We start from the raw sequence: 106,503 nt of genomic DNA, 5'->3' as shown, positions 1-106,503 counted from the left end.
CCCTGGAACCCCGAGCTGCCGCACTTGACACGGCAGCTCTTTTTGTGTCTAAAAGGATTAGAAAGTGCTGCTCTTATACTGATGGGATCTGCTGAGACGGGGGATTATGGGGCGGTTACTTTCAATCGGCATTTTTGAGCGGCTTGTGGATTTAGTCCTTTTTGGACGACTGCCAATGGCGCAGCCTGGGCAGCTGGGACTGATAGTAGGCGCGGGCTTGTTCCGGGGGCCAGGCTTCGCTGGAAAATTGCTGCGTAAGATAGTCGATCAGGGCATCCATGCTGGCGTAAGTGAAGGCGCCGTCGGCATAGCACCACTTGCAGTAATCCTCGTTGAAGCTGCCGTCGGGTTCTTTGCTGAGAAAAGCATCGTCCTCCAGGGGCATACCGCAGCACTGACACACTAGCTTGCGGGGACAGCCCAGCAGGGTGTTGATCGAAACGTCAAACAGCCGGGAAAGCAGTTTGAGCGCTTCGGTGTTGGGCGTTGTTTCGCCGGTTTCCCAGCGGCTGACGGCCTGCCGTGTGACGTAGAGTTTTTCCGCCAGCTGGTCCTGGGACCAGCCCTTTTGGCGGCGAAGTTGGTATAAGATCTCTTTGATTTCCATGGGATTTGGATCACCTCCACTTGTATTGTATCATATGCATGGCAGACCGCCAAGCAACCTGTTGTTGCCTTGACAGGGGAGGGCGGGCATGATAGGATGGAGCTGTTCCAAGATCACATGGCAAAAGACAAAAGGGGGTCATTTTTGATGACAGAAGCACAGACTTTGCAGAGGCGGGAAGCCGCCATTCGGCGCTGGTTTGCGATGTGGCTGAGAGGGCAGGACGAAGGCCTGGAGGAGCTGTTTACAGAAGATGTGGTTTATACCGAGAGCTGGGGCCCGCAGTACCATGGCCGCAAGGCGGTGGGGCACTGGTTTGCCGAATGGAACACCCGGGGGCGGGTTCTGGTGTGGGAGATCCGGCAGTTCTTTCATAAGGGAGAGCAGACGGCGGTGGAATGGTACTTCAAAAACCAGATGGATTCCGGCACGGTGGAGGAATTTGACGGCATCTCCCTGGTGCAATGGGCTCCTGACGGCAGGATCTGTGCCCTGAAAGAATTTGGCTGCAACCGGAATACCTACGATCCCTATGCGGAAGGGGACGCACCCCGTTTCCGGGACGAAAAGGCAAAGTGGTTCTGAGATCCGCAAGCATGGCCGCGGCCTGAAAAAAGTGTTGTAAAAGCGTAAAAGCCTCCTCTGCCGGGTTGACAGAGCGGGGCTTTTGTGTTATCATATGGTTAACGATTAGACTAATTGTTAATTGTTCGGAAAGGAGCGAAGCAGCCTTGAGCTTACAACATACCTTAAAGGCCCTGGCCGACCCGATCCGGCGGGAGATCCTGAATATGCTGAAAGACGGCAGGCTCTCGGCGGGGGAGATCGCCGGGCATTTCCCGGTGACGGCGGCCTCCATTTCCCGGCACCTGTCGGTGCTGAAAGACGCCGACCTGATACGGGATAAGCGGGAGGGCAAATTCATCTATTATGAGCTGAATGCCTCCGTGCTGGAGGAAGTGATGCTGTGGATCGCAGATCTGAAAGGGGAGACTGACCATGAAGAAGATGATCATGGAGAACAAGGGTAAGCTGATCTTGTCATCCCTGGTGGTGGTGCTGCCGGCGCTGTTGGGCGGCCGGATGGTGTGGGAGATCCTGGGTCTGCTGGCTGCCCATTGGATCTGTCTGGGAATCGTCTTTTGGGACAACGCCCGCCGGGAGCAGAGCAAAAAAGCGCTGGATATCGTTTATTGGCTGATGCCCATGATCTCGCTGGTGATGGGTTTGGGCCTGGTTTTGGCCCGGCAGGACTTCTATGGCTACACGGCTTTCAGCAGGGCGCTGATGTTTGGCATGGGGGCGCTGTTCTTTGTGGTGGGCAACCAGATGCCCCGTTTCCGTCCCAACAGCACGCTGGGCATCCGGCTGCCCTGGACCATGGGCAACGAGGAAAACTGGCGCAGCACCCATCGTTGGGGCGGCAAGGTGTGGGTAGTGGCGGGCCTGGCTGCCATGGTGGCAGCCCTGCTGCCCACAGCGGCCGGGGCGCGTCTGATGCTGGCGGCCGGAGCAGCGGTGATCGTCCTGCCCACCCTCTACTCGTACCTTTATTACCGGAAACAGCGGAAGGCGGGCGCTCCGGCCCTCACCGTTCAACTCAAGACCCGATGGGCGGTGTTTCTGGTGGCGCTGGCTGCTGTGCTGCTGGTGGGGCTGTTCGTTACGGGGAGTGTCAGTGTCTCCTTTGACGGCAGCGCCATGACCATCGATGGCGACGGCTGGAACGACATGACCATCCCATACAGCAGCATTGCCTCGGTGCAGTACCTGCCCGAGGGTCAGGCCCCCGAGGCGGGGGTGCGCACCTATGGCTTTGGCAATCAAAAAGTGTCGCTGGGCAACTTCCATAACGATGCTTATGGGGATTATATCCGCTACAGCTATGACAGCTGCGGCTCCTGTCTGCTGCTGGAGCTGGCGGACGGCCGCCTGCTGGTACTGAACGGCCGGGACGATGGCGCCACCCAGTCCCTCTACCGTGAGCTGACCGCAAAGCTGGAGCAGTGAGGGGGCGGCCCACCCCCTGGAAAAAGCCCCCGCCCTGTGCTATAATGAGGGCAGTCAGGGCGCATCCGACGCCAAAAAGGGGCAGGGCGGGTGAGCGCCGCGCCCGCACGGATCGATGGAGTAAAGGAGCTTGCTATGGGGTTCATCACATTCATCACAATGCTGACCCTTGTCTTTGTGATCCTGAAATGCCTGGGACGGATCGCCTGGTCCTGGGTGTGGGTGCTGTGCCCCGTCTGGATCTCGGTGCTGCTGGTGGCAGCGGTTTTTCTGGCAGTACTGGTAGGCGAACGGATCCGAACGGGCAAGTGGTGACAAAAAGAAAGGGCAGGAGAACCAGCGTTCTTCTGCCCTTTTGTTATGGTGACGCTCAGGTTTCGCCTATGTAAAGGACGGCGTAAACGGTGGAGATCTGGGCGGGGTAGCTCTCGGCGATGACCCCGTCAAAATAGACCGCCACATGGTCCCCGGCCTTCAGGCTGGTGTAGCTGTCGGCGTTTTCCACATCCCGCGAGACGCTGATCCGGCTGGCGGTCTCGTAAGCGGGATCTTCCCGGTCCACATCCAGGAGGAAATACTTTGCGTTGACGCCGGCCACTGTGCCCCGCACAGAGGGTTCTTCTTCGATGATTTCGTCGATGGTGCGGGCGCAGCCGGTCAGCAGGCTGACAGCCAGCCCCAGGCACAGGAGAGTGGACAAGATCTTGCGCAGCATTGCATTCTGCCTCCTTTCGTGGTTTTGTGATAGTTTTGTGACAATATAAGTATAACACGGAACCGGCTGTACGTCCAGACGATTCGGAAAGAAAATCCATCTGGAAAGCCCCCGGCTTCTCAGAAAGGGCGGATTGTGCTATACTGGGATGCGGCGGAAAAACTGCCCGCCCTGCGGCATTGCGGTCTGGATGATCGCTGGATGGAGCGGGCAGACAGAAAGGAGAAACAAAATGGGTTTTTTCAACAAATTGTGGGAGCACACCCACCAGCCGGGCCCCGGCGTGGAGGCGGATGAGCCCCGCAAAAAGGGCCTGCTCCGGCTGTGGGAGGTGTGCACACGGGATCTGTCCGGCTTTTTCTGGGCGGGGCTGCTGGCCCTGCTGGGCCTTGCACCCTGGATGGTGCTCGTAGGGCTGATGCAGGCCGTAGGGGCCCTGGTGCCCGTGGTGCTGGCGGGGGCCTTGGGCGGCCTGATCGCCGCGCCGGAACTGTGCGCTTTGTCCGACCTGCTTTTGCGCGGCCTGCGGGACGAGCCTTTCTATTGGTGGAGCACCTGGCGCAAAGCCTGGAAGGGCAGCCTGCGCGCCTGTTTGCTGCCGGGCGCTCTGCTGGGCCTGCTGGTGGCTCTGGACCTGTGGGCGGCCCAGGCTTTTTTGGCAGGACAGATGGGCCAGGGCGGCCTGTGGGCCGTCTTTGTGGGGCTGCTTCTGGTGGCGGGCCTGTTCCCGTATCTGTGCGCGCAGCTGGTACTGTTTGACCAGTCCCTGGGCCGTACCCTGAAAAACAGCGTCCTGCTGTTTTTGGCCAGCCTGCCCCGCAGCCTGGGTGCGGCGGCCATCCTGCTGGGGTATCTGGCCCTGATCTCCCTGTTTGCGCCGGCGTCCTATGTGGTGGCGGTGCTGGGGAATGTCTGGCTGCCGCTGGCCGCGGCCTTTTTGATGATCTACCAGCCCATGGAAAAGATCCTGGACCTGGAAAACCAGGTCCATGCGGCCCAGGAGGCCAGGCGCAGCGGCAGCTGAACTGCCCCCGCCAAACACATGCGCAAAGGGCCTGTCACGCTGGCACGAGTGCCGGCGGGCAGGCCCGCTTTTTGAGGTCCAGTGTTCACAAAAAGTTTACGAACGGGGCGCAATCTTTACGGCTTGCTCACATTTTTACCTTTTTTTGGTTGTATACTCTTAACGCTGTCTTAATACTTCTTTGGAAGTGCTTAAGATATAGATCCGGACGCCGGAGGGCCGTGCCAGCCCCAAAGCGCCGGATGCAGTCCCATGGCAAACAGGCAGGAAGCCCGGCATAGGAGATGGGAGCATCTCAAGGTAAACTCAAGGTTGGGTCAAGATTGGCTCAAGAAACATGTGCTATGCTGGTGCCAGGGTATGTCCTGAGACGTCGAATGTGCCGGACGGTCTGCCAAAAGCGCTAAAACGGCCGCGCGCACGCGCCCTGTGTCTGGCGCTTTTGGGCGAATATCGCAGCGTGTTTGACCTCACGGATACGCCCTAAAACAAAAGGAGGAAAAGAAACCGTGTTCAAGAAAAAACAACAGGGAGAGGCGGAGGCCCAGCAGGCCGCCCGCAGCCCTGGCAAGGGGTTCAAGCCCTTTCTCAAACGGAACTGGAAGCGGATCGCCGCAGGCGCGGTGGTCCTGGTGGTGGCGGGTGCCTTCCTGATGCCCAGGCAGGCTTCCCCTGCATCCACCAGTGTTTCCTATTTGCAGGATACCCCCCAGCGGCGCAGCATCACCAACGTGTTCAGCGATTCGGGGACCATTACGGCGGCCAACACCTATGAGGTCAAGCCGCTGGTGCGGGGCACCGTCCTCACCGCCGATTTCCAGGAAGGGGATATGGTCCAGGCCGGGGACGTGCTGTACACCATCGACAGCTCGGACGCCGCCAACAGCGTGGCACGGGCCCAGCTGTCCCTCAACCAGGCCCAGCGCAGCTATGAGGATGCGGTGAACGCCCAGTATGTCCGCACCGACATCGGGGGCACGGTGGTGTCCATCGGTGTGGCCCCGGGCGATGTGGTCACGGCCGGACAGGAAGTCGCCACCATCCGGGATGAGAGCGTGATGCTGCTGACGCTGGATTTCCCTGCGGCGGATGCAGCCGGCTTCGCGGTGGGTCAGACCGCCGAAGTGACCCTGGACGGCACCTATGAAAGGATCGCCGGTACCATCCGCTCCGTCTCGGGGGCCGATACCCTGAGCAGCGGCAGCCTGCTGGTGCGTTCGGTGACCATCGCGGTGCCCAACAACGGCAGCCTGACGGCGGCCCAGGCGGCCACCGCTTCGGTGAACGGGGTCAGTGCCCTGGGCTCGGCCCGGCTGGCCTACCAGAAGTCCCAGACCCTTGCCGCCGCCTCCGCCGGCACGGTGGCCGCTCTCTGCGTGCAGCCGGGCAGCGCCGTGGGGGCCGGGGCCAATGTCATCCAGCTGGCCAGCGACAGCCTGACCCGTCAGGTGGAGACAGCCAGCGACAACCTGCTCAGTGCCGAGCTGTCGGTGGATGACGCCAAGAATACCATGGACAACTACACCATCACCGCCCCCATCAGCGGCACCATCATCCAGAAAAACGTCCAGGCAGGGGAGACGGTGGGAGGCGACAGCACCACGGCTGCCACCGCCATGTGCATCATCCACGACCTGAGCTATCTGGAGATGACCCTGAACGTGGACGAGCTGCAGATCCTGTCGATGCAGGTGGGCCAGAATGTGCAGATCAGGGCCGACGCCATCCCCGACCAGACCTTCAACGGGGTGGTGACCAACGTGTCCTCGGCGGGCACCACCACCAGCGGCACCACCACCTACCCGGTCACCATCCGGATCGACGACTACGGCCAGCTGCTGCCCGGGATGAACGCCACCGCCGAGATCGTGGTGGACAGCGTCCAGGACGCCCTCTCCATCCCCAATGCCGCCGTGATCCGCGGCAGCTATGTGCTGGTGACCGCAGACTCCCCCAGCGCAGCCAACGCCGTGACGGATATGACCGCCCCCGAGGGCTATGTCTATGTCCGGGTCCGGACCGGCATCAGCGACGACGATTACATCCAGGTGCTGGAGGGTCTGGAGGAGGGCGACACCGTGGCCTACGACGCTTCGAGCGTCAGCTCGAGCAGTTATGGGGCCATGGGAATGCAGGTCACCGTTTCGGGAGGCTGAGGATGAGCGCACTCATTGAATTTGACGACGTCTGCAAATATTATCAGATGGGAGATACCACCGTCAAGGCGGCGGACCACATCTCGATGCAGATCCAGAAAGGGGAGTTCGTGGCCATCGTGGGCCAGTCCGGTTCGGGCAAGTCCACCTGCATGAACATCATCGGCTGCCTGGACGTGCCTACCTCCGGCGTCTACCGGCTGAATGGCCGGGATGTGGGCAGTATGGACAAAAACGAGCTGGCCGAGATCCGCAACGAGATGCTGGGCTTTATCTTTCAGCAGTACAACCTGCTGCCCAAGCTGACGCTGCTGGAGAATGTGGAGCTGCCCCTCGTCTATGCGGGGCTGTCCCGCAGCGAACAGCGCCAGCGGGCCGCCGAAGCCCTCGAACAGGTAGGCCTTGGCAACAAGCTGAACAACCGTCCCAGCCAGCTTTCGGGCGGCCAGCAGCAGCGCGCTTCCATTGCGCGGGCTCTGGTGGGCCGCCCGGCGGTGATCCTGGCCGACGAGCCCACCGGCGCTCTGGACAGCCACACCGGCCGGGAGGTGCTGGGCATCCTGCAAAAGCTGCACCGCCAGGGCAATACGGTGGTGCTGATCACCCACGACAACTCCATCGCCATGCAGGCTCCCCGGATCATCCGGCTGGAGGACGGGCGGGTGGTCTATGACGGGGACGCCCACTCTCCCGAGGCGGTGGTCCATCCCAACTACGCCTCCGAGGAGGCAGAGGGCCAAGAAGAACAACAACAGGAGGGCAGCGTATGATCTATGTCACCTTCCGCCAGGCGATCAAGAACATCTGGAGCAATAAATTCCGCACCTTCCTGACCATGCTGGGCATCATCATCGGCATCATGGCGGTGATGATCATTGTAGGTCTGGGCAACGGCCTGACGGAGAGCATGCGGGCCAGCGTCTCCTCCATGGGGATGAACCTGCTGCAGGTCAATGTGTACGGCCCGCGGGCCCGGAATGTGGACATCCAGGAGATGTACAACATCATCGAGTCCAGGCCCGACCTGTTCTCGGGCATTTCCCCCATGGTCAGCATGGACCGCACCAGCTCGGCCGTCAAGGTGGGGACCAAGAGCTACAACCAGACCAGTGTCATCGGGGTCAGCGAAGCTTATTTCGGGATGACCGGCACCAAGATCGCCCAGGGCCGGCTGCTCAATTATGTGGACTGCTCGGGATACAAGCGGGTCTGCATGGTGGGCGACTACATCGCCCGGGTGGCCTACGGCGGCAACGCCATCGGCCAGACCATCAAGATCGGTCCCAACCAGTTCACCATCATCGGGGTGGCTGCCGCAGAGGTGGATGACCCCTCGCTGCAGGAGGGCAGCAGCGACGACTACGTCTACATCCCTTACACCACCGCCCAGCGGGTGGCCCGCAACGCCGTCGCGGACACGTACGGTGTCACCACCGTGCGGGAAGATCAGGTGGCCGAGGGCAAGGCCGTGCTGGAGGCAAACCTGCAGGAGCTGCTCCACTCGGACAACAGCTACTTTGTCACCAGCCTTTCCGAGATGCTCAACACCCTCAGCTCGATGATCGGCATGGTGGTGTCGGTGCTCACCGTCATCGCGGCCATCTCCCTGCTGGTGGGCGGCATCGGCATCATGAACATCATGATGGTGTCGGTGGCCGAGCGCACCCGGGAGATCGGCATCCGCAAGGCTCTGGGCGCCAAGGAGCGCTCGATCCTGGCCCTGTTTGTCGTGGAGGCGGCTACCACATCGGCCCTGGGCGGCGTCATCGGCATCCTGCTGGGTTACCTGGTGTCGGCCGCAGCCTCCCCGCTGGTGGCCGTCGTCATGGGCGACCCCAGCATGACCATCAGCCCTTCGCCGTCGTCGGTGATGATCGCCTTCGGCGTGTCGGTGGGCATCGGCGTCCTGTTTGGCTACCTGCCCGCCAAGCGCGCAGCACGGCTCAACCCCATCGAGGCTTTGCGCTATGATTAAGGAGGAATACAAAAGATGAGAAAACGCTTCCTTGCGCTGCTGCTGGCGGCCTGCATCGCGTGCACCATGCTGGTGCTGCCCGCTTCGGCCAGTAGCGCCAACACCGCCGTCCAGACCGCAGTGATCCTGGGGGGCCTGACCGCGGACCAGACCGCCGGCCTCAACGCCCAGCTGACCCGTGGCCAGCTGGCCCGGCTGCTGGTGGCTTTCTCCCCCTACCGTGAGAGCGCCGGCGCCCAGGGCGCCGCAGGCAGCATCTTTACCGATGTGAGCGGCAGCGACCCCCTGGCCCCCTATATCCGCATCGCGGCCGCCCAGGGCTGGATGAGCGGCTATACCGATGGCTCCTTCCGGCCGGGCAGCCCCGTCACTCTGGAAGAAGCCTGCTCGGCGGTCCTCAAGCTGCTGGGCTATGACGTCACCACCCTCAGCGGCACCTTCCCCACCGCCCAGCTGAACAAAGCCAGCGAGCTGGGGCTGCGGGACGGCCTGACCTGCGCCCCCGGCCAGGGGATGAACCTGGAGGACGGCGCGGTGCTGCTCTACAATGCCCTCACTGCCCTGAACGGGGAAGGCCAGAACTACGGCACCTCCCTGGGCTTCACGGCAGAAGGGGGCGAGGTGGCCCTCTCCTCCATCGTGATGGGCAGCCTGGAAGGCCCCTTCGTGGCAGGGGAGAATACCCGGCTGCCCTTTGAGCCCGCCACCATCTACCGCAACGACACGGCGGTGGCCACGGCGGGCCTCCAGCCCTACGACGTCTATTATTACAGCCAGAACGCCAGGACCCTGTGGGTCTACTCCCGCAAGGCCGCGGGCCGGATCACGGCGGTGACCCCCTCGGCTAGCGCTCCCGCCACCGTCACGGTGGCAGGCACCGAATACACCCTGGGCACTGCGGCGGCCGCCGCCCAGATCTCCTCCCTCAACGGCGGGGGCGTGGGTCAGGTGGTCACCCTGCTGCTGGGGATGGACAACCAAGTGGTGCAGGTGCTGACCGGCCAGCAGGCCGAGCAGGTCTTTTACGGCGTGGTGCAGAACTCGGCCCGGAGCCTGATCGAGGAGGACGGCGCCGATGTGATGCAGAGAGTCACGGTGGCCTGCACCGACGGCGTGGCCCGCACCGTCCATGTGGACAAGAGTCTGAACTTCCCCGCCGGGTGGCTGGTGGAGATCACCGTGGATGAAAACGGCGAACAGGTGGAGAGCATCGACGCCCGCTCCCTCAGCGGCACCTTCAATGCAGAGGGGACCACCCTGGGGGATACCCCTCTGGCAGAGGATGTAGAGATCCTGGATACGACTTCGGAGGGTGTTGCTGGGGCGGTAAGCCCCAGCCGACTAGCGGGTGTGAACCTGCGCAGCGGTGATGTGCGCTATTACACCACCAACGCCGCCGGCCAGATCGACCGGCTGATCCTGGACGATGTCACCGGCGACCTGTGGACCTACGGCGTGCTGGACGATGTGCGCAACCTGGCCAATGTGGCAGGCAGCGCCATCGACGACGCCCTCAAGGACGGCCAGAGCACCACGCTGCCCGATACAGGCAGCCTGACCCCCCAGACCGGCAACCAGGTGGTGGGTATCAACCTGCCCAGCACCAGCGATATCCTCTATGGCATCATCGACGGCAGCATCGCCGGCACCCTGTGGCAGAGCCTGTCCTCCAGCACCGGCAGCATGGCCAGCTATGCGCTGCAGCTGCTGTCCCGCAACACCACGGGCACCATCAGCGATATCTTCGGCTTCTTGGGCAGCGGCGCCAGCTATGTCTGCTACGTCAACGGGGAGGCGGCCACCCTCAACACCGCCGTCAAATACCCGGTGGTGGCGGGCGGTGTGGCGGTCAGCCGCAGCACCAACGGCACGGTGAAAAACATGGTGCAGCTGATGCCTGTGATGATCGACCGGCTGGGCCCTGCCTCGGTGATGAGCGGCAGCACCCGCTACGATACCGCCGATGATATGCAGGTCTATCTCTGGTACAGGGGCCAGTATTACCCCACCAGCCTCTCCCAGGTGGATCCCGAGGGCTATCACCTGATCGGCTGGTACGACAACATGGGCTGCACCGCAGGCAGCAAAGTCCGGGTGCTGGTGGCGGTCAAAAAGGACTGACCCGGCCCTGAAGATCAAAAGAAAAGCGCCCCGGGCGGTGTGAACCGCTCGGGGCCTTTCTGCTGCCGATCATCACTGCACCAGCTGTTTGACAAAGTCTGCAATGGATCGCACCGTCTGGATCAGTTCGGCCAGGGCGGCGATGTCCTCATCCCGCATCACGGAGGCGGGGGCCTGGATGGCGTATTCTCCGGGCAGGGCCTTGCCGGTCAGTTCGAGGCGCAGCCCTTGGCTGGGGATATCCACCAGCACATGGCAGCGGAAAAAGTCCCCCCACAAAGCAGACCACAGGCTGGAAGGGGGAAAGCCCACCGTGATACCGATGCCCCCCAGCGGCTCCTTCAGGGTGAAATAAAAGTAGCCGTCCAGGGCCTGGTCGGGGTGGGCCGGTTCCAGGGCAGCCAGGGCAAAGGCGCCGGACTGGTACTGCTCCAGGCCGTTCATGGCCGGTTCCTGCCCCAGCAGGGTGGCCATCTGGCTGCCGGTGATGTAGTCTCCCAGGCCCCAGTCGGGGATAAGGGAGGCAATGGCCGGGTATTGGGCGTGCAGGCCGGACAGGAAGGTGCGGTAGATCTGCCGCACATCCAGATAGACCTGGCCGTCGGCCAGAACCAGCTGGGTATAGGGCTCCTCCTTGCCGGGAGCGTACCAGCTGAGGGTCAGATCGCTGCCGCTGTTCTGGCCCGAGAGGGTGCCGGTGGTGGCGCCCAGGGCTTCCAGCAGGGACCATGTGGCAGAGGGCTGGGCTGAGGTGGAGGTGACGGTATAGTCGAAATGGAAGGCGGAGCCGCGGCGCAGCGCGTCGATCCGGCTGTGCAGCAGCAGGCCGAAACCTCCCAGCAGCACGGCCGCAGCCAGCACCAGGGCCAGGACTGCCCGCAGCGCAGAAGACACTGCGGCGCCGGCAGTGGATTTGGATGTCAGCATAAAGACAGCCTCCTTTCGCAAAAGGCTTTTCTTTTATTATAGCACAAAGGGGTGACAGAACCATGTATAACCTTTGGCCGGAGGCAAAAAAATGGGACATCTGGTGACGGTTCTGTGCAATCTGCCGAGTTTCCCTTGTTTGCATTGAAACATCATGGTAAAATAGACCCGTCCGAAGCAGACAGGAGGGACTTGTCTGCACATTCCGCAAACAGAAGGAGAAAGCCCCATGAAACGACGTTTGCTGTCTCTGATCCTGTGCGGGCTGATGCTGCTGGGGGGCTGCGGCCGGCAGGCTGTACAGGAGGAGATCTGGGAACTGGAAGAAAAGAACGTGGCCACCTTTTCGGACGGCGAAACGGTGGACCGCTGGCGCGGCTATTTTGAGAACGGCCTCCAGGAGCCGTGGTCGGTGTACGAACTGGCCGACGGCACGGTCCTGCTGACGGAGGACGATGTGGTCTCTGTGGAGAGCGATACGGCCGGCTATGGCAGCCTGACAGAAGAAGTGCAGGCGGCCGTTTCGGCCTGGTACCAGGGAGAAGGCAAATACTATGACCTGTCCGCCCTGCTGTCCGCCAGCTATACCCGCTGGCAGGAGCAAGGGGAGAGTTTTGTGCCTGGCCGTGTGGGACAGAGCACCGCATCCACCGCCACCAGCGGCAGCGTCATCTATTTTACCACCACGGTGGAGCAGGCCGTCGATCCGGAAAACGGCCAGCAGCTGCGGTACAGCGCCGCCTTTGACCGGGCCACCGGCCAGAGGCTGGACCTGTGGACCCTGTTCACGGTGCCGGAAGCCGATGCGTGCATGGCGCTGGCTGCCGCAGCAGGGGATGACCCCGCCGTACAGGAAACTCTGGCCGCTGCCATCGACCCGGTCCATGTGATCTTTTTTGAGGATCGTCTGGAAGTGGAATTCCCCGCAGGCAGCCTGGAAGGTCTGGACACCGCCTATATCCTGGTGGTGGACTATGCCCAGCTGGACGGCGTCCTGGCAAGCAGCGCCCTGCCCGGCGGCGCAGAGCGCTCCTGATCACCCGGGATGCAAGACCAAAACGATCCCGTGCCCCAAACGGCGCCGGAGCCGGGGGGAGCAGCCACAGTAAGACAGAGGAAAGGGCCTGCCGGCCTGTGCATATCACAGGCGGCAAGCCCTTTCGGTGCGTTTTGAGCGCCGGTGAAACGGGATGCGCTTTACGGTGGCGCATCTTCTTCACCGGCCCTGTTCTTTTTTCATTTGCCCAATGATCCGCTGAATGCTTTTGGGGGAGAGAAAATAGGCGTCAGCCAGGGAATCGATGCGGACCCCCGCGAGGTATTCGGCATAGATGCGCTGGTTCCGCTCCCGCAGTTCCCGGCGGGTCGCCGTCGATGCGCCCCAGCACCGTTTGTTTTCTGCGGCCCGCGGAATATACAGGAACTCCCCGTCAATGTATTCCTGGATCTGTGCAAGCAGCTCTTCGGGAAGGACCTGCGCTGCCTTTTTATAGCTCATGTTGCGCTCCTTGGTCGTTTTTTGCCGGAACAGCAAAGCCCGCACGCAACACCTTCGGATGATGGCCGCCGTGTCAGACCTTGCTTACACAGCGGGAACGATGGGATCAAGCATGAACGCAGAGCCTCCTTCTTTTTGTGCTGCCTCCATTTTATCATAAGAAAAGGAAAAGTGAAATCCCCGCCCTCTTTTGAGAACCAAACATGAGGCTGCCAGAGCGCGGCATGGATGTCTTGGCCATGCAAAAAACAGGCTTCCTGGCCTGACACAGCCAAACAAAACTCACGCCTCGATGTTCTGTTTGGGATAGCGGTTGGACAAAAGGATGACGGTCTCCACATGCCCCGTCCTTGGGAACATGTCCACCGGCTGCACTTTCTCCACGCGGTAACCTTCACGGGTCAGGATGGCCGCATCGCGGGCGGCGGTGGCGGGGTTGCAGCTGACATAGACCAGGCGGCGGGGCGCCATGCGGACCACGGCGTCCAGGGTCGCCTGGTCGCAGCCCTTGCGGGGCGGGTCCACGATGATGACATCGGGGGCCAGGCCCTCGGCGGCCAGCCGGGCGGCTGCCTGGCCGGCGTCGGCACAGAAAAAGCGGCTTTTGCCGGCGATCTCTCCGCCCATCCGGGCCGCGTTGGCGCGAGCGCTTTCGATGGCCTCAGGAACGATCTCCACCCCCACCAGCTCCCGGCAGCGGCCGGCCATAGACAGTCCGATGGTGCCCATGCCGCAGTAAAGGTCCAGCAGCAGGTCGTCGGGGCGCAGGTCTGCATAGGCGGCAGCCACGGCATACAGCTGTTCTGCGCCGGGCGTGTTCACCTGATAAAAGGAAAAGGGGCCCAGCCGGACTGGCACCCCGCAGAGGGTGTCCTCGATAGAGCCGGGGCCAAAGAGAATGTGGTTTTCGGGGCCCAGGATCACATTGGTGTTCTGCCGGTTGACGTTGATCAGGATGGTGGCGATGTCGGGGAACTGGCTGCGCAGCTGCTCCACCCATTGGCCGGCATGGGGGAGGCTGGGCCGGGTACAGACCAGGCAGACCATGATCTGGCCGCTGTGGGCGCCCTGGCGCAGGAAGATGTGCCGTACCAGTCCCTGCCCGGTGGCTTCGTCATAGGGTTGGATGCCGTATTCCCCGAACAGCCCGCACAGGGTCTGGCCGATCCGGTTGAGGATGGCGGGCTGCAACTTGCAGTCCCCGCAGGGGACGATGCGGTGGCTGCGCCCGGCATAAAACCCGATGCAGGGTTTGCCCTGCTTGTCCAAACCCACCGGGAACTGGACTTTGTTCCGGTAGCGGTCCACCTGGGGGGAGGGGAGGATGGGCTCCACCTGGACGTCCAGGCCGCCGATCCGCTGGAAAGCGTCTGCCACCGACGCCTGTTTGGCCTGCAGCTCGGCCTGGTAGCGCAGGTGGCGCAGGCTGCACCCGCCGCAGGGGCCTGCTACCGGGCAGTCCGCCGGGATGCGGTCGGGGGAGGGCTGGTCGATCTGCTCCACGATGCCAAAGGCGTACCGCTTGAAGTCTTTCACCACCCGGGCCTGGATCTGGTCGCCGGGAGCGGTGCCGGGCACAAAGACCGCTTCGCCTTCCCAATGGCCGACGCCGCTGCCGTCGCTGGACAGCCGTTGGATGGCGAGGGGGATGATCTGGTTTTTCTGTAAAGGCATGGTTCCCTCCTTGGGACTGGTCACGGCGCGGCGGCCGGAGCGGGACTGTCATCGGCCGGGGCAGCCGCCTGCTGGGCGGCGTATTTGCTGGGCGGCATCCCTTTGGCCCGTTTGAACACCCGTGAAAAATAGAACTGGTCAAAGAAGCCCACCGAGATGGCCACCTCGGCAATGGACAGGCTGCCGGTGCGCAGCAGCTTGCAGGCCTCGTTGATCCGGTATTCGGTCAGGTAGTCGATGGGGCTTTTGCCTACGTTGCTCATAAAGACGCGGTAGAGGTGGCTGCGGGAGACCCCCACGCTCTTGGCCACATCGTCGATGGAGATATCGTGGGAATAGTTGAACTGGATGTACTTGATGGCATTCAGGACATACTGGCTGGACGTGTTGGTGTTGTGGGGCTTGCGCTCGCTGGTCTCGTCCATCAGGGCGGCGATGAACAGGTACAGATACCCCACCATGGCCGTCTCATCCTGGACCCGCAGCCCCCGGGCACGGTAAATGTTCTCCATGGCGTGATACATCTCCTCGGGGCGCTGGGTATGGTGGACCGGCTGCTCGTCCGAGAAGGGGAGCAGAGAGGCCAGCCGGTGGGCGCTGATCCCGTTGAAGCCCACCCAGCAGTATTCCCAGGGCTGCTGGGCGTCGGCGGTGTAGGTGTTCAGCTGGTTGGGCCGGACAAAAAACAGGTCCCCCGGGTTGAGCTCCCAGGTCTTGCCGCTGGTCTGAAACGTGCCCTTGCCTGCAAGGATCAGGTGGATCAGGTAGTGGTCCCGGATGCCGGGGCCCCAGGTGTGGCCGGGGGCGCAGCGCTCCAGCCCGCAGTTGAAGACGGACAGGTCCACATTGTTGGTATAATTCTGTTTGAACGACTGTTTATAAACCTCCGGCATAGGGGCCTCCTTTGAAACACAAACTCGTACAACGGGGAAAGCGATACCAGTATACCATATCCGACGGCGCAAATTCAACAAAAGTACATCCTGAACTTTGGCTTTGCCGCTGAAAATGCCCGCTTTTCTCTGTGAAAATTTGCAAAAATGGTGCAAATACGCTACAATAGAAGCAAGATCCCGGGGCGGGCCTGCGTGGCCTGCCCCTGCATTGCAGGCAAACGAAAGGGCCTGTCCGCCGGGCGGGCCGTCACAGGAATGCGGGCACAGGGGGAGAGAATATGGCGACAAGCGCACAGCGGCGGCAGGAGATCGGGGCGGGCGTCTGGGATGACGTCCTGAGGGCGTTGTATGGCCCGTCGGAGGAGGTGCTGGCCCGGCAGCGGGACAGATGGTGCCAGGCGCTGGCGCAGTTCGAGTGCTATTTTGGCCCCGGCCGGCAGGTGGAGCTGTACACCGCCCCCGGCCGTGCCGAGCTGGGCGGCAACCACACCGACCACCAGCACGGCTATGGCCTGGCCGCAGCGGTGGACCTGGACCTGGTGGCGGTCGCTTCGCCCAACACCGACCGTTACATCCGCGTCAAGTCCTGGGGCTTCAACAAGCTGGATGTCATCGACCTGTCCCAGCAGGACCCCCGGTCGGAGGAGTCCACCCATTCCGCCAGCCTGATCCGCGGACTGGCCGAGGGCTTCCGCGGGCTGGGCCGGCCGGTGGGCGGCTACGATGCCTACACGGTCAGCAGCGTCCTGCGCGGGTCGGGGCTGTCCAGTTCGGCGGCCTTCGAGATGGCCATGGGGGCTGTGATGAACGGGATGTACGGCTGCGGGCTGACCCCGGCCCAGGTGGCGCGGCTGGGCCAGTACGCCGAGAACATTTATTTTGGCAAGCCCAGCGGCCTGCTGGACCAGCTGACCAGCGCGCTGGGCGGGGTGGTCTTTGCGGACTTCCAGGACCCTGAGTCTCCCCGGGTGGAGAAGATCCACACCCGGGAGCTTCTGCCCGCCGGGATGAGCCTGTGCGTCACCGATACCCGGGGCAGCCACAGTGAGCTGACCGCCGAGTTCGCCGCCATCCGACGCGAGATGGAAGCGGTGGCCGCCTGTTTTGACTGTCAGGTGCTGGGGCAGGTGGACGAGGCTGCTTTTTGGGCGCAGCTGTCCCGGGTGCGCGCCTGCTGCGGGGACCGGGCCTGCCTGCGCGCCGTCCACTTTTTTGAGGAGAACGCCCGCACCCTGGCCGAACACCGGGCCCTGCGGGCGGGCCGCTTTGAAGAATTTCTCCGGCTGGTGCGCCAGAGCGGCCATGCTTCCTTCACCCTCTGCCAGAACGTTTACAGCAGCGCCGATCCGCGCCGCCAGTCCCTGTCGGTGGCCCTGGCCCTCAGCCAGCATATCCTGGAGGACAGCGGCGGCGCCTGGCGGATGCAGGGGGGCGGCTTTGCCGGCACCATCCAGGCTTTTGTGCCTGCGAACTGTCTGGAGCGCTATTGTGCCGCCATGGATTCGGTGTTCGGCCCCGGCAGCTGCCACATCCTCACGCTGCGGGAGCAGGGGGCAGGGCTGGCCATCGGGTAACAGGCCGGCTGGCGCAGGGCGCAAAAAATCCCAAAAAAGTGATTGACAATCCCGCATCCTCTTGGTATAATAAATTGCTGTCTGCAAAGGCAGCCCTGCGGGATGCCCCGCAGACCCTTGGCTTCCATCCGAAGCCCTTATGTCCAAAAGGAGGTGCACAAAAATGGCAAAGTACGAAACCATGCTGATTACCACCGCCACCCTCGATGACGAGGCTACCGCCGCTCTGGTGGGTAAGTTCAAGTCCCTGATCGAGGCCAACGGTACCATCGATTCCATCGATGAGTGGGGCAAGCGCCGTCTGGCATACCCCATCAACGACGAGAACGAGGGCGTCTACACTGTGATCAACTTCACCAGTGAGCCCGACTTCCCCGCCGAGCTGGACCGCGTGTACAAGATCACCGAGGGCGTCATGCGCTCCCTGATCGTTGCAAAGGAAGGCTAATTCCACACAGTACAAGGAGTCCCGTCTTATGTTGAACGTCGTCGTTATCATGGGCCGCCTGGTGGCGGACCCTGAACTCCGCACCACCACCAACGGTATCAATCTGGCGCGGTTCCGCATCGCGTGTGACCGCAGCTATGCCCGCCAGGGCGAGCAGCGCCAGACCGACTTTCTGGACGTCGTGGCATGGCGCCAGCAGGCGGATTTCGTCTGCAAATACTTCCAGAAGGGCAGCCTGATCATCATTGAGGGCAGCATCCAGAGCCGCCAGTATCAGGATAAGAACGGCAACAACCGCACCGGTGTGGAGATCGTGGCCAACAACATCAATTTTGGCGGCCCCAAGAACTCCAACGGCAATGGCGGCGGCGCTCCTCAGAGCAGCCAGCCCCATCAGAACGCACAGCAGCCCGCCCGCCCGTCTGCCATTGAGGCAGTCCCCGGCTACTCGGCAGGGGACACCGATGACTTTGCGGTCATCGACGACAGCGACGATCTGCCGTTCTGACCTTGTCCAACTCGACAAAAATTCAAACAGGAGGTAAACCAGCAATGGCTTTTGAGAAAAACGAAGGCTCCCGCCCCGCACGTCCCGTGCGCCGCGGCCGCAAGAAGGTCTGCAGCTTCTGCGTGGATCGCATCGATGAGATCGATTACAAGGATGTTGCCCGTCTGCGCAAGTATGTCTCTGAGCGGGCCAAGATCATTCCCCGCCGCGTCACTGGCACCTGCGCTTATCATCAGCGTGCCCTGACCGTGGCCATCAAGCGTGCCCGTCATGTGGCTCTGATGCCCTACGTCAGCGACTGATCGTTCGCTATCCCATTCCAAAACAATCAGCAATCAGCACCAAACGCCTCCGTCCTTCGACGGGGGCGTTTTTTGTGCCGCTCTCCCGAAACCGCCGCAAAAACGCCTGGCCCCTGTCTGGGGTCAGGCGTCGGTTTTGGAATGGGGGCGATTTACAGCGTCTTGCAGAATTCCTTCAGATAAGCCCGGAACGCCTCGCCGATCTCAGGATGCTGGAGGGCCAGTTCCACCTGGGCCTGCGCCACGCACAGCTTGTTGCCCATATCGTAATGCTTGCCGGTGAAGGCCACTGCCGTCATGCCGCCCTTGGTGCGGGCGTACTCGGCCATGGCGTCCGTCAGCTGGATCTCACCGCCTGCGCCGGGCTTGGTAGCGGCCAGCAGGGGATAGATCTCCGGGGTCAGCAGCACCCGCCCCAGGATGGAGTAGTTGCTGAATTCCTGGCCCTTTTTGGGCTTTTCGATCATGTCGTCCACAAAGAAGTAATTGTCCCGGATGGGGGTGGTCTTGAGGCTGCAATAGCGGCTGACATCCGCCCAGGGCACAGCGCAGACGCCGGCCACGGGCCGCCCGAATGCCTCGTAGGCCCGGATCAGCTGCGCGCAGACCGGGTCCTCCCCGATGATGACGTCATCCCCGTAGATGACCACAAAGGGATCGTCCCCCGTAAAGGGCCGGGCCATGCTGACCGCGTGCCCCAACCCCAGGGTCTGGTGCTGGCGGACAAAGTAGATGTTGGCCAGGTTGGAGATGCCCAGGCACTCCTCCAGCATCTTTTCCTTGCCGGGAGCGGTCAGCTTGGCCTCCAGCTCCGGGCTGCGGTCAAAGTGGTCCTCGATGATGGTCTGGTTTCGGCTGAGGATGATCAAGATGTCGGTGATGCCGGAGCGCACAGCCTCCTCCACCAGATACTGGATGGCAGGTTTGTCCACGATGGGCAGCATCCCTTTGGGCATGGCCTTGGTGGCGGGCAGTACCCGGGTGCCGAGACCCGCGGCAGGGATGACGGCTTTGGTGACGGCTTTCATAAGAGACCTCCTTCGTCGTTTTTACATGGTTGGCCGGCGCGTCTCACAGCACCAGCCCCATGACAGCTTGCAGGTTGGGGCCCAGCAGCAGGCTGAACACAGCCCCCAGCACCACCATAGCGGTGCAGACGCCCACCACGGCGGCCCAGCTGACGCCGCCCTGCGCCCGCAGCACGGCCTCACGCTTGGATTTGTCGGGGAACTCCGCCTCGATGCGGCGGATCCGCTCGGCGGCGATGCGGCGGTAGAGATACTTGGCGAACATCCCGCTGAGCACCATCACCGCAAAGCTGGCGATCGACGCGATCTGCGCCAGGAACAGCAGGGTGGAACCGCTGATGGCAGGGGCAAAGGCACTCTCGCTCAGCACCAGCAGTTCCAGCAGGCTGGGCAGCTGCAGCAGCAGATCCACCGCCAGAAAGACGAAAGCCGGCTTCCAGGCTTTGCGGTAGAAGAAATACAGGGGACCGAACAGCAGGGCGGAAAAGCAGATCGAGCTCTTGCGGCCATACTTCTGCATCTGGGAAAAGTCCCGCAGATAGGCAGGGCTGGAGGGGCCCAGATAGGTGGCCCACTCGTCGCTGGGGATGCCGTCGATGGGTTCGTCGGCGCTGGCCGCGCTGGCCTGCCAATAGCCGCCGGCCTGGGCCTCCTGGTACAGGCGGGTGTAGTTGAAGCCGCCGCCGGGCTGCTGGGCCTGGCGGTTGGCGTCCACCCGGGGCGGGGGAGCGGCCTGCTCGCTGCCAAACACATAGCCGCAGTGGCTGCACCGCTGGGCGGATTCCGGGTTGGGCGCGCCGCAGTTGGGGCACTTGTGCTCGGGCTGTGCCGAGGCGGGGGGCGTCCACTCAAAGCCTGTGCCGTGCTTGCCGGCATAGACGCAGGCCCCCTGCGCCTGGTGGCAGGCGCGGTGATAGGGTGCGCCGCAGTCGGGGCATACAACGATATCGTCCGTATCGGTCAGGGTCTTGCCGCAGACCGAACAGGGACAACCAGTAAACTGATACATAAAAGCCTCCACATTAAACGAATATGGTATGTCTAGTATACTCTCTGGAAGCATAAAAGAAAAGCCAAACTTTCAAATTTGCGCTTTTGATTGATGCATTTGCCCCAATATAGCACAAAATCTTGAAGAAACTGAAAACAAATCCCGTTTTGACTGCACATTCACAAAAAATTGACAGATGCACCCAAAGCGTGTTATCCTTGCAGGGAACGGCGGCGGACGGCCTTTGGGTTTTGCCGTCCGCACGGCCGGCTTGCCGGCAGATGAGGAGGAACCATGAGGGACAGCGAAATCGATTTGTGCGGAGCGGAAGGGGGAGGCCGCGCCCCGGATATGCCCTATCTGGCGGCAGAGGACTGCTTTGCGTTCCGCTGCGCCGGCTGCGGCGGGTGCTGCCGGGGCCGGGAGGATATCGTCCTCTCGGGGTACGATCTCTACCGCTTGTCCAGGCGGCTGGGCCTGCCCCCCAAACTGACCGCCCAGGCTTTCTGCCGCCGTTATATCGGGACGGTCAGCCGTCTGCCGGTGCTGCGGCTGGCGCCGGTGCGCGCCGCGGGGAACAACTGCCCGTTCCTGACCGAAGGGCGCTGCGCCGTCCACCAGGCCCGGCCTCTGGTCTGCGCCCTCTACCCGCTGGGACAGGAGATCAGCCCCGAAGGGCAGGCGTCGTATTATTTCCAGGGTACCCGGTGCGGGGGCACGGTCCATGAGGGGACCCTGGCCGCCTACCTGGAGGCTCAGGGGATCGCCCGGCGGGAGCCGCTGGACATTTTGTGGGCCTGCCGGTGCATGGAGCTGGAGTGGCAGGCCCCCGGATGGGAGGAACTGTTCCAGCCGGTGGTGCTGCGGCGGTTCCAGGCAAAAGTCTGCCAGGCGCTCTACTACCGCTATGACCTGGAGCGCCCCTGGCCGCAGCAGTTTGAAGAAAATCTGCTCTGGCTGGAAGGTCAGAAAGTCCGCCTCGCCGAGATGCAGCAGCACATCCATCGAAAAAACAGATAGATATTTTCTGCATTATCAATAATTGAGCCGCTTCAGGAGAATAAAATCGCCGGGGATCTATTGTAACTTTTCATAAAGTGTGCTATACTTCACAATCATGAAGCGATTCACACCCATGAAGTGAGCGCCCGGGGTCCTGTCCCCGGAAAAGACCAAGATAGAGGAGAGTTATTGGTATGCGTAAGATTTCCCGTCGTTCGTTCCTGGCTGTTTCTGCGGCTGCCGCCGCGGCCGGCGTGCTGGCCGCCTGCGGTTCTACATCGTCTTCTTCGTCGTCCACCGCCGCCAGCACGGCTTCTTCTGCGGCATCCTCGGCCGGTTCCGCAGCCGCGGGCCAGAGCTATACCGTGGGCATCTGCCAGCTGGTGGAGCATGAGGCGCTGGACGCCGCCACCCAGGGCTTCCAGGATGCGCTGACCGAACAGCTCGGGGATGCGGTCACCTTTGATATGCAGAACGCTCAGAACGACACCGCCACCTGTGCCACCATCTGCAACGGCTTTGTCTCGGCCGGCGTGGACCTGATCCTGGCCAACGCCACCGCTTCCCTGCAGGCGGCCCAGGCGGCCACCGCCGATATCCCCATCCTGGGCACCTCCATCACCGAGTATGGCGTGGCCCTGGGCCTGACCGATTTCAGCGGCACGGTGGGCGGCAACATCTCGGGCACCTCCGACCTGGCGCCCCTGGATGAGCAGGCTGCCATGATCCTGGAGTGGATGCCGGAAGCCAAGACCGCCGGCCTGCTGTACTGCTCGGCCGAGGCCAACAGCCAGTACCAGGTGGACACCATCCAGACCTACCTGGAGGATGCGGGCCTGACCGTCACCCAGTACCCCTTCTCGGACTCCAACGACCTGTCCTCGGTCTGCCAGCAGGCAGCCAGCGCCAATGAGCTGCTGTATGTCCCCACCGACAATACGGTGGCTGCCAACACCGGCATCGTGGACGGCATCTGCCGGCCCATGGGCATCCCCGTCTTTGCAGGCGAGGAAGGCATCTGCTCGGGCTGCGGTGTGGCCACCCTGTCCATCAGCTACTATGACCTGGGCTACACCACCGGCGAGATGGCCGCTCAGATCCTGACCGGCGAGGCGGATATCTCCACCATGCCCATCCAGTACACCAGCGCTACCAAGAAGTACAACAAGACCATCTGCGACGAGCTGGGCCTGACCGTTCCCGAAGGGTACGAGGCCATCGAAGCATAAATCCCACTGAAGATCCAGGCGGGGAGAATGGGCCACCATCCTGCCCGCCTTTTTGCATGAACGACCGCTCCGGCGTTTGCCGGGGCGGTCGCAGGTGCGTCTGCGGCCTGTACCCATAAACCCTGCCCCGGACTGCAACGGTCCGCGGCAAATCGTCAAAAACAGGAGGAATCATTTTGGAAGTCTTAGCAAGACTGGCGAACCTGCCCGGCGCGCTGCCGGGGGCCTGTGCCCAGGGCCTGATCTGGGGCATCATGGCCATCGGCGTCTACATCACCTACCGCATCTTGGATGTGGCGGACCTGACGGTGGACGGCTCCTTTGGCACCGGCGGCGCGGTCTGCGTCATGGCCCTGCTGGCCGGGCAGAACGTCTGGGTGGCTTTGCTGCTGGCCCTCATCTCCGGCCTGGCCTGCGGCCTGATCACCGGCCTGCTGCACACCTTCATGGGCATCCCCGCCATCCTGGCCGGTATCCTGACCCAGCTGTCCCTCTATTCCATCAACCTGAAGATCCTGGGCAAGGCCAACCAGTCCATCAACGTGGACAACTATGACCTGCTCATCTCCCTGCGCTGGGTCAAAGAGCTGGCCCTGCGCAACCCGGTGGCGATGGTCACCCTCATCACGCTGGCGCTCATCGGCATCCTCTACTGGTTCTTTGGCACCGAGCTGGGCTGTGCCATCCGCGCCACCGGCTCCAATCCCCACATGAGCCGGGCCCAGGGCATCAACACCGACTTCAATACGGTGCTGGGCCTGATGGTCTCCAACGGCCTGGTGGCCCTGTCGGGAGCGCTGCTCAGTCAGTACCAGGGCTTCGCGGATGTCAGCATGGGCCGCGGCGCCATCGTCATCGGCCTGGCGGCCGTCATCATCGGTGAGGCGATCTTTGGCCGTATCTTCCACAACTTTGCCCTCAAGCTGGTGTCGGTCTCGATCGGCGCGGTGATCTATTACATCGTCATCCAGCTGGTGCTGACCCTGGGCTTCGATGCCAACCTCCTCAAGCTGCTGTCGGCTGTGGTGGTGGCCATCTTCCTGGCCGTCCCCTACTGGAAAGGGAAGTACTTCTCCAAGCCCGCGCCCAAAAAGGCCCAGAAGGAGGAAGAACGTCATGCTTGATATCCAGAATATTTCAAAGACCTTCAATCCCGGCACGGTGAACGAAAAGACCGCCCTGAACGGCCTGACCCTCCACCTCAACGAGGGCGATTTCGTCACCGTCATCGGCGGCAACGGCGCCGGCAAGTCCACCATGCTCAATGCGGTGGCCGGCGTCTGGCCGGTGGACAACGGCCGCATCACCATCGACGGCACCGACGTCACCCGCCTCAGCGAATACCAGCGCGCCAAATACATCGGCCGGGTGTTCCAGGATCCCATGACCGGCACCGCCGCCACCATGCAGATCGAGGAGAACCTGGCCCTGGCCGCCCGCCGCGGCAAGCCCCGCACCCTCCGCATCGGCATCACCAAAAAGGAGCGGGAGGAATACCGGGAACTGCTCAAGACCCTGGATCTGGGGCTGGAGAGCCGCCTGACGGCCCGGGTGGGCCTGCTGTCCGGCGGCCAGCGCCAGGCGCTGACCCTGCTGATGGCCACCATGAACCGGCCCAAGCTGCTGCTGCTGGACGAGCACACCGCCGCTCTGGACCCCAAGACCGCCAGCAAGGTGCTGACCCTTTCGGCCAAGCTGGTGGCGGAAAACAACCTGACCACCCTCATGATCACCCACAATATGAAGGATGCCATCAAATACGGCAACCGGCTGATCATGATGCACGAAGGCCGTATCATCTACGATGTGAGCGGCGAGGAGAAAAAGAAGCTCCACGTTTCGGACCTGCTGGCCAAGTTCCAGACAGCCAGCGGTGACGAGTTCGCCAACGACCGCATGATCCTCTCCTGAATCCATACACAACAGAAAAGACCCGGGGCCGCAGGCTCCGGGTCTTTTCTGTATAAATTCCATATAAAAATATAAGAGGAAACCAAAGGCAGGGCCGGCCTCAAGAACGGGCGCTCACCGGGACAGCTTGCGGGCGGCCCAGATGCAGACACAGGCGCCTGCCACCGAGACCACAAAGTCGCCTATAAAGCTGAAGGAATGCAGGCCGATCAGCCCCAGCAGAAAGCTGCCCACAAAGCCGCCCACCATCCCCAGGATGATGTTGTGCAGAGGGGAGGAGCCGGCGCTGCCCATCAGGCGGCCGGCCACATAGCCGGCAGCGGCTCCCACAAGGATGCTGAAAACGACCGAAAACAATGCAGAAATCATAGCGATAAACCTCCTGACAGGGCGGCCTTACACAGGGGCCGCCGCGTTTTCTGCGGCCTGGGCGGTGCGGCAGATGTCCGCCAGGCAGCACTGGCTGCACGCGGGCTTGCGGGCGTCGCACACGGCGCGCCCGTGCAGCACGAAGCGATGGCATAGGTCGCTGCCCTCCTCCGGGGGAATGATCTGCCACAGTAGCATTTCCACCTTTTGGGGCTCCTTGACGTTGTCCACCAGGCCGATGCGGTTGCACAGCCGGATGCAGTGGGTGTCGGTGACGATGGCGGGTTTGCCGAATACATCCCCCATGATCAGGTTGGCGCTCTTGCGTCCCACCCCGGGCAGGGCCAGCAGCTCCTCAAAGGTAGTGGGGACCTGGCAGTTGTATTTGTCCCGCAGCAGCCGCATACAGGCGGAGATGTCCCGCGCCTTGGAGCGCCCCAGGCCGCAGGGCTTGACGATGGCCTCGATCTCCTCGGGCTGGGCGGCGGCCAGGGCAGCCACCCCCGGATATTTGGCAAACAGCTCCTCGACCACCACGTTGACCCGGGCGTCGGTGCACTGGGCGGCCAGCCGGACGCTGACCAGCAGCTGCCAGGCGTCGGCATAGTCCAGGGTACAGGCCGCATCGGGATACGCGGCCTTCAGCCGGGCGATCACTTCCAGGGCCAGCTCTTTTTTGGCCGCAAGCTCTGCGGCAGGTATCTGCTTTTTGGGCATGGTATCCATCTCCTGACTGATAGGCTGGGGCATACCCGAAAAGCCAAAAACGCCGGTCCGTTTCGGATACACCCTACCGTGTGATGATACCACGTTTTATCGGATTTGTAAATATTTCCCCGGGGCGCACCCGGGAAATCCTCCATACGGTCCCCTTTGGCCCCAAGGGTCCATTGGCTGTGCTGCGCTCCAGGGAGGAGCGCGGCGCTTTCGGGCGAACGATCAACCGATTTGGCTTTTCGGATGGATCCCAAAACGCCGGCCGCCCTTGTCCTTTGGGAAAAAATGCTGTATAATATGCATTAGTCAGAATCATTCGCAGTTTTACACCACAGAGGGAGGCGCACCCCATGCGGGAACCATTGGCCCAGAGGCTTCGGCCCAAGACCCTGGCTGACGTCTGCGGCCAGCAGCATCTGCTGGCCCCGGGGCGGGTGTTCCGCCGTACCATCGAGAGCGGCAACATCCCCAACATGATCTTTTATGGCCCGTCCGGCACCGGCAAGACCACCGTGGCCCGGATCATTGCCGAGAACAGCGGCATGACCCTGCACAAGCTCAACGGCACGTCCTGCGGCACCGGGGATATCAAGGCGGTGTTCAAGGACATCGGCACCCTGGCGGGGGCGGGGGGCATCCTGCTCTACCTGGACGAGATCCAGTATCTGAACAAAAAGCAGCAGCAGAGCCTGCTGGAATGCCTGGAGGAGGGGACCGTCACCCTGATCGCCTCCACCACCGAGAACCCCTATTTTTACATTTATAATGCCCTGCTGTCCCGGTGCACGGTCTTTGAATTCAAGAGCCTGACCGCCCGGGACGTGGAGCAGGGGGTGCGCAGCGCGGTGCAGCGCCTGTCTGCCGAGGGGGATACCCCTGTGTCCATCACCGACGAGGCGGCCGTATACCTGGCCGAGAGCGCCGGCGGCGATATGCGCAAGGCCCTGGGCAGCCTGGAATTTGCGGTCTCGGCGGCGGAGGTGGGGCCCGAGGGCCGTCTGGTCACTTTGGACATGATCCGGCAGGTGACCCGACGCACCGCCATGCGGTACGACAAGGACGGCGACGACCACTACGACATCGTGTCGGCCTATCAGAAGTCGATGCGGGGATCGGACCCGGACGCCGCTTTGCACTATCTGGCCCGCCTGCTGGAGGCGGGGGACCTGCCCTCGGCCTGCCGCCGGCTGATGGTCTGCGCCTGTGAGGATGTGGGCCTGGCCTACCCCCAGATCATCCCCATCGTCAAGGCGGCGGTGGACGCGGCCAACATGGTGGGCCTGCCCGAAGCGCGCATCCCTCTGGCCGACGCAGTGATCCTGGTGTCCACCAGCCCCAAGTCCAACAGCGGGGAAGCGGCCATCGACGCGGCCCTGGCGGACGTGCGTGCGGGCCGCACCGGCCCGGTGCCCCGGCAGCTGCAAAACAAGCATTTCGACGGGGCGGACGCCTTGGTGAAAGGGCAGAACTACAAGTACGCACAGGACTACAAAAACCATTGGGTGGCCCAGCAGTACCTGCCGGACGCCATCAAGGACGCCAAATATTACACCTATGGGGACAACCGGGCCGAACAGGCCGCCAAGGCATATTGGGACAGGATCAAGGGAGAGGAAGGATGAAGAACGATTTGTCCGGGATGCGCTATTCCAAGCAGCGGGAACTGATCCTGCAGCAGGTACAGGAACTGCAGGACCATCCCACGGCAGAGGAGATTTACAAAATGGCCCTCCATCTGTGCCCCAGCCTCAGCCTGGGCACCGTCTACCGCAATCTGAACAGTCTGGTGGAGATGGGCAAGGTGCGCCGGGTGTGCATCCCCGGCCAGCCCGACCGCTTTGACCACACCCTGCCCTGGCACGGCCACCTTTACTGCACCCGGTGCGGCAGGGTGGAGGATCTGCCCCTGGATGGGGAGGCCCTGCGCCGCGCCGTGACGGTCCCCCAGGGCCGCATCAGCGACTGTGTGGTGACCTGGATCGGCCTGTGCCAGGCCTGTGCCGGGGAGCTGGACTTGCCGGAAGAACCGGCTGGGTCCGAGGCTGCCGTTTTTTAAAGGGCTTTGACACAAAATTTCCCTTGTTTCACGGGGGAGAAACCTGTATAATAGACAAGATGGAGGGCTGGCCCCGGGGCCGGCCTGTCAGGAATACAGACCCGCAGCGCCTGCCGCCGCGGGGTGAAGGATGGTACTTTGTTGGAATACATAACATACGAACACAACGCGCAGGCGGCCGCCCTCATCAGCCGGTATTACGATACCCCGCCGCTGGCTTTTGTGCACAGCTACGGCTGCCAGCAGAACGTCAACGACGGCGAGCGGATCAAGGGCGTGCTGGTGGATATAGGCTATGGCCTGTGCAGCAGGCCGGAGGACGCGGACCTGATCCTGTTCAACACCTGCGCCGTGCGGGAACACGCCGAACAGCGGGTCTTTGGCAATGTGGGCGCCCTCAAGGGCCTCAAGGAGAAAAAGCCGGGCCTGATCATCGGGCTGTGCGGCTGCATGGCCAACCAGAAGCATGTGGTGGAGAAGCTGCGTCAAAGCTACCCCTATGTGGACATCGTCTTTGGGGTGGACGGCATCGATACTTTGCCCCAGCTGATCCTGCGCAGGCTGGAAAAGCACAAACGGGTCCTGCTGGAGCCGGCCCAGCGCCCGGTCATCGTGGAGAACCTGCCCATCCGGCGGGAGAGTGAGTTCCGGGCCTGGCTGCCCATCATGTACGGCTGCGACAATTTCTGCACCTACTGCATCGTGCCCTATGTGCGGGGCCGGGAAAAGAGCCGCCGCCCGGCGGACATCCTGGCCGAGTTCCGCAGCCTGGTACAGGCCGGCTACAAGGAGATCACCCTGCTGGGCCAGAACGTCAACAGCTACGGCAAAGGGTTGGAAGAACCCATCGACTTTGCCGACCTGCTCAACCTGCTCTGCGCCGTGCCGGGGGATTACCACATCCGCTTTATGACCAGCCATCCCAAGGATGCCAGCCGCAAGCTGATCGACACCATTGCCGCCCAGCCCCATCTGTGCAGGCACCTGCACCTGCCGGTGCAGTGCGGCTCGGACCGGCTGCTGGCCCGGATGAACCGCCACTATACGGTGGAGCACTATCTGGACCTGATCCGGTACGCCAGGGCCCGGGTGCCGGGCATCACCTTCTCCAGTGATATCATCGTGGGCTTCCCCGGTGAGACAGAGGAGGATTTCCAGGGTACGCTGGATCTGGTGCGCCAGGTGGGCTATATGCAGCTGTTCACCTTTATCTACTCCAAGCGGGAGGGCACGCCGGCGGCCGGTTACCCCGACCCCACCCCCCGCAAGGAAAAGACCGACCGGATGGCACGGCTGCTCCGCCTGCAGGACGAGATCGCCATGGGACTGGTCAAGGACCAGGTAGGCCAGACCGTCCGGGTGCTGGTGGAAGGCTTTGGCCGGGCGGAGGACGCCCTCTCGGGCCGGCTGGACAACAACCTGACAGTGGAATTTGCAGGGGATGCCGCCCTGCTGGGACAGTATGTCCAGGTGCGCCTCACCGGCGCCCGCGCCACTGTGCTGCTGGGCGAACAGGTATCGTGACGGCCCCCGCCGGGTATTCTAGAAGCGAAAAAGACGCACTGCGTTTAAAATAAAGGAGAAACAATATGGATTGCATTGATCTTTTCAAGCGCGCCGCCGTGGCGCTGCAGACCGACAGCCGCTACCTGGCTTTGGACCAGGCCCGCAAGATGAACGACAAGGACGAGGAACTGCAGGACCTGATCGGCCAGTTCAACCTGGCCCGGATGGACCTGAACAATGAGATCAGCAAGGCCGAGCGGGACGACGCCCGGGTGGCCGAGCTGAACGAAAAGGTGAATACCCTCTACGGCCAGATCATGAACGACGAGGGAATGGTGGCCTACAACGAGGCCAAGCGGGAGTGCGAGGCCCTGGTCAACTATATCGACGCCATCATCAACGCTGCCATGAACGGCGGCGACCCGATGACGGTGCAGGAGCCTGCTGCTTCCTGCACCGGGAGCTGCTCCACCTGCGGCGGCTGCGGCTGAGCGGGGCGCAAAAACCAACGCGGCTGTGCATATGCAGAGCCGCGTTTCTTGTCTCTGCTGGTTACGGGGAACAAACCAGCTTTACACACTGCAGCCCAGGGAAGGAAGGGGAATGCCATGGCGGACCTGTCGCCCATGATGAAACAATATCTGGAGATCAAAAAACAGCACAAGGATGAGATCCTATTTTACCGCATCGGCGATTTTTATGAGATGTTTTTCGACGATGCCATCACAGCCTCCCGGGAGCTGGACCTCACCCTCACCGGCAAGCAGTGCGGCCTGGAAGAGCGGGCCCCCATGTGCGGAGTGCCCTTCCACAGCTATGAGACCTATATGGCCCGGCTGATCGCCAAAGGGTACAAGGTGGCCATCTGCGAGCAGGTGGAAGACCCGGCCACCGCCAAGGGCCTGGTCAAGCGTGACATCGTCCGGGTGGTGACTCCCGGCACCGTCATTGAGAGCAGTATGCTGCAGGACGACCGCAACAACTACATCGCCAGCCTCTTTTTGAAGGGGGACGAGGCGGGGGTCTGCTTTGCGGATATCTCCACCGGCACCGCCCACGTCACCCAGCTGAAAAACGCCAAGATCGGGATGGCCGTCATTGCCGAGCTGTGCCGCTACCATCCCAGCGAAGCCCTTGTCAATACAGGGGTCCTCTCCAGCCGGGATGTCACCAACTACATCAAAAAGCACATGAGCTGCGCCGTGGAGCTGATGGAGGACGAGCAGTACGCCCCCGGCCTGATCGATTCCATCCTGTCCGACCAGTTTGGCCGGGACTGGGCCTCCACCACCGAGATCGGCGCCGACGGGCTGGTGCGCTTTGCCATGGGCGGCCTGCTGCAATACCTGCACGACACCCAGATCAAAGGGGTGGGGCGTCTGAAGACCGTCATCCGCTACACCGAAGCCCAGTATATGCACCTGCCCGGCGTGACCCGCTCCAATCTGGAGCTGACCGAGACCATGCGCGGGCGGGAAAAGCGCGGCACCCTGCTGTGGGTGCTGGACAAGACCTCCACTGCCATGGGCAAGCGGCTGCTGCGCAGCTGGCTGGAACAGCCGCTGGTGTCCAGTGAGATCATCAACCACCGCCTCAACGCGGTGGAGTGTCTGGTCAAGCACACGGTGACCCGGGGAGAAATGTCCGAGGTCCTGCACTACATCACCGACATCGAGCGTTTGATGACGCGGACCGTCTATGGCTCCGCCACCCCCAAAGAGATCTACATCATGGCCCAGACCTTCGACCGGCTGCCTGAACTGAAAAAGCTGGCCCAGGACTGCGGCTGCCAGGAACTGTCCGAGCTGGCGGAGAAGATCGATCCTCTGGAGGACATCAAGGCCCGCATCTATGCCGCAGTGGACCCCGACGCACCCTCCACCCTCAAAGACGGCGGGGTCATCGCCGCCGGCTACAACCAGGAGGTGGACGAACTGCGCTCCATCCGGGAGAACACCAAGAGCGTGCTGGCCCGGCTGGAGGCCCGCCTGCGGGACGAGACCGGTATCCCCAAGCTGAAGATCGGCTTCAATCATGTGTTCGGGTACTACATCGAAGTCAGCAACAGCTACAAAAACATGGTGCCCGACAACTACACCCGCAAGCAGACCCTGACCAACGGCGAGCGGTACATCACCCCCGAACTGAAAGAGCTGGAAAACAAGATCCTGGGGGCTCACGAGCGTCTGATCAGTCTGGAGCATCAGCTCTTTGCCGAGCTGCTGGACGGCATCAGCCGGGAGCTGGACCGCATCCAGCAGACCGCCCGTGCGGTGGCCCGGCTGGATGTGTTCGTCTCGCTGGCCACGGTGGCGGCGGACAACAACTACTGCCGTCCGGTGGTGGACGACAGCGACCAGCTGGTCATCCGGGAGGGACGTCACCCGGTGGTGGAGCAGGTGCTCAAGGGCAGCCTGTTCGTCCCCAACGACACCCTGCTGGACTGCCGCGACAATCGCTGCCTCATCATCACCGGCCCCAATATGGCGGGCAAATCCACCTATATGCGTCAGAATGCCCTGATCGCTCTGATGGCCCAGATCGGTTCCTTCGTGCCGGCCAGCGAATGTCATGTGGGCATCGTGGATGCGGTGTTCACCCGTGTGGGCGCTTCGGATGACCTGGCCGCGGGCCAGTCCACCTTCATGGTGGAGATGACGGAGGTGGCCGAGATCCTCAAAAGCGCCACCCGCCGCAGCCTGGTGATCCTGGACGAGATCGGCCGGGGCACATCCACCTTTGACGGTATGAGCATTGCCCGGGCGGTGGTGGAGCACATCGCGGACCCGGCCACCGGTCTGGGCTGCAAGACTCTGTTCGCCACCCATTACCATGAGCTGACCGACCTGGAAGGCACGGTGGAAGGGGTCAAAAACTACAACATCGCCGTCAAAAAGAGAGGGGAGGACATCACCTTCCTGCGGCGGATCGTCCGCGGTCCCGCCGACGACAGCTACGGCATCGAGGTGGCCAAGCTGGCCGGCCTGCCCGGCAGCGTTACCCGCCGCGCCCATGAGGTGCTCCGCAGGCTGGAGGCCAGCGCTCCCAAGAACAAGGTGGAGCAGATGGACTTCGGCACCCTGGAGGATTACCAGTCCCCGGCGGTCCCCCGCGAACTGATGGATAAGCTGGAAGCGCTGGATCTGGAGACCCTCACCCCCATCGAGGCGCTCAATTTCCTCTATGAACTCAAAAAGACCCTCAAGGGCAGTCTCTCGGGCTGAGTGTGCTCCCGGCATGAAAGGAGGATATCCATATGGCAGTCATCCGCGTTCTGGATAAGCATACCGCCGAGCTGATCGCTGCGGGCGAAGTGGTGGAGCGTCCTGCCTCGGTGGTCAAAGAGCTGATGGAAAATTCCATCGACGCCGGTGCGACCCAGATCACCGTTTCCATCGAGTCGGGCGGCGTCAAACTGATCGAGGTCAGCGACAACGGCACCGGCATCGAACCGGAATACATCTCCACCGCCTTCATCCGCCACGCCACCAGCAAGATCGCAGCGGAGGAGGACCTGAACGACATCCACACCCTGGGCTTCCGGGGCGAAGCGCTGGCCTCCATTGCCAGCGTCTCCCGGGTGGAGCTGCTGACCCGGACCCAGACCAGCGAGTTTGCCACCCTCTACCGCAACGAGGGCGGGGAGGAGCAGCCGCCCCAGCCTGCCGCCCGGGGAGTGGGCACCACCATCCGGGTGCGGGATCTGTTCTACAACACCCCCGCCCGAATGAAATTCCTCAAAAAGGATTCCAGCGAGGGTACCTTTGTGGCGGATGTGGTCTCCCGGCTGGCCCTCAGCAATCCGGAGATCCGCTTCAAATTCGTGCGGGAGGGCAAGACCCAGTATGTCACCCCCGGGGATGGAGATGTGCGCGGCGCGGCCTATGCCGTGCTGGGACGTGAGTTCAGCCGGGACCTGGTGGCGGTGGACAGCACGGAAGGGGTGTACAGGGTCCGCGGCCTGATCACTCCCCCCAGAAGCTGCCGCGCCAGCCGCAGTATGCAATATTTCTACATCAATGGGCGCTACGTCCGCAACCGCACCATGATGGCCGCCATGGAAGCTGCGTTCAAAAGTTCCAAGATGCAGGGCAAATTCCCCGGCGGCCTTCTGATGCTGGATCTGCCGGCGGCGATGGTGGACGTGAACGTCCACCCCGCCAAGACCGAGGTGCGCTTCGCTCGGGAGAATGAGATCTTTGACGTGGTGTACCATGCGGTCAAACTGGCATTGGCCAAGCCCGGCACAGGGGAGCAGCTTTTCAGTTTTGAGGAGAAACCCAAAGAAAACTGGAAAGCAGAAATACTTGACAGCGTGGCTGGCGAGCCGACTGAACCGACAGAAGCCGGCCGACTGAATCCCAAAGAAAACGACGAAAACAAACAGGAAAATATTGTAAAGGAATGTAACTTTACAGGACTTTCTGCGGTCATTCCGGGGCAATCCGAGCCGGGGACCCTGCCCGAGACCGCCCGGCCCGCAGCCGCCATCCCGAACAAGGGCTGGGGCGTGCCGCTGCGGCAGAGCATGACCCTCCATAGCCGACCTGAAAAGCCGGAGAAGGAGGAAAAGCCCTCCTTCCGGCTGGCGGGACAGGAGTCCCGGCTGGACATCAGCCTGGAGGACGAGGCGCTTTTGCCCCTGGAGGAGCCGGCCGCCGCACAGCCTGCCGCGCCGGCACAGGAGGAGACGGAACAGACAACATTCGTCCAAGCGGAGCAGACCGCCATGGAGGGGTTGAAGGACGCCGAACCCCTGACCTATGTAGGGGAAGCGTTCCAGACCTATATCATTGTCCAGCGGGGCGACGAGCTGTGCCTGATCGACAAACATGCCGCCCATGAGCGCCAGCTGTACGAAAAGCTGTCGGCCAGCTATCGCAACGTGCCCAGCCAGATGCTGCTGTCCCCGCTGCCCGTTTCCCTGTCCGCCGAGGAGAAGCAGGCCCTGCTGGACAACATCCGCCTGCTGGAGAACGCGGGCATCGAGGCGGAGGATTTTGGAGGCAGCACCATGCTGCTGCGTGCGGTGCCCTCGGACGTGGAGCAGGCCGACGCAGAGGATATGCTGGTGGAGATCGCCGCCAAGCTGGCCCGGGGCAGCCGGGAAGCCCTGAGCGACCGCACCGAATGGGTGCTGCAGTCCATCGCCTGCCGGGCGGCGGTCAAGGCAGGGGACCCCAACACGCCCCGGGAGCTGATGGCCCTGGCGGAAAAGGTCCTCTCGGGGCAGATACCGCCTTTCTGCCCCCATGGCCGCCCTTGTGTCCTGAAGCTGACCCGAAAGGAGCTGGAAAAACAGTTTGGAAGGATCGAATGAGAAACGCCCCAGACAGCCGGTGCTTGCGGTGGTAGGTCCCACCGCCACCGGCAAGACGGCCCTTGGGGTCCGGCTGGCCCTGGCGCTGGGAGGCGAGATCATCAGCGCCGACTCGATGCAGGTCTACAAGGGCCTGGACGTGGGCACCGCCAAAGTCACCCCTGAGGAAGCCCGGGGGGTGCCCCACCACTGCGTGGATATCCTGCCCCCCGAGGCCCCTTTCAGTGTGGCGGACTTCACCGCCCTGGCCGGACAGCGGATCGGGGAGATCGCGGCCCGGGGGTGCCTGCCTATTTTGGTGGGTGGTACCGGGCTGTATGTCCAGAGCCTTTTGTATGGCGTCCGCTTTGCCCGGGAAAAGGCCCCCGAGGGGCTGCGGGCCCGGCTGGCGGCAGAACTGGAAGCCCGTGGCCCTGCGGCCATGTATGCACAGCTGCAGGCCGTGGACCCCGAAGCCGCTGCGGCCATCCATCCCAACAACCATGTGCGGGTGCTGCGGGCGCTGGAGCACTACCAGGCCACCGGCTGCCGCCTCAGCAGCCAGAAGGCGGATTCCCTGCCGGCAGAGCGGCCCTACCGCGCTTTGGTGCTGGGGCTGGATTTCGCCGACCGGGCGGACCTCTACCGCCGCATCGACGTTCGGGTGGACCGGATGATGGAGCAGGGGCTGGAGGAGGAGGCCCGGCTGGTCTATCAGCACCGGCAGAGCTATTCCACGGCGGCCCAGGCCATCGGATACAAGGAACTGTTCCCGTATTTTGCGGGGGAGGCCGCTCTGGAGGACTGCGTCGAAAAGCTCAAGCAGGCCTCCCGCCGCTACGCCAAGCGGCAGCTGACCTGGTTCCGCCACATGGATGGGGTGACCTGGCTGCAGGCCGACGACCCGCATCTGGCCGACCGGGCCGAGAGCCTGGCCGCCGCATTTCTCAAGGAGGGGTGATCCTGTATGCGAGATCCCAATGACCGCGCAGGGAAGGAGAACACTCGCGCCGGCTGGCTGACCGGGCTGGGCGGGGCGGTGGCCCTTCTTTTGCTGCTGGCGGTGGGCTATGTAGGCTACCAGATCCTGCATCTGCTCAACCCGCCCAACACCTATGAGACGGTGCTGATGGCCACGGTGGAGGACAAGGTGGAGGCCGACGGTGTGCTGCTGTTCACCGAGACCGCCGTGCCGGGCAGCGGCGACATGGGGTACCTTGTGGAAGACGGGGCCCGGGTGTCGGCGGGGACGGTGGTGGCCGAGGTGTACACCAGCCACGAGCAGAGCGCCCTGCGCAGCGAACTGAACAGCCTGAACGAGCAGATCGACCTGCTGCACCGGGCCGAGAACGTGTCGTCCACCCAGGTGGATTCGATGATCCAGGAGCGCACCACCGCCCTGTACGATATGATGGACGCCGCCGACCGGGGCGCCTTTGGCGATATGGACGCCGGGCGGGAAAAATACCTGCTGGCCCAGAACAAGATCCTGGTGGTCACGGGGGAGGCGTCGGATTTTTCGGCGCAGATCACCGCCCTGCAGGCCCAGGCCGACCAGCTGCAGAGCCGGCTGGGGAGCCTGGTGCAGATCACGGCCCCCCTCACCGGCTATTTTGTCCGCAGCACCAGCACCCGCCAGCTGACCCAGTCCGCTGAGGCCGTGCTGGCCATGGACGCCCCCACCCTGAGAGCCTGGCTGGACGGCGGGGCGGATGTGCAGATGACCGGCGGCGCGGGAAAGATCGTCTCCGGCTTCAGCTGGACCTACTGCGGGGTGTGCACCGCCCAGCAGGCCCAGAAGCTGCTGCGGGCGGACGGCACCCCCCTGACGGGCACGGTCCAGATCCGGTTCCCCGGGCAGACCGACCGGGCCCTGGACGCAGAGGTGGAGGAAGTGACCATCGACGAGGCTTCGGGCCTGGCGCGGTTCGTGCTCAGCTGCGGCTCGGTCACCGGGGATGTGCTGCGCCTGGGCCAGGCCAGCGCCGAAGTGATCGTCAACACCACCACCGGCCTGCGGGTGCCCGCCCAGGCGGTCCACTATGTGCTGGAGACCCCGAAGGCGGAGTCCGGCCAGGCTTCTTCCCAGGCCGCCGCGGCTGAGGCGGGGGAGAACTACATCCCCGGCGTCTATGTCAAATTCGGCAACCTGGCCCGCTTCTGCCGCATCGACCCGGTGGACGACGACCACCCGCTGGTCACCGACGGGGACTATATCATCGTGCCTCCCAGAGGGACGACCGGCTCGGTCAGCCAGGTCCGGCTGTACGATCAGGTGATCGTGGAGGGACAAAATCTCTACGACGGCAAACTTTTGTCTTAGCTGTTATTGACATCCGGCACAAAAAAACAGATAATATAGAAAGCTATTCTTTTCTGTTTGGGCCCGGCGGACGGGCGCAAGGCAGTTTTCGTGGCAAACGGCATCTGTATGGCAGATGAAAGGAGCGGTATCGATGTCTTTTATGCAAAATATCAAAAAGGGACTTTTCGGTGAGGATGACGGCTACGATGAGCAGTACATCGACGACGGGCCCCAGATGGTGAACAACAACAGCAACAGCTTTGGAGCTGATTCCTACGAGGATGAGGGCAGCGACAGCACCGGCAAGAGCGGCAACCGGGTCGTCAACATCAACGCCACCACCCAGCTCAAGGTGGTGCTGGTCAAGCCCGAGCGCTTTGAGGATGCAAGCACCATCGCAGACCATCTGAACAACAAGCGTACGGTGGTGCTCAATCTGGAGTCCACCAACAAGGAGGTCTCCCGCCGTCTGGTGGATTTCCTGTCCGGCGTGGCTTATGCCAACAACGGCCAGATCAAGCGTGTGGCCAACAGCACCTTTATCATCACCCCCTACAACGTGGATATCATGGGCGATCTGCTGGACGAGCTGGAGAGCAATGGCGCGTTCTATTGATCCCGGCCAGGACGCGCCCCGCCAGGCGCGGGGGTTCATCCCGCCGCAGAACGACAAAGAGCGTTTTCTGATGCGGCACATCGAGGATCTGGCCCGCGCCGCCCAAAGCCGGGGCATCCCCCGGTATTCCTCTTTCCTCAGCGACAGGGAACAGGTGCTGGCCAAAGCCGCTCTGGCCAAAGCAGGCTGCACCTGCTGGCGGCTGGAAGGAGGCTATCCGGAGGCGGAGCGGCGCCTTGTGGCCATCGAGCCGGAGGACAGCTGGACCGACAGCCCGCTGGCCTGCGTCCGTCTGGACTGCAGAGCGGCCCCCGGCGCGGCCCTGCCCGCCCACAAGGATTATCTGGGCAGCCTGATGGGCCTGGCCCTGCGGCGGGAGGCTCTGGGGGACATCGTGCTGCCGGCACAGATGCCCGGCACCGCCTTCGTATTCGCTCTGGAGCCGGCGGCCCGCCTGATCTGCGAGGAGCTGTGCGGGGTGGGCCGGACCGAGGTCAGCTGTGCGGCCCTGGCGCTGGAACAGCTGCCGGACTTCGGCCAAAGCGAACGGGTGCTGCGCACGGCGGCTGTTTCTTCGCTGCGGCTGGATGCGGTGCTTGCGGCTATGCTGCATTGCAGCCGCGGGGCTGCGGCGGAACTGATCCAGGCGGGACGGGTGGAGATCAACCATCTGCCCACCGAAAGCACCCACGCCCCCGTCTTTGAGGGGGACATATTCACCATCCGGGGCAAGGGGCGCTTCGCCCTCACCGCCCTGCCGGGCAAGACCAGAAAAGACCGTCAGATCATCGAGTTTTTTCAGTATCAATGACATAGACAGGAGGAAATCAGCATGCTGACACCGCAGGACGTACACTCTGTCCAATTTGAAAAGAGCTTCCGCGGCTACCGGATCGAGGACGTGGACCGCTTCCTGGACAGGATCGAGGAGCAGCTCAAGAACAATGCCGATGAGATGGAGCGGCTGCAGCGGCAGCTGGACCAGCTGCAGGGCGAGAACCAGCGTCTGTCCAAGGAGACCGAGGACTACCGCGCCGACGGCGAGATCATGAAGTCCGCCCTCATCAACGCCCAGCGGATCGGTGAAAACGTCATCCGTGAGGCCAACCAGAAGGCGGAGGACATCATCCACAAGGCCAACCTGCGCAGCGACGACATCATCCGGGATGCCAACGACCTGCTGCAGAAGGCCACCGACCGCGCCGACGAGATCGTCCGCGAGGCCAGCGACCAGCGTCTGCTGGAGGAGCGGGAATACGAGCGCGTCCGCCTGGAGGTCACCCGCTTCAAGGCCGACGTGCTGAACCTCTACCGCAGCCATGTGGAATCCCTCAGCCGCCTGCCCGAATACACCCCCGACGCCCAGGCCGATGCGGCCGGCGACGCGGCCCAGACGGACGCCGCTGCCGGGGAAGAGGAGGAGGCCGGCGATGGCGCCGACAGCCAGCAGCCCGCCGGCGAGGATTTCTGGGACAAGGATGAGAGCGAACTGAAGAGCCCCGAGCAGAAGCAGCCCGCCGAGGTGGATTACTCCGCCTTCCAGGGCATCCAGTTCAGCAAGTAAACAACACAGCAGCGTTTGACCCGGCTGCCCGCACACAGCGGGCGGCCTTTGCCGGCGCGGCAGGCGCAGGGCGCCAAAAGCCCCCGCTGTTCCGCTGCGCCGGTCTTTTCCGTCCAACTGCGCCCGGTGTGCGCAGGAAGAAAGAATTTTGAGGAGTGTGGAACCAGTGCCTAAGACAAAATCCCAATACGACAGTACCCTGCATCTGCCCAAGACCCTGTTTGAAATGCGTGCCGGCCTGCCCAAGAAAGAGCCCGTCATGCTGGAGGACTGGAACAAGAACGACCTGTACAACCAGCTGATGAAGCATAACGAGGGCAAGCCCCGCTTTGTGCTGCACGACGGCCCTCCGTACGCCAACGGCAGCATCCATATGGGTACGGCGCTGAACAAGATCATCAAGGATATCATCATCCGCGAGAAGAACATGAACGGCTTCCAGGCCCCTTATGTGCCCGGCTTCGATACCCACGGCCTGCCCATCGAGCTGAAGGCCCTTTCCTCTCTGGGGGACAAGAAAAAGGACATCTCCAAGCTGGAACTGCGCCAGATCTGCGAGAAGTTTGCCACCGAGCACATCGGCATCATGAGCGATCAGTTCAAGCGCCTGGGCGTGATTGGCGATTTTGAGCATCCTTACCTCACCCTCAAGCCCGAGTTTGAGGCCCGCCAGATCGAGATCTTTGGCGAGATGGCCAAGAAGGGCTATATCTACAAGGGCCTCAAGCCGGTCTACTGGTGCCCCGAGTGCCGCACCGCCCTGGCCGAGGCCGAGATCGAGTACGGCGAGGACGACTGCGATTCCATCTTTGTGCGCTTCCACGTCACCCAGGACCCCAACGGCGTGCTGGCCAAGTATGGCATCCCCATGGACAAGACCTGGTTCGTGATCTGGACCACCACCACCTGGACCCTGCCCGCCAACGAGGCCATCTGCCTCAACGGCGCGCTGGAATATTCCTTTGTCAAGTTCGGCGGCGAGTACCACATCATGGCCACCGACCTGGTGGACAGCGTCATGAAGGCCTGCGGCATCACCGAGTATGAGGTGGTGGGCCAGCCTGTGCCGGGCTCGGAGTTTGAGCTGATGCGCTACCAGCACGTCTACCTGCCCAAAGAGGGCCTGGTGATCCTGGGCGACCATGTCACCCTGGAGAGCGGCTCCGGCTGTGTCCATACCGCCGGCGGCCACGGCGTGGACGACTTCAACGTCAGCCAGAAGTACAACGTGCCCATCACCGTCCCTGTGGACGACGGCGGCTATCTCACCGAGCTGGCAGGCAAGTATGCGGGCCAGAAGGTCTGGGCTTCCAACAAGACCATTCTGGCCGACCTGACCGCCAGCGGCGCCGTGCTGGGCCAGGTGCACATCAAGCACCAGTATCCCCACTGCTGGCGCTGCCACAACCCCATCATCTTCCGGGCCACCGAGCAGTGGTTCTGCTCCATCGACCGCTTCAAGGAAGACGTCTACCAGGCGGTGGACGGGGTGCAGTGGATGCCCGAATGGGGCCACGACCGGATGTACGGCATGGTGCGGGACCGCAGCGACTGGTGCATCAGCCGCCAGCGCACCTGGGGCGTGCCCATCCCTGCTTTCTACTGCAAGAAGTGCGGCAAGTACCACATCACCGACGCCACCATCAAGGCGGTCAGCGATCTGTTCCGCAAGGAGGGCTCGGACGCCTGGTACAAGTACAGCGCCGAGGAGATCATCCCCGCCGGAGAAGTGTGCGAGAACTGCGGCGGCACCGAGTGGACCAAGGACACCGATATCATGGACGTCTGGTTCGACTCCGGTTCCACCTGGAGCGCCGTGCTGGAGGAGCGGGACGAACTGCGCTACCCCGCCGACCTGTATATGGAGGGCGCCGATCAGTTCCGCGGATGGTTCCAGTCCAGCCTGCTGACCAGTGTGGCCAGCCGCGGCGGCGCCCCCTACAAGGCCGTGCTGTGCCACGGCTGGGTGGTGGACGAGCAGGGCAAGCAGATGCACAAGAGCGCCGGCAACGGCGTGGAGCCCGCCGAGATCATCAAAGACTACGGCGCCGATATCATCCGCCTGTGGGTGGCTTCCTCCGACTACACGGTGGACGTGCGCGCCGGCAAGAATATCTTCAAGCAGCTCAGCGAGGCCTACCGCAAGATCCGCAACACCGCCCGCTTCATCCTGGGCAACCTGGACGGCTTTGACCCCAACACCGATATGCTGCCCGACGACCAGCTGCAGGAGATCGACCGCTGGGCCCTGGCCGCTCTGGATGACCTGCTGAAGGAGACGGATGCAGGCTATGCGGCCTACAACTTCAACAAAGTCTACCATGCGGTGTACAACTTCTGCGTGGTGGCCATGTCCAACTTCTACCTGGATGTGACCAAGGACCGCCTGTACTGCACCAACGGTGCAGCCCGCCAGGCCGCCCAGACCGCCATGTACAAGATCCTGGTGGCCCTGGACAAGATCATCGCGCCCATCCTCTGCTTCACCAGCCAGGAGATCTGGGACTTCCTGCCCAAGGCCGAGGGGATGAACCGCTATGTGGTGTTCGAGGATATGCCCCACGCCGGCCAGTATGGCGCCGATGACGCCTTCAAGGCCAAGTGGGCCCAGCTGATTGCCGTCCGCGACGAGGTCAAGAAGGCTCTGGAGATCGCCCGCAACGACAAGAAGATCGGCGCCTCCCTGGAGGCCGCCGTCACCCTGTACTGCGACGGGGCGGTCTATGAGCTGCTGAACAGCGTGCCCATGGACGAGCTGGCCGACCTGATGATCGTCTCCCGCGTGGAGCTGGTCAAGGGCCAGGGCGGCGCAGCCAGCGCCATCGAGGGCCTGGGCATCGCGGCCCAGCACGCCGAGGGCGCCAAGTGTGAGCGCTGCTGGAAGTACACCGCCGACATCGGCACCCACCCGGCCCATCCCACCCTGTGCGCCCGCTGCGCCAGCGTCATCGAGGGCTGAGGAGCGTCTTTGCAGCAAAACTGAAAAGCGGCGTTCCCCCTGCAAGGGGAGCGCCGTTCTTTGCAAAATCAACTGTCAAGGCGGGGCGCTGGCCCCGGCCTTCCCACAGGAGTGACTGTATGTTTGTGTTCCTGAATCTGGTCTGCATCGCGGCCCTGGTGGGCATCGACCAGGCCATCAAACTCTGGGCTGTGCAGAACCTGCAGCCGGTGGGCACCATGCCCCTGATCCCCCATGTGGTGGAGCTGCATTTCGTCTACAACGAGGGGATGGCTTTCAGCCTGCTCAGCGGCCGGCAGGAGATCCTGATCGCGGCCACCAGCATCGGGATGCTGTTCATCGCCTGGTGGCTGTTCACCCACTGCCGCAACGATCAGCTCCAGCGCTGGGCCTGGGTGCTGGTGCTGGGCGGCGGCATCGGCAACCTGATCGACCGCATCGCCGCAGGCAAAGTGGTGGACTATATCAATTTGCTGTTCATGAACTTTGCGGTCTTCAACTTTGCGGATATCTGCGTCTGCGTGGGCATGGGGCTGTGGGTGCTGTCGGTGATCCTGGAGGAACGCCGCAGCGCTGCCCGGCAGCCCGGGGAGGACAAGTGATCCATGGAACAGCGTGAATTTGCCGTGGAGGCAGAGGACGCCGGCCAGCGGATCGACCGCTTTTTGGCAGGGGAGGACACCGGACTGTCCCGCAGCGCGCTGCAGGATCTGATCGCCGGGGGCCATGTGCTGGCCAACGGCCAGCCCGCGGCCAAAAACCGCAGGCTCAAGCCGGGGGACACCATCCTGGTGGAGATCCCCGACGCCGCCCCCATCGAGGCGGTGGCCCAGCAGATCCCGCTGGACATCGTCTATGAGGACCCGCACCTGCTGGTGGTCAACAAGCCTAAGGGGATGGTGGTCCACCCGGCCCCCGGCAACCCGGACGGCACCCTGGTCAACGCCCTGCTGTGGCATTGCCGGGGCAGCCTGTCGGGCATCGGCGGCGAGATCCGTCCCGGCATCGTCCACCGCATCGACAAGGATACCAGCGGACTGCTGGTGGTGGCCAAGGATGACGCCACCCACATCGGCCTGTCCCGCCAGATGGCGGAGCACAGCGTCCAGCGGACCTACCAGACGGTGGTGTATGGGGGCTTTGCCCAGGACCAGGGTTTTGTGGAGGGGGCCATCGGCCGCTCCAGGACCGACCGCAAAAAGATGGCGGCCTACCCGGTGGGGGAACCCCATGCCAAGTACGCCTATACCGGCTGGCGCGTGCTGGAGCGGATGGGTCCGTTCACTTTGCTGGAGTGCCGGCTCAAGACCGGCCGCACCCATCAGATCCGGGTGCATATGGCCTCCATCGGCCACCCGGTGGCAGGGGATCCGGTCTACGGCCCCCGCAGCTGCATTGCCAGCCTGCACGGCCAGTGCCTGCACGCCAAGACGCTGGGGTTCATCCACCCCATCACAGGGGAGCAGCTGTCCTTTGACAGCCCGCTGCCCGACTATTTCGTCCGTTTTCTGGACGCCGCAAGGAGGGGGCGCACATGAAACAAGGGCTGAGTTCCACCCTGGTCCTCTGCGATCTGGATGCGCTGATGCTGGGCCCTGACGGCAATATGCCGCAGGTGCTGCGGGACGTGCTGCAGCTGTTTGCCGCACGGGGCGGCCAGCTGACCGTCTTTTCCCAAAAGACCCCCAAGGCGGTGCGCACGCTGCTGGGCAGCGTCCCGCTGGCGGCCCCGGCCATGCTGTGCGGCGGCGCGCTGGTCTACAGCTTTGCTGCCGGCACGGGACAGCCCATGGGCAGCTTTGAGGCTCTGGGGGATCAGTTCCTCACCACCCTGCCCGCGATCTCGGGGGTGGGCATCGCTTTGCAGATGAAGGACGGCGCCACCCGGGTGCTGCGGATGAACCACGCGCTGGAGCGCCATCTGCGCCGGGAGTGGACCCCCTACCTGCTGACCAAGCCCGAGGGCGTGCGCAGCGCCGACGTGCTGCGGGTGCTGCTGTACCAGGACGCCCGGACCATCCCGGCCCTGCAGGCCTTTGAAAAGGCCCTGGAGGACACAGGGGCACCGGTGCGCCAGGAACGGCTTTCCATCGACTGCCTGGCTCTGACCCCCCACGCGGTCAGCATGGGGGCGGCTTTCAGCGCGGTGTGCGCCGCGGCCATGCTCTCCCCCCAGCAGGTGTCGGTGCTGGCCGGCAGCAACGCGATGGTGGAGCTGCTGGGGCTGGCAGGGCAGAGCGCGGCCGCCTTTGACGCCCCCGCCGAGGTGCGGCTGGCGGCAGGGCAGACCACCCTCTGCAGGGCCTTTGAAGGCGCTGCGGCGGAATATCTCTACCAGATGGTGCGGGACAGCGAGAGATAAGAGTAAAATTCCTGTAAAAAGTTCTCCGCACCCTGTGCGGAGGGCTTTCTTTTTTGGCGAGGATACAGTACAATGGTAAGGAAACATCTCGGCCCGGAACAGCGGAAGTTTTTCGCGGCCTCGCTGGGAGCGGCCGTTCTGGTCCTGGCGGCAGCCGTGTGGTATCAGGCGCCGCTGCTGCCGGATGCGGACGGTCCGGCCCGCCCTGCTTCTTCCTCCACCCTGTTGGAGGCGGCCCGCGTGGATCTGAACACGGCCGGCCTGCAGGAGCTGTGCACCCTGCCCGGCATCGGGCGGAAGACAGCCTGGGCCATCCTGGAGGACCGGCGGCTCAACGGCCCCTATGCCCAGGTCGAAGATGTGACGCGGGTGGATGGGATCACCCAGAATACCATTGGGGACTGGGGGCGGCTCGCCTATGTCAGCGGGCCGCCGGACAGGTCAGGAGAGGAATAAGGTTAAGGTTTATGAAGGAAGAAAGCATTTTTATCAACCGGGAGCTCAGCTGGCTGGACTTCAACCAGCGTGTGCTGGTGCTGGGCAAGGACAAGAACGTCCCTCTGGCGGAGCAGCTCAAGTTTCTGGCCATCTATGGCTCCAACCTGGACGAGTTTTTCATGGTCCGGGTGGGCTCTTTGCAGGAGCGGGCCAACCTGAAGGGCAAGAAGGAAAAGCCTGAAAACAAGACCAACATGACCCCGGAGGAGCAGCTGAACGCCATCATGCCCAAGACGGCGGAGCTGCAGATGGACTGCGACAAATATTACCACAAGGCCCTGGAGGCCCTGGCGGAGCACGGCTACCGCAAGGTCAACTTCGACAAGCTGACCAAGGAGGAGGAGCGCTTTTGGAAAAAATACTTCCAGAACGAGCTGTTCCCCATCCTCAGCCCCCAGATCGTGGACAACCGCCATCCCTTCCCGTTCCTGCGCAACAAGGAGATCTATCTGGGCGTACTGCTGAAGGATAAAAAGGCGGAGGAGATGAGCCTGGGCATCATCCCCATTTCCAGCCAGATGGAGCGGCTGTGCTTCCTCAAGCGGGATGGGGAGACCCTTTTCGCCCTCACCGAGGAGATGGTCTACCACTTTGTCAGCATGGTCTTTGCCAAAGAGAGCATCGTGGAAAAATGCCTGTTCCGGGTCACCCGCAACGCCGATATCGACGTGAAAGAGGGGATGATGGACCATGACATCGACTACCGCGAGATCATGACCGAGCTGCTCAAGCGCCGCCGCAAGCTGGCGGCGGTCCGCCTGCAGGTCACCCCGGCCCCTGCGCCGGAGATCATCAAGATGCTCTGCGCCCGGCTGGAACTGAACCACCGCCGCGTCTTTGAGCAGAAGAGCCCCCTGGACCTGAGCTTTTTCTACAAGCTGGACAGCCGCATCGAGAACGACGGCCACGCCGAGCTGTTCTATTCGCCGGCCCGGCCCATGCTGCCGCCCCTGCACTACAGCCTGACCAGCGAGGTGCAGAAACATGACGTGCTGCTGTATTATCCCTACCAGTCCATCCGGCCTTTCATCCTGATGCTCAAAAAGGCTGCCCGGGACCCGGAGGTCATCTCGATCAAGATGACCCTTTACCGCCTGGCGCGGGAGTCCCAAATCGTGCAGGCCCTGGTGGACGCCGCCGAAAACGGCAAGGAAGTGGTGGCCCTGGTGGAGCTGCGGGCCCGCTTTGACGAGCAGAACAACATCGACTGGTCCAAGCAGCTGGAAGAGGCGGGCTGTACGGTGGTCTACGGCTTTGAGGACTACAAGGTCCACTCCAAGCTGACCCTCATCACCCGCAAGAATGCCGAGGGCTATTCCTACATCACCCAGATCGGCACCGGCAACTACAACGAAAAGACCAGCGAGCTGTACACCGACCTGTCCTTCATCACCGCAGACCCCGACATCGGCGCCGAGGCGGCCGGTGTGTTCCAGAATCTGGCGGTGCAGAAGCTGACCGAGGAGACCGACCAGATGCTGGTGGCCCCCCTGCGCTTCAAGAGCGTGCTGCTGGACGAGATCGAGCGGGTGACCGAGGCCGCCCGCCTGGGCCGTCCCGCCTCCATGATCCTGAAGAACAACGCCATCAGCGACCGGGACATCATCCTCAAGCTGGAGGAAGCCAGCAAGGCCGGCGCCCGCATCGACATGATCGTCCGCGGCATCTGCTGTGTCCGGGCAGGGGTGCCCGGCAAGACCGAGAACCTGCACATCCGCAGCATCGTGGGCCGCTATCTGGAGCACGCCCGCATCTACAGCTTCTTTGACGGCCGCGAGACCCGCATCTATATCGCCTCGGGCGACTTCCTGACCCGCAACACCGAGTGCCGCGTGGAGGTGGGCGTCCGCATCAAAGACCCGGTGCTGGTGAAAAAGCTGACCGATATCCTGGAGATGCAGCTGGCCGACAATGTGAACGCCCGGGAGATGACCCCCGACGGCAGCTACCAGAAGGTCAAGCGCGCTCCCGGCGAACCCATCGTCAACAGCCAGATGGGGATGTACGAGCTGCTCAAGGACGACTGGACCGGCGGCCATCCGGTTGGCGCGCCCGCGCCTCAGCCGCGCCCCGCCGTGGAGGCCCGTCCCGCTCCTGCGGCCCCTGCGGTCCAGCCTGCCGCACAGGCCGCAGCCCAGCCGCAGCCTGCCCCGGCGCCGGTCCGGCCGGCTCCGGCGGTGCATGAGCCTGCGCCCATGGCACAGGAACCTGCCGCTCCCGCGCCCGCACCCAAAGAGGAGCCGAAGGCGGTGGAGGAGCGCCCGGTCCGGGGCGTTCTAGGCCGTCTGCGCCGCCTGCTGCGCAGCTGGCAATGACCCTGTCATAGATGCCCTGCCGCCCGCATACCATACCCGTAACAGGGCGTATCGGATGCGCCCCGGGAGAAGGGGGATGCGGGAGGTGCTGGCAAGAGGGGCCTTGAAACGAAACCGTTCCAGAACAAGAAAGGCAGCCCGTGCAGGGGCCGCCGTCCGCCGGAACAGGCGGCTGGCAGCCCTGGTGTGCGGGCTGCTCTGCTGCGCCGTCCTGGTTTTGCGGGCCTGTGCCCGCCAGGCCGCTCCCGAAGGGTGCAGCCTGTACTGTCCCGAGCCGGCCGGCCAGTGCGTGTTCCCCCTGGGGACAAGCAGCTGGCGGCTGTCCTCGGGATATGGCTGGCGGCAGGACCCTTTGGATGAAAAGAGGGATTTCCATACCGGGGCCGACCTGGCCTGTGCCGAGGGGACGCCGGTACTGGCTGCCATGGACGGTATCGTTCTGGCGGCCCGGCGCAGCGCCAGCTATGGCAACTGCATCCGCCTGGCCCACAAAGACGGCGTCGAGACCCTTTATGCTCATATGCAATATCTGTACGTCCGCCCCGGCCAGCTGGTGGAGGCGGGGCAGACGCTGGGCACGGCGGGACAGACGGGCCGGGCCACCGGTCCCCACCTGCACTTTGAGCTGCTGTACCGGGCTGTCCGCTGTGACCCTTCGGCCCTGCTGGGCCTGGACGGATGAGGCGGGGGCTGCTGTTTCCCCGGCGGGTGCAGGTAGGCCGTCTGGTCTTTCGGGACCCGCTGCCGGCCTGCGGCCTGCTGTATCTGCTGCTCTATTTCGACAGCAGCCAGTTCCTGCGGATCGGCCTGCTGGCAGCCTGCCTGCACGAATGTGGGCATATCCTGGCCTTTTGGACGCTGTTCCGCCGGCTGCCCGTCATTGAAGTGACGGTGACGGGTTTTTGTATGCAGACCCGGGGCTGTCGTATGAGGGCAGGGCAGCGGTTCTGTCTGGCCGCCGCCGGTCCTGCGGCCAACGCCCTGCTGGCGCTGCTGGCCTGGGCGCAGACCAGCCGGCAGTTCACGGCCTGGGGCGCGGCCTTTTGGGCGGCCAACGTGCTGACCGGCCTGTTCAACCTGCTGCCCATCCCGCCCCTGGATGGGGCCCAGATGCTGGCGGCCGTCCTGGAAAGACGCCGCACGGGCCGAAATGACAAATTGCATTCTCCCTTCAAATAGGGTACAATACAACCAACGACTATCAAACCGATTGTGGAGGAACCGATGATTGATCAGGAGCTGAAAAACGCGCTGTCCGACGTTATGGCCGGGCTCCCGCCTGAAAAGCTGACCTTCGCCTTTGACCCCAGGCTGAAGGAGGCCCTGAGCCATGTGCAGAAGCCGGGCCGCTACACCGGCGGCGAACCGGGCAGCGTCTACAAAGAAAAAGAAAAGATGGACGTCCGCTTTGCCTTCTGCTTCCCCGACACCTATGAGGTGGGGATGTCCTTTCTGGGGGAGAAGATCCTCTATGAGCTGCTCAACCAGCACGAGAACTGGTGGTGTGAGCGCGCCTTCATGCCCTGGCTGGACATGAAGGCCGAGATGGAGCGGCTGGGCCTGCCTCTGTACGCTCTGGAGAGCAAGGACCCCCTCACCGCCTTTGACGCGGTGGGGTTCACCCTGCAATACGAGCTGTCCTACACCAACATCCTGGCCATGCTGGATCTGGCGGGCATCCCTCTGTATGCCGCAGACCGGGACGAGCGGTGGCCGCTGATCGTGGCGGGAGGACCCTGCACCTGCAACGCCGAACCGCTGGCCGCCTTCTTTGACGTGATCCAGCTGGGGGAAGGGGAGCGGCAGCTTCCCTCCATCTGCGCCGCCATCGAGCAGGGCAAAAAGGAGGGCATCTCCAAACAGGAACTGCTGCTGCGGCTGGCCGGGATCCCCGGCGTCTACATCCCGGCTTTCTACGATGTGTCCTATGAGGAGGACGGCCGGGTCAGGGCCATCACCCCCAACCAGCCGGGGGTGCCCGCGGTGGTGACCAAGGCCATCATCCAGAACATGAACGATTTTGCACCCCCCACCAACTTTGTGGTGCCCATGGTGGGCGCCATCCAGGATCGGGCCAGCATCGAGGTGCTGCGGGGCTGTGTGCGGGGCTGCCGGTTCTGCCAGGCAGGCTTCCTCTACCGTCCCATGCGCCAGCGGGACGCCGGGCTGCTGGACAAGGCCGCACGCGACCTGTGCGCCAATACCGGCTATGAGGAGCTGAGCCTCTCCAGCCTGTCCACTTCGGACCACAGCCAGCTGGAAAAACTGCTGGACGACCTGAACAGCTGGGCCCCGCAGGAACACGTCAGCCTGTCGCTGCCTTCCCTGCGGATGGACAACTTCTCCGAGAGCCTGATCGAAAAGACCACCCGGGTGCGCAAGAGCGGCCTGACCTTTGCCGCCGAGGCGGGCACCCAGCGCCTGCGGGACGTCATCAACAAGAACGTCACCTGGGATGAGATCGAAAAGACCTGCCGCATCGCCTTTGAGGCGGGCTACACCTCGGTCAAGCTGTACTTCATGATGGGCCTGCCCACCGAGACCATGGCCGACATCGAGGGGATCGCCGAGACGGCCCAGAAGGTGGTGGACCTGTACTACCACACCCAGAACCACGCCAAGGGCAAGGGGGTGCAGGTGACAGTCAGCTGCGCCTGCTTTGTGCCCAAGCCCCACACGCCCTTCCAGTTTGTGCCCATGGATACCGCCGAGACGCTGGCGGCCAAGCAGAAGCACCTGCTGGAGAGCGTCCGCAGCCGCAAGATCAAGGTCAACTACCACGACAGCAAGACCAGCTTCCTGGAAGGGGTGTTCGCCAAGGGGGACCGCCGGCTGGCCCCCGCCCTGGTGGAAGCCTACCGCCGCGGCTGCTGCTTTGACGGCTGGGAGGAGTGCTTCCGGTACGACACCTGGATGCAGACTTTTGCGGATCTGGGCATCGATCCCCATTTCTACTGCAACCGGGCCATCGACCTGGACGAAGTGACCCCGTGGTCCCATATGGATTACGGCATCACCCATGAATACCTGGTGCGGGAGTACAAGAAGGCACTGGCTGCCCAGACCACCCCGCCCTGCAACCGCGCCTGCAGCGGATGCGGCGCAAACCGTCTGTTGGGAGGGCCTTGCTTTGATTACAGTGCGGATCTGGTTTGAAAAACGGAACGAAGCTTCTTATATCTCCCTGCTGGACCTGCAGCGGGTGATGCAGCGGGTGCTCAAGCGCAGCGGGCTGCCGGTATGGCATACGTTGGGTTTCAACCCCCACATCTATATGACCTTTACCTGTCCGCTGTCCCTGGGGCAGGAGAGCCTGTGTGAGAGCGTGGACGTCAAGACCGAGGCAACGGACCCGGATTTTGCCCAGTGGCAGGACAGGCTGAACGCCATCATGCCGTCCGGCATCCGGGTGTTCCGGGTGGAGCCCGCCAAAGACAAGGCCAGCGCCATCGCCTATGCCTGCTATGCCATCCGCTATCCGGCCCGGGCGCTGCCCCAGCTGGAAAGCTACAACAGCCTGCCGGCTGCCGCCGTGCAGAAAAAGAGCAAGCGCGGCGCAAAGGAGATCGACCTGAAAGCCTATATCCCGGCGCTGGACTGCCGTGTGGAAGGGGATAGGGTCTGTTTTGAAGTGTGCCTGCCCGCCGCCCAGGAGCTGAACCTCAACCCGTCCCTGCTGGCCGGTTTCCTGGAAGAGCGGTTCGGCCTGCCTGCGGCCTCGGCTTCCATCCTGCGCACCGCGCTGCTGAAGGAGGACAAGACCCCCTTCTGCTGAGACGGAAAAATTTCCCCCTGTTTTTTGGGCAAAACGCTTGCTTTCAGCGGGGGTTTGTGCTATCATAGTATGGCGTTAGTGTCCGCTGAGACCACAGCGGGGTTAATGACAAACAATCATTAAACGGGCGGTCCTCTGACGGCTGGAAGTTTGCCGTGTATGAACGTCTAAAACAAATGGAGGATCAACAAATGGACGCACTGAAGATTATTTCCGAGGGCAGCATCAAGGCTGAGCGCCCCCAGTTCAACGTTGGCGACACCGTCCGGGTGGACGTCCGCATCAAGGAAGGCGAGCGTGAGCGTATCCAGGCCTTTGAGGGCACTGTCATTGCCAAGAAGCATGGCGGCGTCGCTGAGACCTTTACCGTCCGCCGCATCGCCTACGGCGTGGGCATCGAGCGTGTCTTCCCCATCAACAGCCCCTTCGTGGAGAAGGTCACTGTTGTGCGCAAGGGCAAGGTCCGCCGTGCAAAGCTGTACTACCTGCGCGGCCGCACCGGCAAAGCTGCCAAGGTCAAGAGCGATATCTGATCATCCGCAGCCTGTGGTTCAGGCTGTCCGCAAGGGAAAAGGGGCACTTGTTGTCCCTTTTTTCTTTATCCTTTCACACATACGCCTTTTCTGGAGGCGGCGTGTGTGGTACAATACAACAGGAAACGGAACAGAATGCGGGGTGGCATGGATGGCAAAGACAAAACCCGGCGCGGAAGAAGCTCCCGGGCAGGCCGTGATCGAGTGGTACGAGGCTTTGGTCTCGGCGCTGGTGGTGATGGTGCTGCTGTTCTCCTTCTTTTTCCGCATCATCCAGGTGGACGGCGGCTCGATGAACCCCACCCTCTGGGATGGGGATAAGCTGGTGGTCTGGGGGGCGGGCTATACCCCCCAGCAGGGAGATGTAGTGATCGTGGACGATTACACCTCCTATGGCAGGCCGCTGGTCAAGCGGATCATCGCCAAAGGCGGAGACACCATCTCGATCGACTACACCGCCGGCACCGTCACCGTCAACGGCCAGCTGCTGCAGGAGGATTACATCGCGGAACCCACCTATTTGGGCTACGATGTGGAATTTCCCTATACCGTGCCCGAAGGGCAGCTGTTTTTGATGGGGGACAACCGCAATGCTTCACTGGACAGCCGGTCTTCCAGCATCGGCTGCATTGCGGAAGAGGATATCCTGGGCAAAGTGCTGTTCTGCTTTTTGCCCCTGGAGGACGCAGGAGTGGTCAAGTGAAAAACGAAGAACTGCAATTTTCCAATCAATACAACATCCAGTGGTTTCCGGGGCATATGGCCCGGACCCTGCGGGTGATGGAACAGGAGATCCAGCATGTGGACGCCAGCCTGATCTTGCTGGACGCCCGCATCCCCCTGTCCAGCCTTAACCCGGAGATCGAGCGGATCACCGCCCGCAAGCCCCGGCTCTATGCCCTGAACAAGGCCGACCTGGCCGACCCGGCCGTCACCGAGGAGTGGATCCGCTATTTCCGCGCCGCCGATGCTGGATGCGTGGCCATCAACGCCAAGAGCAAGGGCGGGACCGCGGCGGTCCGCTCGGCCATCGAAAAGGAACTGTCCGGCCTTCTGGCCCGCCGTCAGGCCCGCGGCATGGGAGGCGCCAAGACCCAGATCATGCTGTGCGGCATCCCCAACGTGGGCAAATCCACCTTTATCAATACCTTTGCAGGGTCGGCCCGGGCCAAGGCAGCCGACCGCCCCGGCGTGACCAAGGGCAAGCAGTGGGTCTCGACCGAGAAGTTCGACCTGCTGGATATGCCCGGCGTGCTGTGGAAGAAATTCGATTCCAAGGCCATTGCCTCCAACCTCGCTTTCATCGGCTCCATCAAGGATGACATCCTGGATGTGGAGGAGCTGGCCATGAACCTGCTGGATGAGGTGCGCCGTTACTATCCCGACCTGGTGGCCAGCCGCTACAAGCTGGACCAGGAGGCTCTGGCCCTGCCCCCCTACGACCTGCTGACCGCCATCGGCCGCCGGCGCGGCCTGCTGGTGCGAGGCGGCGAGGTGGATACCGAGCGGTGCGCCGTCATGCTGGTGGATGAGTTCCGGGCCTGCAAGTGGGGCCGGATCACGCTGGAGCGCCCGCCCCGCCGGGAAGACCCCGCAGAAGGGGAGGACCAGGGATGAAGCGCCGCACAGACGAGGAGATCTCCCGTCCGCTGTACGAGTACGACAGCGCAGTGCGGGCCGAAAAGGGCTGCTTTGCAGGTGTGGACGAGGCGGGCCGGGGCCCTCTGTGCGGGCCGGTCTGCGTGGCCGCCTGCATCCTGGACCCGCAGGACCCGGTGTGGGGGATCAACGACTCCAAAAAGCTGACCGAGAAAAAACGGGAGGCTCTTTTTGAGGAGATCTGCCGGAAGGCTCTGGCTTACAGCATCGTTTTTGTGGGACCGGAGGTCATCGACCGGGACAACATCCTCAAGGCTACCCTGGGCGGGATGCGGCAGGCTGTGGAGCAGCTGGACATCGTGCCCAACCTGGTGCTGGTGGACGGCAACCGCTGCCCCGAAGGGTTGGCCATGCCCGCGCAGCCTGTGGTCAAAGGGGATGCCACCAGCGCCAGCATCGGCGCGGCGTCCATCCTGGCCAAGGTCAGCCGGGACCGCTATATGGCCGAGCTGGACCGCCAATATCCCCAGTACCAGCTGGCCAAACACAAGGGCTATCCCACCAAACTCCACTATGAGCTGATCGCCCGGTACGGCATCCAGCCTTTTTACCGCCGCAGCTTTTTGAAAAAGCAGGGCTATTGGCCGGAGGACAAGTGATGGACCGGGCCGAAACGGGCCGCCGGGGCGAGCGGGCCGCAGCCCGCTATTACATCCAACAGGGCTGTACCCTGCTGGCCCACAACTATGCCATCCGGCAGGGGGAACTGGATCTGGTGCTCAAAGACCCGGAGGGCACCATCATCGTCTGCGAGGTCAAGACCCGCACCGACCCCCAGGCGGTCTGCCGGCCCGCCCAGTCGGTGACCAAAGCCAAGCAGCGGCGGATCATCCGGACGGCTGCCTTCTATCTGCAGCAGACCGGCCAGAGCGAATGCCTGGTCCGGTTCGATGTGGCTGAGGTGACCCCTCTGCCAGGGGGGCGCTGGATGGTACATATTATAAAACGCGCATTTGAAGCCAGATGACCCAGGCGCTATCCACCGGATACGCCCCAGGAGCGAAAAGGAGCGATTGACAATGCAGTTTTTCAGCACAAGAGACGCGGCCCGGCAGGTGTCCGCCTCGCAGGCCATCGTCCAGGGCCTGTCGGATGAGGGCGGCCTGTTCGTGCCCCAGTCCTTCCCCCAGGTGGATGTGCAGGCGGTCTGCCAGCTGGAGTATCCGGCCATGGCGGCGGCTGTCCTGCGGGAATACCTCACCGATTACGATCCGGCTTTCCTGGCCCGGGCGGCGGCTGAAACCTATGGCGCCGCCTTTGCGGGCAAAGCGGGTTTCCTGGCCCCGGTGGAAGGAGATACCTGGGCCCTGGAGCTGTGGCACGGGCCTACCTGCGCATTCAAAGATTATGCCTTGCAGTTGATGCCCAAGCTGCTGGTGGAGGCCAAGCGCAATCTGGGCCGCACCGAAAAGACCCTGATCCTGGTGGCCACCAGCGGGGACACCGGCAAGGCCGCTCTGGACGGCTACCACGACGTTCCCGGGGTGGAGATCGCGGTGTTCTATCCCACCGGCGGTACCAGTGAGATCCAGCGGCTGCAGATGGCCACCCAGCAGGGGGACAATGTGGCGGTGTATGCGGTGCGGGGCAACTTTGACGATGCCCAGACCGGGGTCAAGCGGGTGTTTGCAGATAAGCAGATCGCAGAGCAGCTGGCCGGCCGGAACATCCGCCTGTCCAGCGCCAATTCCATCAACTGGGGACGGCTGGTGCCCCAGATCGTCTATTATTTTGCGGCCTATGCCCAGCTGCTCAAGGCAGGGAAGGTGGCCATGGGCGATCCGGTGGACTTCTGCGTGCCCACCGGCAACTTCGGCGACATTCTGGCGGGCTACTATGCCAAACGGATGGGGCTGCCCGTGGGCCGGCTGGTCTGTGCGTCCAACAAAAACAACGTCCTGACCGACTTTTTGAACACAGGCGTCTACACCGCCCGGCGCGCTTTCTTCAAGACCAGTTCCCCCAGCATGGATATCCTTGTCTCCTCCAACCTGGAGCGGCTGCTGTACCATGTGACGGGCAGCGACACCGAGGTGGCCGCCCTGATGGCCCGGCTGAGCCAGACGGGCAGCTACACCGTCCGCCCCGAGACGCTGGCCGCCATCCAGGAGACCTTCTCCTGCGGCTATGCCGAGGAGGATCAGGTGGCCGGGGAGATCCGCGCCCGCTGGCAGCAGGACGGTTATCTCTGCGACACCCACACGGCGGTGGCCTTCCATGTGGCGCGGCAGAACAAGCGGGCAGGGGTGCCCATGGTGGTGCTGTCCACCGCATCCCCCTTCAAGTTCCCCCGCAGCGTCCTGGCCGCCCTGGGCCAGCGTGCCCCCGAGAACGACTTTGAGGCCATGGGCCTGCTGGAGCAGGCCACCGGCCGCACCGCCCCGGCCAGCCTGGCCGGCCTGCGGGGCAAGGCCGAGCGCTTCGACGCCGTCATCGACCCGGAACAGATCGCGGCGGTCGCTCTGGGCTGTCAAATTTAAATAAAACCGGTGTGCCTTGCCGCACACCCTGGAACAGGAGAGACCGATGGCACTTTTTGTGCTGGGCGACACCCATCTATCCCTGGGCGCCGCCAAACCCATGGACGTATTCCCCGGATGGGGCGGCTATGTGGAAAAGCTGGAGGCCAACTGGCGCAAGCTGGTCAAGCCGGAGGATACGGTGGTACTGGCAGGGGACATCAGCTGGGCCATGCGCCTGACCGATACCCGCCGGGACTTCGCCTTTCTGAACAGCCTGCCCGGCCAGAAGCTCATCATGAAAGGCAACCACGATTATTGGTGGTCCACCGCCAACAAGATGAACGCTTTTTTCAAGGCCGAGGGCTTTGATACGCTGCATCTGCTGCACAACAACTCCTATACGGTGGATGGCTGTGCCTTGTGCGGCACCCGGGGCTGGCTGTTCGATGTGGGGGAACCCCACGACGAAAAGGTGATGAACCGGGAGATCGGCCGCCTGCGGCTGAGCCTGGACGCCGCCGAACCGGGCCTGGAAAAGCTGGCCTTCCTGCATTACCCGCCGGTGTACACCAACGCAGATGCCCCCGAGATCGTGGCGGTGCTGAAGGAATACGGGGTGCGGCGGTGCTTTTACGCCCACCTGCACGGCAAAGCCATCCGTTTTGCGGTGCAGGGCGAGGTGGACGGCATCCGCTATAAGCTCGTCAGCGCCGACGGACTGCACTTCTGTCCGTATAAAATCACATGAAACGGGCAGGGCGCAGGGGAAAAATCCCAAAATGTGAAAAAACAGCTGGCATTTATGCACTGAACGTGTTATAATAAACGCTGACGCGATTGTCGTACCCAAAGGCGCGTGCGCCCTTTGAGAAGTAGATGGGCGCGCGGCGCAGATGCGGGGAGAGGATTCCTCTGCCCCAGCACCAATATTTGAGCGGAGGAAAATCAAATGAATCTTATCAAGTGTGAAAAGCTCGAAAAGAGCATGGCAGAGCTGCAGTTTTCCATCGATGCAGACACCTACAAGAATGAGGTCCTGAAGGTCTTCAAGACCGAGGGCAAGAAGTATGCCGTCCCCGGCTTCCGCAAGGGCAAGGCGCCCCGCCACCTGATCGAGCGGATGTACGGCCCCGATGTGTTCACCTACGACGCCATCAACAACCTCTTCCCCAACGAGTTTGAGGCTGCGGTCAAAGAGGCCGGCATCGAGCCTGTGGGCCGTCCCGAGGTGTCGGTGGATTCGGCCAGCGACGACCAGGGCGCTGTCCTGACCGTCAAGGTCGCCGTCAAGCCCGAGGTCAAGCTGGGCGCATATGCCGGTCTGACCGTGGAAAAGACGGTCCATACTGTACAGGAGTCGGCTGTGGAGGCCGAACTCAAGCGTGTACAGGAGCGTAACGCCCGCGAGCTGACCCGGGAGGGCGCCGCTCAGAACGGCGATATCGTGGACATCGACTTCGAGGGCTTCACCGACGGCGTGGCTTTTGAGGGCGGCAAGGCCGAGCACTATCACCTGACCCTGGGCAGCGGCAGCTTCATCCCCGGCTTCGAGGATCAGATCGTGGGCCACAGCGCCGGCGAGGAGTTCGACGTCAACGTCACATTCCCCGAGCAGTACCAGGCCGATGAGCTGGCCGGCAAGCCCGCTGTGTTCAAGATCAAGCTGCACGAGGTCAAGTACAAGGAGCTGCCCCCTCTGGACGACGAGCTGGCCAAGGACTGCTCCGAGTACGATACCCTGGAGGAGTTCAAGGCATCCATCCGCAAGGCCGACCAGGAGCAGCTGGACAAGCAGGATGACCTGGCTGTGGAGAACGCTCTGGTGGATCAGGTCATCGGCGGCATGGAGGCTGAGATCCCCCAGGCCATGTATGACACCCGCATGGACGAGCTGGTCAACGACTTTGCGTTCCGTGTGGAGCAGCAGGGCCTGAGCCTGGAGAACTACCTGAAGTATATGGGCCAGACCATGGAGCAGTTCCGTGCTTCCTTCATGCCCCAGGCTGAGAAGCAGGTCAAGATCCGTCTGGCCCTGGAGGCTGTGGCCGCCGCTGAGAACATCGCTGCATCCGAGGAGGATGTGGACGCTGAGATCAAGCGGATCGCAGACCAGTACAAGATGGAGGAGAGCAAGGTCCGCGAGCTGGTCAACATGGACGAGCTGAAGAAGGACCTGGCTGTCAACAAGGCCATCGACTTCATCAAGAGCCACGCCAATATCGTGGAGAAGGCCGCTGAGGCCGAAGAGGCTGCCGACGCCGAGTGATCGGACCGGCCGGGGTCATAAGCCGGGATGAAGCGCGCAGCTGCGCCGCTTTTGGCCTGTGCACAAGTTGTTGAAATTGACCGATGCGGCGGTTTGAGGGCCGTATCGGTCAATTTTGCAAAAAGAACGAAATCGAATTTGATTTTCAGGAGGCGAACTGTAATGAGTTTTGTTCCTTATGTTGTAGAGCAGACGGCCCACGGAGAGCGCTCGTATGATATCTTCTCCCGTCTGCTGAATGACCGCATCATCGTGCTCAGCGAGGATGTCAACGACACCTCGGCAAGCCTGGTGGTTGCCCAGCTGCTGTACCTGGAGGGGCAGGACCCGGACAAGGACATCAGCCTGTATATCAACAGCCCCGGCGGTTCCATCAGCGCGGGCATGGCCATCCATGACACCATGCGCTATATCAAGTGCGACGTCTCCACCATCTGCATGGGGATGGCCGCCTCGATGGGCGCGTTCCTGCTGGCCAGCGGCACCAAGGGCAAGCGCATCGCGCTGCCCAACTCCGAGATCCTGATCCACCAGCCCCTGATCGCCGGCGGGCAGGGCGGCGGTCTGTCGGGCCAGGCCACCGATATCAAGATCCACGCCGACCACATCGTCTATCTGCGCGACAAGATCAACGGCCTGCTCAGCGAATACACCGGCCAGCCCATCGAGCGGGTGCGCCAGGACACCGAGCGGGACAACTATATGACCGCCCTGCAGGCCAAGGAATACGGCCTGGTGGACGAGGTGATCGCCTCCCGCTGAGGATCGGGCGGCCTTGAGCGCAGAAACGCAGAATAAAGGAAAATACAGCTATGGCAAATAACAATTCCGGCAGAGACAAAAACGAAAAAGACCTTGTTTGCAGCTTCTGCGGCAAGCACCAGGACGAAGTCGAGCGGATGATCATTGGCCCCGGCGTCAACATCTGCAGCGAGTGCATCGGCCTGTGCTATGACCTGCTGTCTGACAAGCCCGACCGCTCCAGTGGCAATCGGCCGGGCCGCGGCGCTTCCAGCGCCCGGGGCCGCATCCAGCCGGCTGCGGTGGCGCCGGTCAACATCATGACCCCCGAGGAGATCAAGGAGGGGCTGGACCAGTATGTCATTGGCCAGGACGACGCCAAACGCGTGCTGTCGGTGTCGGTCTACAACCACTACAAGCGGATCATGAGCGGCAAGGGCAACGACGTGGAGCTGCAAAAATCCAACGTGCTGCTGCTGGGTCCCTCCGGCGTGGGCAAGACCCTGCTGGCCCAGACCCTGGCCCGGATGCTGGGCGTGCCCTTCGCCATCGCGGACGCCACCACCTTGACCGAGGCGGGCTATGTGGGCGAGGATGTGGAGAACATCCTGCTCAAGCTGATCCAGGCGGCGGACTTTGACGTCCAGCGCGCCCAGATCGGCATCATCTATATCGACGAGATCGACAAGATCACCCGCAAAAGCGAGAATCCCTCCATCACCCGGGACGTGGGCGGCGAGGGCGTACAGCAGGCTCTGCTCAAGATCCTGGAGGGCACGGTCAGCAACGTGCCTCCCCAGGGCGGCCGCAAGCATCCCCAGCAGGAGTTCATCCAGATCGACACCACCAACATCCTGTTCATCTGCGGCGGCGCCTTCGATGGGCTGGATAAGTACATCCAGCGCCGCACCGACAATTCGGCCCTGGGCTTCGGCAGCACCCTGAAGGACAACTCTTCCGACGCTCAGAAGGCCCTGCTGCGGAAGGTGGAGCCCCACGATCTGGTCAAGTTTGGCCTGATCCCAGAGCTGATCGGACGCCTGCCCGTCATCACCGTCCTGGATGACCTGGACGAGGAGACCCTGGTGCGGGTGTTGAAAGAGCCCAAGAACAGCCTGGTCAAGCAGTACAAGGCGCTGCTTGGCATGGACAATGTGGAGCTGGAGTTCACCGACGAGGCCCTGCGCGCCATCGCACGCAAGACCATCGAGCGCAAGAGCGGGGCCCGCGGCCTGCGCAGCGTGATGGAGAACCTGCTGATGCCTGTGATGTACGCTGTGCCCAGCGACCCCACCATCGTCCGCGTGACCATCGATCAGGATACGGTGGAGGGCGGGGAAGCCCACATGGAATACGGCGCAGTCCGCAAGCGGTATAAAAATCAGATCTCGGTGAGCTGAGGCCCGCCGCCAGATCGGAGGCGTGCCGGCATCCGGTACGCCGGGCCCGGAGGGGGCATAAGTCCCCGCCGGGCTTTTTTCGTGTAAAATTCTTGTTTCTCAAAGCAAAGTGTACTATAATAATAAAGTCTGGGATCATGCCGGCCCGGCCGGCTGATGGTGTCCGGCCCCCCGCTTTCTCTGGCAGGGGAGCGGCCTGGGGCGCATCCGGCGCGCACGGATGCGGTGAAGATACGGCAACCGAAAGTATAGTAAAGGAGTAAGCGAAATGGCAAATTATCTGGAGATGAGCACCGAAGAGCTGAAGGAGGAGGAGCGCAAGCTGCGCGCCGCCTATCAGAATTTCAAGGGCATGGGCCTGAATCTGAATATGGCCCGCGGCAAGCCCGGCCCCCACCAGATGGACCTGGCGATGGACCTGTTCAAGACCACCGACTACACCGCTGCGGACGGCACCGACGCCCGCAACTACGGCAACCTGGAGGGCCTGTACGAAGCCCGGGAGCTGTTTGGCGAGGTGATGGGCGTCAAGCCCGAAAACGTCTTTGTGGGCGGCAACTCCAGCCTGCAGCTGATGTATTTCCTGGTCAGCATCGGCTATACCTTCGGTTTCCCGGAGTCGCCCTGCCCCTGGTCCCAGGTGGACCGCCCCAAGTTCCTCTGCCCGGTGCCCGGCTATGACCGCCACTTCCGCATCACCGAGGAGTTTGGGATCGATATGATCAACGTCCCCATGACCCCGGAAGGCCCGGATATGGACATGGTGGAGAAGCTGGCCGCCGAGGACCCCACCATCAAGGGCATCTGGTGCGTGCCGCAGTATTCCAACCCCGACGGCTACACTTACAGCGACGAGACGGTGCGCCGTTTTGCCTCGATGAAGACCGCCGCCCCCGACTTCAAGATCTTCTGGGATGAGGCCTACATCGTCCACCACCTGACCGACGAGATCATCGAGACCCCAGTGCTGCTGGAGGAGAGCAAGCCCTACGGCAACGAGGACCGCGTGTTCATGTTCACTTCCACCAGCAAGATCACCTTCCCCGGAGCGGGTGTCTCGGCTCTGGCCTGCAGCGACCGGATGATGAAATACGTCTGCAAGCGCTTTGAAGTGATGATCATCAGCTACGACAAGATGAACCAGCTGCGCCATGTGCGCTTTTTGAAGAACAAGGCGGGCGTGCTGGCCCATATGCTCAAGCACCGCCGCCGTCTGGTGCCCTGCTTCGACGCGGTCAAGACCACCTTTGCCCAGAAGCTGACCCCCTGCGGGGACATCGCCCACTGGACCGACCCCAAGGGCGGCTACTTCATCAGCCTGTATGTGATGCCCGGCTGCGCCAAGCGGGTGGCCCAGCTGTGCAAGGAGGCGGGCCTGGTGCTGACCGGCGCCGGCGCGGCCTTCCCCTATGGCAAGGATCCCGAGGATTCCCACCTGCGCATCGCCCCCACCTATCCCAGCCTGAGCGAGGTGGAGCAGGCCTCGGAGCTGCTGACCGTCTGCACCCGGCTGGCCACGGTGGAGCACCTGCTCCAGAACCAGGGCTGATGCCCCGACACTGCTTTTGGCCTGTCATTGGAACCGGCAGGCGGAAAGAATAAATTGGGAGGTTTCCGAGAATTTATGAAGACAAAAGGCAGAGCATGGCATCTCATCGCTGCGGTGCTGTTGATCCTGGCGTTCGCGTTCACCGCCTTCTTCGGCGTTTCGGCCAAATACGGTGACGTGACCACCACCTACATCAAGGGCGTCCGGGATATCCGCTTTGGCGTGGACATCAAGGGCGGCGTCAATGTGACCTTCCTGCCGTCGGGGGACTTCGATGCCACCGACGAGCAGCTGGACGCAGCCCAGTCGGTCATCGAGAACCGCCTGGTGGCCCTGAACATCACCGACTATGAGCTGTATGCAGACTACAACCAGGACAGCCTGATCCTGGAGTTCCCCTGGCAGTCGGACGAGACCGCCTTTGACCCCGAGGCTGCCATCCAGGAGATCGGCACCACCGCATACCTGACCTTCCGGGAGGGGAGCAGCGCCGACGGCGCGCTGATCCTGGACGGCTCCAGCGTGGAAAACGCCACCGCCCAGTACGGCCCGGTGACCGACGGCGGCGCGTCTGAATACTTTGTAGTGCTGGAATTTGACAGCGAAGGCGCCCAGGCCTTTGGGGATGCCACCACCCGCCTGTATCAGGAGGGCGGCACCATCAGCATCTGGCTGGACGACCAGAACATCAGCGTGGCCACCGTCAACTCGGCCATCACCGACGGGCAGGCGGTCATCACAGGCTCCGGCTTCACCCGGGACGATGTGGTCACCCTGGCCCGCCAGATCAATTCGGGCGCACTGCCCTTTGCCCTGACGGTGGACAGCTATTCCACCATCAGCCCCACCCTGGGCGAGAACAGCCTGGAAGCCATGGTGTTCGCCGGCATCATCGCCTTCATCGTGGTCTTTGCCATCATGACGGTGATGTACCGTCTGCCCGGCGTGCTGGCCTGCGTGGGCCTGCTGGGCCAGGTGGCCGCCACTCTGGCGTTCGTCTCGGGTTATTTCCCGGTGTTCAACAGCTTTACCCTGACTTTGCCCGGCATCGCGGGCATCATCCTGGCCATCGGCATGGGCGTTGACGCCAACGTCATCACCGCCGAGCGCATCAAGGAGGAGCTGCGCAACGGCAAATCCCTGCCCGGCGCGCTGAAGTCCGGCTTTGCCCGGGGCCTGACCCCCGTCATCGACGGCAATGTGACCATCGTCATTGTAGCCGTGGTCCTGATGGGCGCTTTCGGTCCCACCGACGGCATCTTTGCCCGCCTGCTGAATTTTGTGTTCTTCCCCTTTGGCGCATCCACCGCGGGTACCATCTACGCCTTCGGCTACACCCTGCTCACCGGCGTTCTGCTCAACTTTGTGTTCGGTGTCTTTGGCACCCGCGTGATGATCTGGGGCGCTTCGGCCATCAAGGCTCTGCAGAACCCCTGGCTCTACGGCGCGGATCGGGAGAAGAAGGAGCCCCGGCAGATCGACTTTGTGGGCAAGCGGAAGGCTTTCCTGACCTTCTCCTCCTGCCTGATGGCGGCCATCGTCCTGTGCGCGGTGGTGCTGGGGGTCCAGATGGATACCGAGTTCACCGGCGGCGCCATGATCACCCTGAGCTACCAGGGCCAGGCAGACCTTGGCTTGGTGGAGCAGGCGGCCGAGCAGGCTCTGGACAACACCAACCTGACCCTGCAGACCGGCGAGAACGTGGCCACCGGCGAGGCAACCCTCAAGATCTCCCTGCCGGGCAGCGAGACGGTCACCACCGACCAGGTGTCGGCCCTGCTGGACAGCCTGGCGGCCAGCTGCCCCGATAACCAGTTCGCCCAGCTGTCCCTGAGCAACGTCAGCCCGGCCATGGGCACGCGCTTTTTGCAGAAGAGCCTGGTGGCGGTGGTCTTTGCCCTGGCGCTGATCCTGATCTACATCGCTTTCCGCTTCAAGAACATCGGCGGCCTGACCGGCGGCGCCATGGCCATCCTGGCCCTGGTCAACGACCTGATGGTGATTTTCGGTACCTTTGTGGTGCTGCGCGCTCCGCTGGACGGCAACTTCATCGCGGCCCTGCTCACCATCCTGGGCTACTCGGTCAACGACACGGTGGTCATCTACGACCGCATCCGTGAGAACCGCAAGCTGCTGGGCAAAAAGGCCCCCTTTGGCGATCTGGTCAACCAGTCCCTGAACCAGTCCCTCAAGCGCACCCTGATGACCAGCGTCACCACCGTGGCGGCCCTGGCTGTCATGTGTGTGGTTTCGGTGCTGTATGGCCTGGAAAGCATCTTTACCTTCGCGTTCCCCCTGATGATGGGCATGGTCAGCGGCGTGTACACCTCTTTGTGCGTGTCCACTTCCGCCTGGGTCTGCTGGAACGGCCGGAAGGAAAAGCAGAAGAAGTGAGCGCCGCCGCAGGCCGGCCCGCCACCCATGATTTGAGTACGGAGGACACCCTATGAAATGCCCTTACTGCGGCGGAGAAGAATCCAAGGTCATCGATTCCCGCCCCACCGAAGACGGAGAGCGGATCCGCCGCCGCCGGGAGTGCCTGGCCTGTCACAAGCGCTTTACCACCTACGAGGCCGTGGAGACGCTGCCCCTTATGGTGATCAAAAAGAACAACTCGCGGGAACCGTTCGACCGCCAGAAGGTCCTGAACGGGATGCTGCGCTCCTGCGCCCAGCGTCCTGTCAGCTACGAACAGCTCGAGACGGCGGTGAACAACATCGAGCAGGCCCTGCTCAGCGGCTACGACCGGGAGGTCAGCAGCGTGCAGATCGGTGAGCTGGCCATGCAGGAGCTGAAAAAGATCGACGAGGTCGCCTATGTGCGCTTTGCATCGGTCTACCGCCGTTTCGCAGACGTGGAGAGCTTTTTCACCGAACTGGAAAAACTGATGAAGGACCACAATTCCTGACCGCATCCAAAAGGCCGGCAGGGGAGAGCGTATCTCCTCCGCCGGCCTTTTTTGCTTTAAAGCCACCGCCGGGTCAGCCAGTCGATGTTCTCCACCTGGACCGAGGCCCGCCCCAGCTCCCCCAAAGCCTCCTCCTGGGCCCCTTCGTCCAGATGGCTGCCGGCAGCCTGCAGGCTGGCTTCCAATTCGATGAAGTCCCCGGTGCGCAGATAGAGCACGCTTTCCCGCCGCATCTGCCCGCACAGCCGGGCGCCCTGCCGGATGGCCTGCCGGGCCGCGGGGACGTCGTCCTGGTGCAGGGCCTCGGCGGCTGTCTCCAGCTGGAAGGAGAGCTGGTCCGCAAACAGGCGCACCCGGCGGGTGCTGTATCCGGTCAGCAGCAGGATTCCCGCCATCAGGGCAAGACAGACCCAGATCCGCTTCATCCGGCCGCCCCCTTTCCGCCGTCCCCGGGACGGCTTTCTTTTTTCAGCAGGAAATAGTCCTGGGTGTCGTTGCCCAACAGCACCAGGATCTGGTCCACCGGCAGACGGTGGGCTGCGGCCGTCTGTTCCAGCCAGGCGGCGTTCTTGCCGCAGGCGGTGAGGTTGTCGGTCAGTACCTGCCCGTCCACCACAAAGGGAAGGGTAGCCTTTTGCTGCCGGACCGCCAGCCCCAGGTCGGCCAGGGTGGGAGTCTCCTTGTCCGGCTTGCGTGCCACCGACAGGCTGCCATTGGTCTCGATGACGGCATAGGCTACGTCACGGGGGTCGTAGACGTCCTTGCCCCGCAGCGCCTCCAGCAGGTCGGCGGCGGTCAGACGGAGCATCCGCAGGGCCTGCTGGTCGATCTGCCCGTTCAGGATGACGGTTTTGGGCCGTCCCGCCACCAGGTTGGAAAAGCGCTGGCTGTGGAAGCTGAGGGCCGATCCCAGCAGCTCCAGTCCCGCGATCAGGAACAGGGGGATCAGGCTGGCCGTGATGGGCACCTCCTCCGACTCGATGGAGATGGACGCCAGATTGGAGATCAGCATGGTGGAGACCAGCTCCTCGGGCTGGAGTTCCCCCAGCTGCCGCTTGCCCATCAGCCGCATGGCGAACAGGACACAGAGATAGATCAGTATGGTGCGGAAGATCAGCAGTTTCAAGGCGTGGTAGCCTCCTTTCAGGGCGCAGGGTATGAATCCGCCGCCTTTCGGGCATACTGCCCTTGCAAGCAGCAGAAAGGATGGCGGTGCGAGATGCAGCAGCTTTCAGCCAATCTCAAGGAAAACCTGGCGGCCTTCGATACCATGTTTGGCCCTTCGGCGGATTATTATGCAAAGCAGATCTGCATTTGCGGCTGTCAGGCCGCCATTTTGCTGTTCGACAACATGGCCAGCCTGTCCACCTTGTGGACGATGGTGCTGGACGCAGTCAACCGGGAGGACCAGTTTACCGATTTCGAGGACTCGCCCGCCGCAGGCCGCCAGGTGTACGACCATCTGATGCACCACTCCGACCTGCCCGCCCAGAGCAGCCCGGTACAGACGGTGGAGGACGCCGTCACCCTGCTGACGGCGGGCTTTGCGGTGGTGCTGCTGGACGGCTGGGGACAGGGGGTGGCCTTTTCGGTCCAGAGCCTCAAGTTCCGCACCATCGGGGAACCGGCAGGGGAGGGCAACCTGCGGGGGAGCCGGGAAGGCTTTTCCGATCTGCTGCGGGTCAACCTCAGTCTGCTGCGCCGGCTGTTCCGCACCGACGGGCTGGTGATGGAGGTGGCCCAGGCCGATACCTCCATGAAGACCGAATACGCCCTGTGCTACCAGCGCGGCAAGGCGGATGAGCGGATGGTGGAGCAGGTACGCCGGGTGCTGCGCCAGGCCAAGCCCGAGATGCTGCTGGATTCCAGCTATTTCGTGCCCTGGCTGCTGCCGGTCAAATACCGCTTTTTCACACCCGTCAGCTATACCGAGCGCCCCGCCGTGGCGGCCGCCAAACTCTGTGAGGGCAAGATCGTCGTCCTGGTCAACGGCAGTCCCTCTGCCATGGTGCTGCCCGCCCTGTTTGCCGAGAATTTTGAATGCCTGGATGACTACGGCACCACGGCCTTTTTCTCCTCCTTTCTGCGGGTGATGAAATATGCCGCCTTCTATCTGACCATCTTTCTGCCGGGCGTCTTTGTCTGCCTGGCGGTGTACCTGCCGGAGCTCATCCCGCCCCAGCTGCTGTACAAGATCACCGCCGCCGAAAAAGGGACGCCTCTGCCCCTCTTTGCCGAGATGGTCATGGTCATCCTGATGCTGGAGATCATCCGGGAGGCGGGGCTGCGGATGCCGCAGTCCCTGGGCCATTCGGTCAGTTTGGTGGCGGCGCTCATCATCGGGGATGCGGCCATCGCCGCCGGCCTCATGAGCACTCCTGTCATCCTCACTGCCTGCATCACCTCGGTGGCGGTGTTCATCACCCCCTCCCTCTACGAGCCCGCCACCCTGCTGCGGCTTCTGGTGGTGGTAGCGGCCGGGCTGGCCGGGCCGGTGGGGCTGGCGGCGGTCTTTCTGGTGTTCCTGTTCAGCCTGTCGGGTGTGTCGGCTTTGGGGGTGCCCTACCTGGCCCCCTATCCCTTCCCCCACAGGCCCCTGGCCGACGACGGCGTCATCCGGCGGGATTACCGCAAGATGTCCCGCAGGACCTTCAATATCTGGCAGAGGAGGGAATGAGATGCAGCAGGAAAAAGACAGGGGCTTTTCTCTGCCGGCGCTGGGGCTGGGAATGGTCACGGCCACTCTGGCCGGCAGCTTTTATGGCAAAGCAGGAGCTTACAGCGCACGCAGCGTCCTGCTGCTGGGGCTTCTGAGCGCCCTGGCGCTGGCAGTGCTCTGCCGGATGTTTGCGCTTTGGGCCCAAAAGACCGGCCTGTTCGATGGGTCGGGCTTTTTGCCCCGTCTGGCGGGCTGGGGCTTTTTTCTCTGGTTCGGGGCGGAATTCGTCCGCATGGCCGTCACAGCCCAGACCGTCTGCCGGGAACACTTTGCCTCCAACGCGCTGATCGCGGTGCTGCCCTTGCTGCTGCTGGCCTCCTGGCAGCTGAACGCAGCCGCCCTGGACCGCGCGGCCCGGGCGCTCTGGTGGCTGCTGGCTGCCGGAGTTCTGGTCTGTCTGGCGGGGCTGTGGGACCAGATGAGCTGGCCGCGCCTGCTTGCGGACAGCCCCGCTCCGCTGCTGGCAGACAGGTGGCCGCCGGCAGCCCTTTACCCGGAATATTTTGCCCTGCCTTTGCTGTGCACCGGGCAGGAAAGGCGGCGCGGCGCCTGGCTGCCCCTTTGGAGCTATCTGGCCCAGGCCGGCTACGCCTTTGTGCTGCAGCTGGTGCTGGGGCGGATGGCAGGGTCCGGCTACACCGGCATCGAGCTGCTGCGGGCCTGGTCGCTGGGCTATTTTTCACGCCTGGATGCCTTGTTCCTGCTGGTGTGGCTGACGGCGGCGCTGTGGCGGCTGTGTATGCTGGCCTTTGTGCTGCGCACCCTCTGGCAGCGCAACACCGGACAGAAAGACCCGGCTTCCGCCCAAAACCAAAACAAGGGAGCGTCAACGTGAGAAGAACAGGCCGTAAAAAAGCCCGTACCTGCCCGCTGGGCCGGTTGGGCATTTCTTATCTGCTGGTGGCCCTGACGGCCGCCTTGGGCTGGCTGTACAGCAGCCTGCCCGACCATATCCTGCTGGAACCGGGCCAGACGCTGGCTCTGCCGCGGTTTTCCTATATCCAGCCTCTGGGCAGCGGCGGAGCGCGGAACGTGGTCAGCACCCGGACGGTGGGCAGCTACCAGGCCACCCTCTCGATCGGCGGCATATTTCCCGTCAAGCGGGTGCAGGCCGTGGTCACCCCGCGGCAGAGCGTCACCGTCTGCGGCACTCCCTTCGGGGTCAAGATGTTCTCGGAGGGAGCGCTGATCGTGGGCTTTACCGACCTCACCGACGACGCCGGCGCCCCGGTCAACCCGGCCAAAGCCGCGGGACTGCGCCTGGGCGACCGTGTGATCTGCATCGGTGATACCCCCACCGAGGGCAACGACGCCGTAAAAGCCGCCCTGGCTGCCGCCGCGGGACAGCCGGTGCGGGTGGTGTACGTCCGGGACGGGGAACAGCGCGAGGCCCGGCTCACCCCCTGCTGGGATGCCGCCGCCGGGGAATGGCGGGCGGGCATGTGGGTGCGGGATTCCTCTGCGGGGGTGGGGACCCTGACCTTCATCGACGAGGAAAAGGGGGTCTTTGCGGGTCTGGGCCACTCCATCAGCGACGGGGACACCGGCCAGAGCATTGCGCTGCGCAGCGGGGAGATCGTTCCCTGTGAGATCGTGGGCTGTGCCGTGGGCACCGCCGGCAGCCCCGGCGAGCTGAAGGGTAAGTTCATCGGCAGCCACGCCGTGGGCACCATTGCGATCAACGGGGAGAACGGCGTCTACGGGCAGACCCGGACCAGCTTCTCCGGCACCCGGATGGAAGTGGCCTTTGCCCAGGAGGTGACGGCGGGCCCGGCCCAGATCCTGACCACCATCCTGGGCCAGACCCCGCAGCTGTACGACGTGGAGATCGAGAAGGTGTCCGACGCGGAGGAGATCCGCAATATGGTCATCCATGTCACAGACCCTGACCTGCTGGGACAGACTGGGGGCATCGTCCAGGGGATGAGCGGCAGTCCCATCCTTCAGAACGGCAGGCTGGCGGGGGCGGTGACCCATGTGCTGGTCAACGATCCCACCCGTGGGTATGCCATCTTTGCCGAGACCATGCTGGCCCAGGCCGAGAGCCTGGAAGAAGAACCGGCGCCTGCGCGGTTCTAAAGGGACAGGCCGGGCCATATAGTGTTGTAACCCCGGGCGACCGGGCCAAGGAGGTGGACAGAGATGGACGAGTATCAGCAGGCGGTGCAGGCGCTGCCGCCCTTTTTGAGCGGGCCGCTGGCCCGGGTGGGACCCCGGACTGCACAGCAGGTGCATGAAGTGCGGCTGCGGGCAGAGTGTCCGGTCTGGATGAACCTTTCGGGACGGCTTTGCCCGGCCGGACAGCTGCCCGGCTGCCCGGAAGAGCTGGCCCGATTGCGGCCCACCCGGGATCAGCTGGAGGAAGCCCTTTATACCCTCTGCGGCAAGTCGGTGCACACCCACCAGGCGGAGCTGGCCCAGGGCTATCTCACCCTGCCCGGCGGGCACCGGGTGGGAGTGGGCGGGCGTTACCTGGACCACCCGGAAGAAGGGGTGATGCTGCAGGAGGTGTATTCCCTGGATCTGCGGATTGCCCGGTCCAAAAAGGCGGTCCTGCCGCCCCGGCTGGAAACCCTGCTGGCCGGGCATTTCACCGGGCTTCTGGTGGCCGGGGAACCCGACAGCGGCAAGACCACCCTGCTGCGCGCCATGGCGGCCTTTCTGGCCGGGTTGGGCCGGGCGGTGGCCGTCATCGACCAGAGGGAGGAACTGTGGCCCCAGGGGCTGGCCGGACAGCAGCCGCCCCTGGATCGGATCGCCGGGCTGCCCAAAGAAAAGGCTCTGCAGATGGCCCTGCGGACCCTGGCCCCCCAGGTGGTGGTACTGGACGAGCTGGGCGGCATGGAGGAGGTGCGGGGGCTTGAGCAGGGGTTCTTTGGCGGGGCGGACTGCATTGCGAGCCTCCACGCCGCCAGCCTGGAGGAGGCGATGCGCCGTCCCCAGGTGGCATACATGATGCAGCAGAAGATGCTGCGGGCCGTGGTGGTGTTGGCCGGCCGGCAGGACCCCGGCCGGATCAGCGGGGTGCACTTGTTATGAGCGCCGCAGCATTGCGCTGGGCTGCCGCCGCCCTGCTGGCCGTCTGTGGCTTTTGCGCGGGGGACGCCCGCCGCCAGAAGCTGGCCCGGCGCCGCCGCACCCTGGAACAGACCATTGCCCTGCTGACCAGGCTGCGGCAGGAGATCGCCTACCGGCGCACGGACCTGGGACAGCTGTACCGCACCCTGGCAGCCGAGTACAGCCCCGGGGACAGCCTGGGCCGGGCGATGAAAAAAGCAGAGTGCTTTGCCGGGATGCAGCCCCCCGCCGACCTGAGCTTGGAGGAAGCCGCCTGCTTTGCGGTCTGCTTCGGCCAGCTGGGCCGCACCGACGCCGGACGGGCCTGCGCCCAGCTGGATTATTACCTGCGGCGGTTCGGTGTGTTTCTGGAAAAGGCCAGGGAGGAGGAGCGGCTTTCCGCCAGCATGGACCGGCGGCTGGGCCTGGCGGCCGGCGCCATACTGGGGCTGCTGGTGCTATAAAAGGCAAAGGAGATGACAGGGCTTTGGAGATCGATCTCGTTTTCAAAATCGCAGCCATCGGGATCATCGTGGCAGTGCTCAACCAGCTGCTGATCCGCTCGGGCCGGGAGGATCAGGCCATGATGACCACCTTGGCAGGGCTGGTGGTGGTCTTGTCCATGCTGGTGCAGCAGATCAGCGACCTGTTTGTGACCATCAAATCCCTGTTTGCCCTCTAGGCGGTGACGCTGATGGAAGCGCTGCTGCCCACGCTGGGGCTGGCGGCAGCGGCGGCCCTATTGTACGGCCTGCTGCACCGGTCCGCCCCGGCCTTTGCCCTGCTGTTGTCGCTGGCGGCAGGGCTGGCCATCTTGGCCCGGCTGACCGCTGTCCTGCAGGGGATGGCCGCCGGCCTGACCGCCCTGGCAGGCCGGGTGGACGGCGTGGCCTTTACCAGCCTGCTGCGGTGCGCCGGGGTGCTGCTGCTGACCGATTATGCCTGCGCCGTATGCAAGGAAGCCGAGGCCGAGGCCCTGGCCTGGTGCACGGCTTTTGCGGGGCGGGTGCTGACGTTGGCCGCGCTCTGGCCCCTGTTGGAGGAGGTCTGCAAAATGATATGGGAATGGACTGGTTGAAGCGCACGGCGCTGACAGCGGCGGCGGTCCTGCTGCTGGGCCTGGCTGCGCCCCGGGCCGCCGCGCTTGCCGCTGACCAGCAGGCCCTGCCCGGCCAGGAAAGCTGGCAGCCCTATCTGGACAGTGCCCCCGTCACCCTGGAGGATTTTGTGGAGGACCCATGGCGGGCCATCCGGGATATCCTGCCGGGGGACCTGGCCCAAACCATGCGGGATTCGGTGGCGGGCTATGCCCAGGTGCTGCTGTTTTTGCTGGTGGTGCTGCTGCTCTCCTTTTTTGCCCAGGAGGGCCGGGCCGACCTGCTGGACTTGGCGGCGGCAGGGGGCAGCGCCCTGCTGTGCTGGACCGCCCTGGCCGCTCTGGCTCAAACGGTATGCGAAAAGCTGGAGGGGTGGCGGATGTTTCTGCTGGGCTTCATCCCCGTGTACGAAGGGGTCCTGATCGCCGGCGGCGAACCCACCGCGGCGGCTGCCGCCGGCGGGCTGTTCCTTACGGGGCTGTGCCTGCTGGCCCAGCTTCTTTGCAGCTGGGTGCCGCCGCTGCTCCATTGCTACCTTGCTCTCAGCACCGCCTGCTGCATCAGCACCGAGGCCGCTCTGGCCACAGCCTGCCGCAGCGTGGGACAGCTGTTCCGCAAGGGACTGGGCTGGGCCGGCCGGGCATTTGGGGCTCTGCTGGGGCTGCAGCGAGTCTTTACCGTCCAGCTGGACCGCACCAGCCAGCAGCTGGGCCAGCTGCTCACCGGTACGGTGCCCATCATCGGGCAGAGCCTCAGCGATGCAGCCGGCACGGTGCTCAGCGGGATGCAGCTGCTGAAAAGCGGGCTGGGCTTTGGCGCCATCGCTGTGCTGGCCGCCGAGTTCCTGCCCCTGTACATGATCCTGCTGGTCCATGCGGCGCTGCTGTTTGGCTGTGAGCTGCTGTGCAGCGCGGCAGGGATCAGCCGGTGCGCCGCCCTGTTCAACTGCCTGCGGGAAGCGGTGCAGGGCCTGGCGGCGGCCACGGCGCTGGTCTTTGGAATGGCGGTCCTGGGCACAGCCCTGCTGTTTGCGATGGGAGGCGGATGAAGGATGCAGCAGCTCAAGACGGCGGTGGCCGTATTCTGCACCGCCTGCATCTGCGCCGAACTGGTGGGACGGCTGCTGGGGGATGTGCGGGGCCGCCAGTGCATAAAAGCGGCGGCGGGGTTATATATCTTAGTAGCCCTTTTTCATGCCCTGCCCGGCATCCGGGCCGGGGCGGCCGATCTGGTCCTGCCCCAGGTGACCGCTTCCTCCTACGGCACGGCGGAGGAGGCCATCCTCCGGCAGGCCGAACGGGACCTGTCCGAAGACCTGGCCCGGCAGCTGGCCGGACAGGAAGGCCTGGACGTGACGGTGCAGGTCCGTCTCGAGCCCTCCGACGCCGGGGTCCGGGCCGCGTGGGTGCAGGTGACGGGATGCCCGCCCCAGGGCAGGGCGGCGGCCCAGCGGCTGCTCTGCAATGCCCTGGGCATCGGGGCAGAGGAGATCCAGTGGAGCGAAACGCCGGAAGGAGGATGAGACCATGGCTTGGCAGGAACGCCTGGCAGCCTGGCTGAAGGGCCAGAGGGAAAAGCCCCGGGCCGCCTCCCTGGCGGTGCTGCTGGGCACGGCGGCCATGCTGCTGATCCTGTGCAGCGAACTGTGGCCCGCCGCACCCCGGCAGGCTTCTTCGCAGCAGGATGCGGCCACTCCGGATGCCGAGGCATACCAGGCCCGGCTGGAGACCCGCCTGGCAGAGCTGATCGGCCAGATGGAGGGAGCCGGCCGGACCACCGTAATGATCACGCTGGAAAGCGGAGAGGAGAGGATCTATGCGCTGGACACTCAGACAGGCAGCGGCCAGAGCCAGCAGACCCACGTCCTTCTGGAGGATGGCTCCGCACTGGAGGAGACTACCTACCTGCCCACCGTCTGCGGGGTGGCCGTCCTGTGCGAAGGGGGCGGGGACGTGGGGGTGGAAGCGCGGATCACAGCGCTGGTATCGGCGCTGCTCGACGTGCCCGCCAACCGCATCTGCGTGGAGCAGCGCCAAAGCTGACCGCCGCCCCATCCATCATCGACTACTTAAGGGAGGGACCGTTCTATGAGAAACATCGCCAAAAATACCCGCCGTGCCACCGCTGTCACCCTGGCTGCCGCCCTGGCGGTGGCCTGCTATCTGAACTGGCAGTACGCCCAAACAGACCTGGACGCTTTGTCGGTGGAGACTGCCGCCTCCGCCGCTTCCCAGTCCGCGTCCTCTGAGCCGTCCGGCAAGGCCCGGATCACCGACGCGCTGCCCACCGAGGCGGAAGCGGCTTCTTCGGTGAGCAAAAACTATGGCGAAGCCCAGCTGGTCAGCGTGGCCAACGACACCGGCAGCCAGTTCTTCGACGAGGCCAGGCTCAAACGGGAAAAAGCCCACGACGAGGCGCTGGACACCATCCAGAAAACCCTGAAGGATTCCTCCCTGTCCGAACAGGAAAAGGCGGATTACACGGCCCAGATGACCGCCAATCTGGAGGACATCAACGCAGAAAACGAGATCGAGACCCTGATCAAAGCCAAAGGCTTTGCCGACTGTCTGTGCTTTTTGCAGTCGGGCCGGGCGGATCTGACCGTGATGACCTCGGGGGAGGCGCTGACCGCCGCCCAGGTGGCTCAGATCCGTGACATCGTGATGAGTAAAAGCAATGTGACTGCCCAGAATATCACTGTGGTGGAAGTCAAGTAAAAGGTGTTGTGAAAATGCAAAAAGGATGGTATAATAATTGCACAAGCAGTGATCCGGCCCCAAAGCGCGGCAGCCCGAGCCGGGTGTAAAACTGCAAAAAAGCTGTCCGCCCTGCGCAGCATAGCGGAGGCGGCAGGACCAGAGCAACGGCATCCAAATCGTGCCGGAATGAACGGAGGACCGTAGAATGGATATGCAGAATATGGATCTTATGGGCGGGAGCCTTCAGATCTCCACAGAGGTCATCGCAAAGATCGCGCGCTGTGCGGCGCTTGAGATCGAGGGTGTGGCCGAAGTCTCCTGCGGCAGGCAGCAGAGCAAAAAAGCCAAAGAGCTGCTGGAGATGGTCAACATTCAGTCGCCGGTCACGGTGGAGATGCGGGAAGGCACGGCGGATATCACCCTGAACCTGGTGGTCCGCTTCGGCACCTGCATTCCGGTCATGGCCGAAAAGGTGCAGAAGAATGTGAAGAACGCGGTCCAGAATATGACCCGCGTCACCGTCAGCCGGGTCAATCTGATCATTGCGGGCCTGGCTGCCGAGCCGTCCGATCCGGCCGCGGAGTGACCGAAAGATCATAAAGAAAAACGACCTCTCTGCAGGTGTGCCTGCAGAGGGGAATTTGATTGTTGTGAGAGGAATACTATGGAAAATCAGATGTCCCGCCGCCAGGCCCGTGAAAATGCGTTCCTGCTGGCCTTTTCCCAGACGTTTGGCGAACTGCCCCTGGAGGACGCCCTGGAGGCCAACCGTGAAAATGATGAGGAGCGCCCGGTGGACGCCTTTGGCGCCTGCCTTCTGCGGGATTACTACGAACATTCGGCGGAGGTGGACGACCTGATCCGCGCCCATCTGCGGGGCTGGACCATGGAGCGCATCCCCCGTGTGACCATCACGGTGCTGCGTCTGGCCATCGCCGAGATGCTGTACGGTGCCGAGCACAAGCCCAGCGTCGCCATCAACGAGGCGGTGGAGCTGGCAAAAAAATACGGCGCAGATGAGGATTACCAGTTCGTCAATGGCCTGCTGGGCAGCATCGCCCGGGAGTCGGGCCTTACAGAGGACGAGGCCGGCGCGCAGGAGGAGCCTGTACAGCCGTGAGCTATACACTGGGCATTGATACCAGCAACTATGCGACCTCTCTGGCTGTCTTTGCCACAGCCGGGGAGGTCATTTGCGCAAAAAAGCGTTTTTTGCCGGTGAAGGAAGGGCAGCTGGGCCTGCGTCAGAGCGACGCGCTCTTTCACCATACCGCGGCCCTGCCCGCTATGCTGGCCGAACTGGGGACCGAATTCGACCTGACTTTGATCGACGCGGTGGGCGTATCCGAAAAGCCGCGCCCGGTGGAGGGCAGTTATATGCCCTGCTTTCTGGCGGGTGTTGGCGCCGGGCAGGCCTTTGCTCTGGGCCGGGGAGTGCCGCTGGTGCGCACCACCCACCAGCAGGGCCATGCGGCGGCGGCTCTTTTTGCGGCCAAAGGGGAGGAGCTGTTCCGCCGGCAGGTGCTGCTGTTCCACATCTCGGGGGGCACCACCGACCTGCTGCTGTGCGACCAGGTGCGCCAGATCCGGCAGCTGGGCACCAGCACCGATCTTTACGCCGGACAGGCCGTGGACCGTCTGGGGGTAAAGCTGGGCTTTGCCTTCCCGGCGGGGGCCGAGGTGTCCCGGCTGGCCGCCCAGTGCCCCGATGCGATCCGGCCCAAGTCCAGCGTCCGGGGGATGGATTGCAGTCTCTCGGGGCTGGAGAACCAGTGCGGCGCCCTGCTGGCCCAGGGCAAAAGCCCTGCCTATGTCTGCAAATACTGCCTGCTCTGCGTGGCGGACACGGTGGTCCGGATGACCCGGGCCGCTCTGGAGCAGTATCCCGGGCTGCCGGTGGTCTGCGCCGGCGGCGTCATGAGCAGCGATATCATCCGGGACTGGGTGCAGCAGCGCCTGCCCTCGGTGCTGTTTGTGCCGGCACAATACGCAAGCGACAACGCCATCGGGGTGTCGCTGCTTGCAGCGCGGGAGGCGGGCCTATGGCTGAAGTGATCACCGTGACCGCCCTGAACCGGTACGTCAAAACGCTGCTGGACCACAACGACCTGCTGTACGATGTGGCCCTGCGGGGAGAGATCGCAAACTTTGTCCAGAACGCCAAGAGCGGGCACTGCTACTTTTTCCTGCGGGACGGACAGTGCAGCGTCAAGGCGGTGATGTTCCGCTCGGACGCCCGCCAGCTGGCCTTCCGCCCCCAGGACGGGATGCAGGTGGTGGTCCGCTGCCGGGTCACCCTGTATGAGCGGGACGGCGCATTCCAGGTCTATGTCAACGCCATGTTTCCGGACGGTGTGGGAGAGGCCCAGCTGGCCCTGGAACAGCTCAAGGCCAAATTGCAGGCAGAGGGACTGTTTGCTCCCGAGCACAAAAAGCCCCTGCCCGCTTTCCCCCAGAGGATTGGGCTGGTCACCAGCCGCACCGGCGCGGCGCTGCAGGACATCAAGAACGTCATCGGACGCCGGTGGCCTGCGGTGCGGCTGCTGCTGTGCCCGGTGAATGTCCAGGGCTTTGAAGCGGCAGGGGAGATCGCGGCGGCCATTGCCAGGCTGGACAAAGCCGGGGTGGATGAGATCATCGTGGCCCGGGGCGGCGGCAGCCGGGAGGACCTGTGGGTCTTCAATGCCGAAGCCATCGCCCGGGCGGCCTACCGCTGCAAAACGCCCCTGATCAGCGCCATCGGCCATGAGATCGACTACACCATTTTGGACTTTGTGGCCGACCAGCGGGCCCCCACCCCTTCGGCTGCCGCCGAACTGGCCGTGCCGGACCGGCAGGTGCTGCGGGCAAGGCTGTATGAATTGGAAGAAAATATGCATCGAAATATGCAAAAACGCCGGGATTTATGCTATAATACTTGCAAAGCCTATGCGGATGCCCTGGCCGGAGACCTGCCGCGACAGAAACTGCGCCGGGGCAGAGAGCAGCTTTCGGCCCTCTGCGGAGCGCTGCAGGCGGGCAGCCGGGCGAGCTGGAGCGAAAAAGACCGCCGGTTCCGCCACGCCGCAGCCCTGGCAGCCTCGCTCAGCCCCTATCAGGTGCTGGCGCGGGGTTATGCCATGGTGGCCGGGGCAGACGGCAAGATCCGTCAGGCGGACCAGCTGGCCCCGGGCGATACCATCCGGCTGGTGGCGGCGCACCGCCGCGCGCAGTGCCTGGTGACGGCAGTGGAGGAGACCGATGAAAGCACCCAAAACATTTGAAGAGGGGATGGCCCGCCTTGAGGACATCCTTGCCAGAATGCAGAGCGACGAAACCACCCTGGCCGAATCGGTCAAACTGTATGCCGAAGCGGCCGGCCTGGTGGAATATTGCAGCAGGACCCTGGATAAAACGTCCCTGCAAATCGACGAGATCAGCGGCCGGATGGCTGCTGCAAACACAGCCCCTGGAGGGCAGGATGCGGAACAGAACGTGGAGGAACAGGCATGAACTATCAGCAACAGTATGACGCTTACCTGGCCCGGGCCAAGCGGGCTCTGGAGGAGGCCTGCCGGCGGTATCTGCCGGCGGAATCGCAGGTGTGCCAGGCGGCCCGATACAGCCTGATGGGCGGAGGCAAGCGGATGCGGGCGGTGCTTGTGCTCAGTGTCTGTGATATGCTGGCGGGAGACAGCGCTGCGGCCGAACCGTTTGCGGCGGCGGTGGAGATGCTGCACTGCTACTCCCTGATCCACGACGATCTGCCCTGCATGGATGACGACGACCTGCGCCGGGGCCGGCCCTCCTGCCACAAGGCTTTTGGAGAGGCCGCGGCCCTGCTGGCCGGCGATGTGCTGCTGACCGAAGCCTTTGAGGCGGCGGCCCAGGCCCCCGCTTCGCCGGAGGTCTGCCTGCAGGCGGTCCAGGCGCTGAGCCGGGGCGCGGGCAGCTGCGGCATGGTCTATGGCCAGGAGCTGGATCTGAAGTACGAGGTGCTGGACACCACCGAGAGCCAGCTGCTGCAGATCCACCGGAACAAGACCGGCGCTTTGATCAACGCGGCCGTCCAGATGGGCGCTGCGGCGGCCGGCGCCGATGCAGCCCAGCGTGAGGCTCTGGAGCAGTACGCCTATGGCCTGGGGCTGATGTTCCAGATCGTGGACGACGTGCTGGACGCCACCGCTACCACGGAGCAGCTGGGCAAGCCTGCCGGCAGCGACCGGGCCAACGGCAAGACGACCTTTGTCACGCTGTACGGCCCCGACGGCGCCATGACGCTGGCCCAGCAGGTGAACCAGGATACCTGCGAGGCGGTGCGCACCGCCTTTGGGGACAAGGCTGCTTTTCTGGAGCAGCTGGCTTCGGCCATGCTGGAACGCCGCAGCTGAGGACAGGCCAAAACACAGGAAAGAAGGGAAAAGGACGATGGAAATGATCCGGAATATCTTATCATGGAATGAGATCCTGACCGTCTCGATCCTGGGCTGGCTCACAGCGCAGCTGATCAAGACTGCGATCAGCTCGATCCTGACAGGCAAGCTGCAGCTGGAGCGGATGGTGGGGGATGGCGGTATGCCCAGCGCCCACAGCGCCACCGTCTGCGCCATGGTGGTGGCCACCGGCCGGCTGGAGGGGGTGCATTCGTCCCTCTTTGCAGTCGCCTGCGTGGTGGCGATCATCACCATGCACGATGCCATGGGCGTCCGCCACGAGACCGGCGAACAGGCCAAGGTGCTGAACAACATCATCGAAATGTGGCTGGAAGAAAACGAGAGCCGTTCGCCCTTCCTGCAGACCATGCACCTGAAAGAAATGGTGGGCCACACCCCTCTGCAGGTCTATGCCGGCCTGATCGTAGGCGCGGCTGTGGGCTTTTTGTATCCGCTGTCCGGGGTGCTGGCATAAACTATGGACAGCATGGCGCGTAAGGAGGCGAGCACTCGGATGGATACCCCTCTGCTGGATCGGATCGCAGAGCCGGAGGATGTCAAAAAACTGAGCAAACTGCAGGTCATCCAGTTGTGCGGGGAGATACGCCGCTTTCTGGTGGACAGTGTCCTGCACACCGGCGGACATCTGGCCTCCAATCTGGGCACCGTTGAGCTGACGGTGGCCCTGCACCGTGTGCTGGATTCTCCCCGGGATAAGCTGGTGTTCGACGTGGGGCACCAGTGCTATACCCACAAGCTGCTCACCGGCCGCAAGGCGGGCTTTGCCCATCTGCGGCAGCTGGACGGCATCTCCGGTTTCCCCAACCCCCGGGAGAGCGTACATGACGCCTTCATTGCGGGGCATGGCAACACAGCCCTTTCTTTGGCCATCGGAATGGCCTGGGCCAAAAAGCTCAAGGGGGAGCCGGGCTGGGTGGTGGCCATCATCGGGGACGGCGCCTTCACCGGCGGTATGGTCTACGAGGGGATGAACAACATCGCCGCCCTCGATAACCTGATGGTTATTCTGAACGACAACAAGATGTCCATTTCCAAAAACGTGGGGGCCATCGCCCGCTATCTCACCCAGCTGCGGGCAGACCCGGAATATTTCCGGGTAAACCGCCATCTCAGCGACGCCATCAGCGAGGTGCCCCTGATCGGGCCGCCCCTGCGGGCTTTTCTCAGCCAGGCAAAGGCTATGGTGCGGCGGGCCATGTACCACTCCACCATGTTCGAGGATATGGGGTTCCAGTATTTCGGGCCGCTGGACGGCCACAATGAGGAGGCACTGGAGCGCACGCTGCGCAATCTCTGCGCCCGCACAGGGCCCCTCTTTCTGCACGTCGTGACCACCAAGGGCAAGGGTTACCCTCCCGCCGAGGAAAACCCCGGTGAGTACCACGGTGTGTCCGCCTCCAGCCCGGGCTATGTGCCCGATCCGGAGGTCTCGGCGCCGGCGTCTTTCTCCACCGCCTTCGGCAAGGCTCTGTGCGAAGCTGCTGCCGCCGATCCCAAGATCTGCGCCATCACCGCAGCCATGAAATATGGAACGGGGCTGCAGTTCTTTGGCAAGGCCTTTCCCAGCCGCTTTTTTGACGTGGGGATGGCAGAGCAGCACGAGATCACCTTTGCGGCCGGCCTGGCCAGCCAGGGCATGACGCCGGTGGCCGCCATCTATTCCACCTTTTTGCAGCGCGCCTACGACCAGATCATCCACGATGTGGGCCTGCTGCAGGTCAAGGTGGTCTTTGCCATCGACCGGGCGGGCCTGGTGCCCGCTGACGGCGAGACCCACCAGGGGATCTACGATCCCGCCTTTCTGAGCCAGGTGGGCATCCCCACTTACTCGCCCTCCAACTATGCCGAACTGCGCTATTGGCTGCTGCGGCTGCTGCGCCCGGACAGGACGGGGCCGCAGGCCATCCGTTACCCCCGGGGCGGAGAGGTGAAAGCCCTGGCTGCCTATGGGTGCACCGGCAGGGACTACGATTTCCTGCAGGACCCCGCCGGGGCCAAGGCCGTACTGGTCAGCTACGGCAGCGAGGTGGAAGACGTGCTGGCGGCGGCCAGCCTGCTGGCAGAGCGCAAGATCGTATGCAGCGTCTGCAAGCTTGTAAAGATATATCCCTTTACAGAGGAGTTCCTGCACGATTTGATGCGGTTTGACGTTGTTTTGTTTGCAGAGGAATGCGTCGAGCGGGGCGGCATCGGCCAGCAGCTGACGGCATGCCTGTGTCAGCTCGGCTGGCAGGGCGCCATGGTCTGCTGCGGGGTGGACAATACCCGGCTGACCCACGCCACCGTGCCGGAGCTGAAAGCCATCATGGGCCTGGACGGGGAACACCTGGCCCAAACCCTGCAGCAAGCCCTGCAAGAGAAAGAGGAACGGTTATGAAAATTCGTTTGGACCAATACCTGGTGCAGAATGGGCTGATCCAGAGCCGTGAGCGGGCCAAGGCCATGATCATGGCCGGGGTGGTCTTTGTCAACGGCCAGAAGGCCGACAAAGCCGGGGACATGATCAAAGAGGACGCCGTGGTGGAGGTGCGGGGCCATGACATCGGCTACGTCAGCCGGGGCGGCCTCAAGCTGGAAAAAGCCATGCAGGTCTTTCCCATCAGTCCCAAAGGCAAGGTCTGCATGGACATCGGCGCGTCCACCGGCGGCTTTACCGACTGTATGCTGCAAAACGGCGCGGCCAAAGTCTATGCGGTGGATGTGGGGTACGGCCAGCTGGCCTGGAGCCTGCGCACCGATCCCCGGGTGGTGAATATGGAGCGCACCAACATCCGCAATGTCACCCCTGAGCAGCTGGAAGATGCCATCGCCTTTTTCAGCGTGGACGTCTCTTTTATTTCTCTGCACCATATCTTCCCGGTGGCCCGGGCGGTGACCACCCCCGATGCCGTCGGGGTCTGCCTGGTCAAGCCGCAGTTTGAGGCGGGCCGGGAAAAGGTGGGCAAAAACGGCGTGGTCCGGGACCCCGCCACTCACCGGGAGGTGCTGCACAACGCCATGGGATATGCGGCCGCCAACGGCTTTGCGGTGCGCGGACTGGATTTCAGCCCGGTCAAAGGGCCGGAAGGAAATATCGAATACCTGATGTTTGTGGAAAAGAGCGCGGAACCCTGCACACTGGGGGAGGAGGCTGCGGCGGCCGTGGTGGCTGCCAGCCACCAGGCGCTGGACCGCTGACATGACCGGAACAGGAGGTGTGGGAACCATGACCGTCTACATTGCCCCCAATCCAGGCAAGAGCTCTGCCGCAGAGGTATCCCTGCGGGCGGTGCAGATTTTGCACAACCACGGGGCGTCTGTCCTGATGGATCAGAACATGAAGAAGGACTGCAACCTCTCGGGGGTGCAGTATCTGCCCTTCGACGCCTGCCTGGAGCAGACCGACGTGATCCTCTCCATCGGCGGTGACGGCACCATCCTGCACGTCGCCAATCTGACGTTGAGTTACCACAAACCCATTTTGGGCATCAACCTGGGACGCTGCGGTTTTCTGGCCACCTGCGAGGTGGACGAGATGGAGACCAAGCTCGCCGCCGTGGCGCGGGGACAGTACAGCCTGGACAACCGGATGCTGCTGTATGTGCGTGTGCTGGGCGACCCCAACTGGGAGGGCCATGCCCTCAACGATGTTGTTGTCACCAAGGGGCGGCTGCAGCAGGCCATCGATTTCAGCGTCTACTGCGACAATATCCTGGTGGAGCATTTCCGGGGGGACGGGGTCATCGTGGCAACCCCCACCGGCTCCACCGCCTATTCGCTGGCGGCGGGCGGCCCCATCCTGGATTCCCAGACCAAGGGCATCGTGGTCACCCCCATCTGCCCCCACAGCCTGGCTACCCCGCCCATGGTCTTTGCGCAGGAGCGCAAGATCAGCATCGGCGTGGGGCAGGTGCAGGACGACGAGGTGTTCATCAGCTGCGACGGAGACAGCGGATACCCGCTGCTGGCAGGCGCCACCGCCGTGGTGCGTCTGTCCGACCAGGTCATCCAGCTGATCACCTTCAGCCAGGCAGACCAGTTCCAGGCCATCGACCAGAAGCTGAGAAGCAGAAGGTGAACCGATATCCACCCCTGCGCACAATGAAAAGGAGGCGGCAATTCCATGAGCCGGAAACCCCAGGAAGATACCAAGACCCGCACCGAACGGCTGCAAGCCATTCTGCGCCTGATCCGTGAGCATCCCATCAGCCGTCAGGAAGAGCTGCAGACCCTTTTGAACGCCGAGGGCTATGAGGTGACTCAGGCCACGATTTCCCGGGACATCCGGGAGCTGTGTCTGGTCAAAGCGGCCACCGACGAGGGATACCGCTATGTGTCCAGCCACAGCGACCGGTATGACCCTAAAGTCAAGGAACGGTTTGAGACCATCTTCCGGGAATCGGTGCTGGCCGTGGACTTTGCAGGGCACATCGTGATGGTCAAATGCTACCCCGGCATGGCCAACGCCGCCTGCCAGGTGTTCGACTCGATGCAGTGGAAGAACGTGGTGGGCTCCCTTTCGGGTGACGATACCTTTTTGGTGCTGGTGCGCTCCGAGCGGGACGCCAAAAACATCAGCGCCGAGCTGGAACGCTATATCGCACATAAATGACCGCTCCGGCGGAAATGAGGCATTGAAATGCTGAGCAGCCTGCAAATTGAAAATGTGGCCGTCATCCAGAAGGCCACAGTGCATTTTGAAAAAGGGTTGAACGTGCTGACCGGCGAGACCGGCGCCGGCAAGTCGATCCTGATCGATTCCATCAACGCCATCCTTGGCAGCCGCACCTCCCGGGATCTGGTCCGGTCGGGGGCGTCCAAGGCCGTCATCCGGGCCGCCTTCGAACAGGTGCCCGCCGCCGTCCAGGACAGCCTGGAAAAGGCGGGCTATGAGCGCTGCGACGAGCTTTTGCTCACCCGGGAGATCACAGCCGAGGGCAAGAGCAGCTGCCGCATCAACGGGATGCCCGCCACCGCCGCCCTGCTGCGGGAACTGTGCGGGGGCCTGATCAATATCAACGGCCAGCACGACTCGGTGGGGCTGCTCAACCCGGCCCATCACCAGGCCCTGCTGGACGATTATGCCCAGAACCGGTCCGAGTACCAGGCCTATTACAAGATCTACAAGGAGCTGATCCGGGTCAAGCGGGAACTGGACAGCCTGGTCACCGACGAGGAAGAGAAGCGCCGCAAGACCGACCTGCTGCAATACCAGGTGAACGAGATCGACGACGCCGCCCTGACCGCAGGAGAGGAGGAGAGCCTGGAGAGCCGCCGCAAGGTGCTGGCCAACGCCTCCACCATCCGGGAACAGATCGCCCGGGCCTATGCGGCCCTGTCGGGCGGGGACGAGGCCGCCGGCGGAGTGGACCTGCTGGGGGAAGCGTCCAACGCCATCGATGCCGCAGCCCAGCTGGACAGCGGCCTGGCGGACAGCGCGGGCCAGCTGCTGGATCTCTACTACACCGCCAAGGATCTCTCGGCCGACCTGGCTTCCCGCCTGGAGGATTACGAGAGCAACGACGGGGAACTGGACGAGATCGAGCAGCGGCTGGACCTGATCTACAAGCTCAAGCGGAAATACGGCGATACGGTGGAAGATGTGCTGGCCTTTGGGGAAAAGGCCCGGGAAGAGCTGGAGCGCATCCAGTTCTCCCAGGAGCACCACGACCGTCTGCAAGCCGAAAAGATGCGGCTGTACGGTCTGGCCCGGGAAGCCGCCGAAGCCCTGACCCAGACCCGCCTGAAGGCTTTTGAGGAGCTCAACCGCAAGATCTCGGATACATTGGATTTCCTGAATATGCCGGGGGTCCGGCTCAGCCTGCGGCACAGCCGTGGGCCGCTGGCCAGCCACGGGCAGGACAGCATCGAATTTTATATCGCCACCAACCCCGGCGAACCGCCCAAACCCCTGGCCAAAATCGCATCCGGAGGCGAACTGAGCCGCATCACCCTGGCCATCAAGAATGCCCTGGCCGACAGGGACGCCGTGCCCACCGTCATCTACGACGAGATCGACAGCGGCGTTTCGGGCAAGGCGGCCGGGAAGATCGGCGAGGTGCTGCGCCAGAGTTCCCGCAGCGGCCACCAGATCCTCTGCATCACCCATACCGCCCAGATCGCCGCCCTGGCCGACTGCCATATGCTGATCCAAAAGCGGGTGGAAGGGGACCGGGCTTATACGCAGGTGACCCCCCTGGACACTGAGGGCCGGGTGGACGCTTTGGCCCACCTCATCTCGGGCGACCATGTCACCGACCTGGCCCGCGCCAATGCCCGGGAAATGCTGGACCTGGCAGGACAGGAAGCGCGGGGATGACCGCCGGATGCTTTTTTGCGCTTTCCGGTTGTATTCCGGCAAGCCGTATGGTATCCTTATCTTACTCGAAAGATACCCCCGCGCCAAGGAGGATGAGGAACCTATGGAAGAATTCAGACAGATCATGGAGACATTCGCTGCATCCGGCTGGGAGCTGATCGCGGTCCCTGCCCAGGCATGGCTGGAAGGCCGGAGTGACCCTGCGGCTCTGACCGCCGCCTTACAGCAGGCCGACAGAGAGTGCGGCAGCTGCGGGTGCCGGCTGGACCCGCTGTATAAGCGTGCGCTGGCCCTGATCGCAGAGGGGGAAGCGGCTTTATGAAGATCGAGATCGGGCAGGAACTGCCGTCTTACTTCCGACCGGCGTATCCGGAGGAGTTCGAGCTCTTTTCCCACTTCGAGGTCACGGCGGGCATCCCCACCGTGCTGTTTGCCGTCACCACCTGGAAGGCAAACGGCAAGCCCAATGTGTGCTTCCACGCATGGAGCTGTTTCCATGGGGACAAGACCGCCTTTTTTGCGGTGATGGGCAATCTGTACCAGCACACCCATACCTATGCCAACATCCTGCGGGAGCGGTGCTTTGCGGTCAACTTTCTGCCCATCGGCTGCTACGACCGCCTGGTACAGACCATCCACAACAACCAGGAGGAGACAGACGAGTTTGCCGCCGGCGGTTTTGCGCTGGCCCGGGCCAGGACCATCCACGCCCCGGTCATAGAGGAGGCTTTCCTCACCCTGGAATGCACCCTGGAGCAGGTGCAGGACCTGAGCGGCTCCGGCATCACCGCCATGGTGACCGGGCGGGTACAGCACGCCTCGATGGAACAGGACTACGCCCGCGGCTATGGAAAGCGCTATGGTCCGGACGGTTTTATGCTGCTGACCCCGGCGCCCCAGGATCTGGTCACCGGGCAGCCCGGTCAGTCCGGCATTTCCACCCTGCAGGTGGAGCGGCTGGATTGAAAAACCCCTTGACATTCCGCTTTTGTTCCTGTACAATAGACAATCGTAAAGGCGATGATGGGACCAAGTACCCTGAACCGCTCTGCCCAGAGAGGCCCCGGCTGGTGAAAGGGGCGTGCAGAGCCGCAGGTGAAATACCTCCCGGAGCCGCAGGCTGAACCGGCGCACAGCGCCCAGTAGGCCCCGCCGCGTGCGAGCGTTACAAACGCAGAGTGTTGGTCCATCCACTGAGGGGCCCGCACTTATGAGGCTGTCATCCGTGAGGGGGCAGCAAACAGAGGTGGTACCGCGATCTTCTCGCCCTCTGCCAATTCAAGTTGGCGGAGGGTGTTTTTTTATCCTCCGCTGGGTACAAAAACAGGAGGTATGTTCTTATGAAGCTCTACGACGAACTGAAAGCCCGCGGCCTGGTGGCCCAGATCACCGATGAGGAGATCATCGACGTGATCAACGAAGGCAAAGCGACCTTTTACATCGGCTTCGACTGCACCGCCGACAGCCTGACCGCCGGCCATTTTATGGCCCTGACCCTGATGAAGCGGCTGCAGATGGCGGGCAACAAGCCCATCGCCCTGATCGGCGGCGGCACCACCATGATCGGCGACCCTTCGGGCCGCACCGATATGCGCAAGATGCTGACCAAAGAGGACATCGACCACAATGCAGCCTGCTTCAAAAAGCAGATGGAGCGGTTCATCGACTTTGGCGAGGGCAAGGCCATGATGCTGAACAACGCCGACTGGCTGCTCAAGCTGAACTACATTGAGCTGCTGCGCGAGGTGGGCGCCTGCTTCTCGGTCAACAATATGCTGCGGGCCGAGTGCTACAAGCAGCGGATGGAAAAGGGTCTGTCCTTCCTGGAATTCAACTACATGATCATGCAGAGCTATGACTTCTACTACATGTTCCAGCACTACGGCTGCAATATGCAGTTTGGCGGCGATGACCAGTGGAGCAATATGCTGGGCGGCACCGAGCTGATCCGCCGCAAGCTGGGCAAGGACGCCTATGCCATGACCATCACCCTGCTGACCGACTCCCAGGGCAAAAAGATGGGCAAGACTGCGGGCAACGCAGTGTGGCTGGACGCCAACAAGACCAGCCCATTTGATTTCTACCAGTACTGGCGCAATGTGGATGACGCCGACGTCATGAAGTGCATCCGGATGCTCACCTTCCTGCCTCTGGAGCAGATCGATGAGATGAACACCTGGAAGGACCAGAAGCTCAACGAGGCCAAGGAGATCCTGGCCTACGAGCTGACCAGCATGGTCCACGGCAAGGAGGAGGCCGAAAAGGCCCAGGACGCAGCCCGTGCCCTGTTCAGCGGCAACGCCGCCGACACCGAGCATATGCCCACCACCACCCTCACCGAGGCTGACCTGACCGACGGCTCCATCGGTATCCTGACCCTGATGGTCAAGGCGGGGCTGGCATCTTCCAACGGCGAAGCCCGCCGTCTGGTGACCCAGGGCGGCGTACTGGTCAACGGCGAAAAGGTGGCCGCTCCCACCGCCAGCTTCAGCGCGGATCAGCTGGCCGAGGGCATCGTCATCAAAAAGGGCAAGAAGGTCTACCATAAGGTGACCCTGTAACCCTCTTTCTGCACAACACAACAAAAAGCGGCGCCTCTCCCGTCCGGATGTCCGGACAGGGGAGGCGCCGTTGCTTTTTGGGAGCGGGGACGTGCGGAGGCGGAGACCCGAAAGACTCCGCCTCCGCAGTGCAAGATCCCTACACCACAAGGAAGTCTTATTTGACCAGGACCACTTCCTGACCCTGGGTGACCTTGCCGGTGACGATGGGTTCGACACTGGTAAAGTCGTCGGTGTTGGTGACCACGACAGGGGTGGTCAGCTTGTAGCCTTTACCCGAAATAAAGGCCATATCAAACTTGAGCAGCAGCTGGCCCTTCTTGACCTTGTCGCCCACTTTGACCTGAGGCTTATAGCCCTCGCCCTTCAGCTCAACGGTATCCATACCCACATGGATCAGAACTTCCAGGCCGTTGTCCCCCATGATGCCAACGGCGTGGCTGGTCTCGGCTACCTGCTCGATGGTGCCGTCAAAAGGCGCGACCACTTCGCCCTTGGAAGGCTCGATGGCACAGCCCTTGCCCAGCGCTTCGCTGGAGAAGACCGGATCGTCGATCTCGCTCAGGATGCGGATCTCGCCCTCCAGAGGGGCGCAGACGATCTTGTCACCGGCAGGAGCCGCGGGCTTGGCGGCCGGTGCAGCCGGCTCTTCCTTCTTGTGGAACAGATTGGAAAAGAATCCCATTGTACGTTTCTCCTTATCTTGCCATATTTACCGTTCCTTTGGGAGGCGGCGCACCCGCAAAGGCAGCGCGCTGGATGCTTTGCAGCCATGCCGCGGGCCTTGAAGAACAGTCTCTCTATATGCAATTCTATCACAATTTCCCATAATTTACAGTAAAAAAGGGAAGAAGATTTATATTTCGTGAATCAGCCCAAAAGAGAAACTTGTTTCTTGTGAAACCTGCCTATAAGTAGACCCGGCTTTCACAGCTCGTAAGCCTGGCGCAGGGCCTCATAGGCGGCATCTTCGTTTTCACTGCGCACCAGCAGGGAAATATCCAGGTCGCTGGTGGTGATGAGATGCACTTCGATGCCTGCCGCAGCCAGGGCACTGAGGGCCCGGGCGGCCACGCCGCAGCTGGCCACCATCTCCTCGCCAAAGAGGTTGAGTTTCGAATAGCCCACGCTGATCAGGGGGGCGGCTTTGGCGTCGGGATCGAGCTTGGCGGCCGAGATAGCCTTCATCACCAGGGGCAGATCGCCGCTGGACGCAGTGAAGCTGAAGTCCAGCCGGGTGCCGTGGGGTGCGCTCTGGCTGATCATATCCACCACGATGCCGGTATCGGCAAAGATCTGCAAATAGCGTGCCAGGCTGCCGGCGCTGAAAGCGGCGTCCTGGACACTGATCATCATGACGCCTGGCTCGATGCTGATTTTTGATACTCCGTACATAATCATGCTCCAATCTGCCTGTGTAAGGCACAATCGATTTTCGGAACTCTGCCGCCTGTGCAGCCGGGTCAGTCCAGCGCCAAAAACGCCGGGTCGATGTACTGCTGGGCCACAGCGCGGATGTAGTCGAAGCTGAAGTCGCTGTAAGATGCCCGCACGCCGTGGGACTGGGCCAGCTCGGGGGTGTAATCTCGGTAGAGGTAGGCCTGCACGTCCGATTTGCCCGGGCCATAGTGGGTGACGGTGGGGTGCAGCTGGGGGTCTTGTACGCTCAGGGTGACAGCGCCGTCGGGCGCCGTGGTTTTTTCCAGCCGTAAGGTGAGGATCGCCCCGATCAGCTGATCCTTTTTGCTCTGGGTGCTGAGGAAATTGCCCAGAGAATAGGCCACAAAGACCTTTCTGCCGTCTGCCGCAGTCCGCCACTCGGCATTTTGCAGCACATGGGGGTGGGTGCCCACGATCACGTCTGCGCCCCAGTCTGCCAGCTGTTGGGCCAGGCCGCGCTGGGCGTCCGTGATGGTGTGGCTGTCCTCCACGCCCCAGTGGACGCCCACCACCACAAAGTCGGCCAGCTGGGCTGCCCGCTGCACCTGCTGCCGGATGGTATCGGTCTGGCTGGTGTAGATGACATGGGCTTCCATCTTGTCGTTGGGCGGGATGCCGTTGGTGTGCTCGGTGTAGGACAGATAGGCGATGGTGATGCCGTTGACGGTGTGCACCGGGATCTCCCCATCGTCGCTGCGCCACAGGCCGGTGGTGACGGTGTCGGCCGGCATCGAATCCCAAAACCGCAGGGTGGCGGCAATCCCGCCGCTGCCTTTGTCATAGGTATGGTTATTGGCCAAGCTGAACACCCGGAAACCGGCCCGGTAGAGCGCCCTGGCACAATCTCCCGGCGTGGAAAAGCAGGGGTAGGTGGAGGGGGCAAGCTCGTCGGTGCAGAGGGTCTCCTGGTTGATCCAGTTGACGTCAAAGGTGCGGTAGAAGGGGACCAGATTTTCGTAGCAGTAGTCGAAACTGTAAGGGGCCGATCCCACCGCCCGGGCGGCAGCCTGCTCGTAGATCTTGGAATGGATCAGGTTGTCGCCGGTGGCGGAAAAGCGGACCGTCTCCACCACAGGCTGCGGTTCCGGCGGCGGCTTTGGATCGGGCGCGCTGGAGACGGTGCTGCTGGCGACCGGTTGGGCCGACGCCGGCTGCGCCGGCCGGAACCCACCCAGCGCCGCGCAGAGCAGCAATGCCGCGCAGAGCGCACCCAGAGCGCACCAGAGGGGCAGCCGGCTGTTGGGCCTGCCGGAGGGCGGTTCGGCTCCGGGCGGCCCCGAAGGATGTTTGCGCATAGGTTCCTCCTTTTGAGGATGGGAGAGCGGCCCGGGATGCATCCGGCGGATAGGGGGGACGCTTTCAGGTCGCTGGGGTCAGCGCTCGGCGATCAGGTCGCTCATGTTGTACAGGCCCGGCTCCTTGCCGGCCAGATAGACGGCGGCGTTGATGGCGCCGTTGGCAAACACACTGCGGGAATAGGCGGTGTGCTTGAGGGTGACCACCTCATCCGGGCCGCAGAACAGCACCTCGTGATCTCCCACGATGCTGCCGCCCCGCACCGAGCTGATGCCGATCTCCATGGGGTCGCGCTTGGCCCGCACCGAAGCCCGGTCGTAAACATAATGGTAAGCGCCGCCCGCCTCCTCGTTGACCGCATCTGCCAGCATCAGGGCGGTGCCGCTGGGGGCGTCCACCTTGTTGTGATGGTGCTGCTCCACGATCTCCACGTCGTAGGCGGTGCCCAGGATGGCCGAAGCGCGCTTGCACAGCTCGGTCAGCAGGTTGATGCCCAGGGACATATTGGCGCTTTTAAAGACCGGAACGCTGCGGGACAGCTGGACGATCTTGAGGTTCAGCTCATCCGACATACCGGTGGTGCACAGGACGATGGGTGTCTTGTGGGCCTCGCAGTAGGGCAGGACCTTTTCCACAGCAGCAGGGGAGCTGAAATCGATGATGACATCGCCCCGGCCTTCCAGCTCGTCGGGGCTGGTGACCACCGGGATGCCGTTCTGCTGGCCGGCTTTGAGGTCGATGCCCGCCACCACCCGGCAGTCCTCCCGCTGGGCGATCATATCGCAGAGCACATGGCCCATCCGGCCGTTGATCCCTTGAATTACAATATCCGTCATTTGGACCCTTCCTTTCTTTTGTCTGTCAGATGAGGCGAATGCCCGGAAAAGGGGACTTTGCCGGGCATTCGCACACTGTTATGACAGCAGGCCGTGCTCCCGCAGGGTCTGCTCGATCTTGGCTTTTTTGGCGTCATTCGGCTCCACCAGAGGCAGACGGCATTTGCCGGCCTGCCAGCCCAGCAGATTCATGGCATACTTGACCGGAATGGGATTGACGTCGCAGAACATGGCGTCGCAGAGGGGCAGGATCTCCAGCTGCAGGCGGCGGGCCTTGTCGGTATCCCCGTCAAACCATGCCTGGCAGCAGTCGTGCACCAGGGTGGGGGCAATGTTGGACACCACGCTGATGACCCCCTTGCCGCCCAGAGCGAGCAAAGGCAGGGCCTGGTCGTCGTTGCCCGAATAGATGTTCAGGGCATCGCCGCAGGCCGCCGCGATCTGGGCCACCTGGGCAATGTTGCCCGACGCCTCCTTGATGCCGTTGATCAGGGGGTGCTGGCTGAGTTTTTTGACCGTCTCGGGCTTGATGTTGACGCCGGTGCGGGACGGCACGTTGTAGAGGATCACCGGGATGCCGCCGGCCTCGGCCATGGCGGTGAAATGGGCCACCAGGCCGTCCTGGCTGGTCTTGTTGTAGTAGGGGGTGACCATCAAAAGGCCGTCGGCACCGCAGCCTGCGGCACGGGACGCCAGGGCGCAGCCGTGGGCGGTATCGTTGGAGCCTGCGCCCGCAATCACGGGAACGCGGTGGGCCACCTTGTCTACGGTGAACCGGATGGCGGACAGCTGCTCCTCGTCGGTGAGGGTGGAGCACTCGCCTGTGGTGCCGCAGATGACAATGGCGTCGGTGCCCCGGGCGATCTGATCCTCAATGATCTGGCCCAGCACCTCAAAATGGATGCTGCCATCCTGGTGCATGGGGGTGATGATCGCCACGCCTGCGCCTGTAAAAACTGGCTTTTTCATCATACTAAGGCTCTCCTTTTGTGTTGGATTGTATGTGCGGCAAAGCAGGGCCGGGCGGCGCCGTCAGTCCAGATATCCCTTTGCCGCCAGCAGCTCGGCCAGCAGCACGCCGCCGCCGGCCGCACCCCGCAGGGTGTTGTGGCTCATGCAGGCAAATTTGTAGTCAAAGATAGTATCTTCCCGCAGGCGGCCGATGCAGACGGCCATACCGTGCTCGGTATCCCGGTCCAGTTTGGGCTGGGGACGGTCGTTTTCCTCAAAGTAATGCAGGAACTGCTTGGGCGCGCTGGGCAGATCCAGCTCCTGAGCGGTGCCGCGGAAGTTTTTCCATGCCTCCAGGATCTGCTCTTTGGTGGGCTTCTTCGCAAAGCTGACAAAGACCGCCGCCGTATGGCCATCCGATACCGGCACACGGAAGCACTGGGCCGTGATGACAGGGCCGTCGGCGTTGACGATCCGGTCCCCTTCGATATGGCCCCACAGCTTGAGAGGCTCCTGCTCGCTCTTTTCTTCCTCGCCGCCGATATAGGGGATCACGTTGTCGATGATCTCGGGCATCCGGTCAAAGGTCTTGCCTGCGCCCGAGATGGCCTGGTAGGTGCACACCAGGGCCTTGGTGACCCCGAAATCCTTCATCAGAGGATGGAAGGCGGGTACATAACTCTGCAGGCTGCAGTTGGATTTGACCGCGATGAAGCCGCGCTTGGTGCCCAGCCGGCGGCGCTGGGCGGGGATGATGTCGATGTGGCCGGCGTTGATCTCGGGCACCACCATGGGGACGTCGGGGGTAAAGCGGTTGGCGCTGTTGTTGGAGACCACAGGGCACTCGGCCTTGGCGTAAGCCTCCTCCATCGCCTTGATCTCGTTTTTGGGCATATTCACCGCGCAGAAAACAAAGTCCACCTGGCTGGCGATCTGCTCCACCTGGGCGGCGTCCTGCACCACCATCTCTTTGACGCACGCGGGCATGGGGGTGGGCATGGCCCAGCGGCTGCCCACAGCCTCCTGATAGGTCTTGCCTGCGCTGCGGCTGGAGGCCGCCAGCACCGTCAGCTTGAACCAGGGATGGTTCTCCAGCAGGGTGACAAAGCGCTGGCCCACCATGCCGGTGGCGCCTACAATGCCCACTTTGTACGTTTTTTCCATTTCCAGCACCTTTCCTTTCAAAAAACAGGATACCCATTTGCAAAAAATTGCCGGATTTAAACCCTGGGCGGCTTGCAAACAGGATTGTGTTGCAATATAATAAAGACCAGTTGTATAAAACTTATGATATCATTGATACGGCTTCCGTGTCAACCCACTGGAAAGGCGAATACATCCCATGTTGAAAAAAGATTTTTGGTACGATCTCCCCAAAGAACAGATCGCGCAGGAACCGGCCGACCCCCGGGATTCGGCCCGGCTGATGGTGCTGCACAGGGACAGCGAGCGCATCGAGCACCGCATCTTCCACGATCTCCCGGACTATCTTATGCCGGGGGACTTGCTGGTGGTGAACAATTCCAAAGTCCTGCCCGCCCGGATCATCGGGGTCAAGCAGCCGACCGGGGCTGTCTGCGAACTTCTGCTGCTCCGCCAGGTGAAGGGGGATCAGTGGGAATGCCTGGCCAAGCCCGGCAAGCGGATGCACCCCGGCAACATCATCTCCTTTGGCGACGGGACCCTGACGGCCACGGTGGACGACACCCTGGAGGACGGCAACAAGCTGGTCACTTTCCGGTACGATACTGAGACCCTCTATGAAAAGCTGGACCTCTTTGGAAAAATGCCCCTGCCCCCTTACATCACCAAACAGCTGGAGGATCAGAGCCAGTACCAGACGGTCTATGCCAAAGAGCTGGGCAGCGCTGCGGCCCCCACGGCCGGCCTGCATTTCACCCCCGAGCTGATGGACGTCATCCGGGCCAAAGGGGTCGGCATCGCAGAGGTGACCCTGCATGTGGGGCTTGGCACCTTCCGCCCGGTGCAGGAGGACGAGATCACCGACCACAAAATGCACAGCGAATGGTATTCCATCAGCGAGGACACCGCCCGGCAGATCCAGCAGGCCAAGGCGGCAGGCCGCAGGGTCATCGCGGTGGGCACCACCAGCTGCCGCACCCTGGAAGCTGTGGCAGCCCGCTATGGGGAGATCCGGGCCTGCAGCGGCAACACCAGCATCTTTCTCTATCCCGGTGTGCCGTTCCGCTGCATCGACGGCCTGATCACCAACTTCCATCTGCCCGAGAGCACCCTGATCATGCTGGTGTCAGCCTTCTACGGCTACGACAAGACCATGGCGGCCTACAAGATCGCGGTGGATGAGAAATACCGCTTTTTCTCCTTCGGCGACGCCATGCTGATCATCTGACAAAAAGCCAGGAAAGCCCGTGTGCACACAGCACACGGGCTTTTTGGCGCGTCAGAGCAGGGCCAGCAGTTCCTCGGGGATCTTGTGGTCCCTGAAATAGGTCTCCCGGTCCCGCTCGCCGATCTGGCGCAGGATGCGGCAGGGATTGCCCACGGCCACCACGTTGGCGGGCAGATCTTTGGTCACCACACTGCCGGCGCCTACCACCGTGTTGTCTCCGATGGTGATACCGGGCATGACCATCGCGCCTGCCCCCAACCAGCAGTTTTTCCCAATGCGGATGGGCGCATTGTACTGATAGCCCTTTTGGCGCAGGCCGGGCAGGACGGGGTGGCTGGCCGAACACAGGACCACATTGGGGCCAAACATCGTATTGTCCCCCACGTAAATGTGGGTGTCATCCACCATGGTCAGGTTGAAATTGGCATAGACATTTTTGCCGAAGTGGACATGATGGCCTCCGAAGTTGGCGTGGAGAGGAGGCTCGATATAGCATCCTTCGCCCACTTCAGCGAACATCTCCTGCAGCAGGGCCGCACGCAGTTCAGACTGGGTGGGGCGGGTCTGGTTGTATGCATACAGTTTTTCCAAACAGGCGGTCTGTTCCCGGACGATTTCGGGGTCCCCCGGCAGGTACAGTTCCACACAATGCATCTTTTCTTTTTCAGTCATTGGATCGTTCAACCTCCTGAGATCCGCTGCGGCGGTCAGAGGCGCCGCAGTTCTATGCACCTATTATAATGGACAACCGCCGGTTTGACCAGAGCTGACTTTTCTTATGCCATATGCCGCGGAAGTTGAAAGCCTTTCACGCTCTGCAGGCCGCAAAAAGGTCCCGGCCGGACGGCAAAAATGCGCGCGGTCGAGACCTTTTTTGACAGTCGGAAGCCGGCCCGGCGGGCTGGCTCCATCGGTTTTTCAGAGACGGCGGAGACGCTCTGAAAAAGGCGGCGGAACTGCTGGAGGGCACCGACCAGCCCATCACGGATATCTGTATGGCCGTGGGGTTTGGGAGCCCCAGCCATTTTGCATCGCTTTTCCGCCGGGCTTACCGCTGTACGCCCCGGGAATATCGCGCCCGGGCCCGGGAAATACCGCCGGATGGTTGCAAAAACCGTCCGCAGCAGGTATAATATGGCAGTATGTATCAAATGCGGCTCTGTCCGCATAAGCGCGCGGCTGTTCTCCGCGCATAAGGAAAGGATCGAATATGGCATCACTCACCACCTTCCGCCTCCTGAAGCAGGAGCATTCGGCCCGTCGGGGCGAGTTTCGCACGGTACACGGCACCGTCCAGACACCGGCGTTCCAGAATGTCGCCACCGCCGGCGCCATCAAGGGCGGCCTGTCCGCCCATGACCTGAAGCAGATCGGCGCCCAGGTCATGCTCTGCAACACCTACCACCTCCACCTGCGCCCGGGGGACAAGCTGGTGGCAGAGATGGGCGGCCTGCACAAGTTCACCCGCTGGGATGGCCCCATCCTGACCGACAGCGGCGGATTCCAGGTGTTCAGCCTGGCCAAGCTGCGCAAGATCACCGAGGAGGGGGTCACCTTTGCCTCCCATCTGGACGGCCATCGGATCTTTATGGGTCCCGAGGAAAGCATCCGGATCCAGGCCAATCTCGGCTCCACCATCGCCATGGCGTTTGACGAGTGCGTCGAGAACCCGGCCCAGCACGCCTATTCCAAGGCCAGCTGTGACCGCACCGTCCGCTGGCTGGCCCGCTGCCAGGCCGAGATGACCCGCCTGAAACAGGAAGGCAAAGCAGTCAACCCACACCAGCTGCTGTTCGGCATCAACCAGGGCTGCACCTTCCCGGATCTGCGGGTGGAGCATATGAAGCAGATCGCCGAAATGGACCTGGACGGCTACGCCATCGGCGGGCTGGCGGTGGGCGAACCCGCCGAGGTGATGTACGATATCATCAGCAAGGTGGAACCCTATATGCCCAAAGACAAGGTGCGCTATCTGATGGGGGTGGGCACCCCCGGCAACATCATCGAGGCGGTGGCCCGGGGCGTGGACCTGTTTGACTGCGTCATGCCCAGCCGCAACGCCCGCCATGGGCACCTGAACACCTGGGGCGGCATCATCAACATCAAAAACGCCAAGTACGAGAGGGACGAGCGCCCCATCGACCCGGCCTGCGGCTGCCCGGCCTGCCGCAATTATAGCCGGGCCTATATTCGCCACCTGTTCAAGGCGGAGGAGCTGCTGGGGATGCGGCTGGCGGTCATGCACAACCTCTGGTTCTACAACCATCTGATGGAGCGCATCCGGGACGAACTGGACGCCGGCACCTTCACCCAGTTCCATGACCGGTATGTCAAGGTTCTGGATACCCGCATCTGATTTTGCAAGGATTTGCCGTTTTGGCCTTGCATCCTGCCGCATAAACCGGTATAATAACGATAAACGAATTTTGAGAGGAGAATTTTTGGAATGACTGGCACAGAAAGTATGCTCAGCTTGTTTTTTACTCTTGCACTGATGGTGGTCCTGCTCTACTTCATGATCTACCGTCCTCAGAAGAAGCAGGAGAAAAAAGACGCAGCCATGCGCAACAGCCTGGAGATCGGTGATCAGGTGACCACCATCGGCGGTGTCATCGGCCGTGTGGTCGCCATCAAGGACGATACCTTTGTCCTGGAGACCGGCAGCGACCGCGTCAAGATCCGCTTCACCAAGACGGCCATTGGCTCTGTGGAAAAGCTGAACATGGACAACGCCCCTGCATCGGCTTCCAAGTCTGAGAAGGCCAAAAAGTAATCTCCACCCCTTTGCAAACGGTCCCAAGGCATATACAGCGCGCCTTTCTGCATAGAGATAGTGCAGGGAGGCGCGTTTTTATGTCTGCAAAAACCATCCGTCTGTCCGTACTGTTCCATCTGCTGGCCGCTTTGGGGGCCGCTTTGGCCGGGACTGCCGCCTGTGGGGCGGCCCTGGCATCCCTGATGGTTTCCCGGGGGCTTGGTCCGCCGGCTGCCTGGCCTTTTGCCACCGCAGCGGTCTGCGCAGGCAGCCTGCTGGGCGGCTGGGTGCTGGGTCTGCTGCAAAAAAGCCGCGGCCTGCTCTGGGGCGGGCTGCTGGGGCTGCTTTACGGCCTGGTGCTGCTGTGCATCCGGCTGATCAGCGGCAGCGCCCCCGGCCTCGGCCTGCTGCTTCGGCTGCTGTTGCTTTTGTTCTTTGGCGGTGCAGGCGGCTATGCCGGCATCCTGTGCGCCGCCCCCAGACGCCGCCGGTGAGCCCGGGTCCGCCCATGGATCAGAAAACAGTCGGCCGGGCCCCTTGGGCAGCCCGGCTCAGCCAGGAGGACAAGTTCTATGTGGGTCTATCAGGAATCCGTTCCCAACGCTCTGACTGCGCCGTCGGGCGCACTGCCGGCGGCACAGCCTGCCGCCGCGCCCCGGGATACAGCGCCCTTCCGAAAGGAGAGCGCTTCGCCCTCCGGCACCCAGTCCGGGCCGGGGCGGGACGGCTGCCCCGGCGCCGCCAAAGCCGCTGCCCGCAGCAGGACCCTGCCGTGGGACTGCGCCGTGCTGGCGGCCTCCTATCTCTTTGGTACCCTGCTGGCCGGTGTGGTGCTAGCCCGCTGCCAGAGCAGCGAGCAACTGCTGGTGTCGGCCTATCTGGATAGCTGGAAGGGCCTTTTCACCCTGGACGAGCCGGGGGCGGTCTGGCGCCTGTTCGGGGCCGAGTATCTCACCGTGGCGGGGGGCGCCACTGTCCTGCTGCTGTTGGGCCTGTCCGCCTTCGGCCCCTTGATGATCTATCTGTTTGCCATGCTCTTTGGGCTGGGCGCGGGGATCATCGGGCTGGAACTGGTCCTGCAGGCCAGTTGGCAGCCGGCGGTGGCCACCCTGGCCCTGGCCGGACTGCCCACCGCTGCCGCCGTCACCTGCCTGTGCCTGTTTGGCGCATCGGCCCTCCGTGTCAGCGGCCGGCTGCAGCGGGCTGCTTTCGGGGCCAAAAGCGGCACGCACGCCGCCGGGGCCAGGCGGCTGCTGGGACAGTATCTGGCGTTGAACGTGTTTTTCCTGCCGGTCTGCGGGATATCCACCGCCCTGGCCTGCCTTGCCGGGCAGCTGGGACAGATTTGAACACAGCCCCTCTCCCGGGTTTTTGGCCCAGAAGAGGGGCTGTTTGGCTCTGCGCTTGCAGCAATGGTCCGGCCGTGGTATCATAAAGGCAATATCGCTGTTTTTATAAAGCAAATGAAGAGGACCGGACATGAAAGAGCCCAAACTGAAAACCATTTATGTATGCTCCAGCTGCGGCGAGACCAGCCCCCGCTGGATGGGCCGCTGCCCCAGCTGCGGCAGCTGGAACACCATGAGCGAAGACGTCGTGGCCGAGGCGCCCAAAACGGGGACCCCCGCCGGCAAAGCCCCACCGCGGCAGGAGGGAGTCACCAGCCTGACCGCCCGGCGGCTGGCCGATATCAGCACCACCGAGGAAAAGAGCCGCATCATCACCGGCATCACCGAGCTGGACCGGGTGCTGGGAGGCGGCATCGTGCTGGGCGGGGTCGTCCTGCTCAGCGGCGAACCGGGGGTGGGCAAGTCCACCATGCTGCTCCAGCTCTGCGGGGCTATCTCGGACCGCTACACGGTGCTGTATATCACAGGAGAGGAATCGGTGCGCCAGGTCAAGCTGCGGGCAGCCCGTCTGAACATCCCCCAGCAGAACATCTACCTGGCTGCCGAGAACGATGTGGATGAGATCTGCGGCCTGATCGAGAAAGAGCGTCCCGATCTGGTGGTGATCGACTCCATCCAGACCATGCGCTGCGCCGATATCTCCTCGTCGGCAGGCACCGTCAGCCAGGTGAAGGAGAGCACCGCACGGCTGCTGGCGGTGGCCAAAAAGCAGGAGATCCCGCTTTTCCTGGTGGGCCATGTGAATAAGGATGGCGGCATTGCCGGCCCCAAGGTGATGGAGCACATCGTGGATACCGTCCTCTATTTTGAGGGGGACAAGATGCTGCCCTACCGCATCCTGCGGGCAGCCAAAAACCGCTACGGCTCCACCAATGAGATCGGCATGTTCGACATGACCGGCAAGGGCCTGACCGAAATCGCCAACCCTTCCCAGATGCTGCTGGAGGGACGGCCTCTGGGGGTGTCGGGCAACTGCGTAGCCTGCACCATAGAGGGCACCCGCCCCATCCTCAGTGAGATCCAGGCCCTGGCCGCCAAAACCACCTTTCCATCGCCCCGGCGGGCCTGTACCGGCTACGACTACAACCGGGTCAGCTTGCTGCTGGCTGTACTGGAGCGCCGGGCTGGGTATTTCTTTGGCAATCTGGACGTCTATGTCAATATCGTCGGCGGCATCGCCCTGCGGGACACCTCCTGTGACCTGGCCGTCTGCCTGAGTATGATCTCGTCCCTGCTGGACAGGCCGGTCAGCGACAAGCTGATCGCCATCGGTGAAGTGGGACTGGGGGGCGAGGTTCGCAGTGTGCCCAACATCGAGCAGCGTCTGCGGGAGGCAGAGCGGATCGGGTTTGAACAGGCCATCATCCCCAAGCCAAGCCTCCGCCACATCGACCCGGCAGACTATCCGGGGCTGCAGCTCCTTGGCGCCGCCTATGTCGCGGACGCCATCGCTGTTTTGAAGGCGGGGTGACCGGTAGGGAATGGCGATCGATTACAGGACCATGGCCGCTGAGGAGATCGACTTCCCGGCGGGCAGCTTTGATGTGGTCACGGCCTGCCAGTGCTTTTGGTATTTCGACCACGCCAGACTGATGCCCAGGCTCTGCCGTGTCCTCAGGCCGGGAGGCCGCCTTCTGCTGCTGTATATGGCATGGCTGCCCTCGGAAGATCTCATCGCAGAGGCGAGCGAAAAACTGGTTCTGCAATACAATCCCCAGTGGAGCGGTGCAGGGGAGACCGTCCGCCCCATCCCGATCCCTGCGTGCTATCGGGATGCATTTGATCTGATCAGCCACGAGGAATACAGGCTCCGCCTGCCCTTTACCCGGGAAAGCTGGCATGGACGGATGAGATCCTGCCGCGGTGTGGGCGCATCCCTGTCCGCCGAGGCCGTTGCGCAGTGGGAAAAGGAGCATCTGGCGCTGCTTGCCCAAATCGCCCCCGCGTCCTTTGAAGTGCAGCACTATGCGGCCATGGCCGAGCTGCGAAAAAAAGACGGATAAACGGCGCGCAGACGTCAAACAAAGGAGAAACAGTATATGACACAAGCCATTTTGTATATCCATGGCCAGGGCGGCAACCCGCAGGAAGCGGAGCAATACCGGGCCATCTGCCCTGACTTGGACCTGATCGGGGTGGAATATCCCCAGCAATACCCATGGGACGCCCTGCCTGTCATCCAGGCTGCTTATGAGGAAGCCAGCCGCACACACAGCCAAATCTGGCTGCTTGCCAACAGCATGGGGGCCTATTTTGGGATGCTGGCGCTGCAAGACCGTCCCATCGAAAAAGCACTGCTGATTTCACCGGTCCTGGATATGGAGCGTCTGATTCTGGATATGATGTCTTGGGCTGGCGTATCTGAGGCGGAATTGCAGGCCCGCGGGGAAATCGCCACCAGTTTTGGCCAGACACTTTCCTGGAAGTACCTTGTCTATGTGCGGGAACATCCCATCCAGTGGAATGTCCCCACCGAGATCCTCTACGGAGAAAAGGATGAACTTATTTCCCGCCAGACGGTAGACCGGTTTGTCGCCAGCCATCCATGTACAGAGCTCACCATGATGCAGGGTGGAGAACACTGGTTTCACACCGAGCCGCAGCTGGCCTTTTTGAACCGCTGGCTGGCAAAAGCTGTGAGTCACGCACTGGACATCTTTCAAAAGCGGGCGGACTGACGCCCGGGAGGAACGACAATGGATCATCTGAAGATCGCCCTGCTGCAGATCGCGCCCGGCGGGACACAGGAAGCAAACCTGCAAAAAGGGCTGGACGCCTGCCGGAAGGCCAGGGAAAAGGGAGCGGACATCGCTCTCTTTCCGGAAATGTGGAGCAACGGCTATGGCATCGACGGGCTGCCTGCCAGCCAATGGACAGCGCAGGCCGTCCCGGCGGATGGCCGTTTTGTACAGGCTTTTGGCGCCCTGGCAAACGAACTGGATATGGCCATCGGGATCACTTTTTTGGAGGCGTATCCCGGCGGCCCGCGCAACAGTCTGGCTCTCTTTGACCGGCAAGGCCGGCGCAGGCTGCTCTATGCCAAGGTGCACACCTGTGATTTCGGCCCGGAACGCGCGCTGACAGCCGGGGAAGGGTTTGCAGTGACGGTCCTTGACACGGCTTGCGGACCGGTGCAGGTCGGGGCCATGATCTGTTACGACAGGGAATTTCCCGAAAGCGCCAGGCTGCTGATGCTGCAGGGCGCCGAGCTGATCCTGGTACCCAACGCCTGCCCGATGGAGATCAACCGCCTGGCACAGCTGCGAGCCAGGGCCTTTGAAAATATGGCGGCCATCGCCACCTGCAACTATCCCGCCGGCGTGCCTGACTGCAACGGCGGCTCCACCGTGTTTGACGGGGTGGCCTATACCGCCGATACAGAGGGCTCCCGCGATACCTGTATTTTGCAGGCAGGGGAGGAAGAAGGGATCTTTGTGGCCAGCCTGGATCTGGAGCAGCTGCGCCGCTACCGTCAGAGCGAGGTGCACGGCAACGCCTACCGGCGGCCGGAAAAATACGGTCTGCTGACCGATACGGCGATCCATGCGCCCTTTATCCGCGCGGACCGCCGCCCATAAAAGGGAAGGAGACGATATGTCGATCTATCTGGACGAAAAGAATCCATCCAGGCACAAGCCCTTTCAGGATGCATCGCCGGACATTGTAGACTATGTGCGGTATCTGGAAGTGATCGCAGGCAAGAGCGCCAACACCGCTTTCAACTACTACTGCGACCTGCGCAATTTCAGCCGGTTTATGAAGCAGCGCCGGGGCCTTGTGCCGGAGGATGCCGAAATGAAGGACATCGACCCCAAAGGGCTGGACACCGCCTTTTGGGGCAGCGTGAGCAAAGAGGATATCTACGAGTATCTGTATTTCCTCAACCAGACCTGCGGCAACAAAAAGTCCTCCACCGCCCGGCGGCTGGCCAGCCTTCACGGCTTTTACGACTACATGGTCAACCACGCAAGCCGCCTGGAACAGGACCCAACTGCGGCGGTCAGCCCGCCCAAGCTGGACAAGGTCCTGCCCAAGTATCTGACCGCCGACCAGGCCCGGGCCCTGCTGAAGGCCACCCGGACTTCCAGCGATTTTCCCGAGCGCGATTACTGCATGGCCGTGCTGTTTTTGAACTGCGGGATGCGCCTGTCTGAGCTGGTGGGCATGAACATGGAGGACGTCGACCTTGCCGGACGGCAGATCCGGCTGTTTGGCAAGGGCCACAAAGAGCGGATGGTCTATCTGAACGACGCCTGTGTGGAGGCGCTGGACCTCTACCTGCAAAAGCGGGGCTGCGTCGAAGGTCTGTCTCCCAAAGAGCCGGCGGTCTTTATCACCAAACGGCGCAAAGACCGGATCTCCAACCGGCGGGTGGAGCAGCTCATCACCGGCGCCATGAAGGCCGCCGGCCTGAAAGGGTTTTCCACCCATAAACTGCGCCACACCGCCGCCACCCTGATGTATCAGACCGGGAACGTAGATGTTCTCACCCTCAAGGAACTGCTAGGGCACAGCAATGTGGGCACCACCCAGATCTATACCCATCTGCAGGACGCCCAGGTGCGGGCGGCCATCGAGGCGAACCCGCTGGGGGCGGCCCAGGGCAGGCCCGGCGCCGGCTCGCCGAGCACACCGGCCGCAGAACCGGATATCCCCGCCGAAGAAGGGGAGAGCGCCGCAGCCGGGGAAGCGCTGCCCGACATTTTGCCCTCCCTGGCGGAGGATTTTGACCCGGAAAGCTGACCTGCCCGCCCTTCTGTTGACAGGGCGGAGGGGTTTTGCTATAATGCAGTCAAAGATTAACAATTAAACAAAATGTTAATCAATATGTTCTGCGATCCAAGGAGGTACAATATCATGGAACAGCTCCAGACCGTCCCCTTCGGCAGCGTTGCCGGTATGCTCTTTTCGATGCTCATATCCTTTCTTGTGCCGCTGGGGCTGGCGGCAGCCCTCTGGCGCAAAGAAAAAGCCAGCTGGTTCAGCTACGCGGCAGGTATGACGGTGTTCATCCTGTTTGCTATGTTCCTGGAATCCATGGCACACGCCGTCATTTTGACCGCCACCGGCAGTCTCATCACCGGCAATCTGCTGCTGTACGCCCTCTATGGGGGCCTGATGGCCGCCGCTTTTGAGGAGTGCGGGCGGCTTGTGGCCATGCGCTTTGTCCTGCGCCGCCACCAGACCAAGCAGAACGCCCTGATGTACGGCGTGGGCCATGGAGGCACCGAAGCCATGCTGATCCTGGGCCTGACTTCACTGAACAACTTCATCAATTCCACCATGATCAACAGCGGCACGATGGAGGGAACGCTGTCCTCTCTGGACGACGCCACCCGTCAGATGGTGTCCCAGAGCTTCATTGCCCTGTGGGAGACTCCCTCTTATCTCTTCTTTGTGGCCGGTTATGAGCGGCTGGTCACCATGGCTTTGCACATCGCCCTGTCGGTGCTGGTCTACCGTGCGGTAAAGGACAAAACCGCACGCTGGTTCTGGGCTGCCTTTGGCGCCCATTTTGCAGTGGACTTTGTGGCCGTACTGCTGTCCGGCGTGTCGGTGATTCTCACCGAGGCGGTGTTCACCGTTATAACGGCCGGTGTGGTGTGGTATGCCGCCAAAGCCTACCGGGAAGCCGCTGAGTGACGGCAAGGAGGGTCCATGATGGAAGAAACAAAATGGGTGAACGGCAAACCCTACCAGATCCTCAAGCTGCTGGGCAAAGGCAAGGGCGGCTATTCCTACCTGGCCCAGGCAGAAGGCGGATTGGTGGTGGTCAAGCAGATCCACCACGAGCCCTGCGATTACTACCAGTTTGGGGACAAGATGGCGGCCGAACTGCACGACTATCAAAAGCTGCAAAAAATCGGCATCTCCATGCCCAGGCTGCTGGACGCAGACCGGCAGGCCGAGTGTCTGGTCAAAGAATACATCCGGGGCGACACGGTCTATCAGCTGGTTTTGCAGGACCGCCTGCCGCCCGCCTGTCTGGAACAGGTACAGGCCATGTGCAGGCTCCTCTACCAGGCAAATACCAACATCGACTATTTTCCCACCAATTTCATCCTGCAGGATGGGGTCCTCTATTATGTGGACTATGAGTGCAACAACTATATGCCGGAATGGAACTTTGAAAACTGGGGCATCCAATACTGGTCCAAAACACCCGCGCTTTTGCAGTATGCCGCAGAACATCCGTGAGGTCGTATGCTATGGAGATCCGCAAACTGACGCCCGACGAGCTGTCATCCGCCCTGGACCTGATCTGGGAGACCTTTCTGCAATTTGAAGCGCCCGATTACGCCGCAGAGGGGGTGCAATCCTTCAAGGCTTTCCTGGACGACCGCAGCACGATCGCCACGCTGGAGTTTTTCGGCGCCCTGGACGAAGGAGAGCTGCTGGGGGTCCTTGCCGTCAACCAGGGCCGCAGGCATATCTGCTGCTTTTTTGTCCGCGCCCAGCAGCAAAAGCAGGGGATAGGCAGAAAGCTGTGGGAATACCTGCTCGCAAACAGCCGGGAGGAATGCTTCACCGTGCATTCCTCGCCCTATGCCGTCCCGGTGTATCATAAGCTGGGCTTTGTGGACACCGGCACAGAACAGGTGTCGGACGGCATCCGCTATACGCCCATGAAGTATACAAGATAAAGAAAGGAACGATTCCTATGGTTTCCATCTGCGGTTCGGATTGCTGTGCAGTCTGCCCCAGGCTGGCCGACTGCGGCGGCTGCCAAAAAACAGACGGTCACCCCTTTGGCGGGGAATGTGTCGCCGCACAGTGCATCACAAGCGCCGGTCATGAAGGCTTTTCAGCCATGAAAGAGTCGATGGCCGAAGCGTTCAACAGCCTTGCCATACCGGGGCTGCGTGTGGATGATTTGAATTTGCTGAACGGTTTTTATGTCAACCTGGAGTACCATCTGCCCAACGGGCAGTCCGTCAAGCTGCTGGAAGACAACGGAGGATGGTTATGAGATATTCCCATACCTGCCCCAAATGCGGCAGCCGCGATATTATCACCGTACCGGGCAAAGCGGGCGCCTATGGCTCAGGCAACTACATCCCGCTGGGCATGACCATTTTTTCTACCGCGCCAGTGTACCGGTATGTCTGCTGTGGCTGCGGTTATACGGAAGAATGGATCGACCGCGAGGACATCCGAAAGGTCAAAGCGCACTACGGCGGAGAGTCCGAATCCTGAGAAATGGAACCCTTTGACGGCGCGCTGCATATACTGTCTGACACCGGACATTTCCTATGATAACAAGAAAGGCGACGATATGATAACTTCCAAACTGAAAACCGCACTGGCTGCGGATCTGCGCCAGGTCTGGGATCTGGTCACCGATGTGGGCCGGTATCCCCAATGGCGCAGCGATCTGGACCGGGTAGAGGTGCTGAATCGGACTGTGTTTATGGAGTATGCCAGGGACGGTGCAGTTACAAAATTCACAGTCACAAGGGTAGACCCCTATGCCCGCTGGGAATTTGATATGGAGAGCAGCCACATGACCGGCCACTGGACCGGTGTGTTCCGGCAGCGCGGCGCTGGTACCGTCATCGACTTCACCGAGCAGGTCACGGCAAAAAAGCTGTGGATGAAGCCCTTTGTCAAGCTGTATTTGAAACGGCACCAAACGCAGTTTGCGGCAGACCTGCGCAAGGCGCTGGAAAGGTAGCACAAATATGCAGATCGAGCGCATCCATGACTATACGGACAACCGCTTTCCGCAGGAAGTCTTATGGGAACACGGCGCCTTTTTGATCGATGGTGCGATGCCTTGTGCCTTCAAAATTTGCGGTCCAAACGCTGCGTCTGTGTTCTTTGACGATGATACGAATATTTCTGAAATCATTGACGTGTTTCGCGACTATGCGGAGCATATCACCGTGTTTTACAATGCAGATGGACGGATCATCGCAGAATATCCGCCGGTGCTGCTGCAACGTGCAAGCCTTCAGAGCATCCAGCCGTCCCAATTCTTTGTAGATATCGACAAGGTAGAGGCAGTCTCACATTTTATACGAAATAGTGATGACGTGATCGTCCCGGTGGTTCGAGATCCCCAAAGCGGCCGTTGGGTGTCGCTGGACGGCCACAGCCGGATGTATGCAGCGGCGGTGCAGGGC

Annotated in this window: 115 protein-coding genes (1 of these 115 only partly in view); 96 read left to right on the top strand and 19 right to left on the bottom strand. The window is 62.6% G+C overall.

Features of this window, described 5'->3' with window-relative positions:
• Positions 1–151: 151 nt before the first annotated feature.
• On the bottom strand, positions 152–607 hold the full coding sequence (locus B5E66_RS03725) for a zinc ribbon domain-containing protein (RefSeq protein WP_087228800.1): 456 nt from the start codon (positions 605–607) through the stop codon (positions 152–154).
• Positions 608–772: 165 nt separating this feature from the next.
• Between B5E66_RS03725 and B5E66_RS03720 the strand changes: the two genes are divergently transcribed.
• The 4 genes from B5E66_RS03720 to B5E66_RS03705 all read left to right on the top strand — a co-directional run bounded on the left by B5E66_RS03720 (position 773) and on the right by B5E66_RS03705 (position 2,932).
• Complete coding sequence (locus B5E66_RS03720; protein WP_087228839.1) at positions 773–1,192, top strand: nuclear transport factor 2 family protein; 420 nt, start codon at positions 773–775, stop codon at positions 1,190–1,192.
• Positions 1,193–1,338: 146 nt separating this feature from the next.
• Complete coding sequence (locus B5E66_RS03715) at positions 1,339–1,638, top strand: autorepressor SdpR family transcription factor (RefSeq protein ID WP_087228797.1); 300 nt, start codon at positions 1,339–1,341, stop codon at positions 1,636–1,638.
• Positions 1,607–2,617 (top strand): SdpI family protein, encoded by a 1,011-nt coding sequence (locus tag B5E66_RS03710; RefSeq protein WP_087228794.1) that lies wholly within the window; start codon positions 1,607–1,609, stop codon positions 2,615–2,617. Before B5E66_RS03715 ends, B5E66_RS03710 begins: the two co-directional genes overlap by 32 nt.
• 135 nt (positions 2,618–2,752) lie before the next feature.
• A complete protein-coding gene (locus B5E66_RS03705) occupies positions 2,753–2,932 on the top strand; it encodes a hypothetical protein (RefSeq protein ID WP_087228791.1) in 180 nt (59 codons plus the stop codon).
• 55 nt (positions 2,933–2,987) lie between these two features.
• Here B5E66_RS03705 and B5E66_RS03700 read toward each other — a convergent pair whose 3' ends face one another.
• Entirely contained in the window at positions 2,988–3,332 is a 345-nt protein-coding gene (locus B5E66_RS03700; RefSeq protein WP_087228788.1) for a DUF3221 domain-containing protein, read from the bottom strand.
• A 232-nt stretch (positions 3,333–3,564) separates the two neighbouring features.
• On the opposite strand from B5E66_RS03700, the gene B5E66_RS03695 reads away from it, so the two are divergent.
• From B5E66_RS03695 to B5E66_RS03675, 5 genes are all read left to right on the top strand, one after another.
• Positions 3,565–4,356: a hypothetical protein gene (locus B5E66_RS03695; RefSeq protein ID WP_087228785.1), complete on the top strand. Its 792-nt coding sequence runs from the start codon at positions 3,565–3,567 to the stop codon at positions 4,354–4,356.
• Positions 4,357–4,865: 509 nt separating this feature from the next.
• Positions 4,866–6,512: an HlyD family efflux transporter periplasmic adaptor subunit gene (locus tag B5E66_RS03690; RefSeq protein ID WP_087228782.1), complete on the top strand. Its 1,647-nt coding sequence runs from the start codon at positions 4,866–4,868 to the stop codon at positions 6,510–6,512.
• 2 nt (positions 6,513–6,514) lie between these two features.
• Positions 6,515–7,282 (top strand): ABC transporter ATP-binding protein, encoded by a 768-nt coding sequence (locus B5E66_RS03685; protein ID WP_087228778.1) that lies wholly within the window; start codon positions 6,515–6,517, stop codon positions 7,280–7,282.
• Positions 7,279–8,487 carry an ABC transporter permease gene (locus B5E66_RS03680; protein WP_087228775.1) on the top strand — a complete coding sequence of 403 codons (1,209 nt, stop codon included), beginning with the start codon at positions 7,279–7,281 and terminating at the stop codon, positions 8,485–8,487. Before B5E66_RS03685 ends, B5E66_RS03680 begins: the two co-directional genes overlap by 4 nt.
• A gap of 15 nt (positions 8,488–8,502) precedes the next feature.
• A complete protein-coding gene (locus B5E66_RS03675; RefSeq protein ID WP_087228772.1) occupies positions 8,503–10,608 on the top strand; it encodes an S-layer homology domain-containing protein in 2,106 nt (701 codons plus the stop codon).
• A 72-nt stretch (positions 10,609–10,680) separates the two neighbouring features.
• Here the strand turns inward: B5E66_RS03675 and B5E66_RS03670 are convergent, their stop codons facing one another.
• On the bottom strand, positions 10,681–11,535 hold the full coding sequence (locus tag B5E66_RS03670) for a hypothetical protein (RefSeq protein ID WP_087228769.1): 855 nt from the start codon (positions 11,533–11,535) through the stop codon (positions 10,681–10,683).
• Positions 11,536–11,764: 229 nt separating this feature from the next.
• On the opposite strand from B5E66_RS03670, the gene B5E66_RS03665 reads away from it, so the two are divergent.
• Positions 11,765–12,571, top strand: coding sequence for a hypothetical protein (locus B5E66_RS03665; protein WP_087228767.1), 807 nt, complete (start codon positions 11,765–11,767; stop codon positions 12,569–12,571).
• A gap of 180 nt (positions 12,572–12,751) precedes the next feature.
• Here the strand turns inward: B5E66_RS03665 and B5E66_RS03660 are convergent, their stop codons facing one another.
• The 3 genes from B5E66_RS03660 to B5E66_RS03650 all read right to left on the bottom strand — a co-directional run bounded on the left by B5E66_RS03660 (position 12,752) and on the right by B5E66_RS03650 (position 15,600).
• Positions 12,752–13,066: a CD3324 family protein gene (locus B5E66_RS03660; RefSeq protein WP_255396624.1), complete on the bottom strand. Its 315-nt coding sequence runs from the start codon at positions 13,064–13,066 to the stop codon at positions 12,752–12,754.
• Positions 13,067–13,315: 249 nt separating this feature from the next.
• Complete coding sequence (gene rlmD / locus B5E66_RS03655) at positions 13,316–14,707, bottom strand: 23S rRNA (uracil(1939)-C(5))-methyltransferase RlmD (RefSeq protein WP_087228761.1); 1,392 nt, start codon at positions 14,705–14,707, stop codon at positions 13,316–13,318.
• A 20-nt stretch (positions 14,708–14,727) separates the two neighbouring features.
• The gene (locus B5E66_RS03650) at positions 14,728–15,600 is read right to left on the bottom strand and encodes an AraC family transcriptional regulator (RefSeq protein WP_087228758.1); all 873 of its coding nucleotides are present in this window, start codon (positions 15,598–15,600) and stop codon (positions 14,728–14,730) included.
• A 281-nt stretch (positions 15,601–15,881) separates the two neighbouring features.
• On the opposite strand from B5E66_RS03650, the gene B5E66_RS03645 reads away from it, so the two are divergent.
• The 4 genes from B5E66_RS03645 to rpsR all read left to right on the top strand — a co-directional run bounded on the left by B5E66_RS03645 (position 15,882) and on the right by rpsR (position 18,435).
• Entirely contained in the window at positions 15,882–17,177 is a 1,296-nt protein-coding gene (locus tag B5E66_RS03645; RefSeq protein WP_087228754.1) for a galactokinase, read from the top strand.
• Between the two features lie 163 nt (positions 17,178–17,340).
• Positions 17,341–17,625: a 30S ribosomal protein S6 gene (gene rpsF / locus B5E66_RS03640; protein WP_087228751.1), complete on the top strand. Its 285-nt coding sequence runs from the start codon at positions 17,341–17,343 to the stop codon at positions 17,623–17,625.
• 28 nt (positions 17,626–17,653) lie between these two features.
• Positions 17,654–18,133 (top strand): single-stranded DNA-binding protein, encoded by a 480-nt coding sequence (locus B5E66_RS03635; protein WP_087228747.1) that lies wholly within the window; start codon positions 17,654–17,656, stop codon positions 18,131–18,133.
• Between the two features lie 44 nt (positions 18,134–18,177).
• A complete protein-coding gene (gene rpsR, locus B5E66_RS03630; protein WP_087228743.1) occupies positions 18,178–18,435 on the top strand; it encodes a 30S ribosomal protein S18 in 258 nt (85 codons plus the stop codon).
• A 152-nt stretch (positions 18,436–18,587) separates the two neighbouring features.
• Here rpsR and B5E66_RS03625 read toward each other — a convergent pair whose 3' ends face one another.
• Together B5E66_RS03625 and B5E66_RS03620 are read right to left on the bottom strand one after the other, a co-directional pair.
• A complete protein-coding gene (locus tag B5E66_RS03625) occupies positions 18,588–19,463 on the bottom strand; it encodes a UTP--glucose-1-phosphate uridylyltransferase (RefSeq protein ID WP_087228741.1) in 876 nt (291 codons plus the stop codon).
• A gap of 43 nt (positions 19,464–19,506) precedes the next feature.
• Positions 19,507–20,472, bottom strand: coding sequence for an RING finger protein (locus B5E66_RS03620; RefSeq protein ID WP_158098314.1), 966 nt, complete (start codon positions 20,470–20,472; stop codon positions 19,507–19,509).
• A 276-nt stretch (positions 20,473–20,748) separates the two neighbouring features.
• On the opposite strand from B5E66_RS03620, the gene B5E66_RS03615 reads away from it, so the two are divergent.
• The 4 genes from B5E66_RS03615 to B5E66_RS03600 all read left to right on the top strand — a co-directional run bounded on the left by B5E66_RS03615 (position 20,749) and on the right by B5E66_RS03600 (position 24,596).
• Positions 20,749–21,474, top strand: a complete 726-nt coding sequence (locus tag B5E66_RS03615) for a YkgJ family cysteine cluster protein (RefSeq protein WP_087228737.1) — start codon at positions 20,749–20,751, stop codon at positions 21,472–21,474.
• A gap of 176 nt (positions 21,475–21,650) precedes the next feature.
• Entirely contained in the window at positions 21,651–22,685 is a 1,035-nt protein-coding gene (locus B5E66_RS03610) for an ABC transporter substrate-binding protein (RefSeq protein WP_087228735.1), read from the top strand.
• A gap of 176 nt (positions 22,686–22,861) precedes the next feature.
• Positions 22,862–23,809 (top strand): ABC transporter permease, encoded by a 948-nt coding sequence (locus tag B5E66_RS03605; RefSeq protein ID WP_087228733.1) that lies wholly within the window; start codon positions 22,862–22,864, stop codon positions 23,807–23,809.
• Complete coding sequence (locus B5E66_RS03600) at positions 23,802–24,596, top strand: ABC transporter ATP-binding protein (protein ID WP_087228731.1); 795 nt, start codon at positions 23,802–23,804, stop codon at positions 24,594–24,596. Before B5E66_RS03605 ends, B5E66_RS03600 begins: the two co-directional genes overlap by 8 nt.
• A 114-nt stretch (positions 24,597–24,710) precedes the next feature.
• Here the strand turns inward: B5E66_RS03600 and B5E66_RS03595 are convergent, their stop codons facing one another.
• Together B5E66_RS03595 and B5E66_RS03590 are read right to left on the bottom strand one after the other, a co-directional pair.
• Positions 24,711–24,965, bottom strand: coding sequence for a GlsB/YeaQ/YmgE family stress response membrane protein (locus B5E66_RS03595; protein WP_242955910.1), 255 nt, complete (start codon positions 24,963–24,965; stop codon positions 24,711–24,713).
• A 27-nt stretch (positions 24,966–24,992) separates the two neighbouring features.
• A complete protein-coding gene (locus tag B5E66_RS03590; RefSeq protein WP_087228729.1) occupies positions 24,993–25,682 on the bottom strand; it encodes an endonuclease III domain-containing protein in 690 nt (229 codons plus the stop codon).
• Between the two features lie 350 nt (positions 25,683–26,032).
• Here B5E66_RS03590 and B5E66_RS03585 point away from each other — a divergent pair, with 350 nt between their 5' ends.
• The 34 genes from B5E66_RS03585 (at position 26,033) to nrdR (ending at position 64,455) form a co-directional block, all read left to right on the top strand.
• The gene (locus tag B5E66_RS03585) at positions 26,033–27,304 is read left to right on the top strand and encodes a replication-associated recombination protein A (protein WP_087228727.1); all 1,272 of its coding nucleotides are present in this window, start codon (positions 26,033–26,035) and stop codon (positions 27,302–27,304) included.
• Positions 27,301–27,738 (top strand): Fur family transcriptional regulator, encoded by a 438-nt coding sequence (locus tag B5E66_RS03580; protein ID WP_242958072.1) that lies wholly within the window; start codon positions 27,301–27,303, stop codon positions 27,736–27,738. Before B5E66_RS03585 ends, B5E66_RS03580 begins: the two co-directional genes overlap by 4 nt.
• Positions 27,739–27,879: 141 nt before the next feature.
• Positions 27,880–29,262, top strand: coding sequence for a tRNA (N6-isopentenyl adenosine(37)-C2)-methylthiotransferase MiaB (miaB, locus tag B5E66_RS03575; RefSeq protein ID WP_087228725.1), 1,383 nt, complete (start codon positions 27,880–27,882; stop codon positions 29,260–29,262).
• A gap of 65 nt (positions 29,263–29,327) precedes the next feature.
• Entirely contained in the window at positions 29,328–29,735 is a 408-nt protein-coding gene (locus tag B5E66_RS03570; protein ID WP_087228723.1) for a YlbF family regulator, read from the top strand.
• Positions 29,736–29,852: 117 nt separating this feature from the next.
• A complete protein-coding gene (gene mutS, locus B5E66_RS03565; RefSeq protein WP_087228721.1) occupies positions 29,853–32,468 on the top strand; it encodes a DNA mismatch repair protein MutS in 2,616 nt (871 codons plus the stop codon).
• A 32-nt stretch (positions 32,469–32,500) separates the two neighbouring features.
• Complete coding sequence (mutL, locus tag B5E66_RS03560) at positions 32,501–34,564, top strand: DNA mismatch repair endonuclease MutL (RefSeq protein WP_087228719.1); 2,064 nt, start codon at positions 32,501–32,503, stop codon at positions 34,562–34,564.
• A complete protein-coding gene (gene miaA / locus B5E66_RS03555) occupies positions 34,548–35,504 on the top strand; it encodes a tRNA (adenosine(37)-N6)-dimethylallyltransferase MiaA (RefSeq protein ID WP_242958071.1) in 957 nt (318 codons plus the stop codon). Before mutL ends, miaA begins: the two co-directional genes overlap by 17 nt.
• Before the next feature lie 6 nt (positions 35,505–35,510).
• Positions 35,511–36,866 (top strand): HlyD family efflux transporter periplasmic adaptor subunit, encoded by a 1,356-nt coding sequence (locus B5E66_RS03550; RefSeq protein WP_087228717.1) that lies wholly within the window; start codon positions 35,511–35,513, stop codon positions 36,864–36,866.
• Positions 36,867–36,999: 133 nt separating this feature from the next.
• Positions 37,000–37,464, top strand: a complete 465-nt coding sequence (locus B5E66_RS03545; protein WP_087228715.1) for a cell division protein SepF — start codon at positions 37,000–37,002, stop codon at positions 37,462–37,464.
• Positions 37,448–38,275, top strand: coding sequence for a YlmH/Sll1252 family protein (locus B5E66_RS03540; protein ID WP_087228713.1), 828 nt, complete (start codon positions 37,448–37,450; stop codon positions 38,273–38,275). Before B5E66_RS03545 ends, B5E66_RS03540 begins: the two co-directional genes overlap by 17 nt.
• Positions 38,276–38,296: 21 nt before the next feature.
• On the top strand, positions 38,297–39,028 hold the full coding sequence (locus B5E66_RS03535) for a DivIVA domain-containing protein (protein WP_087228711.1): 732 nt from the start codon (positions 38,297–38,299) through the stop codon (positions 39,026–39,028).
• Between the two features lie 166 nt (positions 39,029–39,194).
• A complete protein-coding gene (gene ileS / locus B5E66_RS03530; RefSeq protein WP_087228709.1) occupies positions 39,195–41,987 on the top strand; it encodes an isoleucine--tRNA ligase in 2,793 nt (930 codons plus the stop codon).
• 119 nt (positions 41,988–42,106) lie between these two features.
• Positions 42,107–42,589, top strand: a complete 483-nt coding sequence (gene lspA, locus B5E66_RS03525; RefSeq protein WP_087228707.1) for a signal peptidase II — start codon at positions 42,107–42,109, stop codon at positions 42,587–42,589.
• Positions 42,590–42,592: 3 nt separating this feature from the next.
• On the top strand, positions 42,593–43,525 hold the full coding sequence (locus B5E66_RS03520; protein ID WP_087228705.1) for an RluA family pseudouridine synthase: 933 nt from the start codon (positions 42,593–42,595) through the stop codon (positions 43,523–43,525).
• The gene (locus tag B5E66_RS03515) at positions 43,522–44,349 is read left to right on the top strand and encodes a haloacid dehalogenase (protein ID WP_087228703.1); all 828 of its coding nucleotides are present in this window, start codon (positions 43,522–43,524) and stop codon (positions 44,347–44,349) included. The genes B5E66_RS03520 and B5E66_RS03515 overlap by 4 nt, the downstream gene beginning before the upstream one ends.
• A 72-nt stretch (positions 44,350–44,421) precedes the next feature.
• Positions 44,422–44,805 (top strand): ComEA family DNA-binding protein, encoded by a 384-nt coding sequence (locus B5E66_RS03510; RefSeq protein ID WP_087228701.1) that lies wholly within the window; start codon positions 44,422–44,424, stop codon positions 44,803–44,805.
• An 11-nt stretch (positions 44,806–44,816) separates the two neighbouring features.
• Positions 44,817–47,162 (top strand): polyphosphate kinase 1, encoded by a 2,346-nt coding sequence (gene ppk1 / locus B5E66_RS03505; RefSeq protein WP_087228699.1) that lies wholly within the window; start codon positions 44,817–44,819, stop codon positions 47,160–47,162.
• Between the two features lie 103 nt (positions 47,163–47,265).
• A complete protein-coding gene (locus tag B5E66_RS03500; RefSeq protein ID WP_242958070.1) occupies positions 47,266–47,844 on the top strand; it encodes a M23 family metallopeptidase in 579 nt (192 codons plus the stop codon).
• The gene (locus B5E66_RS03495) at positions 47,841–48,341 is read left to right on the top strand and encodes a M50 family metallopeptidase (RefSeq protein ID WP_087228695.1); all 501 of its coding nucleotides are present in this window, start codon (positions 47,841–47,843) and stop codon (positions 48,339–48,341) included. Before B5E66_RS03500 ends, B5E66_RS03495 begins: the two co-directional genes overlap by 4 nt.
• An 84-nt stretch (positions 48,342–48,425) precedes the next feature.
• A complete protein-coding gene (locus B5E66_RS03490) occupies positions 48,426–50,318 on the top strand; it encodes a TIGR03960 family B12-binding radical SAM protein (protein WP_087228827.1) in 1,893 nt (630 codons plus the stop codon).
• Complete coding sequence (locus B5E66_RS03485; protein ID WP_242958075.1) at positions 50,302–50,937, top strand: TIGR03936 family radical SAM-associated protein; 636 nt, start codon at positions 50,302–50,304, stop codon at positions 50,935–50,937. Before B5E66_RS03490 ends, B5E66_RS03485 begins: the two co-directional genes overlap by 17 nt.
• A gap of 191 nt (positions 50,938–51,128) precedes the next feature.
• On the top strand, positions 51,129–51,470 hold the full coding sequence (rplS, locus tag B5E66_RS03480) for a 50S ribosomal protein L19 (RefSeq protein ID WP_087228691.1): 342 nt from the start codon (positions 51,129–51,131) through the stop codon (positions 51,468–51,470).
• Positions 51,471–51,621: 151 nt separating this feature from the next.
• Positions 51,622–52,173, top strand: a complete 552-nt coding sequence (gene lepB / locus B5E66_RS03475; protein WP_087228689.1) for a signal peptidase I — start codon at positions 51,622–51,624, stop codon at positions 52,171–52,173.
• Positions 52,170–53,087 (top strand): ribosome biogenesis GTPase YlqF, encoded by a 918-nt coding sequence (gene ylqF / locus B5E66_RS03470; RefSeq protein WP_087228687.1) that lies wholly within the window; start codon positions 52,170–52,172, stop codon positions 53,085–53,087. The genes lepB and ylqF overlap by 4 nt, the downstream gene beginning before the upstream one ends.
• A complete protein-coding gene (locus tag B5E66_RS03465) occupies positions 53,084–53,728 on the top strand; it encodes a ribonuclease HII (RefSeq protein WP_087228685.1) in 645 nt (214 codons plus the stop codon). Before ylqF ends, B5E66_RS03465 begins: the two co-directional genes overlap by 4 nt.
• On the top strand, positions 53,728–54,096 hold the full coding sequence (locus B5E66_RS03460) for a YraN family protein (protein WP_087228683.1): 369 nt from the start codon (positions 53,728–53,730) through the stop codon (positions 54,094–54,096). The genes B5E66_RS03465 and B5E66_RS03460 overlap by 1 nt, the downstream gene beginning before the upstream one ends.
• A 52-nt stretch (positions 54,097–54,148) precedes the next feature.
• Positions 54,149–55,609, top strand: coding sequence for a threonine synthase (gene thrC / locus B5E66_RS03455; RefSeq protein ID WP_206393029.1), 1,461 nt, complete (start codon positions 54,149–54,151; stop codon positions 55,607–55,609).
• 46 nt (positions 55,610–55,655) lie between these two features.
• Positions 55,656–56,339 carry a metallophosphoesterase gene (locus B5E66_RS03450; protein WP_087228680.1) on the top strand — a complete coding sequence of 228 codons (684 nt, stop codon included), beginning with the start codon at positions 55,656–55,658 and terminating at the stop codon, positions 56,337–56,339.
• Positions 56,340–56,540: 201 nt separating this feature from the next.
• Positions 56,541–57,857 (top strand): trigger factor, encoded by a 1,317-nt coding sequence (tig, locus tag B5E66_RS03445; protein WP_087228678.1) that lies wholly within the window; start codon positions 56,541–56,543, stop codon positions 57,855–57,857.
• A 162-nt stretch (positions 57,858–58,019) separates the two neighbouring features.
• Complete coding sequence (locus tag B5E66_RS03440) at positions 58,020–58,619, top strand: ATP-dependent Clp protease proteolytic subunit (protein WP_087228676.1); 600 nt, start codon at positions 58,020–58,022, stop codon at positions 58,617–58,619.
• A gap of 50 nt (positions 58,620–58,669) precedes the next feature.
• Positions 58,670–59,998, top strand: a complete 1,329-nt coding sequence (gene clpX / locus B5E66_RS03435) for an ATP-dependent Clp protease ATP-binding subunit ClpX (RefSeq protein WP_087228674.1) — start codon at positions 58,670–58,672, stop codon at positions 59,996–59,998.
• Positions 59,999–60,266: 268 nt separating this feature from the next.
• Positions 60,267–61,547 carry an aminotransferase class I/II-fold pyridoxal phosphate-dependent enzyme gene (locus tag B5E66_RS03430; RefSeq protein WP_087228672.1) on the top strand — a complete coding sequence of 427 codons (1,281 nt, stop codon included), beginning with the start codon at positions 60,267–60,269 and terminating at the stop codon, positions 61,545–61,547.
• A 75-nt stretch (positions 61,548–61,622) separates the two neighbouring features.
• On the top strand, positions 61,623–63,941 hold the full coding sequence (gene secF / locus B5E66_RS03425; protein ID WP_087228670.1) for a protein translocase subunit SecF: 2,319 nt from the start codon (positions 61,623–61,625) through the stop codon (positions 63,939–63,941).
• A gap of 52 nt (positions 63,942–63,993) precedes the next feature.
• The gene (gene nrdR, locus B5E66_RS03420) at positions 63,994–64,455 is read left to right on the top strand and encodes a transcriptional regulator NrdR (protein ID WP_087228668.1); all 462 of its coding nucleotides are present in this window, start codon (positions 63,994–63,996) and stop codon (positions 64,453–64,455) included.
• A gap of 56 nt (positions 64,456–64,511) precedes the next feature.
• On the opposite strand, the gene B5E66_RS13145 is transcribed toward nrdR, so the two are convergent.
• Positions 64,512–64,880 carry a DUF4363 family protein gene (locus B5E66_RS13145; RefSeq protein ID WP_087228666.1) on the bottom strand — a complete coding sequence of 123 codons (369 nt, stop codon included), beginning with the start codon at positions 64,878–64,880 and terminating at the stop codon, positions 64,512–64,514.
• Complete coding sequence (locus B5E66_RS03410; protein ID WP_087228664.1) at positions 64,877–65,581, bottom strand: DUF421 domain-containing protein; 705 nt, start codon at positions 65,579–65,581, stop codon at positions 64,877–64,879. The genes B5E66_RS13145 and B5E66_RS03410 overlap by 4 nt, the downstream gene beginning before the upstream one ends.
• 93 nt (positions 65,582–65,674) lie before the next feature.
• Here B5E66_RS03410 and B5E66_RS03405 point away from each other — a divergent pair, with 93 nt between their 5' ends.
• From B5E66_RS03405 to tyrS, 26 genes are all read left to right on the top strand, one after another.
• Positions 65,675–67,132 carry a spore germination protein gene (locus tag B5E66_RS03405; RefSeq protein ID WP_087228662.1) on the top strand — a complete coding sequence of 486 codons (1,458 nt, stop codon included), beginning with the start codon at positions 65,675–65,677 and terminating at the stop codon, positions 67,130–67,132.
• A gap of 1 nt (position 67,133) precedes the next feature.
• On the top strand, positions 67,134–68,009 hold the full coding sequence (locus tag B5E66_RS03400) for a hypothetical protein (protein ID WP_087228660.1): 876 nt from the start codon (positions 67,134–67,136) through the stop codon (positions 68,007–68,009).
• Complete coding sequence (gene spoIVB / locus B5E66_RS03395; protein WP_242958069.1) at positions 68,006–69,253, top strand: SpoIVB peptidase; 1,248 nt, start codon at positions 68,006–68,008, stop codon at positions 69,251–69,253. The genes B5E66_RS03400 and spoIVB overlap by 4 nt, the downstream gene beginning before the upstream one ends.
• Before the next feature lie 63 nt (positions 69,254–69,316).
• Positions 69,317–70,213 carry an ATPase, T2SS/T4P/T4SS family gene (locus B5E66_RS03390; protein WP_087228658.1) on the top strand — a complete coding sequence of 299 codons (897 nt, stop codon included), beginning with the start codon at positions 69,317–69,319 and terminating at the stop codon, positions 70,211–70,213.
• Entirely contained in the window at positions 70,210–70,695 is a 486-nt protein-coding gene (locus tag B5E66_RS03385) for a hypothetical protein (protein ID WP_087228656.1), read from the top strand. The genes B5E66_RS03390 and B5E66_RS03385 overlap by 4 nt, the downstream gene beginning before the upstream one ends.
• Positions 70,696–70,718: 23 nt before the next feature.
• Positions 70,719–70,913, top strand: a complete 195-nt coding sequence (gene spoIIIAC / locus B5E66_RS03380; protein WP_087228655.1) for a stage III sporulation protein AC — start codon at positions 70,719–70,721, stop codon at positions 70,911–70,913.
• Positions 70,914–70,925: 12 nt separating this feature from the next.
• Complete coding sequence (locus B5E66_RS03375; protein WP_087228652.1) at positions 70,926–71,309, top strand: SpoIIIAC/SpoIIIAD family protein; 384 nt, start codon at positions 70,926–70,928, stop codon at positions 71,307–71,309.
• Positions 71,291–72,376, top strand: coding sequence for a stage III sporulation protein AE (locus B5E66_RS03370; protein ID WP_087228650.1), 1,086 nt, complete (start codon positions 71,291–71,293; stop codon positions 72,374–72,376). Before B5E66_RS03375 ends, B5E66_RS03370 begins: the two co-directional genes overlap by 19 nt.
• Before the next feature lie 3 nt (positions 72,377–72,379).
• Complete coding sequence (locus B5E66_RS03365; RefSeq protein WP_087228648.1) at positions 72,380–72,850, top strand: hypothetical protein; 471 nt, start codon at positions 72,380–72,382, stop codon at positions 72,848–72,850.
• Positions 72,851–72,854: 4 nt separating this feature from the next.
• Positions 72,855–73,370: a stage III sporulation protein AG gene (locus B5E66_RS13540; protein ID WP_275532396.1), complete on the top strand. Its 516-nt coding sequence runs from the start codon at positions 72,855–72,857 to the stop codon at positions 73,368–73,370.
• A gap of 45 nt (positions 73,371–73,415) precedes the next feature.
• Complete coding sequence (locus B5E66_RS03355; protein WP_087228646.1) at positions 73,416–74,045, top strand: SpoIIIAH-like family protein; 630 nt, start codon at positions 73,416–73,418, stop codon at positions 74,043–74,045.
• Between the two features lie 187 nt (positions 74,046–74,232).
• On the top strand, positions 74,233–74,613 hold the full coding sequence (locus tag B5E66_RS03350; RefSeq protein WP_087228644.1) for an Asp23/Gls24 family envelope stress response protein: 381 nt from the start codon (positions 74,233–74,235) through the stop codon (positions 74,611–74,613).
• A gap of 78 nt (positions 74,614–74,691) precedes the next feature.
• Complete coding sequence (gene nusB, locus B5E66_RS03345) at positions 74,692–75,147, top strand: transcription antitermination factor NusB (RefSeq protein WP_087228642.1); 456 nt, start codon at positions 74,692–74,694, stop codon at positions 75,145–75,147.
• Positions 75,144–76,082, top strand: coding sequence for a glycoprotease (locus B5E66_RS03340; RefSeq protein WP_087228640.1), 939 nt, complete (start codon positions 75,144–75,146; stop codon positions 76,080–76,082). Before nusB ends, B5E66_RS03340 begins: the two co-directional genes overlap by 4 nt.
• Positions 76,070–77,290, top strand: coding sequence for an exodeoxyribonuclease VII large subunit (gene xseA, locus B5E66_RS03335; protein ID WP_087228638.1), 1,221 nt, complete (start codon positions 76,070–76,072; stop codon positions 77,288–77,290). Before B5E66_RS03340 ends, xseA begins: the two co-directional genes overlap by 13 nt.
• Positions 77,268–77,519, top strand: coding sequence for an exodeoxyribonuclease VII small subunit (xseB, locus tag B5E66_RS03330; protein WP_242955904.1), 252 nt, complete (start codon positions 77,268–77,270; stop codon positions 77,517–77,519). Before xseA ends, xseB begins: the two co-directional genes overlap by 23 nt.
• Positions 77,516–78,397: a polyprenyl synthetase family protein gene (locus tag B5E66_RS03325; protein WP_087228634.1), complete on the top strand. Its 882-nt coding sequence runs from the start codon at positions 77,516–77,518 to the stop codon at positions 78,395–78,397. Before xseB ends, B5E66_RS03325 begins: the two co-directional genes overlap by 4 nt.
• 37 nt (positions 78,398–78,434) lie before the next feature.
• Positions 78,435–78,914 carry a divergent PAP2 family protein gene (locus tag B5E66_RS03320; RefSeq protein ID WP_087228632.1) on the top strand — a complete coding sequence of 160 codons (480 nt, stop codon included), beginning with the start codon at positions 78,435–78,437 and terminating at the stop codon, positions 78,912–78,914.
• A gap of 39 nt (positions 78,915–78,953) precedes the next feature.
• Positions 78,954–80,837: a 1-deoxy-D-xylulose-5-phosphate synthase gene (dxs, locus tag B5E66_RS03315; protein ID WP_087228630.1), complete on the top strand. Its 1,884-nt coding sequence runs from the start codon at positions 78,954–78,956 to the stop codon at positions 80,835–80,837.
• On the top strand, positions 80,834–81,637 hold the full coding sequence (locus B5E66_RS03310; protein WP_087228628.1) for a TlyA family RNA methyltransferase: 804 nt from the start codon (positions 80,834–80,836) through the stop codon (positions 81,635–81,637). Before dxs ends, B5E66_RS03310 begins: the two co-directional genes overlap by 4 nt.
• Before the next feature lie 28 nt (positions 81,638–81,665).
• Positions 81,666–82,517, top strand: a complete 852-nt coding sequence (locus B5E66_RS03305) for an NAD(+)/NADH kinase (protein ID WP_087228626.1) — start codon at positions 81,666–81,668, stop codon at positions 82,515–82,517.
• 45 nt (positions 82,518–82,562) lie between these two features.
• Complete coding sequence (locus B5E66_RS03300) at positions 82,563–83,051, top strand: arginine repressor (protein ID WP_087228624.1); 489 nt, start codon at positions 82,563–82,565, stop codon at positions 83,049–83,051.
• A 27-nt stretch (positions 83,052–83,078) separates the two neighbouring features.
• Positions 83,079–84,758 (top strand): DNA repair protein RecN, encoded by a 1,680-nt coding sequence (recN, locus tag B5E66_RS03295; RefSeq protein ID WP_087228622.1) that lies wholly within the window; start codon positions 83,079–83,081, stop codon positions 84,756–84,758.
• A gap of 103 nt (positions 84,759–84,861) precedes the next feature.
• Positions 84,862–85,080 carry a hypothetical protein gene (locus B5E66_RS03290; protein WP_087228620.1) on the top strand — a complete coding sequence of 73 codons (219 nt, stop codon included), beginning with the start codon at positions 84,862–84,864 and terminating at the stop codon, positions 85,078–85,080.
• Complete coding sequence (locus tag B5E66_RS03285) at positions 85,077–85,724, top strand: flavin reductase family protein (protein ID WP_087228618.1); 648 nt, start codon at positions 85,077–85,079, stop codon at positions 85,722–85,724. The genes B5E66_RS03290 and B5E66_RS03285 overlap by 4 nt, the downstream gene beginning before the upstream one ends.
• A gap of 374 nt (positions 85,725–86,098) precedes the next feature.
• Complete coding sequence (gene tyrS / locus B5E66_RS03280) at positions 86,099–87,319, top strand: tyrosine--tRNA ligase (RefSeq protein ID WP_087228616.1); 1,221 nt, start codon at positions 86,099–86,101, stop codon at positions 87,317–87,319.
• Positions 87,320–87,476: 157 nt separating this feature from the next.
• Here tyrS and B5E66_RS03275 read toward each other — a convergent pair whose 3' ends face one another.
• The 6 genes from B5E66_RS03275 to asd form a co-directional block, all read right to left on the bottom strand.
• Positions 87,477–88,004: a PTS sugar transporter subunit IIA gene (locus B5E66_RS03275; RefSeq protein WP_087228613.1), complete on the bottom strand. Its 528-nt coding sequence runs from the start codon at positions 88,002–88,004 to the stop codon at positions 87,477–87,479.
• A 242-nt stretch (positions 88,005–88,246) separates the two neighbouring features.
• A complete protein-coding gene (locus B5E66_RS03270) occupies positions 88,247–88,714 on the bottom strand; it encodes an ACT domain-containing protein (protein ID WP_087228818.1) in 468 nt (155 codons plus the stop codon).
• A 68-nt stretch (positions 88,715–88,782) separates the two neighbouring features.
• On the bottom strand, positions 88,783–90,054 hold the full coding sequence (locus tag B5E66_RS03265; RefSeq protein WP_087228611.1) for a CapA family protein: 1,272 nt from the start codon (positions 90,052–90,054) through the stop codon (positions 88,783–88,785).
• Between the two features lie 78 nt (positions 90,055–90,132).
• A complete protein-coding gene (gene dapB / locus B5E66_RS03260) occupies positions 90,133–90,891 on the bottom strand; it encodes a 4-hydroxy-tetrahydrodipicolinate reductase (RefSeq protein WP_087228608.1) in 759 nt (252 codons plus the stop codon).
• Positions 90,892–90,969: 78 nt separating this feature from the next.
• Positions 90,970–91,860 (bottom strand): 4-hydroxy-tetrahydrodipicolinate synthase, encoded by an 891-nt coding sequence (dapA, locus tag B5E66_RS03255; RefSeq protein ID WP_087228815.1) that lies wholly within the window; start codon positions 91,858–91,860, stop codon positions 90,970–90,972.
• A gap of 63 nt (positions 91,861–91,923) precedes the next feature.
• A complete protein-coding gene (gene asd, locus B5E66_RS03250; RefSeq protein WP_087228606.1) occupies positions 91,924–93,006 on the bottom strand; it encodes an aspartate-semialdehyde dehydrogenase in 1,083 nt (360 codons plus the stop codon).
• A gap of 178 nt (positions 93,007–93,184) precedes the next feature.
• Between asd and queA the strand changes: the two genes are divergently transcribed.
• Entirely contained in the window at positions 93,185–94,213 is a 1,029-nt protein-coding gene (gene queA, locus B5E66_RS03245) for a tRNA preQ1(34) S-adenosylmethionine ribosyltransferase-isomerase QueA (protein ID WP_087228603.1), read from the top strand.
• A gap of 51 nt (positions 94,214–94,264) precedes the next feature.
• On the opposite strand, the gene B5E66_RS03240 is transcribed toward queA, so the two are convergent.
• Positions 94,265–94,885: a sugar O-acetyltransferase gene (locus B5E66_RS03240; protein WP_087228601.1), complete on the bottom strand. Its 621-nt coding sequence runs from the start codon at positions 94,883–94,885 to the stop codon at positions 94,265–94,267.
• A gap of 266 nt (positions 94,886–95,151) precedes the next feature.
• Here B5E66_RS03240 and B5E66_RS13585 point away from each other — a divergent pair, with 266 nt between their 5' ends.
• From B5E66_RS13585 to B5E66_RS03155, 17 genes are all read left to right on the top strand, one after another.
• On the top strand, positions 95,152–95,346 hold the full coding sequence (locus B5E66_RS13585; RefSeq protein WP_087228599.1) for a helix-turn-helix transcriptional regulator: 195 nt from the start codon (positions 95,152–95,154) through the stop codon (positions 95,344–95,346).
• Between the two features lie 77 nt (positions 95,347–95,423).
• Positions 95,424–96,569 carry a tRNA guanosine(34) transglycosylase Tgt gene (tgt, locus tag B5E66_RS03230; protein ID WP_087228597.1) on the top strand — a complete coding sequence of 382 codons (1,146 nt, stop codon included), beginning with the start codon at positions 95,424–95,426 and terminating at the stop codon, positions 96,567–96,569.
• Between the two features lie 90 nt (positions 96,570–96,659).
• Complete coding sequence (yajC, locus tag B5E66_RS03225) at positions 96,660–96,986, top strand: preprotein translocase subunit YajC (RefSeq protein WP_087228594.1); 327 nt, start codon at positions 96,660–96,662, stop codon at positions 96,984–96,986.
• Between the two features lie 80 nt (positions 96,987–97,066).
• A complete protein-coding gene (locus B5E66_RS03220; protein ID WP_087228592.1) occupies positions 97,067–97,462 on the top strand; it encodes a TIGR04086 family membrane protein in 396 nt (131 codons plus the stop codon).
• Positions 97,463–97,540: 78 nt separating this feature from the next.
• Positions 97,541–98,317, top strand: a complete 777-nt coding sequence (locus B5E66_RS03215) for a hypothetical protein (protein ID WP_087228590.1) — start codon at positions 97,541–97,543, stop codon at positions 98,315–98,317.
• A 196-nt stretch (positions 98,318–98,513) separates the two neighbouring features.
• Positions 98,514–99,848 (top strand): DNA repair protein RadA, encoded by a 1,335-nt coding sequence (gene radA / locus B5E66_RS03210; RefSeq protein ID WP_242958073.1) that lies wholly within the window; start codon positions 98,514–98,516, stop codon positions 99,846–99,848.
• Positions 99,849–99,858: 10 nt separating this feature from the next.
• Positions 99,859–100,380 carry a class I SAM-dependent methyltransferase gene (locus B5E66_RS03205; RefSeq protein ID WP_087228586.1) on the top strand — a complete coding sequence of 174 codons (522 nt, stop codon included), beginning with the start codon at positions 99,859–99,861 and terminating at the stop codon, positions 100,378–100,380.
• 36 nt (positions 100,381–100,416) lie between these two features.
• A complete protein-coding gene (locus B5E66_RS03200; RefSeq protein ID WP_087228584.1) occupies positions 100,417–101,055 on the top strand; it encodes an alpha/beta hydrolase in 639 nt (212 codons plus the stop codon).
• An 18-nt stretch (positions 101,056–101,073) separates the two neighbouring features.
• On the top strand, positions 101,074–101,955 hold the full coding sequence (locus tag B5E66_RS03195) for a carbon-nitrogen hydrolase family protein (RefSeq protein ID WP_087228582.1): 882 nt from the start codon (positions 101,074–101,076) through the stop codon (positions 101,953–101,955).
• 16 nt (positions 101,956–101,971) lie between these two features.
• The gene (locus B5E66_RS03190; protein WP_087228580.1) at positions 101,972–103,120 is read left to right on the top strand and encodes a tyrosine-type recombinase/integrase; all 1,149 of its coding nucleotides are present in this window, start codon (positions 101,972–101,974) and stop codon (positions 103,118–103,120) included.
• A gap of 114 nt (positions 103,121–103,234) precedes the next feature.
• A complete protein-coding gene (locus B5E66_RS03185; protein WP_158098313.1) occupies positions 103,235–104,020 on the top strand; it encodes a YhfC family intramembrane metalloprotease in 786 nt (261 codons plus the stop codon).
• A 15-nt stretch (positions 104,021–104,035) separates the two neighbouring features.
• Complete coding sequence (locus B5E66_RS03180) at positions 104,036–104,575, top strand: hypothetical protein (protein ID WP_342394991.1); 540 nt, start codon at positions 104,036–104,038, stop codon at positions 104,573–104,575.
• Positions 104,576–104,586: 11 nt separating this feature from the next.
• A complete protein-coding gene (locus tag B5E66_RS03175) occupies positions 104,587–105,021 on the top strand; it encodes a GNAT family N-acetyltransferase (RefSeq protein ID WP_087228574.1) in 435 nt (144 codons plus the stop codon).
• Positions 105,022–105,038: 17 nt separating this feature from the next.
• Positions 105,039–105,347, top strand: coding sequence for a hypothetical protein (locus tag B5E66_RS13215; RefSeq protein ID WP_087228572.1), 309 nt, complete (start codon positions 105,039–105,041; stop codon positions 105,345–105,347).
• Entirely contained in the window at positions 105,344–105,574 is a 231-nt protein-coding gene (locus B5E66_RS03165) for a hypothetical protein (RefSeq protein ID WP_087228570.1), read from the top strand. Before B5E66_RS13215 ends, B5E66_RS03165 begins: the two co-directional genes overlap by 4 nt.
• A gap of 79 nt (positions 105,575–105,653) precedes the next feature.
• Positions 105,654–106,052, top strand: coding sequence for an SRPBCC family protein (locus B5E66_RS03160; protein WP_087228568.1), 399 nt, complete (start codon positions 105,654–105,656; stop codon positions 106,050–106,052).
• A gap of 7 nt (positions 106,053–106,059) precedes the next feature.
• Positions 106,060–106,503 carry the 5' portion of a hypothetical protein gene (locus tag B5E66_RS03155; protein WP_087228566.1) on the top strand. Its footprint extends 174 nt past the window's final position, so the window shows 444 of its 618 coding nt (coding positions 1–444); it begins with the start codon at positions 106,060–106,062; its stop codon lies beyond the right edge, outside the window.

The sequence above is a fragment of the Faecalibacterium sp. An121 genome, assembly GCF_002160915.1.
GTDB lineage: Bacteria > Bacillota > Clostridia > Oscillospirales > Ruminococcaceae > Faecalibacterium > Faecalibacterium avium.
This window is presented reverse-complemented; position numbering and strand designations above follow the sequence as displayed.

Bases quoted from the DNA above. Each gene is read 5' to 3' on its own strand.
- B5E66_RS03375 (WP_087228652.1), top strand. From the start codon at position 70,926: ATGGAAGCGCTGCTGCCCACGCTGGGGCTGGCGGCAGCGGCGGCCCTA.
- B5E66_RS03305 (WP_087228626.1), top strand. From the start codon at position 81,666: ATGACCGTCTACATTGCCCCCAATCCAGGCAAGAGCTCTGCCGCAGAG.
- B5E66_RS13145 (WP_087228666.1), bottom strand. From the start codon at position 64,880: ATGAAGCGGATCTGGGTCTGTCTTGCCCTGATGGCGGGAATCCTGCTG.
- B5E66_RS03205 (WP_087228586.1), top strand. From the start codon at position 99,859: ATGGCGATCGATTACAGGACCATGGCCGCTGAGGAGATCGACTTCCCG.
- B5E66_RS03165 (WP_087228570.1), top strand. From the start codon at position 105,344: ATGAGATATTCCCATACCTGCCCCAAATGCGGCAGCCGCGATATTATC.
- B5E66_RS03285 (WP_087228618.1), top strand. From the start codon at position 85,077: ATGAAGATCGAGATCGGGCAGGAACTGCCGTCTTACTTCCGACCGGCG.
- B5E66_RS03590 (WP_087228729.1), bottom strand. From the start codon at position 25,682: ATGCCCAAAAAGCAGATACCTGCCGCAGAGCTTGCGGCCAAAAAAGAG.
- tgt (WP_087228597.1), top strand. From the start codon at position 95,424: ATGGCATCACTCACCACCTTCCGCCTCCTGAAGCAGGAGCATTCGGCC.
- B5E66_RS03390 (WP_087228658.1), top strand. From the start codon at position 69,317: ATGGACGAGTATCAGCAGGCGGTGCAGGCGCTGCCGCCCTTTTTGAGC.
- yajC (WP_087228594.1), top strand. From the start codon at position 96,660: ATGACTGGCACAGAAAGTATGCTCAGCTTGTTTTTTACTCTTGCACTG.
- B5E66_RS03650 (WP_087228758.1), bottom strand. From the start codon at position 15,600: ATGCCGGAGGTTTATAAACAGTCGTTCAAACAGAATTATACCAACAAT.
- tig (WP_087228678.1), top strand. From the start codon at position 56,541: ATGAATCTTATCAAGTGTGAAAAGCTCGAAAAGAGCATGGCAGAGCTG.
- rlmD (WP_087228761.1), bottom strand. From the start codon at position 14,707: ATGCCTTTACAGAAAAACCAGATCATCCCCCTCGCCATCCAACGGCTG.
- B5E66_RS03300 (WP_087228624.1), top strand. From the start codon at position 82,563: ATGAGCCGGAAACCCCAGGAAGATACCAAGACCCGCACCGAACGGCTG.
- radA (WP_242958073.1), top strand. From the start codon at position 98,514: ATGGGCCGCTGCCCCAGCTGCGGCAGCTGGAACACCATGAGCGAAGAC.
- thrC (WP_206393029.1), top strand. From the start codon at position 54,149: ATGCAGTTTTTCAGCACAAGAGACGCGGCCCGGCAGGTGTCCGCCTCG.
- B5E66_RS03240 (WP_087228601.1), bottom strand. From the start codon at position 94,885: ATGACTGAAAAAGAAAAGATGCATTGTGTGGAACTGTACCTGCCGGGG.
- B5E66_RS03635 (WP_087228747.1), top strand. From the start codon at position 17,654: ATGTTGAACGTCGTCGTTATCATGGGCCGCCTGGTGGCGGACCCTGAA.
- B5E66_RS03175 (WP_087228574.1), top strand. From the start codon at position 104,587: ATGGAGATCCGCAAACTGACGCCCGACGAGCTGTCATCCGCCCTGGAC.
- B5E66_RS03710 (WP_087228794.1), top strand. From the start codon at position 1,607: ATGAAGAAGATGATCATGGAGAACAAGGGTAAGCTGATCTTGTCATCC.
- B5E66_RS03705 (WP_087228791.1), top strand. From the start codon at position 2,753: ATGGGGTTCATCACATTCATCACAATGCTGACCCTTGTCTTTGTGATC.
- B5E66_RS03570 (WP_087228723.1), top strand. From the start codon at position 29,328: ATGGATTGCATTGATCTTTTCAAGCGCGCCGCCGTGGCGCTGCAGACC.
- B5E66_RS03190 (WP_087228580.1), top strand. From the start codon at position 101,972: ATGTCGATCTATCTGGACGAAAAGAATCCATCCAGGCACAAGCCCTTT.
- B5E66_RS03695 (WP_087228785.1), top strand. From the start codon at position 3,565: ATGGGTTTTTTCAACAAATTGTGGGAGCACACCCACCAGCCGGGCCCC.
- B5E66_RS03510 (WP_087228701.1), top strand. From the start codon at position 44,422: ATGGTAAGGAAACATCTCGGCCCGGAACAGCGGAAGTTTTTCGCGGCC.
- B5E66_RS03700 (WP_087228788.1), bottom strand. From the start codon at position 3,332: ATGCTGCGCAAGATCTTGTCCACTCTCCTGTGCCTGGGGCTGGCTGTC.
- tyrS (WP_087228616.1), top strand. From the start codon at position 86,099: ATGAAGCTCTACGACGAACTGAAAGCCCGCGGCCTGGTGGCCCAGATC.
- B5E66_RS03290 (WP_087228620.1), top strand. From the start codon at position 84,862: ATGGAAGAATTCAGACAGATCATGGAGACATTCGCTGCATCCGGCTGG.
- B5E66_RS03540 (WP_087228713.1), top strand. From the start codon at position 37,448: ATGGCGCGTTCTATTGATCCCGGCCAGGACGCGCCCCGCCAGGCGCGG.
- B5E66_RS03180 (WP_342394991.1), top strand. From the start codon at position 104,036: ATGATGGAAGAAACAAAATGGGTGAACGGCAAACCCTACCAGATCCTC.
- lepB (WP_087228689.1), top strand. From the start codon at position 51,622: ATGGCAAAGACAAAACCCGGCGCGGAAGAAGCTCCCGGGCAGGCCGTG.
- B5E66_RS03310 (WP_087228628.1), top strand. From the start codon at position 80,834: ATGAAAATTCGTTTGGACCAATACCTGGTGCAGAATGGGCTGATCCAG.
- nrdR (WP_087228668.1), top strand. From the start codon at position 63,994: ATGAAATGCCCTTACTGCGGCGGAGAAGAATCCAAGGTCATCGATTCC.
- B5E66_RS03270 (WP_087228818.1), bottom strand. From the start codon at position 88,714: ATGTACGGAGTATCAAAAATCAGCATCGAGCCAGGCGTCATGATGATC.
- B5E66_RS03515 (WP_087228703.1), top strand. From the start codon at position 43,522: ATGAAACAAGGGCTGAGTTCCACCCTGGTCCTCTGCGATCTGGATGCG.
- mutL (WP_087228719.1), top strand. From the start codon at position 32,501: ATGGCAGTCATCCGCGTTCTGGATAAGCATACCGCCGAGCTGATCGCT.
- B5E66_RS03460 (WP_087228683.1), top strand. From the start codon at position 53,728: ATGGACCGGGCCGAAACGGGCCGCCGGGGCGAGCGGGCCGCAGCCCGC.
- B5E66_RS03615 (WP_087228737.1), top strand. From the start codon at position 20,749: ATGAGGGACAGCGAAATCGATTTGTGCGGAGCGGAAGGGGGAGGCCGC.
- recN (WP_087228622.1), top strand. From the start codon at position 83,079: ATGCTGAGCAGCCTGCAAATTGAAAATGTGGCCGTCATCCAGAAGGCC.
- B5E66_RS03645 (WP_087228754.1), top strand. From the start codon at position 15,882: ATGGCGACAAGCGCACAGCGGCGGCAGGAGATCGGGGCGGGCGTCTGG.
- B5E66_RS03620 (WP_158098314.1), bottom strand. From the start codon at position 20,472: ATGTATCAGTTTACTGGTTGTCCCTGTTCGGTCTGCGGCAAGACCCTG.
- B5E66_RS03275 (WP_087228613.1), bottom strand. From the start codon at position 88,004: ATGGGATTCTTTTCCAATCTGTTCCACAAGAAGGAAGAGCCGGCTGCA.
- B5E66_RS03465 (WP_087228685.1), top strand. From the start codon at position 53,084: ATGAAGCGCCGCACAGACGAGGAGATCTCCCGTCCGCTGTACGAGTAC.
- B5E66_RS03355 (WP_087228646.1), top strand. From the start codon at position 73,416: ATGAGAAACATCGCCAAAAATACCCGCCGTGCCACCGCTGTCACCCTG.
- B5E66_RS03595 (WP_242955910.1), bottom strand. From the start codon at position 24,965: ATGATTTCTGCATTGTTTTCGGTCGTTTTCAGCATCCTTGTGGGAGCC.
- B5E66_RS03680 (WP_087228775.1), top strand. From the start codon at position 7,279: ATGATCTATGTCACCTTCCGCCAGGCGATCAAGAACATCTGGAGCAAT.
- B5E66_RS03545 (WP_087228715.1), top strand. From the start codon at position 37,000: ATGTCTTTTATGCAAAATATCAAAAAGGGACTTTTCGGTGAGGATGAC.
- rpsR (WP_087228743.1), top strand. From the start codon at position 18,178: ATGGCTTTTGAGAAAAACGAAGGCTCCCGCCCCGCACGTCCCGTGCGC.
- xseA (WP_087228638.1), top strand. From the start codon at position 76,070: ATGGCTGAAGTGATCACCGTGACCGCCCTGAACCGGTACGTCAAAACG.
- dapB (WP_087228608.1), bottom strand. From the start codon at position 90,891: ATGACGGATATTGTAATTCAAGGGATCAACGGCCGGATGGGCCATGTG.
- lspA (WP_087228707.1), top strand. From the start codon at position 42,107: ATGTTTGTGTTCCTGAATCTGGTCTGCATCGCGGCCCTGGTGGGCATC.
- dapA (WP_087228815.1), bottom strand. From the start codon at position 91,860: ATGAAAAAGCCAGTTTTTACAGGCGCAGGCGTGGCGATCATCACCCCC.
- B5E66_RS03725 (WP_087228800.1), bottom strand. From the start codon at position 607: ATGGAAATCAAAGAGATCTTATACCAACTTCGCCGCCAAAAGGGCTGG.
- B5E66_RS03440 (WP_087228676.1), top strand. From the start codon at position 58,020: ATGAGTTTTGTTCCTTATGTTGTAGAGCAGACGGCCCACGGAGAGCGC.
- B5E66_RS03685 (WP_087228778.1), top strand. From the start codon at position 6,515: ATGAGCGCACTCATTGAATTTGACGACGTCTGCAAATATTATCAGATG.
- B5E66_RS03195 (WP_087228582.1), top strand. From the start codon at position 101,074: ATGGATCATCTGAAGATCGCCCTGCTGCAGATCGCGCCCGGCGGGACA.
- B5E66_RS03320 (WP_087228632.1), top strand. From the start codon at position 78,435: ATGGAAATGATCCGGAATATCTTATCATGGAATGAGATCCTGACCGTC.
- B5E66_RS03220 (WP_087228592.1), top strand. From the start codon at position 97,067: ATGTCTGCAAAAACCATCCGTCTGTCCGTACTGTTCCATCTGCTGGCC.
- clpX (WP_087228674.1), top strand. From the start codon at position 58,670: ATGGCAAATAACAATTCCGGCAGAGACAAAAACGAAAAAGACCTTGTT.
- nusB (WP_087228642.1), top strand. From the start codon at position 74,692: ATGGAAAATCAGATGTCCCGCCGCCAGGCCCGTGAAAATGCGTTCCTG.
- B5E66_RS03215 (WP_087228590.1), top strand. From the start codon at position 97,541: ATGTGGGTCTATCAGGAATCCGTTCCCAACGCTCTGACTGCGCCGTCG.
- dxs (WP_087228630.1), top strand. From the start codon at position 78,954: ATGGATACCCCTCTGCTGGATCGGATCGCAGAGCCGGAGGATGTCAAA.
- B5E66_RS03535 (WP_087228711.1), top strand. From the start codon at position 38,297: ATGCTGACACCGCAGGACGTACACTCTGTCCAATTTGAAAAGAGCTTC.
- rpsF (WP_087228751.1), top strand. From the start codon at position 17,341: ATGGCAAAGTACGAAACCATGCTGATTACCACCGCCACCCTCGATGAC.
- B5E66_RS03580 (WP_242958072.1), top strand. From the start codon at position 27,301: ATGAAGAACGATTTGTCCGGGATGCGCTATTCCAAGCAGCGGGAACTG.
- B5E66_RS03585 (WP_087228727.1), top strand. From the start codon at position 26,033: ATGCGGGAACCATTGGCCCAGAGGCTTCGGCCCAAGACCCTGGCTGAC.
- B5E66_RS03185 (WP_158098313.1), top strand. From the start codon at position 103,235: ATGGAACAGCTCCAGACCGTCCCCTTCGGCAGCGTTGCCGGTATGCTC.
- B5E66_RS03495 (WP_087228695.1), top strand. From the start codon at position 47,841: ATGAGGCGGGGGCTGCTGTTTCCCCGGCGGGTGCAGGTAGGCCGTCTG.
- B5E66_RS03550 (WP_087228717.1), top strand. From the start codon at position 35,511: ATGCGAGATCCCAATGACCGCGCAGGGAAGGAGAACACTCGCGCCGGC.
- B5E66_RS03665 (WP_087228767.1), top strand. From the start codon at position 11,765: ATGAAACGACGTTTGCTGTCTCTGATCCTGTGCGGGCTGATGCTGCTG.
- B5E66_RS03430 (WP_087228672.1), top strand. From the start codon at position 60,267: ATGGCAAATTATCTGGAGATGAGCACCGAAGAGCTGAAGGAGGAGGAG.
- asd (WP_087228606.1), bottom strand. From the start codon at position 93,006: ATGGAAAAAACGTACAAAGTGGGCATTGTAGGCGCCACCGGCATGGTG.
- B5E66_RS03160 (WP_087228568.1), top strand. From the start codon at position 105,654: ATGATAACTTCCAAACTGAAAACCGCACTGGCTGCGGATCTGCGCCAG.
- B5E66_RS03350 (WP_087228644.1), top strand. From the start codon at position 74,233: ATGGATATGCAGAATATGGATCTTATGGGCGGGAGCCTTCAGATCTCC.
- B5E66_RS03265 (WP_087228611.1), bottom strand. From the start codon at position 90,054: ATGCGCAAACATCCTTCGGGGCCGCCCGGAGCCGAACCGCCCTCCGGC.
- rplS (WP_087228691.1), top strand. From the start codon at position 51,129: ATGGACGCACTGAAGATTATTTCCGAGGGCAGCATCAAGGCTGAGCGC.
- mutS (WP_087228721.1), top strand. From the start codon at position 29,853: ATGGCGGACCTGTCGCCCATGATGAAACAATATCTGGAGATCAAAAAA.
- B5E66_RS03490 (WP_087228827.1), top strand. From the start codon at position 48,426: ATGGCCGGGCTCCCGCCTGAAAAGCTGACCTTCGCCTTTGACCCCAGG.
- B5E66_RS03625 (WP_087228741.1), bottom strand. From the start codon at position 19,463: ATGAAAGCCGTCACCAAAGCCGTCATCCCTGCCGCGGGTCTCGGCACC.
- B5E66_RS03670 (WP_087228769.1), bottom strand. From the start codon at position 11,535: ATGCTGACATCCAAATCCACTGCCGGCGCCGCAGTGTCTTCTGCGCTG.
- B5E66_RS03405 (WP_087228662.1), top strand. From the start codon at position 65,675: ATGCAGCAGCTTTCAGCCAATCTCAAGGAAAACCTGGCGGCCTTCGAT.
- B5E66_RS03450 (WP_087228680.1), top strand. From the start codon at position 55,656: ATGGCACTTTTTGTGCTGGGCGACACCCATCTATCCCTGGGCGCCGCC.
- B5E66_RS03400 (WP_087228660.1), top strand. From the start codon at position 67,134: ATGCAGCAGGAAAAAGACAGGGGCTTTTCTCTGCCGGCGCTGGGGCTG.
- xseB (WP_242955904.1), top strand. From the start codon at position 77,268: ATGAAAGCACCCAAAACATTTGAAGAGGGGATGGCCCGCCTTGAGGAC.
- B5E66_RS03370 (WP_087228650.1), top strand. From the start codon at position 71,291: ATGGGAATGGACTGGTTGAAGCGCACGGCGCTGACAGCGGCGGCGGTC.
- B5E66_RS03365 (WP_087228648.1), top strand. From the start codon at position 72,380: ATGCAGCAGCTCAAGACGGCGGTGGCCGTATTCTGCACCGCCTGCATC.
- queA (WP_087228603.1), top strand. From the start codon at position 93,185: ATGTTGAAAAAAGATTTTTGGTACGATCTCCCCAAAGAACAGATCGCG.
- B5E66_RS03610 (WP_087228735.1), top strand. From the start codon at position 21,651: ATGCGTAAGATTTCCCGTCGTTCGTTCCTGGCTGTTTCTGCGGCTGCC.
- secF (WP_087228670.1), top strand. From the start codon at position 61,623: ATGAAGACAAAAGGCAGAGCATGGCATCTCATCGCTGCGGTGCTGTTG.
- B5E66_RS03520 (WP_087228705.1), top strand. From the start codon at position 42,593: ATGGAACAGCGTGAATTTGCCGTGGAGGCAGAGGACGCCGGCCAGCGG.
- B5E66_RS03385 (WP_087228656.1), top strand. From the start codon at position 70,210: ATGAGCGCCGCAGCATTGCGCTGGGCTGCCGCCGCCCTGCTGGCCGTC.
- B5E66_RS03325 (WP_087228634.1), top strand. From the start codon at position 77,516: ATGAACTATCAGCAACAGTATGACGCTTACCTGGCCCGGGCCAAGCGG.
- B5E66_RS03675 (WP_087228772.1), top strand. From the start codon at position 8,503: ATGAGAAAACGCTTCCTTGCGCTGCTGCTGGCGGCCTGCATCGCGTGC.
- B5E66_RS03200 (WP_087228584.1), top strand. From the start codon at position 100,417: ATGACACAAGCCATTTTGTATATCCATGGCCAGGGCGGCAACCCGCAG.
- ppk1 (WP_087228699.1), top strand. From the start codon at position 44,817: ATGAAGGAAGAAAGCATTTTTATCAACCGGGAGCTCAGCTGGCTGGAC.
- B5E66_RS13540 (WP_275532396.1), top strand. From the start codon at position 72,855: ATGGCTTGGCAGGAACGCCTGGCAGCCTGGCTGAAGGGCCAGAGGGAA.
- B5E66_RS13215 (WP_087228572.1), top strand. From the start codon at position 105,039: ATGGTTTCCATCTGCGGTTCGGATTGCTGTGCAGTCTGCCCCAGGCTG.
- B5E66_RS03600 (WP_087228731.1), top strand. From the start codon at position 23,802: ATGCTTGATATCCAGAATATTTCAAAGACCTTCAATCCCGGCACGGTG.